Origin of the sequence: Caecibacter sp. AF58-12pH5A, assembly GCF_027681725.1 — a bacterium.
GTDB classification, from domain to species: domain Bacteria; phylum Bacillota; class Negativicutes; order Veillonellales; family Megasphaeraceae; genus Megasphaera; species Megasphaera hominis.
In genome coordinates this window covers 1-114,597 of sequence record NZ_JAQDBC010000006.1, presented here as the reverse complement: position 1 = coordinate 114,597, position 114,597 = coordinate 1, and the positions used below count along the sequence as shown (strand labels likewise).

93 protein-coding genes, 1 tRNA gene, 1 CRISPR repeat array and 2 riboswitches are annotated in these 114,597 nt (G+C 51.7%); of the genes, 11 read left to right on the top strand and 83 right to left on the bottom strand.

Annotation, left to right across the window (positions count from 1 at the left end; genetic code table 11):
• Nucleotides 1-352: 352 nt before the first annotated feature.
• The 10 genes from PGX44_RS04950 to PGX44_RS04905 all read right to left on the bottom strand — a co-directional run bounded on the left by PGX44_RS04950 (nt 353) and on the right by PGX44_RS04905 (nt 15,530).
• Complete coding sequence (locus PGX44_RS04950) at nt 353-865, bottom strand: hypothetical protein (protein ID WP_498854467.1); 513 nt, start codon at nt 863-865, stop codon at nt 353-355.
• 4 nt (nt 866-869) lie between these two features.
• Nucleotides 870-2,015, bottom strand: coding sequence for an AlbA family DNA-binding domain-containing protein (locus PGX44_RS04945; RefSeq protein WP_498854466.1), 1,146 nt, complete (start codon nt 2,013-2,015; stop codon nt 870-872).
• A 48-nt stretch (nt 2,016-2,063) separates the two neighbouring features.
• Nucleotides 2,064-3,218 (bottom strand): SAP domain-containing protein, encoded by a 1,155-nt coding sequence (locus PGX44_RS04940; RefSeq protein WP_498854465.1) that lies wholly within the window; start codon nt 3,216-3,218, stop codon nt 2,064-2,066.
• 372 nt (nt 3,219-3,590) lie between these two features.
• Nucleotides 3,591-6,992 carry a DUF499 family protein gene (locus PGX44_RS04935; RefSeq protein ID WP_498854464.1) on the bottom strand — a complete coding sequence of 1,134 codons (3,402 nt, stop codon included), beginning with the start codon at nt 6,990-6,992 and terminating at the stop codon, nt 3,591-3,593.
• 13 nt (nt 6,993-7,005) lie between these two features.
• Entirely contained in the window at nt 7,006-7,242 is a 237-nt protein-coding gene (locus tag PGX44_RS04930; protein ID WP_498854463.1) for a hypothetical protein, read from the bottom strand.
• 96 nt (nt 7,243-7,338) lie between these two features.
• Complete coding sequence (locus PGX44_RS04925; RefSeq protein ID WP_498854462.1) at nt 7,339-9,201, bottom strand: DUF1156 domain-containing protein; 1,863 nt, start codon at nt 9,199-9,201, stop codon at nt 7,339-7,341.
• A 21-nt stretch (nt 9,202-9,222) separates the two neighbouring features.
• Nucleotides 9,223-10,305 carry a DUF8807 domain-containing protein gene (locus PGX44_RS04920; RefSeq protein WP_498854461.1) on the bottom strand — a complete coding sequence of 361 codons (1,083 nt, stop codon included), beginning with the start codon at nt 10,303-10,305 and terminating at the stop codon, nt 9,223-9,225.
• A gap of 330 nt (nt 10,306-10,635) precedes the next feature.
• Nucleotides 10,636-11,991, bottom strand: coding sequence for a DUF1156 domain-containing protein (locus tag PGX44_RS04915; protein ID WP_498854460.1), 1,356 nt, complete (start codon nt 11,989-11,991; stop codon nt 10,636-10,638).
• A gap of 10 nt (nt 11,992-12,001) precedes the next feature.
• Nucleotides 12,002-13,804: a protein NO VEIN domain-containing protein gene (locus PGX44_RS04910; RefSeq protein ID WP_498854459.1), complete on the bottom strand. Its 1,803-nt coding sequence runs from the start codon at nt 13,802-13,804 to the stop codon at nt 12,002-12,004.
• Nucleotides 13,776-15,530, bottom strand: a complete 1,755-nt coding sequence (locus tag PGX44_RS04905; protein WP_498854458.1) for a DEAD/DEAH box helicase — start codon at nt 15,528-15,530, stop codon at nt 13,776-13,778. Before PGX44_RS04905 ends, PGX44_RS04910 begins: the two co-directional genes overlap by 29 nt.
• Nucleotides 15,531-17,357: 1,827 nt before the next feature.
• Nucleotides 17,358-17,767: a CRISPR direct-repeat array (repeat unit 35 nt; unit sequence GTTTCTAAACATCAGCCCCGTAAGGGGACGGAAAC).
• 2,796 nt (nt 17,768-20,563) lie between these two features.
• On the opposite strand from PGX44_RS04905, the gene PGX44_RS04900 reads away from it, so the two are divergent.
• Complete coding sequence (locus PGX44_RS04900; RefSeq protein ID WP_498854457.1) at nt 20,564-20,767, top strand: hypothetical protein; 204 nt, start codon at nt 20,564-20,566, stop codon at nt 20,765-20,767.
• A 361-nt stretch (nt 20,768-21,128) separates the two neighbouring features.
• Here the strand turns inward: PGX44_RS04900 and PGX44_RS04895 are convergent.
• The 51 genes from PGX44_RS04895 to trmL all read right to left on the bottom strand — a co-directional run bounded on the left by PGX44_RS04895 (nt 21,129) and on the right by trmL (nt 77,680).
• Nucleotides 21,129-21,204: transfer RNA gene (locus PGX44_RS04895), tRNA-Lys, on the bottom strand.
• 89 nt (nt 21,205-21,293) lie between these two features.
• The gene (locus tag PGX44_RS04890) at nt 21,294-22,304 is read right to left on the bottom strand and encodes an SMP-30/gluconolactonase/LRE family protein (protein WP_498854456.1); all 1,011 of its coding nucleotides are present in this window, start codon (nt 22,302-22,304) and stop codon (nt 21,294-21,296) included.
• A gap of 71 nt (nt 22,305-22,375) precedes the next feature.
• Nucleotides 22,376-22,684: a DUF1292 domain-containing protein gene (locus PGX44_RS04885; RefSeq protein ID WP_498854455.1), complete on the bottom strand. Its 309-nt coding sequence runs from the start codon at nt 22,682-22,684 to the stop codon at nt 22,376-22,378.
• Nucleotides 22,677-23,105, bottom strand: coding sequence for a Holliday junction resolvase RuvX (gene ruvX / locus PGX44_RS04880; RefSeq protein WP_186504568.1), 429 nt, complete (start codon nt 23,103-23,105; stop codon nt 22,677-22,679). Before ruvX ends, PGX44_RS04885 begins: the two co-directional genes overlap by 8 nt.
• Before the next feature lie 7 nt (nt 23,106-23,112).
• Nucleotides 23,113-23,373, bottom strand: coding sequence for an IreB family regulatory phosphoprotein (locus PGX44_RS04875; protein ID WP_186504571.1), 261 nt, complete (start codon nt 23,371-23,373; stop codon nt 23,113-23,115).
• A 41-nt stretch (nt 23,374-23,414) separates the two neighbouring features.
• The gene (gene alaS, locus PGX44_RS04870) at nt 23,415-26,015 is read right to left on the bottom strand and encodes an alanine--tRNA ligase (protein ID WP_498854471.1); all 2,601 of its coding nucleotides are present in this window, start codon (nt 26,013-26,015) and stop codon (nt 23,415-23,417) included.
• A gap of 116 nt (nt 26,016-26,131) precedes the next feature.
• The gene (locus tag PGX44_RS04865; RefSeq protein WP_498854454.1) at nt 26,132-26,887 is read right to left on the bottom strand and encodes a C40 family peptidase; all 756 of its coding nucleotides are present in this window, start codon (nt 26,885-26,887) and stop codon (nt 26,132-26,134) included.
• A riboswitch (cyclic di-AMP (ydaO/yuaA leader) is annotated at nt 26,887-27,018 on the bottom strand. It overlaps the preceding gene by 1 nt.
• A 315-nt stretch (nt 27,019-27,333) precedes the next feature.
• Nucleotides 27,334-28,257, bottom strand: coding sequence for a glycosyltransferase family 2 protein (locus PGX44_RS04860; protein ID WP_186502359.1), 924 nt, complete (start codon nt 28,255-28,257; stop codon nt 27,334-27,336).
• A gap of 83 nt (nt 28,258-28,340) precedes the next feature.
• Nucleotides 28,341-28,661, bottom strand: a complete 321-nt coding sequence (locus PGX44_RS04855) for a thioredoxin family protein (RefSeq protein ID WP_498854453.1) — start codon at nt 28,659-28,661, stop codon at nt 28,341-28,343.
• Nucleotides 28,662-28,815: 154 nt separating this feature from the next.
• On the bottom strand, nt 28,816-29,454 hold the full coding sequence (gene yihA, locus PGX44_RS04850; RefSeq protein WP_498854452.1) for a ribosome biogenesis GTP-binding protein YihA/YsxC: 639 nt from the start codon (nt 29,452-29,454) through the stop codon (nt 28,816-28,818).
• Entirely contained in the window at nt 29,451-31,769 is a 2,319-nt protein-coding gene (lon, locus tag PGX44_RS04845; RefSeq protein WP_498854451.1) for an endopeptidase La, read from the bottom strand. Before lon ends, yihA begins: the two co-directional genes overlap by 4 nt.
• Nucleotides 31,770-31,890: 121 nt before the next feature.
• Nucleotides 31,891-33,129 (bottom strand): ATP-dependent Clp protease ATP-binding subunit ClpX, encoded by a 1,239-nt coding sequence (clpX, locus tag PGX44_RS04840; protein ID WP_498854450.1) that lies wholly within the window; start codon nt 33,127-33,129, stop codon nt 31,891-31,893.
• A gap of 20 nt (nt 33,130-33,149) precedes the next feature.
• Nucleotides 33,150-33,758 carry an ATP-dependent Clp endopeptidase proteolytic subunit ClpP gene (clpP, locus tag PGX44_RS04835; protein WP_186502260.1) on the bottom strand — a complete coding sequence of 203 codons (609 nt, stop codon included), beginning with the start codon at nt 33,756-33,758 and terminating at the stop codon, nt 33,150-33,152.
• 21 nt (nt 33,759-33,779) lie between these two features.
• Complete coding sequence (gene tig, locus PGX44_RS04830; protein WP_498854449.1) at nt 33,780-35,138, bottom strand: trigger factor; 1,359 nt, start codon at nt 35,136-35,138, stop codon at nt 33,780-33,782.
• Nucleotides 35,139-35,325: 187 nt separating this feature from the next.
• Nucleotides 35,326-37,758: a phenylalanine--tRNA ligase subunit beta gene (gene pheT, locus PGX44_RS04825; protein WP_498854448.1), complete on the bottom strand. Its 2,433-nt coding sequence runs from the start codon at nt 37,756-37,758 to the stop codon at nt 35,326-35,328.
• A 12-nt stretch (nt 37,759-37,770) separates the two neighbouring features.
• Nucleotides 37,771-38,796, bottom strand: a complete 1,026-nt coding sequence (pheS, locus tag PGX44_RS04820; protein ID WP_480207307.1) for a phenylalanine--tRNA ligase subunit alpha — start codon at nt 38,794-38,796, stop codon at nt 37,771-37,773.
• A gap of 255 nt (nt 38,797-39,051) precedes the next feature.
• Nucleotides 39,052-40,191 (bottom strand): acyl-CoA dehydrogenase family protein, encoded by a 1,140-nt coding sequence (locus PGX44_RS04815; protein WP_498854447.1) that lies wholly within the window; start codon nt 40,189-40,191, stop codon nt 39,052-39,054.
• Nucleotides 40,192-40,241: 50 nt separating this feature from the next.
• Nucleotides 40,242-40,688, bottom strand: a complete 447-nt coding sequence (locus PGX44_RS04810; protein WP_186502266.1) for a PaaI family thioesterase — start codon at nt 40,686-40,688, stop codon at nt 40,242-40,244.
• Nucleotides 40,681-41,124 (bottom strand): PaaI family thioesterase, encoded by a 444-nt coding sequence (locus PGX44_RS04805; RefSeq protein WP_288201344.1) that lies wholly within the window; start codon nt 41,122-41,124, stop codon nt 40,681-40,683. Before PGX44_RS04805 ends, PGX44_RS04810 begins: the two co-directional genes overlap by 8 nt.
• A gap of 485 nt (nt 41,125-41,609) precedes the next feature.
• Nucleotides 41,610-42,191 carry a porin gene (locus tag PGX44_RS04800; protein ID WP_186502267.1) on the bottom strand — a complete coding sequence of 194 codons (582 nt, stop codon included), beginning with the start codon at nt 42,189-42,191 and terminating at the stop codon, nt 41,610-41,612.
• Between the two features lie 98 nt (nt 42,192-42,289).
• Nucleotides 42,290-43,348 carry a glycosyltransferase family 9 protein gene (locus PGX44_RS04795; protein WP_498854446.1) on the bottom strand — a complete coding sequence of 353 codons (1,059 nt, stop codon included), beginning with the start codon at nt 43,346-43,348 and terminating at the stop codon, nt 42,290-42,292.
• On the bottom strand, nt 43,329-44,375 hold the full coding sequence (locus PGX44_RS04790) for a glycosyltransferase family 9 protein (protein ID WP_498854445.1): 1,047 nt from the start codon (nt 44,373-44,375) through the stop codon (nt 43,329-43,331). Before PGX44_RS04790 ends, PGX44_RS04795 begins: the two co-directional genes overlap by 20 nt.
• Complete coding sequence (locus PGX44_RS04785) at nt 44,362-44,880, bottom strand: D-glycero-alpha-D-manno-heptose-1,7-bisphosphate 7-phosphatase (RefSeq protein WP_498854444.1); 519 nt, start codon at nt 44,878-44,880, stop codon at nt 44,362-44,364. The genes PGX44_RS04790 and PGX44_RS04785 overlap by 14 nt, the downstream gene beginning before the upstream one ends.
• Complete coding sequence (gene rfaD, locus PGX44_RS04780) at nt 44,877-45,842, bottom strand: ADP-glyceromanno-heptose 6-epimerase (RefSeq protein ID WP_498854443.1); 966 nt, start codon at nt 45,840-45,842, stop codon at nt 44,877-44,879. Before rfaD ends, PGX44_RS04785 begins: the two co-directional genes overlap by 4 nt.
• Nucleotides 45,839-47,320: a D-glycero-beta-D-manno-heptose-7-phosphate kinase gene (rfaE1, locus tag PGX44_RS04775; protein WP_498854442.1), complete on the bottom strand. Its 1,482-nt coding sequence runs from the start codon at nt 47,318-47,320 to the stop codon at nt 45,839-45,841. The genes rfaD and rfaE1 overlap by 4 nt, the downstream gene beginning before the upstream one ends.
• 13 nt (nt 47,321-47,333) lie before the next feature.
• A complete protein-coding gene (gene nrdR / locus PGX44_RS04770) occupies nt 47,334-47,804 on the bottom strand; it encodes a transcriptional regulator NrdR (protein WP_498854441.1) in 471 nt (156 codons plus the stop codon).
• Between the two features lie 76 nt (nt 47,805-47,880).
• Entirely contained in the window at nt 47,881-48,906 is a 1,026-nt protein-coding gene (gene ftsZ, locus PGX44_RS04765) for a cell division protein FtsZ (protein ID WP_186502276.1), read from the bottom strand.
• A gap of 138 nt (nt 48,907-49,044) precedes the next feature.
• The gene (locus tag PGX44_RS04760; RefSeq protein ID WP_498854440.1) at nt 49,045-49,806 is read right to left on the bottom strand and encodes an SDR family NAD(P)-dependent oxidoreductase; all 762 of its coding nucleotides are present in this window, start codon (nt 49,804-49,806) and stop codon (nt 49,045-49,047) included.
• Nucleotides 49,807-49,877: 71 nt separating this feature from the next.
• The gene (locus PGX44_RS04755; RefSeq protein WP_498854439.1) at nt 49,878-50,774 is read right to left on the bottom strand and encodes a cell division protein FtsQ/DivIB; all 897 of its coding nucleotides are present in this window, start codon (nt 50,772-50,774) and stop codon (nt 49,878-49,880) included.
• Nucleotides 50,775-50,843: 69 nt separating this feature from the next.
• Nucleotides 50,844-51,773, bottom strand: a complete 930-nt coding sequence (locus tag PGX44_RS04750; protein ID WP_498854470.1) for a D-alanine--D-alanine ligase — start codon at nt 51,771-51,773, stop codon at nt 50,844-50,846.
• A gap of 6 nt (nt 51,774-51,779) precedes the next feature.
• The gene (murC, locus tag PGX44_RS04745) at nt 51,780-53,162 is read right to left on the bottom strand and encodes a UDP-N-acetylmuramate--L-alanine ligase (protein ID WP_498854469.1); all 1,383 of its coding nucleotides are present in this window, start codon (nt 53,160-53,162) and stop codon (nt 51,780-51,782) included.
• Nucleotides 53,163-53,184: 22 nt separating this feature from the next.
• On the bottom strand, nt 53,185-54,312 hold the full coding sequence (murG, locus tag PGX44_RS04740) for an undecaprenyldiphospho-muramoylpentapeptide beta-N-acetylglucosaminyltransferase (protein ID WP_186502282.1): 1,128 nt from the start codon (nt 54,310-54,312) through the stop codon (nt 53,185-53,187).
• A gap of 36 nt (nt 54,313-54,348) precedes the next feature.
• Nucleotides 54,349-55,713 carry a UDP-N-acetylmuramoyl-L-alanine--D-glutamate ligase gene (gene murD / locus PGX44_RS04735; protein WP_498854438.1) on the bottom strand — a complete coding sequence of 455 codons (1,365 nt, stop codon included), beginning with the start codon at nt 55,711-55,713 and terminating at the stop codon, nt 54,349-54,351.
• Nucleotides 55,714-55,752: 39 nt separating this feature from the next.
• Entirely contained in the window at nt 55,753-56,718 is a 966-nt protein-coding gene (mraY, locus tag PGX44_RS04730) for a phospho-N-acetylmuramoyl-pentapeptide-transferase (protein ID WP_498854437.1), read from the bottom strand.
• A gap of 5 nt (nt 56,719-56,723) precedes the next feature.
• Nucleotides 56,724-58,094 (bottom strand): UDP-N-acetylmuramoyl-tripeptide--D-alanyl-D-alanine ligase, encoded by a 1,371-nt coding sequence (locus tag PGX44_RS04725; RefSeq protein WP_498854436.1) that lies wholly within the window; start codon nt 58,092-58,094, stop codon nt 56,724-56,726.
• A gap of 3 nt (nt 58,095-58,097) precedes the next feature.
• The gene (locus tag PGX44_RS04720; protein ID WP_498854435.1) at nt 58,098-59,594 is read right to left on the bottom strand and encodes a UDP-N-acetylmuramoyl-L-alanyl-D-glutamate--2,6-diaminopimelate ligase; all 1,497 of its coding nucleotides are present in this window, start codon (nt 59,592-59,594) and stop codon (nt 58,098-58,100) included.
• A 97-nt stretch (nt 59,595-59,691) separates the two neighbouring features.
• Nucleotides 59,692-60,000 carry an FtsB/FtsL family cell division protein gene (locus tag PGX44_RS04715; RefSeq protein WP_288201359.1) on the bottom strand — a complete coding sequence of 103 codons (309 nt, stop codon included), beginning with the start codon at nt 59,998-60,000 and terminating at the stop codon, nt 59,692-59,694.
• A gap of 137 nt (nt 60,001-60,137) precedes the next feature.
• Entirely contained in the window at nt 60,138-61,070 is a 933-nt protein-coding gene (gene rsmH / locus PGX44_RS04710) for a 16S rRNA (cytosine(1402)-N(4))-methyltransferase RsmH (protein ID WP_498854434.1), read from the bottom strand.
• A gap of 8 nt (nt 61,071-61,078) precedes the next feature.
• The gene (gene mraZ, locus PGX44_RS04705) at nt 61,079-61,516 is read right to left on the bottom strand and encodes a division/cell wall cluster transcriptional repressor MraZ (protein WP_186502292.1); all 438 of its coding nucleotides are present in this window, start codon (nt 61,514-61,516) and stop codon (nt 61,079-61,081) included.
• A 203-nt stretch (nt 61,517-61,719) separates the two neighbouring features.
• On the bottom strand, nt 61,720-62,679 hold the full coding sequence (gene gluQRS / locus PGX44_RS04700; RefSeq protein WP_498854433.1) for a tRNA glutamyl-Q(34) synthetase GluQRS: 960 nt from the start codon (nt 62,677-62,679) through the stop codon (nt 61,720-61,722).
• A 12-nt stretch (nt 62,680-62,691) separates the two neighbouring features.
• Nucleotides 62,692-65,613 carry an insulinase family protein gene (locus tag PGX44_RS04695; RefSeq protein ID WP_498854432.1) on the bottom strand — a complete coding sequence of 974 codons (2,922 nt, stop codon included), beginning with the start codon at nt 65,611-65,613 and terminating at the stop codon, nt 62,692-62,694.
• A gap of 10 nt (nt 65,614-65,623) precedes the next feature.
• Entirely contained in the window at nt 65,624-66,280 is a 657-nt protein-coding gene (locus PGX44_RS04690; RefSeq protein WP_498854431.1) for an HAD hydrolase-like protein, read from the bottom strand.
• Nucleotides 66,281-66,401: 121 nt separating this feature from the next.
• Complete coding sequence (locus tag PGX44_RS04685; RefSeq protein ID WP_498854430.1) at nt 66,402-67,526, bottom strand: DUF362 domain-containing protein; 1,125 nt, start codon at nt 67,524-67,526, stop codon at nt 66,402-66,404.
• Between the two features lie 257 nt (nt 67,527-67,783).
• Entirely contained in the window at nt 67,784-68,743 is a 960-nt protein-coding gene (locus tag PGX44_RS04680; RefSeq protein WP_498854429.1) for an AEC family transporter, read from the bottom strand.
• Nucleotides 68,744-68,881: 138 nt separating this feature from the next.
• A complete protein-coding gene (locus tag PGX44_RS04675; RefSeq protein ID WP_498854428.1) occupies nt 68,882-69,637 on the bottom strand; it encodes a DNA/RNA non-specific endonuclease in 756 nt (251 codons plus the stop codon).
• On the bottom strand, nt 69,634-70,041 hold the full coding sequence (locus PGX44_RS04670) for a hypothetical protein (protein ID WP_498854427.1): 408 nt from the start codon (nt 70,039-70,041) through the stop codon (nt 69,634-69,636). Before PGX44_RS04670 ends, PGX44_RS04675 begins: the two co-directional genes overlap by 4 nt.
• Nucleotides 70,042-70,152: 111 nt before the next feature.
• On the bottom strand, nt 70,153-73,677 hold the full coding sequence (gene nifJ, locus PGX44_RS04665; RefSeq protein ID WP_498854426.1) for a pyruvate:ferredoxin (flavodoxin) oxidoreductase: 3,525 nt from the start codon (nt 73,675-73,677) through the stop codon (nt 70,153-70,155).
• 309 nt (nt 73,678-73,986) lie between these two features.
• Entirely contained in the window at nt 73,987-75,798 is a 1,812-nt protein-coding gene (gene typA, locus PGX44_RS04660; RefSeq protein ID WP_498854425.1) for a translational GTPase TypA, read from the bottom strand.
• Between the two features lie 112 nt (nt 75,799-75,910).
• Nucleotides 75,911-76,825, bottom strand: coding sequence for a UDP-N-acetylmuramate dehydrogenase (murB, locus tag PGX44_RS04655; protein WP_289001815.1), 915 nt, complete (start codon nt 76,823-76,825; stop codon nt 75,911-75,913).
• Between the two features lies 1 nt (nt 76,826).
• Complete coding sequence (locus PGX44_RS04650) at nt 76,827-77,174, bottom strand: YlbF/YmcA family competence regulator (protein WP_186502303.1); 348 nt, start codon at nt 77,172-77,174, stop codon at nt 76,827-76,829.
• A 17-nt stretch (nt 77,175-77,191) separates the two neighbouring features.
• A complete protein-coding gene (gene trmL / locus PGX44_RS04645) occupies nt 77,192-77,680 on the bottom strand; it encodes a tRNA (uridine(34)/cytosine(34)/5-carboxymethylaminomethyluridine(34)-2'-O)-methyltransferase TrmL (RefSeq protein WP_498854424.1) in 489 nt (162 codons plus the stop codon).
• Between the two features lie 183 nt (nt 77,681-77,863).
• On the opposite strand from trmL, the gene PGX44_RS04640 reads away from it, so the two are divergent.
• Together PGX44_RS04640 and PGX44_RS04635 are read left to right on the top strand one after the other, a co-directional pair.
• Complete coding sequence (locus PGX44_RS04640) at nt 77,864-78,259, top strand: hypothetical protein (RefSeq protein WP_498854423.1); 396 nt, start codon at nt 77,864-77,866, stop codon at nt 78,257-78,259.
• 9 nt (nt 78,260-78,268) lie between these two features.
• The gene (locus PGX44_RS04635) at nt 78,269-78,934 is read left to right on the top strand and encodes a metal-dependent hydrolase (protein WP_186502306.1); all 666 of its coding nucleotides are present in this window, start codon (nt 78,269-78,271) and stop codon (nt 78,932-78,934) included.
• Nucleotides 78,935-79,064: 130 nt separating this feature from the next.
• On the opposite strand, the gene PGX44_RS04630 is transcribed toward PGX44_RS04635, so the two are convergent.
• The 3 genes from PGX44_RS04630 to PGX44_RS04620 form a co-directional block, all read right to left on the bottom strand.
• Nucleotides 79,065-79,670: a cyclodeaminase/cyclohydrolase family protein gene (locus PGX44_RS04630; protein WP_186502365.1), complete on the bottom strand. Its 606-nt coding sequence runs from the start codon at nt 79,668-79,670 to the stop codon at nt 79,065-79,067.
• Between the two features lie 145 nt (nt 79,671-79,815).
• A complete protein-coding gene (locus tag PGX44_RS04625; RefSeq protein ID WP_498854422.1) occupies nt 79,816-81,495 on the bottom strand; it encodes a formate--tetrahydrofolate ligase in 1,680 nt (559 codons plus the stop codon).
• Between the two features lie 53 nt (nt 81,496-81,548).
• A riboswitch (ZMP/ZTP riboswitch) is annotated at nt 81,549-81,627 on the bottom strand.
• A 60-nt stretch (nt 81,628-81,687) separates the two neighbouring features.
• Complete coding sequence (locus PGX44_RS04620) at nt 81,688-82,509, bottom strand: histidine racemase CntK family protein (RefSeq protein WP_498854421.1); 822 nt, start codon at nt 82,507-82,509, stop codon at nt 81,688-81,690.
• Nucleotides 82,510-82,746: 237 nt separating this feature from the next.
• Here PGX44_RS04620 and PGX44_RS04615 point away from each other — a divergent pair, with 237 nt between their 5' ends.
• Complete coding sequence (locus PGX44_RS04615) at nt 82,747-83,322, top strand: nitroreductase family protein (protein WP_498854420.1); 576 nt, start codon at nt 82,747-82,749, stop codon at nt 83,320-83,322.
• Between the two features lie 119 nt (nt 83,323-83,441).
• Here the strand turns inward: PGX44_RS04615 and aspS are convergent, their stop codons facing one another.
• From aspS to nifJ (PGX44_RS04565), 10 genes are all read right to left on the bottom strand, one after another.
• Nucleotides 83,442-85,235, bottom strand: coding sequence for an aspartate--tRNA ligase (gene aspS / locus PGX44_RS04610; RefSeq protein ID WP_186502310.1), 1,794 nt, complete (start codon nt 85,233-85,235; stop codon nt 83,442-83,444).
• Between the two features lie 7 nt (nt 85,236-85,242).
• Nucleotides 85,243-86,508 (bottom strand): histidine--tRNA ligase, encoded by a 1,266-nt coding sequence (hisS, locus tag PGX44_RS04605; protein WP_186502311.1) that lies wholly within the window; start codon nt 86,506-86,508, stop codon nt 85,243-85,245.
• Nucleotides 86,508-87,980 (bottom strand): coproporphyrinogen dehydrogenase HemZ, encoded by a 1,473-nt coding sequence (gene hemZ, locus PGX44_RS04600; RefSeq protein WP_498854419.1) that lies wholly within the window; start codon nt 87,978-87,980, stop codon nt 86,508-86,510. The genes hisS and hemZ overlap by 1 nt, the downstream gene beginning before the upstream one ends.
• Nucleotides 87,980-88,477, bottom strand: a complete 498-nt coding sequence (locus tag PGX44_RS04595) for a Fur family transcriptional regulator (protein ID WP_289001806.1) — start codon at nt 88,475-88,477, stop codon at nt 87,980-87,982. The genes hemZ and PGX44_RS04595 overlap by 1 nt, the downstream gene beginning before the upstream one ends.
• Entirely contained in the window at nt 88,464-89,543 is a 1,080-nt protein-coding gene (locus PGX44_RS04590) for an AI-2E family transporter (RefSeq protein ID WP_498854418.1), read from the bottom strand. The genes PGX44_RS04595 and PGX44_RS04590 overlap by 14 nt, the downstream gene beginning before the upstream one ends.
• A gap of 5 nt (nt 89,544-89,548) precedes the next feature.
• Nucleotides 89,549-90,184, bottom strand: coding sequence for an MBL fold metallo-hydrolase (locus PGX44_RS04585; protein ID WP_289001804.1), 636 nt, complete (start codon nt 90,182-90,184; stop codon nt 89,549-89,551).
• An 11-nt stretch (nt 90,185-90,195) separates the two neighbouring features.
• A complete protein-coding gene (dtd, locus tag PGX44_RS04580) occupies nt 90,196-90,645 on the bottom strand; it encodes a D-aminoacyl-tRNA deacylase (protein ID WP_289001802.1) in 450 nt (149 codons plus the stop codon).
• Complete coding sequence (locus PGX44_RS04575; protein ID WP_498854417.1) at nt 90,642-92,840, bottom strand: RelA/SpoT family protein; 2,199 nt, start codon at nt 92,838-92,840, stop codon at nt 90,642-90,644. The genes dtd and PGX44_RS04575 overlap by 4 nt, the downstream gene beginning before the upstream one ends.
• A 12-nt stretch (nt 92,841-92,852) precedes the next feature.
• Nucleotides 92,853-94,835 (bottom strand): single-stranded-DNA-specific exonuclease RecJ, encoded by a 1,983-nt coding sequence (gene recJ / locus PGX44_RS04570; protein ID WP_498854416.1) that lies wholly within the window; start codon nt 94,833-94,835, stop codon nt 92,853-92,855.
• A 240-nt stretch (nt 94,836-95,075) separates the two neighbouring features.
• Nucleotides 95,076-98,591: a pyruvate:ferredoxin (flavodoxin) oxidoreductase gene (gene nifJ / locus PGX44_RS04565; RefSeq protein ID WP_186502319.1), complete on the bottom strand. Its 3,516-nt coding sequence runs from the start codon at nt 98,589-98,591 to the stop codon at nt 95,076-95,078.
• 516 nt (nt 98,592-99,107) lie between these two features.
• Between nifJ (PGX44_RS04565) and PGX44_RS04560 the strand changes: the two genes are divergently transcribed.
• On the top strand, nt 99,108-100,019 hold the full coding sequence (locus tag PGX44_RS04560; protein WP_186502320.1) for a LysR family transcriptional regulator: 912 nt from the start codon (nt 99,108-99,110) through the stop codon (nt 100,017-100,019).
• A gap of 57 nt (nt 100,020-100,076) precedes the next feature.
• Nucleotides 100,077-100,466: a hypothetical protein gene (locus PGX44_RS04555; protein WP_498854415.1), complete on the top strand. Its 390-nt coding sequence runs from the start codon at nt 100,077-100,079 to the stop codon at nt 100,464-100,466.
• 70 nt (nt 100,467-100,536) lie between these two features.
• Here PGX44_RS04555 and PGX44_RS04550 read toward each other — a convergent pair whose 3' ends face one another.
• Nucleotides 100,537-101,082, bottom strand: a complete 546-nt coding sequence (locus tag PGX44_RS04550; RefSeq protein WP_289001798.1) for a glutathione peroxidase — start codon at nt 101,080-101,082, stop codon at nt 100,537-100,539.
• 203 nt (nt 101,083-101,285) lie between these two features.
• Here PGX44_RS04550 and PGX44_RS04545 point away from each other — a divergent pair, with 203 nt between their 5' ends.
• A complete protein-coding gene (locus tag PGX44_RS04545) occupies nt 101,286-101,744 on the top strand; it encodes a MarR family winged helix-turn-helix transcriptional regulator (protein WP_498854414.1) in 459 nt (152 codons plus the stop codon).
• A 72-nt stretch (nt 101,745-101,816) separates the two neighbouring features.
• On the opposite strand, the gene PGX44_RS04540 is transcribed toward PGX44_RS04545, so the two are convergent.
• The 3 genes from PGX44_RS04540 to PGX44_RS04530 form a co-directional block, all read right to left on the bottom strand.
• Complete coding sequence (locus PGX44_RS04540; RefSeq protein ID WP_498854413.1) at nt 101,817-102,503, bottom strand: HAD family hydrolase; 687 nt, start codon at nt 102,501-102,503, stop codon at nt 101,817-101,819.
• Nucleotides 102,504-102,618: 115 nt separating this feature from the next.
• Entirely contained in the window at nt 102,619-103,812 is a 1,194-nt protein-coding gene (locus PGX44_RS04535) for an acetate/propionate family kinase (protein WP_498854412.1), read from the bottom strand.
• Nucleotides 103,813-103,839: 27 nt separating this feature from the next.
• The gene (locus PGX44_RS04530) at nt 103,840-104,382 is read right to left on the bottom strand and encodes a hypothetical protein (RefSeq protein ID WP_186502326.1); all 543 of its coding nucleotides are present in this window, start codon (nt 104,380-104,382) and stop codon (nt 103,840-103,842) included.
• 164 nt (nt 104,383-104,546) lie between these two features.
• Between PGX44_RS04530 and PGX44_RS04525 the strand changes: the two genes are divergently transcribed.
• The 4 genes from PGX44_RS04525 (at nt 104,547) to PGX44_RS04510 (ending at nt 109,976) form a co-directional block, all read left to right on the top strand.
• The gene (locus tag PGX44_RS04525) at nt 104,547-105,743 is read left to right on the top strand and encodes a tRNA(Met) cytidine acetate ligase (RefSeq protein ID WP_498854411.1); all 1,197 of its coding nucleotides are present in this window, start codon (nt 104,547-104,549) and stop codon (nt 105,741-105,743) included.
• 148 nt (nt 105,744-105,891) lie between these two features.
• Nucleotides 105,892-108,480: an ATP-dependent chaperone ClpB gene (gene clpB, locus PGX44_RS04520; protein ID WP_186502328.1), complete on the top strand. Its 2,589-nt coding sequence runs from the start codon at nt 105,892-105,894 to the stop codon at nt 108,478-108,480.
• A gap of 359 nt (nt 108,481-108,839) precedes the next feature.
• Entirely contained in the window at nt 108,840-109,349 is a 510-nt protein-coding gene (locus tag PGX44_RS04515; RefSeq protein ID WP_186502329.1) for an S-adenosylmethionine decarboxylase family protein, read from the top strand.
• Nucleotides 109,350-109,373: 24 nt separating this feature from the next.
• The gene (locus PGX44_RS04510) at nt 109,374-109,976 is read left to right on the top strand and encodes an HD-GYP domain-containing protein (RefSeq protein WP_186502330.1); all 603 of its coding nucleotides are present in this window, start codon (nt 109,374-109,376) and stop codon (nt 109,974-109,976) included.
• A 442-nt stretch (nt 109,977-110,418) separates the two neighbouring features.
• On the opposite strand, the gene PGX44_RS04505 is transcribed toward PGX44_RS04510, so the two are convergent.
• The 5 genes from PGX44_RS04505 to PGX44_RS04485 form a co-directional block, all read right to left on the bottom strand.
• Nucleotides 110,419-111,984 (bottom strand): recombinase family protein, encoded by a 1,566-nt coding sequence (locus PGX44_RS04505; protein ID WP_498854410.1) that lies wholly within the window; start codon nt 111,982-111,984, stop codon nt 110,419-110,421.
• Nucleotides 111,981-113,618 (bottom strand): recombinase family protein, encoded by a 1,638-nt coding sequence (locus PGX44_RS04500; RefSeq protein ID WP_303854888.1) that lies wholly within the window; start codon nt 113,616-113,618, stop codon nt 111,981-111,983. Before PGX44_RS04500 ends, PGX44_RS04505 begins: the two co-directional genes overlap by 4 nt.
• A gap of 48 nt (nt 113,619-113,666) precedes the next feature.
• A complete protein-coding gene (locus PGX44_RS04495; protein ID WP_498854468.1) occupies nt 113,667-113,783 on the bottom strand; it encodes an SHOCT domain-containing protein in 117 nt (38 codons plus the stop codon).
• A 37-nt stretch (nt 113,784-113,820) separates the two neighbouring features.
• Nucleotides 113,821-114,213 carry an RNA polymerase subunit sigma-70 gene (locus PGX44_RS04490; protein ID WP_303854889.1) on the bottom strand — a complete coding sequence of 131 codons (393 nt, stop codon included), beginning with the start codon at nt 114,211-114,213 and terminating at the stop codon, nt 113,821-113,823.
• 126 nt (nt 114,214-114,339) lie between these two features.
• On the bottom strand, nt 114,340-114,471 hold the full coding sequence (locus PGX44_RS04485; protein ID WP_369692980.1) for a DUF559 domain-containing protein: 132 nt from the start codon (nt 114,469-114,471) through the stop codon (nt 114,340-114,342).
• Between the last annotated feature and the right edge of the window lie 126 nt (nt 114,472-114,597).

The window sequence follows — 114,597 nt, the reverse complement described above, 5'->3', positions numbered from 1 at the left end:
AAACTATAAGTGCAGCGGATAGGAGCGACCTATTCACTACAAGTTTATGGTACTAGTGGCCGCGAATGCGGTCGATAGAGGCGAAACGTAAAGACACGTACAGTGGATTATGCCAAGGTCCGGCTGGAAGCCGGGATAGTGGCGAAACGTCGTAAAGCATCGGAAAGCCAGGCACGGCCCGCATCAGGCTGCGCGGAGATAGGGTGCCACCGAAGGGAGACGTACGGCCGTAGGCCTGGGAAAGGAGGTGCTTCGGCGACTATCTAGCAATAGCCTGTCCCGCATCAGGCACTAATCGAGTCAGAGACTTATGAATCTTTACTTCTATTGAGATTCTGAATCACGATTTTGATTACCTAATCGACTTGGTAGGATCGTATGACATCAGTTCGATCATTGAAATATCTAAATCTTGGGAAAGCTTTTTCTTACTTAGGAGACGTATCGTGACCTTTATTTTTGTTAACTCTTCAAGATTCATCTTTTTTTTACATTGAGAGTGCCAATAGCGAATATTATCAAAATCTTGATTTGATAATTCCCACTCTTGCATCTTACATGGTGCTATAGTCATAGGTTGTATAAAAGGACTATCAATTACTGATCTGTGTCCAGCAAAATCCAACGTTATATTCTCAATCATAATCGGGTTACGTCCATAATTATAGAACTCAACAACATATCCAGAAGGATTATGCTTAATCCCATCAATACCTTCTTCATAACTTTGAGCATGAACGAAGCTAAGATAGATTTTTGTTCTATTATCGAAATAATCTTTCAAAACGGATAAGCCAAAACCTATTGCAATACTAACAGCGGATCCCAAGATACTACCGATATTAATTTCGCTAAGTATATCCATTAAATCACTTCACCGTCCTACGATATTCTTCCAATAATTGATTTAAGACGTAGCCGGTATGCAATTGGTACAGGTATTGTTCCGTTTTCTTTGGAGGATAAAAATCATTAGATCTATATTCCACGCAAGAGTTGATTCTTTCATCAAGCTCATCAAGTCTTTTTAGGACATACGCTTGGAAAGCCTTCTTTTCTTCCTGTGATCGATAGATTAACACAACTTTGATTAATTCTTTAAAAGCCTCTACTTGTTCTGAATCAGAAGTATCATACATAAACATCAAAAGTTGATACACTTCATTATCATCATCTTTTAAGTAATATCTATACTCATATTTCTTTTGGTCCAAACGGAAGCTTAGAATGGAAGCTTGTTCTGGAACAGGAATAAACAACCTTCCACCGTCTAATATCACGGTTTGATGGCTTTTAATCAGTGTTTCATTTTCTTTAATTTCAACTGTCCCCCATATGAAATCCGGGTTCTCTTGTGTGAAGCAATAAAATTCAGCTGTATCATTTTCTGTATCATCAGCACCAGATAATTGTATCGTATATCGTGGCTCGTATATGTTATAAAAACCTAAATTATTCTCTTTCCAATCAGAACGATTCTTTAAGATTCTTAAAATATGATTGATGGTTGGCATTGTTAAACCAAATCGCTTACGCCAAAGATTATCTATGACGTATTGCTCCGCATTTCCTCTGTTAGGAGTATTCCGATCATCTACACGTGCATAAATACATCCTTGAATCATTTCTCCATATGGTTTGTTTAGGTAAATAGGTGTAGATTTAACGTTTTCAATAATTAATATATCCAATTTAACTCCATGGTACGATATAGTCTCAATAGATACATCCGGCTTAATATTTCCTGCGAAGGGCATGCCAGAAAATGCACTGTTAATGCGTGTTATTTCTGTTCTCTCTGAATCCTTTAATCCAACAAGTTTGAAATCATCAGAAACTCCAAATATTAAATAACATCTATCCTGATGAACTGTATTACAAAAACATATAATGTCCTTTATCAGATCCTCTATTCTATTATGCCATTTTTGTTTAAAATCCCAACGGTCACTTTCCTTTCTCTGCCGCAAACAATAGTCTACAACCTCTTCAATTGGTAATTTTTTTAATTCCATGGACTCTCCCTATAAAAATATACGACTAGAAATTCCGCATCAGCGCGGCTATTTTTTATCCGCAGATTTGTTCATCTTCTTCTCTATTTTTTCAAAATAATCATCAGCTTTATACCCATAGTTTGGATAGGCTTTCTTAATTCGTTTGCATAGACGCAAGGCATCTTCGTATCTGCCTATTTTTATATATAAGTCAGGCAGACGGAAAAGCCAGTATGCGCCTTGAAACTTTAATCCGCCATTTGACCATAGCTGTTCCCAGAAATCGATAAGTGCGTCTAAATCCTCATTTCGTTTGTACGCATCTTCAGCAGCGTTTACAGCTGCAATTTGATCATCCTGAGCTTTAATTTCTTCATACCCGGACCTGTCATGCGCTTTCAGATTTTCCATAAATTCATCATACTTGTCTGTGTTTTGTTGCAGCACTTGTTTTTCAATCTTGTCAACAATCTTTTTCCAGTTAGATTTATCGCCTATCCCGAGTTCTTTATTAATTCTCCAGACATTAAACCAAGTATCCTCGGGCCCTAATTCATTCGTTTTATATGGAACCTTATGCATATAAGGCACATATGCATTGTCAGCCAACTCTTTTTCACCTAATGTAGTCAACTGATACTTGCAATCAACCTTTGCATGAGCCAACGCTTCATCTGGAACAATAGCTTTTACCCGTTCTACCAATACATTTTTTCGGCCACTCACAGGGGCTTTATATTCCCGCAATAAGGCTTTTAATTCAGGAACTTTCAAGCTATTTATGGATTCCCGTGGTGTTGCAAGCTGAATAAAGCCTCTAGCTTCCAGGGATTTCAACATTTTTCCCACATCGCGGATACCATATTGAAACCACCAGAAACCTGGATACCCGTCTTTAGGATTGGGATACTTGCCTCGTTTGCAATAATCCAAAAGTAATATTTCTCCAACGTACAATCCGCGTTCCGATGGATAACAGGTTTCTTTTCGTTTCTCAAACGTTACGACATCTTCACCCATCGCTGTTCCCGGGTAGGATTGATAGGTATAATAATCGTCTGGTTGATAATATTTACGTTCATCTGGTGCTATGGAACTTGCATCAACATAGGATGCCTTAGAAACACTTTGTTTTCGGGGCTCACCCGATTGAATTGACCATGGCACTTCATAAGACTTATTTTTCTTAAATAAGTTGATAAAGGATTTAAAAATTCCCAAGAGTATCACTCCCGTAAAACTTTAACTACTGAGTCTGCAATAATGAGATTTACTCCGTTCATGGCATTACACTAAGACAGGATTCGAGACGATTCATGCAATATACTAATATTGTATCAAATTGTCGTCAAATTCGGAAGACGGGGAGATGCCGCCACTATGAAAAAGGACAGGACCATCATCATATTACATGACGATGAGCCTGTCCTTCTTGCTCAGGTGCGGCAGTACATCGGTACTATACTCGACCATGCCGGAGTCTTTATTTCAATCCACGCACTTCGGTAGGGAGTGCGACAATGATTCTATTGTGTTTTTGTTTCATTAAAGAGCTGTCAAAAGCTGCCTCAATCGTACTCTCAAGCTACTTCTCTAGTCATTGAATTCAAAATCCTTGATTTTAAGTGTTGAGCAGTTTTCTCCTACAGTCCGCATAGTATCGGATGGGATGCCATCGGGTGCATTTACTTCTACAATTAATTTGAGCTCAATCTTTACGCCTGCAAGGTCTTGCAGTGGCTGGATGATTTCTTCAACATATTTGTTTACGTCTTTAATGATACGTGTATCATCCAGATCAGCGTTCATATAGAAATGATGTGGTTGTGATGTAGGCGGTGTCGGTTTAACCGGCGGTACGATGTTTCCTCCGCCACTAGGTACGACTTCACCACCTGATGGTGGGGTTGGCTTTACGGGTGGAGCTGGCGGTACTGGTTTGGGTTCTACCGGTTGTTCCTTTTCGATTTGTGCCTTTGCTATGGCAGGCTTTACGAGGATATCCGACGTATTCACGTTATATATAGACTGGTTGAATTGCAGGCCTACATAATAATCTTCTTTTTTGCTTGCGGCTATGGCGAAGAATTCTTCCGAGTTTGCTCCAGCACAGATAGCGGCTTCGAGAACAGAGAAATTTGCCAGGCGCGGCAGGTAGCAGTAGCGGCTCAGGTCTTCCCACAGTTCTTTTACGGGAATGTCATCGCGGTCTTTCCAGAGGATTTCATCCAATACCATCTGTAACAGTGCCGGAGCCCATTTATCGATAATGTACTCGTTCTGCTTCATCCTATTCGCCACTTTGGTGACAATATTTTCAGTGCCACCGCCTAGGTTTTCATTTTCCCATTTCATGTCCCGCAGGCTTTCGACTTGATCGATATAAGGAACGAGTAGCCAACGATAGGTTTCCTTCACATGCATATCTACCATAGCTTCACTACGTTTCAGGTTATTTCTCGTTTCCTTGGTTTGATTGGCATCGAGGTTTAAATCTTCTGTATCCGCATCAATAGAGGTCCAGGCAAGAAATTGTCGTACATCCTTGCAGAGGCCTTCGAGCTGGCGTTTATCTGCGGCTACGAAGGCGAGCATATTCTTGTAGACACGCGGTGCTGTGCCACGGTACGCTAATATTTCTTGAGCCATCTCTTCTGCCGAACTTGCTTCGATTCCTTGTAAGGCCGGGTCATAGTACTGTGTCGGCTTCAAGATGATAAGACGTGCTGTTTGTTCATCAGGCACATCCATAGTAGAAGAAGGACAAATATGGACACCACTAAAGGGGGCTTCCTTACGTAGTTTACGTAGACGTTTTTCGATTTCTGCATAAACTTCATCGTCGTCTAGTTGCAAGGCCCGGTCTGAGGCTGTTTTACGCAAGGTAGGACGTGTATCGAACCAGAAGCGATTGCCATTGGAATTGCTGTATAAGTACGAGAGCTTGTCCCGCAATGTATTGAGGGCATCGTTAAAATCAGCAATACTTTCACCCGGTTGAATGGTACCTAAATGGATCTGTGCCATTTCCAAGCCACGGACGGCCTGATCCCGGCTGGTAGGGGCACTACCCAGCATGATGGTCCGGGCAACACGACGAGCTGCTAAGATTTTACCATAGCGGGGACGTACTTGATCAGTTTGATAGGGCACGGAATTTTTACCATCCACTTCATGGTCGATAATACTATTCCAATTATCCGGCAAATGACGGACCAGTTCGTCACGCACGTCAGGCATATCTAAGGGAATGGATCCAGGCATAATCATGGCACTAGAGTCATTGGCCATCCACAATTCGTGAATAACCGCTGCCATGAGGCGCAACACGCCACGAGTACGCTGAAAGCGTTCGAGTGTAGCCCAGTCGTCATACAAGCGGTCGAAGACTTCCGGATGAATAGGGTAACAGGAAATCATCCGTTGCAGATACGGAAATTCTTTGGTTTCCATAGGGAAATCGGCTGCATTATCCTGATACATACGGCTGAAGGCACGGCAAACTTGCTCACGCTGTGCTTCGTTACGGCAATCGAGGAACAAACGGCGACGTACGACTTCAAACCCTTCATCAGCAGCGACTGGTTTCCAGATGGACTCCATACGTCCAAAGGTGTGTTCAATAGCTTCCAAGGCCAGTTGGCCCGCTTCTCCGCCAATTTCGATATTTGATTCAGGGATAGATGCGACAACGATGCTGTTTTTACTGGCCCGAGCTGCTTCAGTGATTTCCTGGATGAAGGTAATAAAATTATCATACAAGACTCCACGATTATCATCACTTTTATTAATTTTTCTTGCGTAAGCAACCAACTCATCCATTAGTATAACGCAAGGTCCACAAGCATCGAAGAGGTTTTTTAATGTTTCCGACCCTGGTGAAATTCCCTTGAGATCAGATTCGCGAATAATCTTATATAGACTAGGATCCCCTTTAGCTGTAACTAGCTGGTAGGCCATTTCTCCCCAAATCGTATTCACTGTGTAACCAGGCAAATTAGTCGGATTCTTCTTTTTGCTTGGATTCATGGCCGTACCGACGAGAACAGCTACATTAGCTCTCGGAAACTCACTCAAGCCGGCCCGTTCCAAAATAGGCTTTAAGCTGGGAATACGATCTACTGTAACGCCGCCTTTTACCATGTGATATAGCGCCAGCATGCTATGGGTCTTACCACCACCAAAGGCGGTCTTCAACTGAATAACCGGTTCGCCACCTAGTCCTGCAATCCGCTGTAAGGATTTGACGAGTAGACCGGACATGCCCTCTGTAATATACGTACGATTGAAGAATTCGACAGGGTCACGGTATTCAACGGCACCTTCACCGCGGGAAACCTGCGCCAGGTCAGCGGCAAATTCAGCGGTCTGATAGCGGCCTTGGGCTACATCCGGGTGAGGCTGCATAACGTCCCGCCAGCTAGGCAGGGATTGGCCATCAGCAATGATGTTCTTCTCTAATACGCCAGCACTTTGTCTATTTTTGCTTGGTGTACCTGTCGAAAGCGTCGTGCTGCTTGCCATGGAGCCGTCTGCTGAACCATAGCGGAGAATCCGGTAAAATGTGCGGATTTGCTCCGTACCTTCAGCATCATCAGCATCAAAGGCCTGGCACAGAAGTGCCATCGTGTCGAGTGCACGCTCGGCATATTCTTGGTCGACATCGGTTTGTCCTATATGCGCTACTGTATTGCGGACGCCCATCAACTCCTTAGCCCACGTTCTGTAGTCTATCGATAATTTGGTTGCAAAGACATCATGCCAGCGACGATCAATGAGACGCAGGCAATTTGCCAGGTCGAGGGAACGAATCAAGGTCATATTATCTCCCGATACAGGAAGGTCCTGCCCTTTTTCACCTAATGCCTCTAATACTTCGTTCCACCAATTTGTTTGATAAACGCGAAGAAGTTCTCTGCCAATATAATTGGCCATCAAGGGATGTAATATCTTGAACCCCCTTCGTATGTACTCATAATTGATCATCTCTGCCATAGCCTGCGCCTCCTCATAGATTTTCCTTTATATCTTTGGAAAAAGAGAGAAATTTTTCCACTTCCTGCATAATTAGCGGCACTGCGTCATTTAAGACTAATACAGAACCATCTGCATTTAATATTTTTCCATACCGGGTAAAGATTGGTAATCCCTGTCCCAAAGCAATAATCACGTCTTCTCGTTTTGTCAGGTCAAGATTTTGCCAAGCTTTCAGGTGTCCGGGTAATTCTTGTGATAGAATAGACAAGAATTTTCGTTTTGTAATCGTACTGGCTGTTTCCGCTTTTGGGCGCAGTGCAATCGCTACGCGCGTTGTAGTGGAATGTTTTTCTGGTCTATCTGCCTACGCCGGCCAAAGAGCCGTAATGCCAAAACCGGCCTGCACCATACAGTGCAGGAGCGGTATCAGATGCCCCGTCGTCGTACCGGTTGTTTCGCTTCTACAGATTTTAGCATCGTCGTCGCTAAAGGCAAAAAAGACAAGAGACGGGTACGCTTTCGTAACTACAGGCGCTAACGCATCGAAGAAAGTCTGCATTTTTCCTAGATACGCTTGTCTTGCTTTACTCGCATCGCCACCATAATGAGCCGCTACAGAAGACAGTTCATCCTTTTCCGTACATTCTGCCTGAAACCAGTCCGGTACAGTGTCTTGCAAGCATTGCCGCAACCAAAAATAGAAATAATCAGAAATATCGGCATAGCCTACATTGTCATAAAAAGGTAGTTCCGTGAATAAGATGATATCTTGCGGATATGTTCTGCTTACAGCGTCGCCTTGGGATACACTGATATGGCCTTGAGCTGGTAAATTAGCCACAGCTGCAGTCATATTCGTTATAATAGTAGAAAAATTTCCCGTCGCTTTCGTAAATGGATTTCCTTCTACAAAGGTCCAAATCATAGGTAAGGCGTGCTGCATAATGGACACAGCACCAATCCCCTGACGATGATCCCAGCCACAGAGACTGGAATTGTAATTGCTCATCTTGCTGATTGCTAAAGACAAATAGACACCTATCATTTGTCCATAGGCCAAGGCACCTTGGCCACCATCTTGCAAAGGTTCCCCCATTGCGATGCCTGCTCTTTGCGCATCGCGGGTAGCTTCTTTGGTCACATCCTTAATGAGCTGACTAAAGATGGTAAGCATTGTTAATTGACGTGCCGTATATAAACTATTGTAGGTAGTCATGCCATAGGCAAGAGTACTGAACCAACGGCTATTGTCCGCTAACCGAAGTTCTGGTACACGCGGCCGCATCACGTCAGCTCCCAATTCTTGGATTGCATCAGGTTCATAAAAATATTTCCCATCAGTACCATGGGTCATGACGGCCATCATACGTAGGGACATACTTCCCTGACGGCCCATTTCTCTGACATAGTCTGGCGTCGTGATTTCTCCACAAACGGGGCAACGGAACTTAGCACCTATGGGGCTGACTTTATTGCTCCGTTTTTCTTGTGGACATCTGCCAGCATGGACATGAAAATGGAGCTGCCCCTGGTCTTGTACCGGTTCAGCCCAATATTCTTTTCCGGATATTTCACTAAGGACAAAGGTATTTGCCAATGGCATTTCACAACGGCAGGCTGGATTCGGGCAAGGGACAGTGCGTACCCAAACCCAGGCTGATGGCACCTGATCGTAGATGTGGGGATAAAAAGCCGCTAATTGTTCTGCTGCTTTTTCTTTGAGCCAGGCACCATAATAGACAAGGTCTGCCGCTATAGAGCGAGGACCTTTTTCTTCCATATCCCAACCGAGATGGACGGGACTACAAGTGGCGAAACGAGCCGGGAAATCAGCGACTGCCTGCGTCAATACGGTAGCAACAGCATTGAGATCTCCCGCTGCCATTGTTAGTCCTAGCTTTTCGGCCGCTAAGGCCAAGCCGCCAAAGCCGGAGAAGCTATCTACGAGCAAGGGTATGTCTTTTTCTGCCAAAGACTGCCCTGCCTGTGTCACAGCCGTCGCATCTTGAGTAGCTAAACCACACAGAAGGCCTGACGTTTCTTCTCTTACCGCATCAGTCTGAGGGGCATCAGTAAGGAGTGCATAGAGGTACGCCATACTGGAAGCGATGGGACTACGATTCCACCAGACATGGATGTCTGCAGGCCGGCCTTTGCCAGCTCGTTCGGGCTGAAAAAGGCCATGCAGGTCCTGCCATGGAAAGGATTCTTCAATGATTTTTTTCACGGCCTTTTTCCTCCTCTCTATTTAAAAAAGATCCATTTGTTTCGGTATTTCTTGATACAAGGCCGCCGCGCGCGACTGGATTTCCGGCCAAGAAACGACAAGAGCGTTATAGGCGTAGGCCTCTTCGGTCCAGCCTTTTTGTTCGGCAATAGTATACAAGCGGTAGGCCAAATCCTTGGCTCGTTCTACATGAGAGCTAAACATGGTTTTTACGATGTTGGCACATTCTTCGACGCCACCGTTACTCATGGCCCGCGTTAAATACTGTGTCAAAAACCACACGCTTCGTTCTTTATTCCCTATCATTTGCGGTAAATCTTCTCGCTTGATAAGGTGTACAATCCCTGACTTAGCATAGACGACACCATTATCCGCTAGCATGGGAATAGACGTACTTTTGGCTGTGGCCAACACTTCTGCTTCGCCATATTTGACGTTGCCATAGGCATATTGCGTGTACAAATCGACACAAAAACGGCTGGCTCTATCCAGGTCACCGACCTGTTCATTGAAGTACAAGTCCAATTCTTCATTGATAATCTGTAAAGCACTGCGAACAGTCATTTCCGTGCCATCGGCTTCTAGTACCTTACGGTAACGGCTGTATACGCCCATCCCTGGACCAATGGCCGACTGAGCCAAGTCAACAGGGGCAATATTACTGGATTGTAGCTTTTTCAATGCCGGCCGCAATTCTTTGCGTAACACGCTGATTAAATTACGTCTCGTTATTTGATGAGCATCAGCAGGACGCTTACGACATACTAAGACAATGGAACTGGCCAACGCATTAGTCCCTGATGCGACCGTACGATTAGCCATTTCTGTACGCATAGGCCACGTACCGGTAATGGCAAAGCCGGCTTTTACAATAGCACTGAGCATAGTTTCCCAACCAGAAGAAGCGGTCGTATTCGTATTTGCGTCTGTATCGCTTTGTTTATAGGCATAATAAATCGTCACAGGAATGTCTATACGGGCATACTTATACATTTGCTGACAAGCCTGGAGCATGCCGTCTTCAAAGAACTCCTTCGCTTCTGCCTTATTCCCATCATGACGATATGGTGTAGCAATTAGTTCTTCTGCCTTTGGCACTAACATCGTACTAAAGAGTTTTGGATATGTATGGCGCAGACTACGTCGCATCCATATATATAAATAATCTGAAAGATCCGCATAGCCGATATTATCATAATAAGGAGGATCCGTAGAAACCATGATATTCCGAAGACCGCAGTCACTTTGCGCATCAAATTGATTAACAGTACCGACCTCTCCTTTAGGAAATTCTTGTATAGATTCATATACCCACTTCAACATGTTATCAAAACAACCTGACGAATGTGAAAATGGATTGGCTTCCGCATAATCCCAAGTCATTGGGATGGCCTGCCTGCCAAAAGTGTTTCTAATTGCTTGCGCAGGGGCATGCTATGAACAAATTGATGAATGATAATCAGCCATTTTATCTAAAACAAAAGCTAAATATACACCTATCGCTTCACCATATGCTTTTGCACCATTCCCCCCTTTAGATAAAGGTGTATTATCACAGCTCAATCCGAATTTTTGAGCATTAGCTGTTACAATCTTTTGTGTTTCTTTTATCAAACAACCAAATGTAGTCAAAAACGTTAGTTGTCGGTTTGTAAATAATTCATCATATGTAGCCATCCCATAAGCAGGCGGACTAAACCATCTAGGATTCCGAGGCAATTCCCCACTAGGAACATCAACCGGCTTCGGAACATTTGCAGATAATTCATGTTCTTCATTTGGAGCAATATAAATCCTGCCTCTTTTACTTTCGCAAACGATAGCCATAAGTTGCTGCCCTAAAAGCTTTTTTTGTCCCTGATCCTTTATATAATGATCTGTAGCGATTTCTCCACATGATGGACATTTAAAATTAGCCCCTCTTCCTTGTTTTAACGTTTGAGCGTCATCAGGACATTTTCCATGGTGTATTTTAAATTGAAGTACATTGCCATCCCAATGATGTGAAACCCATACTTCTTTTCCTTTCTTTTTTGAGAGAATAAACGAACTTGCCAAGGGAATTGTACATCCACAGGCGGGATTTGAGCATTTTACAGTTCTAACCCAAAGCCAAGCAATAACGGTGGCTTCCCCACCACCTTGTTCTACAGGTACTTTAACCTTTGGATACAAATAGCCAATCTGTTCGTAGGCTTTTTCTTTCAACCATTCGCCGTAGTAACGTACATCTTCTGCTAGGCCACGGGCACGTGGCCAATCGTCGTTTGTAAGGGTAGAACTTGCTTCCGGATTAACAGGTGGCATCCCGGAAAAACGGGGCGGGATTTCAATCATGGCCTTATTAATCATGACAGCGACAGGATTCAAATCATGAGCATGGGCTTCTAGGCCGAGGCGTTGCGCTTCTAATGGAATTGCGCCACCACCGGCAAATGGATCCAAGAGAGGCGGAGGATTCCCACCAGTGCTTTTCAGTATTTCTGCTTTTGCTGCATTTAATACTGCTTCATTATTAGAGTTTTCCCATACAATTAGATTCTCAAGAATAGAAAAAAGTCGTTGACGCTCCTTATTTTGTTCTACTTCTGTCGGAAACTCTTCTGGATGTGACGAGGGATCATCTACTAAGGAGGCCCAAATGACAGCTCTAGCTGCTGCTAACGGACGACGAGCCCACCATAGATGTAATGTAGATGGATGTCCGTGGCGGATAGACTTCTCTCTGGCCGATTCCTTATTAATTTGTTCCAGAGGTAACGCTACCTCAATCAGCTTCTTTACAGACATTTCAGGTTCCTCATTTCTCGTAGATGCATTTTGCTTTTTCTATCAGTTCGTTTATATCAAAATTGACACTCGTCGCCGTAAAGTCCGGAGCATTGGTGAAGGGACATTGCAAATAGACGGTATGTGTCTTTCGACCATCTACTTCTACTAAGGCCAAGATGAATTCGTCGGGCTTATTGAGAGCTGTCAGTATTTCATTTTTGCTGACAGTAACGGTGGTAGCCCCTTTATGGCGTCCTTTTACTTCGATGAAGCGCAAGGTACTGGTCGTGGCGGCACTGCGTTTACTTTCCGGCACACGGGATTCGATGTCGTAGCCGCATTTTTCTGCACTGACATCGCGTGGCAAGTAGCCGGCATCCGTTTCAATAGTCATGACGGCACGCATGGCCGCAAGTTCTATGCGCCGTTTATCCATTGGACTAGGTACATCGGGGAGATTGTTCCCTTGGAGTTCCATGAGAAGACCCATGGGGATTATCAAGGCACCACCGGTAATATTGGGTGGCATAGATGAGATGCTGCGTTCGTTCTTGATTTCAGCCAGACGCTTGTCCTTGCGGCCTGCCAGATATTCTGCCCGTTGTTCCGCTGTGACGGAATTGATTCTGGCATTTTTCTTGCCTTCTTTTTCCTTTTGTTTCAGTTCAGCGGTTTTGCCATCCCAATATTGGATTTCTGCTTTCATACGACCGTTGACGGCATTTTCCAGCTTGTCCAAATAGGCTTCTTTCCGGGTTTTTACGTCTTTCAGATGTTGTGGTATGAGATATTGAATGGCATAATTCTTGGCCAGATTTTCTATGTTTTGTGACAGCCAGTCTTGTTGGGATAGCCAGGTCATGACGCTGTTCTTTTCACTTTCCTGCAAAGGACGGTAATCCAAATACGGGGCATAGCCTGCCGAAAGTGCTGAGCCATTTTTACGGATTTCCACAAAGTGGATGTGCTTGGATAAGATATGCCGGCTCCCGTCTTTCAAGGTCGCGCCATCTTGGATGGCATCTTCTATATAAAAGAGCAAACGGGCTTCCTTGCTGTAATCGGTTTCATCAATGAGTGTAGCACCGCGTTTCAAAATATGCGCATAGTGTTCCCGTATGAGTGAAATGACTGCTTCTAGCAAGGGATGACCGGGACAGAGTAAGACAGCCGGTACCTGGCCTGGAGGCTGACAATAGGCTTTATCAAAGCAAACGCGTTCGTAGCGTTTGACGATGGTTTCACCATAGCTGCCATACAAATTTTGGTTACGGATTTTCGGTGGGACAGAAATGATTTCATAACGTCCCGGTTCCCTCTTACGAAGGACTCCATCTGATTTTTTAAAGGCTTCCAGGAAAAAGGCTTCGATGAAATGAGGCTGAAGCTTATGAGCTTCGATGCGTTCCATGTCTTCCCGTATTTTATTAACGATATTGACGTTCATGATGTCATTCGTCAATGCCCGTTCATCGATAAGTCGCTGGAAAGCCTCGCGGTTCATGGCGTGATCGACGACCTGGTTCAGCTGATTGCGCACATCAGGGCGGTTACCATAGCGAATCGCTTCGATGAGCAGATCCCGTAAGGAGCGATCTTCAAAGGTCACTTTGCCCAGGATGTCAAAGACTTTGCCGCCCAGGGCTTGGCGTTCTTCTTCGAGCTTTTGGAACAGGCGCTTGAAGACATCGCCTTCCCGTGTTTCGTTGGCTACGAGATTCCAGAGGTGGCATACTTCAGTCTGGCCGATACGGTGGATACGGCCAAAACGCTGTTCCAAGCGATTCGGATTCCATGGCAAATCAGCGATTCGGATTCCATGGCAAATCATAGTTGATCATCAAGTGGGCCCGTTGCAGGTTGATCCCTTCACCGGCTGCATCCGTAGCGACGAGGATTTGCGCTGTCGGGTCTTGTTTAAAGCGTTCTTCTATACGGTGGCGGTCATCACGGGACATGCCGCCTTGAATGGTGACAACGGCATCGGCATTACCCAAGAGAGAACGAATACGCTGGGCCAGATACTGGAGCGTATCTCTGTGTTCCGTGAAGATGATGAGCTTGGCACGCTGACCATCAGGTTCATACATCGCCTTTTCATCTTGAATGAGCCGCGAGAGTTCTTCCCATTTCCTGTCTAAGCCTTTTGTGCGGACGTCTTTGGCTTGTTGTTCCAATTGCTGCAGGGTTTCGATTTCCGCCTGGAGTTCAGCTATGGTTGCGGCGGCAGAGGCGAGATCGACGACCTCATTTTCATACTTTTCCTGTTCTTCCGGTGTCAGGTCATCTTCATCAAAGTCATCCCACACATACGCTTTTTCCTGCGTCTGTTTGTGTTGCCGCATTTCGAGAAGTCGATTTTCTAAGCGTTCGCGGCGGCGTTTCAGAGATTGATAAATGGCTTCCGGTGAGGATGCCAAGCGGCGTTGCAAAATCGTCAAGGCAAAGCCGACAGCTGTTTTGCGGCCTTTTTCCAATTTGTCAGCCCGGTTGAATTCGTTCTGTACGTACATCGTTACATTCGTGTACAGGTCTTTTTCTTCCGGTGACATGGTATAATCTACAGTATAGGCAATGCGTTCCGGGAAAAGGGGCTTTCCGTCAAACTTGAGAAGTTCTTCTTTGACGAGACGGCGCATGATATCGCTGATATCGGGGGTTCTGCCGTGATTGCCATGGATACCGCCAAATCGGTCTTCATCTAGCAATGATAAGAAGAGCTGGAAGTCTTTGTCTTTACCGTTGTGGGGTGTAGCTGTAAGGAGCAGAAAATTACGGGTAATACCGGAAAGGATGCGTCCTAACTTAAAGCGCTTTGTGTATTTTGCCTCGCTGCCGACGACAGTAGCCGACATTTTATGGGCTTCGTCGCAGACGATAAGGTCCCATTCTGTCACTTTGAGCATTTCTTGCAGTTCTTCATTCCGGGCTAACATGTCTAACCTGGCAATGCAAAGGCCTAGTTCAGTAAATACATTGCCGCTGGATGCGTTTTCTATACGATCCTTCGTCAGGATATCGAAGTGGATATGGAATTTCGTCCGAAGTTCGTCCTGCCATTGTTCCACCAGACTACCTGGGGATACGATGAGGCACCGTTTCAGGTCGCCACGGATTATAAGTTCCTTGATGAAGAGGCCCGTCATGATAGTTTTACCAGCGCCTGGATCATCAGCGAGGAGATAGCGCAGTGGTACTTTTGGCAGCATTTCCTGGTAGACTGCGGAAATCTGGTGTGGCAAGGGTTCAACGGAAGAGGTGTGTACTGCCAGATAGGGGTCGAATAAGTGCGCCAGGCTGATGCGGTACGCTTCAGAAACGAGCTTCATCTCTTCTCCGTCGGCGTCAAATCTCCAGGGTAGGGTCTTGCTCATGATTTGAATATGAAGTTCATCTTCCCTATATAGGAGCTGATTGCCAGGACGATTGTTTTCATCTTTATAGGTAACTTCAACAGCACTATTCCCATACCATTGCACGGCAATAATGCTTAGCGGCTCGTCACCTATGATGCCTTTGACCATTGTTCCCGGCTTTAATTCCTCCAGCTTTGCCACACGCTCTCCCCCTTACGCTCACGTTTCGGCTGCCTGCGTGTGTGCAGGAAAGCCACGCGTTTTATTAATCCGTAATTCAATTAATTTTATTGCATAATTATGTTTATTGTATCTGTTTTATGACATAAAATCCGATTCTTTATATTTTATACATACTATTATATATTACTCCATTTTATGCAAATATTCAAATTTGGGATTTTATTCTATTCTGCATCACATATTCTTGCTAAGTCTGTGTTTAATTCACAAATAAAACTAACTCCACCCAGATCAGCATCACTACACTGCTCAGCATGGCAGCTGACTTTACAGGTACTTTCTTTAAGAAATAACCACCTGTCCAAGATTTCCTGTGTACTGAGATTTTAGTTATTTTAGACGCAAGGATATACAGGCTGGCATGTTTTCCCTTCACGTAGCCGCACGAACCATAATAGGACAGATTAGAATACCCGAACCAGACATGATCGTCAGGTTCGGGTATTTGTCACCGGTGATATGAAATTTTCGAGCAAAACTGATCCATTTTTACGACCTGATTTGACCCACCTCAGCCAAACAGTGATACGCCGGAACTTGTTGGCTATTTGTTTGTTCCAATCCACACATCCGTGAAGGATGTGACGGCAGCCAGTCTGTGTGATAGTACGTATTGACCTTATTTCAATCCACACATCCACGAAGGATGTGACCTTGGCAGCCGTCGAAGAGGAACTGCATTTGCCGATTTCAATCTACACATCCGTGAAGGATGTGACTAACCAGCTCAACCTCGCGGACGACTACTACTATATTTCAATCCACACATCCATGAAGGATGTGACGCCCCAATTCAGGCGGCCCAGGTCGATGCCGTTGGAATTTCAATCCACACATCCGTGAAGGATGTGACATCGTACTTGCCGCTCTTCAAATTAAAGGTACAACGATTTCAATCCACACATCCATGAAGGATGTGACCAGGCATTGCCCGCGAAGATTTGATGCAATTTGCCATTTCAATCCACACATCCACGAAGGTTGTGACAAAAACAGACAACCATGGATTTTCATCATCAATTATTTCAATCCACACATCCGCAAAGGATGTGACGGCCTCAAAAAGAATACACATATTTGCTCAGCTCGCAGCCTATGTGGCGCGAACCGGTTCTTACCGAACTTATTTTTGTTCTCATCCTTGAGGCTTGCCATGCTAAAAACCTTGTTTCAGAGGCAACGTAGTGGGTCTGTGCATTTTATATTTGATTGCACTTCACATTGCCGGGAATCTGTTTACATCGATTTTGATTGATTACGCCTCCTTACTCATTCTCGTACATACGAATTGTATTACATACATTTGTTTCCTTTATTATAACATAGTGTAAATAAGAATGTGAATGCTTAAGCTATACTAATATGACATAGCCAACGTATAATTCGCCCCGCGTTTGCTTTTCAGTCATCTAAGCTATAAGTTGCTAAAACCAGGCTACCTGCTGGCCTAAAATTCAGTGTTAATTTAATGAAAAACAGATTTTTTACGTTCTGAATTGACCCATTTTTCAAGCAAAACTGACCCACCTAACCCGGCAGCATTGTCCGGGCCAATGAAAACATCGCTGGTCCCAATCCCTGGCTATATATAACTTGAAGATTCTCCATCTTTCCGTTATACTAAATACAGAAGCTTCAGAAGAAGCTAAATCTGCGCCGGCCCGCTTGGTGACTGGCTTGGCAGGGGTTTTCTTTAAAATATAAAGTCCTGTCATGACAGATATTTCAATCAGCGCCGATTTTGGTCGTTTCAGCCGCATGGGAATGCGGGTTCTGGGAGACAGGGTTTCTAAACATCAGCCCCGTAAGGGGACGGAAACTTATTCAAATTTACCAGGGGGAAAATCATCAGGGTTCGTTTCTAAACATCAGCCCCGTAAGGGGACGGAAACGGAATCTTTTCTGCAGCCGCAATGAAACGGTTAAGAGCCTTGTTTCTAAACATCAGCCCCGTAAGGGGACGGAAACAGCGGTCATTACCTCTGCTACTGCCAGCCGGATCATGTCCGGTTTCTAAACATCAGCCCCGTAAGGGGACGGAAACAGCATCTGATTTTTCTTTGAAGCCATATTTGGGAGCGGCGTTTCTAAACATCAGCCCCGTAAGGGGACGGAAACAGGTAACCACCATAGTACGGGTTGCTGGACAATTCGTACGAAGTTTCTAAACATCAGCCCCGTAAGGGGACGGAAACACGATAAATATCGTGCATCACTTCTGCTACTGCTAACCGAGTTTCTAAACTGAGTCCCCCTTCATGCGTCCTTTTTGCGGCCGCATGAACTGAGAATTGTGTCTGTGTGCACAATTCTGCGCACAGGGGTATTGCGCCCCGTAAGGGGACGGAAACATGATGGCCCAGATATGGTCTTCATCATTAGATGTATTGTTTCTAAATCTTATCCCCGTAAGGGGACGGAAACAGTTAGCCTGCCAGCGATAAACGCTTTGTACGAATCTTTGGCCGTTTCTAAACATCAGCCCCGTAAGGGGACGGAAATGAAAGCCCCGAGCTGGATTGATCGTCCGGTTCGGGGCTTTTGTCGACGTTTGTTGTTGATTGTCACGTAAAACCAGGCCACTTGCTGGCCTAATATTCAGTGTCAATTTTTATGAAAAACGGATTTTTTACGTTCTGAATTGACCCGCTTTTTCGAGTAAAACTGACCCACCTAAACCGGCAGCATTGTCCGGGCCAATGAAAATATTGCCAGTCCAAACCCCAGGCCATATATAATAGGTAATATAAATGTCTTGCGGATCTCCTAGCTTTCCGTTATACTAAGTACAGATAGAGCCAAATCTGCGCCGGCCCGCTTGGTGACTAGCTTGACGGGGGTTTTCTTTAAAAGATAAAGTCCTGTCATGACAGATTTTTCAATCAGCGCCGATTTTGGTTGTTTAGGCCGCATGGGAATGCGGATTGGCAGGTACAGGGGTTTCTAAACTGAATCCCCGTAAGGGGACGGAAACCCAAGCTTTTTATCCCTGATAAAAGCCTTCACATAATGTGAAGTTTCTAAACTGAATCCCCGTAAGGGGACGGAAACAAGCAGGTTAGCCGCTTCAACGGTCTCTTCGTGCTGCGTGATGTTTCTAAACTGAATCCCCGTAAGGGGACGGAAACAGGTTGTCATAGGTCTGCGTGCTTACGCTGGTTACGAGTTGTTTCTAAACTGAGTCCCCCTTCATGCGTCCTTTTTGCGGCCGCATGAACCGCGATACCCGCACAGGGGTATCGCGCCCCGTAAGGGGACGGAAATGAAAGCCCCGAGCTGGATTGATCGTCCGGTTCGGGGCTTTTGTCGGTGTTTGATGCTGAATGTCAAGTAAAACCAGGCCACTTACTGGCCTAAAATTCTGTGTTAATTTTTATGAAAAACGGATTTTTTACGTTCTGAATTGACCCACTTTTTCGGGTAAAACTGACCCACCTAAACCGGCAGCATCTTTCAAGCCAATGGAAAACACCGCTGGTCCTAATCCCAGGCTTTATATAATAGGTAATGTAAATGACTTGAAGATTCTCTAGCTTTCCGTTATACTAAGTACAGATAGAGCCAAATCTGCGCCGGCCCGCATGATGGCTGGCTTGACGGGCATTTTCTTAAAAAAATAAAGTCCTGTCATGACAGATTTTTCAATCAGCGCCGATTTTTGTCGTTTCAGCCGCATGGGAATGCGGGTTGGCAGGGACAGGGTTTCTACAATTTATCCCCGCGAGGGGACGGAAACACGGAAGTAGAGTTCGTTTTATCTCTATCAAGAATTTGTGCAATGGTTTCTACAATTTATCCCCGCGAGGGGACGGAAACTCATACGAATCTGTCCAAATGTTCGTTGTCGTCATTTTAAGTTTCTAAACATCAGCCCCGTAAGGGGACGGAAACAATACAGCGTTGCTTCGGCCACTGCATTTCGAATGACTCAATGTTTCTAAACATCAGCCCCGTAAGGGGACGGAAACGCCACGTTGGCCATGCACCATTTGAGGCTGGGATTATTGTCGTTTATGAGCATCAGTTCCGTGATTGGATGGATTTTTTTATTTGTATAGCCAAAAAGCCCTCAAACTCTTGTTGAGTTTGAGGGCTTTTTGGGTTTTCTTCTGGTGTTGTATTGTGTTGCGGTCTATTTGGTATTTTGCACGTGAAATTGACCCGGTTTTCGTTTTGATTTGATCCGGTTTTGCTGGCAGTTTGGGCTGGGAAGTGGTGGTTTGCTAAAAATTTATGTAATCCCTCTATCCCCGGCCTTTAAGCTGTATGGAATCCACGTCATTACTACTAATTTCGCCTCTTCCAGCCGCATTGCGGCCACCTTCTCCCCAGAGAAGGCACCGCTACCGGTACTTTCCCCTCTGGGAAAGCCATCGTTTCGTGTATTTTAAAATATAGCTGATCCGGTTTAGCTGGCAGTAGAGCGGCTGGTTCTTGTTTGCTGTGTGGGGGGATATACAAATCTTGATATTTTTTTCTTGGGCCTCTCTCCCCCGCGTTTTCGCGTCTCTTTATCGGATTAACAGTATGACTACTAGTTGGCTACTAGATTGAATTGCTTCAATCTAGTAGTAGTTAGTCCGTATCGTGCACACGGGCACGATACGCCTCTTCCGGCCGCGGACAACTAGTGAGAACATCAACGTTATTGCTACCGGTTTCTCCTCTCCCGGTCCTACGGACCACCCTCCCCACATGGGAAAGCCATCTCTTCATATATTTTCTAGTTATATTTATATTTATGTATAAATATATATCTTTTAGATTTGTGAAGTGGTGGCTTTCTCCCTGCTGGGAAAAAGTACGGCGAAGCCGGGATAGAGGGTACCAACAAAAATTATATTTATGTAATCCCTCTATTGACCGCTTCGCGGCCACTTTCCCCTCTGGGAAAGCGATAAAAAAGAGCAGGTTTTTGTTCCTACTCTTTTTGTGGTGTTGCTGTTGTGCTGTTTTTTTTTTTCTGTTTCTTTTTCGATGAGTGACATCGCTTGTACTGGACAGAGCCGTATGACTTCTTCCAGGGCTGGGAGGTCTTGGTCTTCTACGTAGACGCCTGGTATGGGCCGGACGTCACCGGCGGCGTTTTCTTCCATTACGTATTTGTCCAGGCTGAGGCAGACGCCACAGGCCATACAATTATCATTGATGACGATTTTTTTCACGGCTATCACTCCTTATTTACTTTTTTCTAAGGCTGGTCTGGGGGCCGGCCTGTTTTTTCAGCTGCTGTGCTGCGTAAGGGTGGGCAGTTTCGTAGCGTGTTCATCTATTACTTTAATTTATTGTATATCCCTTACATATTTATTATACAAAGGAGAATTGTTATTGTAAAGGTAAATATACAAAAGTGGTATACTTTATTTGCAATTATTCAAAAGGGTAATCGTGATACTACCTGTTTGCACGGGGCTGTGGGTATTTGGCCAGGTGTGCTGTTTGGTTTGTGCAAAAAAAAGACTTCTACGGGTTGGTAGAAGTCCGGTTCTTTACTAACGCAAAACACCCCAGTATTACAGAGGCTTGTAATACTGGGGTGTTCTGATAATTACCGTATGGTGGACCATCAGGGGATCGAACCCTGGACACCCTGATTAAGAGTCAGGTGCTCTACCAGCTGAGCTAATGGTCCATGGCTTTATGTGCCTTAGTGCTGAGCACATAAAGTATGTTACACCACTTAGTCATAAATTGCAAGTCTTTTTTTGAATTTTTTTTACATTATTCTGCTAGTTTGTAAAGTCCATAGGGTATGCGGGCTTTTTTATCGTAGTTGAGCTGGGAGGTCGTGAAGTAGAGGGTGCCGTCCGGGGCGGCTGCGAGGGTGTCGGCCCAGCGGACGGGTGGTGTGTCGATGGTTCTCCCTTGCTTGGTTTCCAGGTCGAAGGCGTAGAGGCTGTTTTCCGGGAGGTTTGCCATGTAGAGGGTGTGGCCTTGCAGGCAGAGGCCGTCGGCGCCGGGCAGGCTGGTGCTGAGGGTTTCGATGGCTTTTTGCCGTTCCTTTACGGTCTGGTCCGGGGCGCGCAGAGTGGCTGTCGGGATGGCGTAGAGGTGGCGGCCGCCGAGGCTGGTGAAGTAGAGGGTGTTGCCGTCTTTGCTGAGTTCGATGCCGTCGCTGGCGGCTGGTTTGATGTGGCGGGCTTTCTGGTATGGTGTCTGTGGTTCGGCAGCGACTTCCTGTATGCCCGTGAGAGCGCGCCAGGCTTTGCCTGTGGACAGATTCAGGACGAGGATGCCGCCGGCGCTGGAATCAGTCATATAGGCGAATTTTCGCTGTGTGTCGATGCGTACGTCGTTGAGGTAGCTGTTGGGCAGGATAGCCGGTGCTTTCAGGGTATAGACCTTGTCGATTTCGTTGCTCCCGAGGTCGACGCGGTAGAGCTTGGCGCCGCCTGGGTCGACGTCTTTGCCGCGCAGTTTGGCTGCGTCGAGGATCCACAGGTGATCCTGGTCGTCGGTGACGACGCTTTGGACACAGATGAACTGCTTATTCGCCTGTACGCCCGGATAGGGGCGGCTGATGCCGTCTATGACTTCTCCTACCCCATAGTCCGGATGGTCGTTCCAGGTGGGGAAATTGACAAAGGTGCGGCCTTTTTGGCTGATCGTGACGCCTGTCCACTGGTACGGCGACATGGCCGTCCGGGTTACCGTTGCCGCGGTGGCGGGCGTGCAGGCTGCCGCTGCGGTAAGGAGTGCCAGGGCCAGTGTCGTGGTTAGGATTTTTTTCATTCGTATCACTCCAAAAAAGGCCCTGTCCGGGGCTGACTTTGTGTCTCCCAGACAGGGCCTTTGTGTTGTTCTTATTCTTCTACTGTGTCTTCGGCTACGATCTGGTCGTAGATTTTTACGACAGCGTCGAATTCTTCGTCCGTCGGCGATACGTAGACGGGTTCGCCGTCTTCTTCGTCAATGCGGGCGATGATAGCGTCACCGCTGGTGGCAGCTGCAGCTTCTTCGTCTTCGACGTAGGGAGCGAGTACGGCAAACTGTTTGCCTGCATATTCGATGGTTACATCTTCTGCATAGTACTCTTCCTGTCCGTCTTCACCGGTAATGGTGATGAGTTCTACTTCTTCAACCGTTTCGTTGTCCATGCGTTCTTCAGTCATGTTGTCCTCCCTGTTGGGCATCTAAGTAATTTTGCAATATAAAGACTGCCGCCATTTTGTCGACAATCTGCTTGCGCTTTTCGCGGCGCACGTTACCTTCCATGAGCACGTGGTGCGCCATGACCGTGGTCAGGCGTTCATCCCAGTAGACAAATTCCATGTCCGGCATGACGCCTTTGAGTTCTTCGACGAAGTGTTCTATCTTTTCGATATTTTCACTGTAGTCGCCGTTCATGTGGCGGGGTTTGCCCACGACAATGCGGTGTACTTCTTTTTCTTTGACGAGTTCCTGCAGGCGTTCGAAGTCCTTTTGTTTGGATTTCCTGCGGATCGTTTCTACGCCCTGTGCGGTGAGCAGCAGGGCATCGCTGCAGGCTACGCCAATGGTGCGTGAGCCTACATCTAAGCCTAAAATTCTCATAAAGCTCCTATAGGTTATGCTGTTTTACATACGAACGGACGAGTTCTTCAATGAGTTCATCCCGTTCGATACGGCGAATATTGCTGCGCGCATTATTATGACTTGTAATGTACGTAGGGTCGCCGGAAAGAAGGTAGCCCACGATCTGATTGATCGGATTGTACCCTTTTTCTTCCAGTGCGTGATATACGTCTTCCAGAATCATAGAGGCTACGGTCTGCTCTTCGTTCCTGTTTTGGACGATCATCGTTTCATCACTAACTGCCATCATAATCACATCCTTTTTTTCTTTACATCGCTGCAGGGAAATCAGCCGAGCAGTTCTTGGACGAGCTGCTTGCCAGCCTGCAGGGCTTCGCCGGCTTTGGCCGGTTCTTTGCCGCCAGCCTGGGCCATATCGGGACGGCCGCCGCCGTTGCCACCGGCAACCTGGGCTGCCGCTTTGATAATCTTGCCGGCATGGAGGCCTTTTTTGGTGTCTGCTTTAGCAACCTTGCAGACGAAGTTGATTTTATCTTCATGCGCTGCACTGAGGAGTACAACGCCGTTGCCCAATTTATCCATGATCGTATCGGCCAGGTCACGCAGGCTGTCCATGGAGTCGGCCTGGGTTTGGGCTGCTACGACGCTGACGCCGCCGATGGTTTCCTGGCTGGCGAGAATGGTGTCGAGATCGGAGAGGGCTGCTTCCTTTTTGAGCTGCTGCAGTTCTTTTTCTGCTTCTTTGAGCTGGCTCATGAGGTTTGCGACCTTCGTCGTGATTTCGCTGTTCTTGGCTTTGAGGTCGGTTGCGAGCTGGCGCAGGACGGCCTGGTCTTCTTTGGCCTTCTGCAGGGCTGCTGCGCCGGTTACGGCTTCGATACGGCGTACGCCTGTACCGGTGCCCGATTCGGAAAGAATCCGGAAGGAGCCGATAATGGCTGTGCTCTTGACGTGGGAGCCGCCGCAGAGTTCGCAGCTGAAGCCGTCGACGGAGACGACGCGGACGATGTCGCCGTATTTTTCACCAAAGAGGGCCATGGCGCCTTTTTCTTTGGCTGCGTCGATAGGCATTTCTTCGATGGTGACGACGTCGTTTTTGAGGATTTCGTCGTTGACGAGCTGTTCTACTTTTTCCAGTTCGGCTGCCGTGACGGGCGAGAAATGGGTAAAGTCAAAGCGCAGGTGGTCCGGTGTGACGAGGGAGCCGGCCTGGTTGACGTGGTTGCCGAGGACGGTCCGCAGGGCTGCCTGCAGGAGGTGCGTTGCCGTATGGTTGCGGGCGAGCGCCAGGTTACGGGCTTTATCGACGCTGAGCTGTACGGTATCGCCGCTGTGGATGGCGCCTTCTTTGACCGTAGCAATGAGGTATACGAGGCCGTTCGGCAAGGCCTTGGCGTCGCTAACGGCTGCACTGCCGCCGGCAGCACGGATGCTGCCTGTATCGCCGAGCTGGCCGCCGCCTTCAGCGTGGAAGGGGTTGGCGTCGAGGATGAGCGTGACTTCTTCGCCGTCGCCGGCTGTTTCTACTTCTACGCCGTCCTTACCGATCATGACGATCTGTGCCTGTTCGGCAGCCGGGTCGTTGACGAGCTTGGACTGGTCGAGTTTGGTCGTATCCGGTACGACAACCTTGGCGTCGACTTTGGTGCGGGCTGCACGAGCCCGGTCCTGTTGTTCCTTCATGGCTTCCTTGAAGCCGTCCAGGTCGATTTCAAAGCCGTTTTCTTCGGCAATTTCCTGGGTCAGTTCGACAGGGAAACCAAAGGTATCATAGAGTTTGAAGACGGACTGGCCGTCGAGTACTTTTTTGTCACCGGCAGCGTTCATGAGGTCCTGCAGCATTTCCAGGCCCTGGGCCAGGGTGGCGCTGAACTGTTTTTCTTCGGTGTCGATGATCCGTTTGATGAGGCTTTCGTACTGCTTGAGTTCCGGGTATTCGGCACCGAGAATGGTGATGACTGTGTCGACGAGGGAGCTCAGGAAGAGGTCATTGATGCCGAGGACGCGGCCGTAACGGACGGCGCGGCGGAGGATACGGCGCAGGACATAGCCGCGGCCTTCGTTGCTCGGCAGGATGCCGTCGCCAATCATGACGGTGACAGCGCGGATGTGGTCGGCAATGACCTTCATGGCCATCTTCTGGTCCGGTTTGCTGTAGTCGCCGCCGCTGATGGCAATGACTTTTTCAATAATCGGATAGATGAGGTCTGTTTCGAAGTTTGATTCTTTTTCCTGGACGACAGAGGCAATACGTTCGAGACCCATGCCGGTATCGATGTTTTTCTTTTCGAGCGGTACGTATTCGCCGTCCTTCGTGCGGTTGAACTGCGTGAAGACGAGGTTCCAGATTTCGAGGTAACGGTCGCAGTCGCAGCCGACGGTGCACGTCGGTTTGCCACAGCCCCGTTCCGGGCCGAGGTCGTAGAAAATTTCGCTGTCCGGGCCGCACGGGCCTTCGCCGATTTCCCAGAAGTTGTCGTCCATCTTGAAGATGTGGTCGTCCGGGAGACCGATCATGTTGTGCCAGTAGTCGTAGGCTTCGTCGTCATCGGGATAGATGGTGACGGAGAGCTTGGACTGGTCCAGTTCGAGGACTTTGGTGAGGAATTCCCAGGCCCAGGAAATGGCTTCTTTTTTGAAATAGTTGCCGAAGGAGAAGTTCCCCAGCATTTCAAAGAACGTATGATGACGAGCTGTGCGGCCTACGTTGTCGATGTCATCTGTACGGATGCATTTTTGGCTGGTCGTCACGCGGTACGACGGCGGTACGAGTTTGCCTGTAAAATACGGTTTGAGCGGGGCCATGCCGGCGCCGATGAGCAGGAGACTTGGGTCGTTTTCCGGAATGAGCGGAAAGCTGTGCAAGATGAGATGCTCTTTGCTTTTAAAGAATTCCAAATAGGCTGTGCGGATTTCATTACCCGTCATATACTTCATGATATTAAACACTCCCTCTTATTAGCTTCTCTGCGTCAGATTATACGCTTATTTGCCCGGTCTGAGCAACCTTTCTGGCCAATTCGTGCTAATAATTATTATATTGTTTAGCGGACGCGCCGGGCACCGACGTAATGGGAAGCCCAATAGTCGCTGTCCATGCTGTCGACGCGGATGCCGCCACTGGTCGTGGCACTGATGAAGTGGTCGTTGCCGACGTAGATGCCGGCGTGTGATACGCCTGCTTCGTACGTCGTAAAGAAGACCAGATCGCCGGGCATGAGTTCTTCGCGGGAAACGGAAGAACCGAGGCGGTATTGTTCGTCTGCCATGCGCGGCAGTTCGATGCCGTTATGGGAAAAGACGTACCGTGTAAAGCCCGAGCAGTCGAAGCCGCTCGGCGTGTTGCCACCAAAAACGTAGGGCACGCCGACGTAACGGTTGGCTGTCGATACGAGGCGGTCGCCAATGACGTCGTGGCTCGTAATGTTTCTGGCTTTGGAATATTCGCCGTAGTTACGGCTGGGATACTTCGTTTTCAAGGTGGCTGCTGCTTTTTTGGCTTGTTCTGCCCGTTTTGCTTCGTCCCTGGATAAGGAGGACCCTGTCAGTTTGCGGTAGGTCTTGTTATCGACGATGCCGTCAATGGCCAGGCCCTTATCTGCCTGGAAGAGCTGGACAGCCCGGGCGGTTTCGCCGCCGTAGACGCCGTCTGCCTTGATACGATAGCCGTATTGGCTGAGCTGCTTTTGGATCTTCAGTACCTGTACTCCCTGATCGCCGATGCTGTAGGCATTGACGGACAGGGTTACCGCTGCCAGGACGAGACTCAGTCCCAGGGCGCGGCGCATTGTATTCCACATCGAATACTCCTCTCTGTCTCCGAAGTTAGCTGACGGGTTAGGCCTGAGGCAGGCCCTCTGCGAAAATGGCAGATTCACCCCACGTGCGCGGGTCCTCCGTACCCCTTGCGGGGATTCGACATACTACAATTATACGCTATCTAGTTTTTGTGTGATTTTTTTCGCCTTTTTAGGTTTTTGCCTTTTCAGGTTACGTGAGCTGTAATTTCGCCTCTTTCGGTTCTATGTGCGTAGCACATAGAACCACTTTTCTCTTATACCATCTAGTTTACGTGGGCTTTAGTTTCGCCTTTACTTTTTTTCGCCTCTTCCGTGTCGCTGTGCATTGCACAGCGCCCCACCTTCCCCCCAGGGAAGGCGATTCAGCGGGAAGGCGATTCACTCCCCTATCCGGTCTCTTCGAGACCCGCCTTCCCCCTAGGGGAAGGCAAATCCCCCCGGGGAGGCTAATCTTTCTTTTGGCCTAGTTCGGCTCTTAGCCAGTATAGGGGGCGTTGTTTTACTTCTTCGAAGATGCGTCCTATGTATTCGCCTATGATGCCCATGAAGATGAGTTGCAGGCCGCCCATTAGGCAGACTACGATCATGGTGGTGGTCCAGCCTGGGGCTGCTTGGCCGGTGATGTGGCAATATAGGACGTGAATGATCATTAAAACGCTTAAGAGGCCGCTTAGGAGGCCTACGTAAAAGGAGATACGCAGGGGTGTCTTGGAGAAGGCTGTTATGCCGTCCAGGGCAAAATGGAGCATTTTACGGCCGGAGAATTTGGATTTCCCTGCATAGCGGCGGGGGGCGATGAAGCTAAGCGTTGTCTGCTTGTAGCCGATGTCGCCGATCATGCCGCGGATGAAGCGGTCGTGTTCGCGAAAGCGCATGAAGGTCTCGAGGACGCGCTTGTCGATGAGGCGGAAGTCGGAGCCGCCCGGTGTAATGTGTACGGGTGACATGGCGTTCAAAATGATGTAGTACCATTTGGACGTCAGGCGTTTTAAAAAGCCCGCATCATCTGTCGCCTTGCGCACGGTTTGGACGACGTCGTAGCCTTCGCGCCATTTCTGCACCAAATCGGGTATCATCGCCGGCGGGTGCTGCAGGTCGCCATCCATGGTGATGATGGCGTCGCCCTTGGCGTGGTCCATGCCGCACGTAATGGCCAACTGGTGGCCGAAGTTGCGTGCCAGGATCAGGGCCCGTACGTGGGCGTCCTGCTGGGTCAGGCGGCTCAGGATGAGCGGCGTCGTGTCCTTGGAGCCATCGTCGACGAAAATGATTTCATAGTCCATATCGAGGCCGGCTACGGCTTTTGTCGCTTCTTCATAAAATTTTTCAATGTTTAGCTGTTCATTGTATACAGGGACGACAATGGACAGCAGTTTTTTTGCTTCTAAATTAAATAGACTCACTCTTTATTATACCATCCCAACAATTTTACAGTCAAAAAACGAACGCGTTCCTACTCCAGCGTGGAGAGGAACTTTTCCAGCTCACCTTGTGTCGTATAGCCGATGATCCGTTTCAAAGGGTGTCCGTCTTTGAAAAAGAGCAGTGTCGGCACGGCAGTAATGTCATAGGCAGCCGCCAGGCCAGGGAACTGGTCGACGTTGACGCGGAGGACCGCAGCCGGTGGCGTACAGGCAGCAGCGCCTTCTATTTCTTGGACGATTGCGCCGCCTCCTTCGCACCAGGGAGCCCAGAAGTCGACGATGACCAGGCCTTTCTTGTGCAGCACATGGGGCGTAAATGCCGCTTCTGTATCCAGTGTTTCTACAGCCATTGCGTGTACCCCCTCTTTAGGATGCTTTACCATACTACTTCTATTATAGCAAATGTCCTATTATGTTTCCAGTATTCTTTCTTCTGGGCAAAAAGGCCGGAAAAGACAAAGAGGCTGCCTGTCCGCAGCATAGGCCGGGACAGGCAGCTTCGTATCATTCGTATAGGGCTTCGTAGACCATGTGGAGCAGTTCGTTTTTGCCGTCCTGTTTGAGGGACGAATAGGCAATGGGCGGAAAGGCCGCCGGAAAGAGACGTTTTACTGCTGCCAGGTTGCGGCTCCTGTCGTTGCGGCCGAGCTTGTCTGCTTTCGTGCCGATGATCTGCAGGGGCACTTCGTTATCGGCGAGCCAGCGGTACGCTTGCAGGTCGATATCGAGGCCGGGATGGCGCAGGTCGACGAGGAGAAAGAGCAGGGACAGGTTGGGCGAGCCCGTAATGTATTCGCCAATGAAATGGCTCCAAAGCTGGCGGTTTTTGCCGCCTGTTTTGGCAAAGCCGTAGCCCGGCAGGTCGACGAAAAAGAGGGGCGTGCGCTGCTCTTCGGCGTCGTTCTTTTCCTGGAGGGTTACGTTAAAGTAGTTGATGGTCTGGGTCTTTCCCGGTGCGCCGCTGACGCGGGCCAGGCCGCGCTGGCCGCAGAGGGAGTTGATGAGGCTCGATTTGCCGACGTTGGAACGGCCGAGAAAGGCGATTTCCGGCAGTCCTTCTGTAGGGTACTGGTCCTTGCGGACGGCAGACGCCGTGTATTTGGCCTGGATGATCTGCAGCTTGCCGTGCGTGATGTCACTCATTCTGCACTCACCAGTGCCTGTTCGAGCACTTCATCCATGTGGTGGACGAAGACGAATTTCACGTCTTTTTTCACCACGTCCGGTACGTCGACCATGTCGCGCTTGTTTTCTTCCGGCAAGAGAATCTTCTTGATGCCGGCGCGATGGGCGGCAATGACCTTTTCCTTAATGCCGCCGACAGGAAGGACCGTGCCGCGCAGCGTAATTTCACCGGTCATGGCCAGGTCGTGATGGACCTTGCGTCCCGTCAGGGCCGAGGCAATGGCTGTCGCCATGGTAATGCCGGCAGACGGGCCGTCCTTGGGTACAGCCCCTTCGGGGAGATGGATGTGAATATCCGTCTTGGCGTAGAAATCGTCTTCCAGGCCCAGGGAAGCAGCGCGGCTGCGGATGTAGGTCAGGCCTGCTTCGGCCGATTCCTTCATGACGTCGCCGAGCTGGCCCGTCAGGTGCAGGGCGCCTTTGCCTTTGACGACGGCGACTTCTGTTTCCAGGACTTCGCCGCCGACTTGGGTCCAGGCCATGCCCGTTACGAGGCCGACTTCGTCTTCTTTATTGACCTGCGTAGGCAGGAATTTCATGGGGCCTAAGATTTTTTCCAGGTTCTTCACCGAGACGGTCAGGGGCTTGTCGTCCTGCATGAGGATGGACTTGCCGACCTTGCGGATGACAGAGCCGATGGTCTTTTCGAGGGTACGGACGCCGGATTCGCGCGTGTAGTCCTGGATGATGTGACGCAGGACGGCATCGGAGAACTTCGCCTGGCTGGCGAGGACGCCGTTTTCCTTGAGCTGCTTGGGCACGAGGTAGCGCTTGGCGATTTGCAGCTTTTCTTCTTCTGTATAGCTCGTGAATTCGATGATTTCCATGCGGTCCCGCAGTGGTCCGGGAATCTGGCCGATGTTGTTGGCCGTCGTAATCCAGAGGACCTTGGAAAGGTCGAAGGGTACTTCGATGAAGTGATCGCTAAAGGTATTGTTCTGTTCCGGGTCGAGGACTTCGAGGAGGGCCGACGACGGGTCGCCGCGCATGTCCGACGTCATCTTGTCGATTTCATCGAGGAGGAAGACCGGGTTTTTCGTGCCTGCCTGCTGGATGCCGGCGATGATCCGGCCCGGCATGGCGCCGATGTACGTACGGCGATGGCCGCGGATTTCTGCTTCATCGCGGACGCCGCCTAAGGAAATGCGCACGTATTTGCGGTTCATGGCGCGGGCGATGGAACGGGCAATACTCGTCTTGCCTGTGCCGGGAGGGCCGACGAAGCAAAGGATCGGGCCTTTGAGGCTGTTGGTCAGCTGGCGGACGGCCAGGTATTCGATGATCCGGTCCTTGATCTTTTCCAGGCCGTAGTGATCCTGGTCGAGGATATCCTGGGCAATCTTGAGGTCCAGGCGGTCTTCTGTTTCTGTCGACCACGGCAGGGCCATGAGGTGGTCCAGGTAGGTGCGGATGACGGCCGATTCAGCCATCATGGGCGGCATTGCGTCCAGGCGGTTGACTTCCTTCAGCATGACTTCGCGCACGTTGTCCGGTACGTCGAGCTTGTCGATTTTTTCGCGCAGCTCTTCTACTTCTGTATCTTTATCGTATTTGTCGCCCAGTTCCTGATGGATGGCTTTGAGTTTTTCCCGCAGGTAGTATTCTTTCTGCTGTTCATCCATCTTGCTGCGCACCTGCATGTTGAGGCGCGTTTCCAGGCTGGCAATGTCTTCTTCTGTGTCGAGGTAGGTGCAGACGCGCTTCATGCGTTCGCGCACGTCTGTCAGTTCCAGGATGGCCTGCTGGGCTGCCAGGCGGATGGGCAGCTGGGCGGCGATAAAGTCGGCCAGTACACCGGGCTGGTGGATGGCGTTGGCTTTGGCCTGCAGGTCTTCGTGGCCTTTTATCTTATCAAGCCAGTCATTGAACCGTTTGGACATAATGCGGTTCAGGGCTTCGTCTTCATTTTCATCGAGAAATTCTTCCGGGAGCTCGACAGCGGCGGCTTCGGTGTAGCCTTCTTTCATGCTGCCGCCCTGGATCTGCACACGGGCGATGCCGTCTACGAGAATGCGGACAATGCCGCCGGGCAGGCGCAGGAGCTGCTGTATTTTGACGAGCGTACCGATGTGATAAACGTCCTGGAGGATCGCTTCTTCTACTTCGTCATCGAGCTGGGCCGAGACGAGCAGCATCCGGTCGTGCTCCATGGCGTAATCGACGGCAGCGAGGGATTTTTCCCGGCCTATGTCGATGTTGCTGAGCAGTTTTGGAAAAACGACGATTCCCCGTAAGGGGATAAAGGGCAATTTCAAAATAGAATTTTCATCCATACAACTCACCTTCTTACTGGTAACACAAGTATAAACCGAAACGAATATTTACTGAATCGGTATGCTTATAGTGTAAAATAAAACTCATTTCCTGCGGTGAAGAAATGAGTTTTATTTTCGTTTATTTCTGGGCCGGACCTTGTATTAATGTCGGTTCCGCGCCTTTGGTTATGCAGTCTTCCGTTACGATGCACTCACTGACATCGTCGCGGCTTGGTACTTCGAACATGACGTTGAGCATGATCCGTTCGATGATGGCGCGCAGGCCACGGGCGCCGGTACTGCGGCGCAGGGCTTCCTTGGCGATTGCCTGGAGGGCGCTGTCTTCGAAGGTCAGCTTCACGTGGTCCAGGGCCAGCATGCGCTGGTACTGTTTGACGAGGGCGTTTTTCGGTTCGGTCAGGATGTGAACCATGGCGTCTTCGTCTAAGGGGTTCAGCGTAACCAGGATGGGCAGACGGCCTACGAGTTCCGGAATGAGACCGAATTTCTGCAGGTCAGCCGGCTGGATTTCCTGGAGCAGGTCTTCCATGGATTTTTCATCCTTCGAGTGGATTTCTGCGCCGAAGCCCATGTTTTTGTCAGACGTACGGTTGCGGATGGTCTTGTCGATGCCATCGAATGCGCCGCCGCAGATGAAGAGAATGTTCGTCGTATCGATCTGGAGCATTTCCTGGTGCGGGTGCTTACGGCCGCCCTGGGGCGGTACGCCGGCAACGGTGCCTTCGAGGATCTTGAGGAGCGCCTGCTGTACGCCTTCGCCAGATACGTCGCGGGTAATGGACGGGTTTTCCGATTTGCGGGCGATCTTATCGATTTCGTCGATGTAGATGATGCCCCGTTCGGCTCTGGCAATGTCGAAGTCGGCTGCCTGGATCAGTTTGAGCAGGCAGTTTTCGACGTCTTCCCCTACATAGCCGGCTTCGGTCAGGCTGGTCGCATCGGCAATGGCAAAGGGTACTTCCAGCATGCGTGCCAGGGTCTGGGCGAGCAGGGTTTTACCGCTGCCCGTAGGGCCGACCATGATGATATTGGATTTCTGTAATTCTACGTCGTCGTCGACGCTGTTGGACTGCAACCGTTTGTAGTGGTTGTAGACAGCGACGGATAACGTTTTTTTAGCAGCTTCCTGGCCTATTACATAGGCATCGAGGTGTTCTTTGATTTCCTTTGGCGTCGGCAGTTTTTTCAGCGAGAATTCAGGCTGTTCGTCCTGTGTTTCTTCGTCGAGGATTTCCTGGGCGACGCTGATGCACTGGTCGCAAATGTATACGCCAGGACCGGAGATCAATTTGTTTACTTCGTGCTGTGAACGGCCGCAAAAGCTACAGGTTGGTTCGTCTATTTTATCTCTAGCCACGTAGTCCTCCTATGTCCGTATTACTTCGTTTCGCTCTTTTCAGGCGTACGAATGAGAATTTCATCAATCAGGCCGTATGCTTTCGCTTCTTCTGCCGTCATGAAATTATCCCGTTCCGTATCTTTTTGGATCACGTCAATAGGCTGACCTGTATGGGCTGCTAATAAACCGTTCAATTCTTTGCGCATGCGCAGGATTTCCCGGGCGTGGATTTCGATTTCCGTCGCCTGGCCCTGGACGCCGCCCAAAGGCTGGTGGATCATGATCTGCGAGTGCGGCAGGGCAAAGCGTTTGCCCTTGGCACCGGCGGTAAGGAGAACGGATGCCATGCTGGCAGCGGAGCCGACGCAAATGGTCGATACGTCCGGTTTGATATACTGCATGGTATCATAAATAGCCATGCCGGCAGTGACGACACCGCCGGGGCTATTGATATACAAATGAATGTCCTTGTCAGGATTGTCGGCTTCCAAGAAAAGAAGCTGCGCAATGACGATATTCGCCGTTACGTCTTCAATGGGGCCGCCCAGGAAAATGATGCGGTCTTTTAACAGGCGGGAATAGATATCGTAGCTCCGTTCCCCCTGGTTGGACTGTTCGACAACCATCGGTACATATTGCATCTTCATAGTCATTACACCTCGCGTTTCTTACGCTTCCGGTTCTTCAGCCTTTACTTCTTCTACCTGAGGTTCTGCTGTTTCTTCTGCTTTGGCGTTCGTGTCTACGGCGTTCTGAAGAACGAAGCTGGCTGCTTTTTTGCGGCCTACAGACTGAATGAGCATGGGAACGCGTCTTTCTTTTACAATGATATTATATACTTCTTTCGGATCGGCACCGAAGTTCTGTGCCATCGTGAAGATTTCGGCCTGGAGGTCCATGTCCTGTACCTGAATGTTTTCAGCTTTGGCAATGGCTTCGAGGACGAGGTCCATCTTTACGTTATCTGTAGCAGGCTGGCGATACTGTTCTTTGAGCTTGTCCATGTCGGAGTTCGTGTATTTGAGGTAGTCTTCGAGGGACAGGTTCTGTGTTTCCAGACGCATGGACATTTCGTCTACCATCTGGTCTACTTTGGTATCTACCATAACAGCGGGGATGTCTACTTCGGCGTTGTCGACGACTGTTTTCAGAACGTCGTTGTTGAATTTTTCAACAGCCTGGAAGTGGGCCTGCGAAGCGAGACGTTTTTTGATGTCTTCTTTGAGGGCATCGAGGGAGTCGAATTTGCCTACTTCTTTGGCGAATTCGTCGTCAATAGCCGGTACTTCGCTGCGTTTTACGTCGTTGATCGTAACTGCAAATACGGCTTCTTTGCCGGCCAGTTTGGCTTCGAAGTAGTCTTCCGGGAAGGTTACTTTTACGTCTTTCTGGTCGCCTGCTTTGAGGCCTTTGAGCTGATCTTCAAAGCCCGGGATGAAGCTGCCGGAGCCGATCTGGAGGGGATAGGATTTGCCTTCGCCGCCTTCGAATGCTTCGCCGTCTACGGTGCCTTTGAAGTCGATGATAGCGAAGTCTTCGTCTGCGATTTCCGTGCCTTCCGGTGCTACGACCAGTTTGGAGTGGGATTTCTGCATTTTAGCGAGTTCTTCGGCTACCTGTTCGTCTGTTACTTCTGCTTCTTCTTTGGCAGCTTTGATACCTTTATATTCGCCGAGTTTTACGTCCGGTTTCTTCGTAACCGTGATTTCAAAGACGAAATCCTGGCCTTTTTCTTCGGAGATGATCTTGACTTCCGGATCGGATACAGGCGTAATGTCCTTTTCGTTCAGGGCATCGTTGTAGGCTTTGTTGATCAGGACGTCGTTGATTTCTTCTTTGACAGCGTCTTTGCCGAGGTAGCTTTCGAGTATCATACGCGGTGCTTTGCCTTTACGGAAGCCCGGGATATTTACTTTGTTAGCAAGGTTTTTTACGGCAGCAGCGGCGCCTTTTTTGGCTTCGGCTGCAGGCAGTTCGATGTGCAGGGTTACTTGGTGCTGATCTACTTCATTTACAGTTACGTTCATTATTCGTATGTCCTCCTTATGGGGTTTAATCCCCTTTTGTTATCTATAAAAATCCATACTACGCTCTTCATCATACCACAGTTTATCGTGATTGACAACAACAAAAGGCATACCCATGCCCTTTTCAGGCCTTTGGCGTAAAAAGGAGCCTCCGGCAGGAAGCTCCTCCTTTACGACGGCGTCGTTTTTAGCGCAGTTCGCAGTTCAGTTTTTCTTTCAATTCTTTCAGGATGGCGTCGATAGGAGCCTGGATATCCTGATCGGTCAGGGTGCCTTCGGCGGAACGGAAGACCAGGGAGTAGGCCATGCTCTTGTAGCCGCGCGGTACCTGTTTGCCCTGATAGAGGTCAAAGAGGTGTACGCCTTCGAGGAAGGCGCCGCCTTTGTCCTTGAGGACGGAGATGATGGCTGCATCGGCTGTATCGACCGGTGCCAGGAAGGCCAGGTCACGGCTGATGGCCGGGAACTTGGCGACCTTGTGGTAGTCCGGAATGAGGTTGATGAGCGGCAGGATGTCGTTCAAGTGAATTTCAAAGATGTAGACCGGGCCGTTGATGTCGTAGCTGTCGATGGTTTCCGGATGGACTTCACCGAAGCGGGCCAGGACCTTGCCGTCTTTGACGTACTGGGCGGCTACGCCCGGATGGAGGGGCGCAAAGTCCGATGCTTCCAAATCGGCGTGGATGCCGAGCTTGGCAAAGAGCGTTTCGACGATGCCCTTGACGTCATAGAAGTCGTAGCGTTCGGCTTTATTCGGCCATTCGGCTGTCTGGCGCTGGCCGTAGAGAAGGCCTGTCACGTGGTATTCCTGGTCGGGCAGCTCTGTAATGGGCAGGGCTTTCGGCAGGTAGACCGGAGCGACTTCATAAATGGCGACGGACTGGTTCTTTACGGCCTGGTTGCGGACGAGGACGTCCATGAGGGACGGCAGGAGGCTCGTGCGCATGAGGGGGAATTCTTCTGTAATCGGGTTGAGAATCGGTACGGCCGTGTAGAGCGGATCCGTTTCGGGGAAGCGCAGCTTTTTCAGGGAGTCCGTATTCATGAAGCTGAAGGTAACCGTTTCGCAAAGGCCGCAGGCGGCGAGGATCTGGGAAATCTTTTCGCGCATGCTGAATTCGAAGCTGACCGTTGCCTGGTCTGTGCGGCTCATCGGCCGGGTGGACGGGATATTGGCATAGCCGTAGATACGGGCTACTTCTTCGGCAATATCGGGCATTTCCGTGCAGTCGCCGCGGAAGGACGGTACGATGGCCGTGAGCTGGTCGCCGTCTTTTTCAATGCCGAATTCCAGGGTTTCCAGGATGGAAATCATCTTTTCTTCTGAAATGTCGATGCCGAGGAAATGGCTGACCTGGGCAGCGGTGAAGGGAATCTTGGTGACGGCCTGTTTGACCGGATAGACATCGACGACGCCTTGGGCGACATCGCCGGCACCGATTTGTTTGAGGAGCTGGGCTGCCCGGTCGAGGGACTGGACGCAGCCTTCGGCATCGAGGCCGCGTTCGAAGTGAGCCGACGCTTCGGAGCGCAGGCCCAGGGCACGGCCGGTCTTACGGATGCTCGAGCCCTTGAAGGAGGCGCATTCGAGGATGACTGCTGTCGTTTCGTTGGTTACTTCCGAATTGAGGCCGCCCATAATGCCGCCAATGCAGCAGGCTTTTTCCGGATCGGCAATGACCAGCATCTGGTCGGTCAGGCTGCGATCGACGTCGTCGAGGGTTTTGATGACTTCGCCTGCTTTGGCCCGGCGGGCAATGAGGTGATGGTCTTTTACTTTATCGTAGTCATAGGCGTGCATAGGAATGCCCAGTTCCATCATGACGTAGTTCGTTACGTCGACGATGTTGTTGATGGGGCGGACGCCGGATTTGCGCAGGCGCTGCTGCATCCAAAGGGGCGACGGGCCGACTTTGACGTTGACCAAAAGGCGGGCTGCATAGCGGTTGCACAGTTCCGGGTCTTCAATGTCGACGGTGACCTTGCCGGCAATGGATGTGTCGCATTCGTCGACGGTGATGTCCGGGAAGGTGGCTTTCTGGCCGCTCAGGACGGCGAATTCACGGGACAGGCCGATCATGCTGAAGCAGTCGGCGCGGTTCGGTGTCAGTTCGTATTCGTAGACCGTGTCGCGCAGGTCCAGGTAGTCGACGGCGTCGACGCCGAGGGGCGTATCCTTAGGCAGGAGCCAAATGCCGCTCCGTTCTTCCGGCAGGAGAAGGCTGTCGTCGAGGCCGAGTTCGTGGGCCGAGCAAAGCATGCCGTTGGACGGTACGCCGCGGAGCTTCGATTTCTTAATCTTTACGCCGCCGGGCAGATGGGAGCCGTGGGTGGCAACGGGAACGATGTCGCCTTCATGGACGTTCGGTGCGCCCGTGACGATCTGCAAGGGTTCCATTTCGCTGCCCATGTTGAGCTGGCAAATGACCAGGTGGTCGGCGTCGGGGTGTTTTTCGATTTTCGTGATCTGGCCCGTATAGACGCCTTTGATTTCATCGCCCCAGCGAACGACCTGTTCGACCGGTACGCCGGCGATGGTGAGGACGTCCGCAAAGAGCTGCGGGTCCTTTGTCATATCTACATTTACATAGTCCTGCATCCAGGTTAAAGAACTTTTCATGTCTGCTACCTCCTAGAACTGTTTTAAGAACCGCATGTCATCTTCATAGAACAGACGCAGGTCGTCTACGCCGTATTTGAGCATGGCAATACGTTCTATGCCCATGCCAAAGGCAAAGGCCGTGACTTTTTCCGGATCATAGCCGTTCTGGCGCAGCACGTTCGGATGGGTCATGCCGCAGCCCAGGATTTCCAGCCAGCCCGTGTGCGAGCATACACGGCAGCCCTTGCCGCCGCACATGACGCAGGAAATGTCCACTTCGGCGCTCGGTTCCGTGAAGGGGAAGAAGCTGGCGCGGAAGCGTACCTTTGTCTTGGGCCCGAAGATTTCGCGCAGGAAGTCTTCGAGCATGCCCTTGAGGTCGGAGAAGCGGATGTCTTTGTCGACGATCATGCCTTCCATCTGATGGAAGACCGGCGAATGGGTGGCGTCGTAGTCCCAGCGGTATACCTTGCCCGGGGCGATGATCTTGAAGGGTTCGTTCGGCTTGTGGGCCTGGAGGGTCCGCGATTCGAGCGGCGATGTATGGGTGCGCAGGAGGATTTTGTCTGTAATATACATGGAGTCCTGCATGTCCCGGGCCGGATGGTCATCGGGGAAGTTGAGGCACTGGAAGTTGTAGTAGTCCGATTCGATGTCCGGACCTTCGACGATGGAAAAGCCCATGCGCATGAAGGCTTCTTCCATTTCCCGTGCGGTCTGGTGCAGGATGTGTTCGTGGCCCATGAGGGGCTTTCTGCCCGGCAGGGTGATGTCGATCTTTTCCGATTCGATTTTTTTCTGCAGGGCCTGCTGTTTGAGTTCGGCCATGCGCTGCTGCAATGCGTCTTCAATGAGGGAACGGGCCGTGTTGACCATTTGGCCGACTTGCGGGCGTTCTTCTTTGGACAGTTTGCCCAGTTCTTTCATGAGGGCTGTGAGTTCACCTTTTTTGCCCAAGTATTTGACCCGGATATCCTGGATATCCTGCAGGGCTTCGCTCTTGTCGAGCTGTTCGCTGACAGCCGCTTTGATGGCGTCAATTTTTTCCTTCATCATTTGGTGTTTCCTCCTCTAGTAAAAAAAAATAGACTCCCGCCCCGAAAGGGGCGAAAGTCTGATTTCGCGGTACCACCCTAATTTGTACTCTCTATCCTGTAACGGGAATTCCCGTCCTGCCTACTCCGTTCAGCAGGAAGCTCCAAAGTGAACGCATATGCCGGCCGGCGCGGTGCTCTCAGTCACGGCATCCGTTTCCTGTATGGGCCTTACGCGTATGCTCTCTTTTTCATAGCCTTGTCTAACGCTATTGTATCAGTAAAGTGTCTTGTTGGCAATAACCAGACGCTGAATCTGGTTCGTACCTTCGTAGATCTGCATGATTTTGGCGTCACGCATGTATTTTTCGACGGGGTATTCTTTGATATAGCCATAGCCGCCCATGACCTGGACAGCGTCGGTCGTAACCTGCATGGCAATATCCGAGGCATTGCATTTGGCAATGGCTGCTTCGCGGGAGAATTCCATACCCTGGTCTTTCATCCAGCAGGCGCGCTGTACGAGGAGACGGGCACCTTCTACCTTCATGGCCATATCGGCGATCATGGCCTGGACCATTTCGAAGGAGGCAATCGGTTTGCCGAACTGTACGCGGACCTTAGCGTATTCGCTGCAGGCGCGGAAGGCAGCTTCGGCGATGCCGACGGAAATAGAGCCTACGAAGGGACGGGCTGCGTCGAGGGTTTCCATAGCAATACGGAAACCATGGCCTTCGCGGCCGAGACGGTTTTCTACGGGTACGAAGCAGTCCTGGAAAATCAGTTCTGTCGTGTTGGAAGCACGGATACCCATTTTGTTTTCAGCTTTGCCGATGGTGAAGCCCGGTGTGCCTTTGCGCACGATGAAGGCCGTCAGGCCGCGTACGCTCGGGGTCTTGCGGGTATTGGCAAAGACGACGAATACTTCAGCTAAGGCGCCGTTGGTGATAAAGCATTTGGTCCCATTGAGGACATAGCCGCTGCCGTCTTCGGTTTTGGCAGCCCGTGTCGAAACGGAGCCGGCGTCAGAGCCTGTGCCCGGTTCGGTGAGAGCAAAAGCAGCCAGATAATCTTCATTGATAATATCGAAATAGCGCTGTTTCTGTTCATCATTCCCGGCGATGATCACGGGATACGAAGCCAGTGCGTTGGCGGCTACAGAGGTAGCTACACCGGCGCAGCCTTTAGCCAGTTCTTCATAAAGGGCAGCGATCGTAACGGCATCGAGTCCGGCTCCGCCAAATTCTTCCGGAATGGCAATGCTCAGGAGTCCCTGTGCTGCCAGTTTGTCGAGCAGGCCTTCGTGCAGCTTGCCTGTTTCATCCATTTCGGACGCATACGGTACGATTTCCTTCTGCACCAAATCACGAACGACTTTAATCAGCTCCTGCTGTTCGTCATTAAAAGCAAAATCCATGTTGATACCAACCTTCCATTGTCAAATAAGTACGCCCTGGGGAATGCGTTCTAGTCATCATATTTGCGTAAAATATAAAAGGAAGAACGCCCCTTGACAACCACCTTGTTCTCTTCATCCATCAATTCACACTCTGCTACGATGGTCCGGCCGCCGTGGTGGACGACCTGGCCGACGCCTACGATCTTCTGTCCCGGGTGTACAGGACGGATATAGTTCATGTTGATTTCCAATGTCGTGACCTGGTAGCCCAGGGAGCGGCTGGCCATACCCATGAGGGTATCACAAAAGGCCGCCAGTACCCCGCCGGCTGCAATGCCGCGGTAGTTGCACAGGTGCTCCTCTATGTCGAAGGTGACACGCACCCAGCCTTCATCTACATCGTCAATCTTACAGGGCAGATTCTGGAAATAGGGAATTTGCGAAACACCCTGGCGGATATTAAAGACACGGCGTTTCAGGACTTCTGACGCCTCATTATCTTTACGTTCACTCATTCCCATCGGCTCCTTCTGTCTGCATTTCATAGGCACCTGTAACAAAGTATGTACCCTTGCCATGGGCCAGATACCGGTCGCCGTCGTCGTAGAAGTCGCACGTTACGACCATGGTTGTCCGTCCATTGTGCAGTATATGGGTCTTCCCGCGGATTACCGTGTCCGCCAGGGCCGGGCGCAAGTAGTTCATGGCCAGGTCCAGCGTGAGGACGGCTTTGCCGGCGACAGCACAGGCTGTTTCCATTGCCGAATCGGCCATGGAATAGAGGACGCCGCCGTAGAGTGTCCCGTTCGGGTTGCCCCATTTGGTACCTACATTGTGAAATACAAGTTCCGTATCATCTTCATCAGCTTTGAGAACATGAAAATCCATAAAGCGGTCGTAGGGATTGTATTGCAATTCCCGTTCCATCTGCTCGATGCTTACCTTCTTCACGCTACATCCACTCCCCCATACTGTTGAAAATAAATACTTTTATATTGTACAATACCAGGCCCCAAACGTCAAACGCATTTTTCGCATACCTATGCCTTTTACGAACATTATGTGAAGCGGCGCGACAAAGACCTTTTCTTTTTTTGAGGGACATTAAAAAAGACTTCCCTTCGGAAGTCTTTCGCAACATGCCTGACCTGGTTTTTACCCCCACACTCGCCTGCTGGGACGTTCGCTCATAGATGATCTGCATCCCCCACTACTAGCCCTCTCGCTTTTCGCGGCAGGTCTTACTTCTAGGCCGCACTATGATCAGAGCCATTTTGGCTCCTTACGTGGATCGCTTCGTCTGCGACTGACATCGACTTTCAACCACAGCACATGCTACTTTGGTATTATACGGGAGAATGGGCTGGCCTGTCAATACAGCCCGGAGGCGGTACAAAAAAAAGAGCTTCCCTGAGGAAACTCTTTTTTTGACCGGCTTAGAATTTGTAGCCCATACCGACCTGCCAGCCTTTGACGGTATCGTCGTAGTTGTCTACGTCGATATCGGAGCGGCGGTACATAATGTGGGCATCCCAGTTATCCGTAATGTCGTAGCCGACACCGACGGAATACGTATTGGCATCATCGCCGACGCCGACAGAGGCAAAGCCCTGCCAACGGGCTGCCAAGGGGATCTGGCCGCGCAGGCCGACCTGGTAGCCATAGTAATGGTCGTTGCGGTACGTATCGGCTTTGATGTAGCTCATGCCGCCGTAAGCGGATACGTAGGGATTGAAGCGATAGACGCCGAGGAGATAGTGTTCGTTCAGCTTGTTGTCGTTATCGCCCTTGGTGTAGTTGTTCATGTACTGCAAGTCGACGCGGGGGTTGATCGTGTAGGACACGTCGCCACCGGTGAAGCGGCTGTCGGCGCCGCGGTCGCCTTCTTTTTGGTCGAAGCCATAGTTGACGTTGGCTTTCAGGTCCCCTGTCTGGGGATTTTTATTCGGTGCTGCCATGGCCAGGGAACTGACAGATACGGCCACGACGAGCATGCCGAGCAATACGTTTTTCTTCATCTAATAAGCACCTCCAAAGACTCTGCCTTTCTCAGTATAGTATCTATTATACGCTAGTAACGGAATGTTTTCAAATTTCCGTTGCTTATGAGATTCTTCTAGGCCTTAGCCGGGGCTATGCCGTAGCGCGCCAGGAGTTCCTCTGCCGCTTCAATGACCTGGGCAGCCGTAATGACGGAAATCCCTTCGTACTTGCCTTCTTTGATGATTTTTTTCATGCTCTTGCCCACTTCGTAGTGGTCCGTCGATTCGAGGACGATGGCCTTATCCGTATAGGGGCCGTAAAAGAAGGGATTGCTCGGCCCGTAGAGTGCGACGACGGGCACGTGCTGGCTGACGGCGACGTGCATGGGGCCGCTGTCGTTGGTAATGAAGAGGGAGCAGCGGTGAATGGCTGCGGCCAGCTCGCCTAAGGCAAACTGCCCCGTAGCGATGATGCACGGGTGCTGCGTGTAGCCCGTGGCGTCCTTGACCATGTCGAGGTCCATGGTGCCGCCGAAGAAGACGCAGCGGTAGCCCTGGTCACTGAAATAATCGGCGACGGCTGCAAAGCGGCGGGGCGGCCAGCGTTTTTGCGCGACAGCGCTGCCGATGTTAAAGCCGATGAGCTTGTCTTCCTGGCGGACGCCGTTTGCTTCATAAAAGGCACGGGCTGTATCTTCCCAGGCCGGGCAGGTCTCGAATTGGAGGCCGTCGTTGCGGCGGTCTGTAATGCCCATCTGTTCGAGGACGTTAATATACATGTCGGCTGCGTGCAAGTGGATGCGGTCGAGATGGGTATAGCGGTCCATAAAGGGACGGAAGAGGAAGTGGCTCATGCCGTCAAATTCCTTGGCACCAATGGTCCAGGCGAGAAAGCTCGTCCGTTCATTAGGGTGCAGGTTGATGAGAATGTCGTAGTGATTGTGATGCAGGCTGCGGCCAATGTGCCACAGGGCCTTGATGGAATTGTCCTTCCCTTTCTTATCGACGGTAACCAAATGGTCGATGTTGGGGTTGTAGCGCACGACGTCAGCGAGCTTTTCATCGACGACGAGGGTGATGTCCGAGCCCGTGGCGTGACGGCGCAGGACCTGCAGAAAGGGAGTAATGAGGACCAAGTCGCCTAAATGCATGAGAAAGGTGACGATAATTTTCTTATGACGCAGATTGATCATCCGTAACCCTCCTTAATGCCGTTTCATAAGCCTGCCAGACCTTGTCTGTCGTAATCTGGGCCATGCACGCCGGGTCATCGATGAGCGGATGCTCCGGTGTAGCCTGGGACGTCGGGGAAATGAGGAGATGGATGTACGATCCATCCTTGCCGCCGTACGGGCCGGTGCGGTCCGGGCTCGTCGGTCCAAAGAGGGCGACGAGTTCCTTTTTCAGGGCATTGGCAATGTGCAGGGGGCCCGTGTCGGCGCTCAGGTACACCTGGGACATGGCAATGGCTGCCATGAGCTCGCGCAGATTGGTCTGGCCGGTAAAGTCGTAGACCAAGGGCGAGCCGACGCTGTCACAGATGGTTCTCCCCTTGCCGGCTTCGGCCGGACTGCCCAGAAGGACAGCTGCCATGCCCGTCGCCGTGACGCGGCGCAGGAATTCGCTCCACTGCGGGAGGGGCCATTCCTTGACGTCCCAGCGGGCGCCCGGTACGACAGCAATGTACGGTCCCGTAAGGCCGGCTGCAGCAAAGCGCTGGCGCATGGTTTCCTTTTCTGCCGCAATGGACGGCAAGGGAAATTCCACCCGGTCTACAGTGCCGCCGAGGACGCGCACCGTATCGAGGTAGCGTTCGATGACGTGATCCTGCTTGTGCGGTCCTGCAAGGCCTTTGCTGACGAGGAAGCTGCCTTCGCGCATTTCCCAATAGCCGTATTTTTCCTTGGCGCCGCTGCACCAGGCGACGATGGCGCTCTTAGCCAGGCCCTGCAGGTCCAGGCAGAGGTCAAAGTCGTAGGCGTGCAGACGTTTACGCAGGTCTTTTATGTAGGACAGGCTTTTTAATTTCTTTTTGTCAATGTAAATCACATCATCAATATAGGGCTTTCCCGGCAGGACGGCAGAGAAATTCTCGTGTACGGCCCAGACAATACGGGCGTGCGGGCAATTTTGCCGCATGGCGTAGAGCGTCGGCAGGGCGTGCAGGACGTCGCCGAGGGAGCTCATTTTGATGATTAAGATGTTCTTATACTGTTTCATGTTCTCTCTCTTCGAGGACGCGGCTAACGAAGTCGTCCAGGCGGCCGCCGGTAAAGAGGTAGCCGTCCATACCGGCAGCGTGGGCACAGGCAACGTCCTTTGGGTTATCGCCGATCATAAAGGATTGGCTCAGGTCGACGTCGTAATCCCGCGCTGCCTGGAGGACCATGCCCGGAGCGGGCTTGCGCCAGTCGCTTTTTTTGTCGTATTGGGAAAGGGCTGCGCCTTCCAGGTAGGGGCAGTAATAGACGGCCGTAATGGTACCGCCGGCTTTAGCAAATTCTGCCGTCATGTAGTCGTGCAGGACGTGTACGTCGTCTTCTGTATAGTAGCCCCGGGCGACACCGCTCTGATTGGTGACGATGAAGATGGCATAGCCCAGCCGGGTCAGCGTGGCTACGGCTTCTTTGGCCCCGTCTACCCAGATCAGGTCTTCTGCCCGGTGCAGGTAATGCGTGTCTACGTTGAGGACACCGTCGCGGTCAAAAAAGACGGCTTTGATCATTCGAAGTACCCGTCGCTTTTTTCGAGGATGCTGCAGTATTCCTTGACGGCTTCGTGCAGAAGCGTAAAGCCCCGGTCATAGCCGGCTTCCATGAGCTTCGTCGTGTCGGCCTGGGTGTAGCTCTGGTATTTGCCCTTGAGGATTTCCGGGAAGGGTACGTATTCGATGGTGCCTTTGCCGCAGTAGTCGATAATGCCGTGTACGAAATCGTTGAACGTGTGGCCTATGCCGGTACCGCAGTTGTAGATACCCGACAGTTCCGGGTGTTCCCAGAAATAGAAAATGACGTTGACTACGTCGTTGACGTAGATGAAGTCGCGGATCTGGCCGCCGTTTTCAAAGCCGCCGGTACCTTCAAAGAGGGTAATCTTGCCGGTCTTCTGCAGTTCGTGGTATTTCTGGTAAATGAGGGAGGCCATGCGGTCCTTGTGGTTTTCCTGGGGACCGAAGACGTTGAAATAGCGGAAGCCCACGATTTGTCCTTTGGAAAGAGGCAGCATGCGCCGTACGTAGCGGTCGAACTGGAGCTTCGAGTAGGCATAGGGATTGAGGGCCTGTTCGCACGCCGGGTCTTCGCGGAAGCCGTTGCGGCCGCTGCCATAGGTAGAAGCCGACGAGGCATAGAGGAAGGGAATCTTGCGCTGCATGCAGTAGCGCAGGAGGTTCTTGCTGCCTTCGTAGTTGTTTTTCATCATGTACCGGCCGTCGTAGTTCATCGTATCGGAGCAGGCGCCTTCATGGAAGACGACGTCGATATAGCCGTAGTCGAAGGTGTCATCTTCCATCTGCTGGGCAAAGTCTTCGTAGTCCATGTAATCGTAGAACTGCAGGCCCTGGAGATTGCGGCACTTGCGGCCGTCTGTGAGATCGTCGACGATGAGGATGTCGTCGATGCCGCGGTTATTGAGCTGTTTTACAATATTGCTGCCGATAAAACCGGCACCACCTGTTACAATTTTCATAATCTGCCTTCCTTTACTAATGCTGCGATTTTATTTACGAGTCCTGTTGTCGAATAGCCTTCTTCAAAGGAGATAATTTCTACGCGCTTAACGAATTCCCGGCCGACGACTTCGTCTGCCTTGTAGTCGCCGCCCTTGACGAGGATGTCCGGCTTGAGGACGGACAATAGCTCGTGCGGTGTGTCTTCGTCAAATATGACGACTTCATCGACACAGCCTAAGGCGCTCATGATGACGGCCCGGTCTTCCTGGCGTACGAGGGGCCGTGTTTCCCCCTTGAGACGCGTTACGGAGGCGTCGGAGTTGAGGCCGACGATGAGGTGGTCGCCGAGCATGGCGGCCTGCTGGAGATAGAGGACGTGGCCGCGGTGCAGAATGTCGAAGCAGCCGTTCGTGAAGACGACGGTTTCGCCTTTTTCCTGCCACTGGCGGATTTTGTCCGCTGTCTGGTCCCAGTCGAGGGGCCGGTACGGTGCCCAGCGCGGCGGCTGCCATTCAGACCAGAGCTCGATCATTTCGCTGCGGTGAATGGGATAGGTGCCGACCTTACGGACGACAATGCCGGCGGCGGCGTTGGCAATCTGCAGGCCCGTACGGATGGACAAATGGCCGGCAATGGCCGATAAAAAGGCTGCGGCTACGGTGTCGCCGGCGCCGGAGACATCGAAGACTTCCTGGGCCGTAGCGGGATTGTTCCAGACCTTGCCGTCTTTGTTGATGACCGTAATGCCCTTTTCCGAGCGCGTGACCATGAGGTTTTTGAAGTCATACTGGCTGAGGAGCTCGGTGGCGGCGGCAACGACGGCGTCGCCTTCGTTGGCTACGTCGCGGCCAATGCATTCGGACAATTCTTTCATATTGGGCGTAACGAAATCGGCGCCTTCGTATTTCGTCCAGTCCTTCCCTTTCGGGTCGACGAGGACGGGAATATGGGCGGCCTTTGCCGTTTCAATGATCCGTTTGGCCACTTTTTCCGTGAGGACGCCTTTTTTGTAGTCCGACAGGATAATGCCGTCCAGGCCGGCGCTGATGCAGCCGTCGAGCCACGTAGCGAGCTCTGCCGTTTCTTGGTCATTGAGGGGGGTTACTTCTTCAAAGTCCAGGCGCACCATTTGCTGGCGTGCGCCGAGGATGCGCATTTTGGTCGTCGTCGCGTGGCCCGTCCGGGCTACCATGCCGTAGCCGTTGATGCCTTCCTCTTCGAGGAGACGGTGCAGGAGGCGGGCGTTATCGTCGTCGCCAATGAGGCCGGCCAGGTAGACGTTGCAGTCCAGGTTGGCCAGGTTGGAGGCGACGTTGGCAGCGCCGCCGAGTACGGATTTGACGTGTTCTACGCGGTTTACCGGCACAGGTGCTTCCGGCGAAATCCGTTCTACCTTGCCGAAGACATAGCGGTCTACCATAATGTCGCCAATGACAGCGATGCGCAGCTTGGGCAGTACGTTGTTCAAGAAGTTGTCAATATATCGGTCCGTCATTTGATCACCTGTTTCATTTATTTTTTTCTGTATCATGTCCCATAAGGTGCTTCAGTTCAGCCATGAAGCTGTCCAAATCAGCAAACTGCCGGTATACAGAGGCGAAACGGATATAAGCGACTTCGTCGACGTTTTTCAGTTCTTCCAGTACCATTTCACCTATTTTTACGCTCGGTACTTCCTGGACGAGGGAGTTGCGTATCTTGCGTTCGACGCGCGTTACGATGGCTTCGATCTGCGGCCGTGTGACGACGCGCTTGTTGCACGCCCGGATAAGGCCGTTGAGTATTTTATTGCGGTCGAACAGTTCCCGGCTGCCGTCTTTTTTTATGACTGTCAGTGGTTCTTCTTCTACCATTTCGTAGGTCGTAAAGCGACGGCCACATTGCAGGCATTCCCGGCGGCGACGAATGGCACGGCCGTCGTCGGTGGCGCGCGTGTCTGTCACTTTCGTGTCATCGTTTTTGCAGAATGGACATCTCATGTTAATTTCCTCCTGGGAATTTCATCCATCGAAAAAAAAAGCGGGTCCCCCAGGATCCGCTTTTTGATTTGCTTTATTATTTCATCCACGACGGGATTTCTACACCGCCGACATCGCTCTTATCGGCTTTGCCGCCTTCCTGTCCGAAGGAAGGAATGGTGGACGGTTCTTTGCCAAAACCGGTAGCAACCACAGTAATGCGGATGGAATCTTCTTCCATATCCGGATCGATGACCTGGCCGAAGATGATGTTTGCATCGGGGTCAACAGCTTCTGCGATTTTTTCTGCTGCTTCGTTGATTTCGTACAAGCTGACATCGGGGCCGCCTGTGACGTTGAGCAAGATGCTCTGGGCACCGTCGATACCGGTTTCCAGCAAGGGGCTGTGAATGGCTGCATCGACAGCATCGAGGGCACGGTTTTCGCCTGTGCCGAGGCCGATACCCATGATGGCTTCGCCCTGGTCGGACATGACTGTCTTGACGTCAGCGAAGTCGAGGTTGATGAGGCCTGTCGTCGTGATCAGGTCGGAAATGCCCTGTACGCCCTGGCGCAGTACGTCGTCGGCTTTGAGGAAGGCATCCTTCAGCGGTGTCTTCTTGTCGATCATCTGCAGCAGTTTATCGTTCGGGATCGTAATGATCGTGTCTACCTTTTCTTTTAAGTAGGCCGTACCTTTTTCAGCCTGTTCTTTACGGCGTTTGCCTTCAAAGGAGAAAGGCTTGGTTACGACAGCAACGGTCAGTGCGCCCAGATCCTTGGCACATTCGGCTACGATTGGTGCTGCACCGGTACCGGTACCGCCACCCATGCCGGCTGTGACGAAGACCATGTCGGCACCCTGCAGGGCTTTGATGATGTCTTCTTTGCTTTCGAGGGCTGCCTGTTCGCCAACCTGCGGATTGGCACCGGCGCCGAGACCACGGGTCAGTTTTTCACCGATCTGAATTTTCACGTCGGCTTTGGAAACTTCCAACACCTGGTCTTCCGTATTGACGGAAATAAACTGTACACCCTGAAGTCCTGCTTCTATCATACGGTTCACAGCGTTGTTACCACCGCCGCCGACACCTATTACTTTTATATTCGCATTGTCTGCCATGTTACTACTTCCTCCTTTAAAAAAGGTCTACACTCCTGTACTGATAGGATTTCTTTATTATTTTACACTATATTGAGAAATTAATCTACAGGCTTTTTAAAATTCTTTCACATAGTTTTGGCCTTTTACAGGCTTTTTTCAGGCAAAGAGACGGCAAAACCAAAGCATGACGCGCTGGGGCAAAAGGCCCGACGCCAGCCGGATCAGTTTGGCTTGCCAGCCCGGTACGGACAGTTCCCGCCGGGCTTCGATATCGTGCCAGACTTCTTGCATGACGGCAGCGCTCTTGCCGGGGAGAAACAAGCGGGGAAAATACCGGCTGCCCCCTTCCTGCCGCGCTGCCGAGACAAATTCCGTATCGCCTACCCAATAGGGACAGACGGCGGTAACGCTGATGCCACGGGGCTGCAGCTCCTGCCGCAGGGCCCGGCTGTAGCGCAGGAGAAAGGCCTTGGCGGCGGCATAGACGTTAAAATACGGGATGGGCAAAAAGGCGGCGACGGAAGAGATAAAGACCAGGCGGGCGCCGCGTTTCATATAGGGCACGACGCTCTTCGTCAGGGCCAGGGAGGCTTCGCAGTGGATGCGGATCATGCCGAGCTGTCCCCGGGTGGTCAGGTCTGCCGTCGGGCCGATGCGGCCAAAGCCGGCGGCGTGAATGACGCAGGCAATATCCGGCCGGGCTGCCTGTATGAGTTCGTCCAGCTCGTTCCAGCTCGCTTCCTCCGTAAGGTCGAGGGCGATGACGCGGGCCTGTGTCGTAAGGCCGGCTGCTACCTCTTCCAGACGGTCGCGGCGCCTGGCCAAAAGCCAGATTTCGTCTAAGCCCTGACGGTCTGCGTAGGCCGCACATTGCCGGCCCAGGCCGCTCGAGGCGCCGGTGATGATGGCGATCTGCATACTTCTCCCCCCTTTTCATAAAAAAAGCCAAACAGGTTTTGCCCCGCCTGGCTTTTTCTTCCACATGACGCCTAGTTGCTCTTGACGAGTGGTGACTGTGGATCCGTATCGATGTACTGTACCATAAGGCGTTTGCTCTTCACTTCGTTTAACAGCTCTTCTGTCAGTGTCGCCCGCGTACCCGGTTCGTTGACGCTGCCCAGGTGGATGGGCACGGAGTCCGATGTATAGGCTACGACTTCATCGGGATTGCCTACATTGATTTCCGTTACGGTCTTACGAATATCCGGTGAAAGGTCCTGCAAATATTCGAGGGACGACAGGATGGCCTGGTCGTGGATGGTATCGCCCAGGAGCAGCGTGTCTACGCGTTTGCCCGTAATGAGCGGTACCGATACGCCTTTAATTTGCGAGCCGTTCTGGATGACCGTGCCGGTCTGGTCGATATAGGCAAAGCCGTACATGGTCGTTACGACGGCGACGACCTGCCGTTCTTTCATGCGGATATGGATGGTAGCCGGAAATTCCCGCGTAATGTCTACATCGGCGACACGCAGGTCTTTTTTCAGCTCACTGGCCATCGTATCCGGCGAAAGCTGGACGACGTTGATGAGGTTGTTCTTGATACCGCTGGCTTTGTAGACGTCGTCAAAGGACATCTTGTCATTGCCGTCGACAATGACCGTACCGAAGGGTACCGGCGCCAGCCACAGGAAGAGCCAGAAAAGAAAGACGAGGAGGACCGTAATGAGGGCCAGGAGACGGCGCTGACGGCGACGCTGGCGGCGCTGGCGGATGAGCTCCTTACGGCTTCTGCGGGCACGGCGGCGGGCGATGCGCTTTTGCGTCGGCCCCTTGGCTTCGTTTACTTCTTGATTGGGTACATACGACGTATCCGCATCAACCTGGGGCGGAATAAAGACTTCCTGTGTCCGCCGGCGTATTTCGTAGGTATCATTGTAGGTCATATATGCATTTTTACCTGCACCGGATGTCTTATTCTTTGTATGTATACTCATAATTCAACCCTGCACCAATCAGAATTTACCAATAGCAGCTTCCTGTAAAATCCGTTCGCATAATTCCGGAAATGCAATGCCTGCAGCCCGGGCGGCATCGGGAACGAGGCTCGTTGCTGTCATGCCCGGTACGGTATTGATTTCGAGAACGAAGGGATTGCCTTCCTTATCGGTCATGATATCGACACGGGAAATGCCGTTGCAGTGGCACAGATGGAATACATCCAGGGCCAGGGACTGCATTTTTTTCGTCAGCTCTTCGGAAATAGGTGCCGGGCAGAGGTGTTTGGCTACGCCTGGCGCGTATTTGGAATAGTAGTCGTATTTGCCCGTGCTGGAAACGATCTGAATGACCGGGAAGGCCATGTCGTCCATGACGGCGACGGTGAATTCATCGCCGTCGATGAAGGCTTCGGCGACGATGGAATTGCTGTACTTGAAGGCTTCTGCCAGGGCGTCGTGCATTTCCTGTTCGCTCGTGACGATGACTGTACCGATGCTCGAGCCCTGGGTCGACGATTTGATGACTACCGGGAAGGAAAAGCGCTGCATAATGTCGGCAGCAATGGCGTCCTGGGTCTGGCTGTCAAAGTAGTAGGCAAAGGGAGCCGTAGCAATGCCGGCACCCTGGAAGGCACATTTGCTGAGTACCTTATTGAGGCCGACGGCGCTGGCCATGACGCCCGGACCCGTATAGGGAATATTCATCATTTCGCACAACCCCTGGAGGACACCGTCTTCACCGTAACGGCCGTGGAGGGCGTTGAAGACGACGTCGTAGCCGCCTGCCTTGAGGTCTGCGGCAAAGTCTTTCGGTACGAGTTCCAGTACGTGGGCCGTGTAGCCTTTTTGCTGCAGTGCGTCGGCAATGGCCGCACCGGTACGGCGTGATACGTCGGCTTCTGTCGACGGGCCGCCAACGACGACGGCAATCTTTTTATCTTTCATGTCCATTTATTTCTTCTCCATTTCCTGTACGTACTGTTCACCGATCTGGTAGATATCGCCGGCACCCATGGTAATGATCAGGTCCTGCGGGCGGGCGTTTTCTTTGAGATAGCCTACGAGCTCGCGTTTATCGGCAATGTAGGTCACATCCTGGCCGGTCGTTTCTTTGACCTTGCGGGCAATAAGTTCCCCGTTGATGCCGGGAATGGGATCTTCACCGGCGCTGTAGACGTCGGTAATGATGAGCTTGTCTGCATTGGCAAAGGCGCCGCCAAAGTCATTGAGGAGCAGCTTCGTCCGCGTATAGCGGTGGGGCTGGAAAAGACAGACTACGCGGTGCGTTCCCATATCGCGGGCCGCCGTAAGGGTGGCGTTGATTTCTGTCGGATGGTGGGCATAGTCGTCGACGACCCAGACGCCGGCGACGTGGCCTTTGGTCTGGAAGCGGCGTTTTGCGCCATGGAAGTGGGCCAGGGCCTTGGCAATTTTGTCGAAGGGAATGCCGCACGTCAGGGCTACGGCTACGGCTGCCAGGGAATTGAGCACGTTGTGCCGGCCGGGCACGCAGAGGCTGATGGTACCCAGGTTTTGTCCGTCGTGCCATACTTCGTAATAGAGACAGCCCTGATCGTAGCGGATGTTGCGGCCGTTGTAGTCCGCTTCTTCTTCGAGGGCGTAGGAAATATAGCGGCGGTCCAGGTCTTTGGCCAGGGCGCGGATTTTTTCGTTTTCAAAGCAAAGGACGGCCAGGCCTTCTTGCGGGTCTAAGCGGTCCAGGAATTCGTGGAAGGCCCGGACGATGTTTTCGAGAGAGCCGTAGTGGTCCATGTGGTCTGCGTCGATATTGGTGACGACAGCCATGTAGGGCCGTTCCTTGAGGAAGGAGCCGTCGCTTTCGTCGGCTTCGACGATGACGTACTCCCCTTTGCCGAGGACGGAGTTGCAATGGAGGTAATCGACTTCGCCGCCGATGACCAGTGTCGGGTCTGTATCGCTTTCATAAAAGACCTGGCCCAGCATGGACGAGGTCGTCGTCTTGCCGTGGGCACCGGCTACGGCAATGCCCTTGCCCCAGCTCATGATGTGGATGAGCGCATCGGAGCGATGGATGACGGGGATGCCCAGGCGGCGGGCTTCGACGAGTTCGACGTTGTTGTCGCGAATGGCCGAGGAAATGATGACAACTTCGGCTCCGGCTACGTTTTCTGCCTGCTGGCCGATGAAAATGCGGGCTCCCATCTGTTCGAAGCGTTCCGTCGTCGCTGACGGGCGCAAATCGGAGCCGGAAACAGCGTAGCCTTTTTCTATAAATATATTGGCAATGGCGCGCATGCCTGCACCGGCGATGCCGATGAAGTGAACGCGCTGTACCTTGTTGAGATCAACCATAATTTTTCCCATCTTTCTGCCCTTATTGGCGTTTTTCAGAACCGCGGGCAATGGACAGTGCCAGTTCGGCAATGTCGTGGGCGGCCTGCGGGCGGCCTTTGGATTTGCTGGCTTTAGCCATGCGGGCCAAAGCTGCCGGATCGTTTTTGAGATGAATGATTTCGTCTAACAGCTCGTGTCCGTTGAGCATCTTGTCGAGGATCATCTTGGCGGCGCCGCACATGACCAGGGCCTGTGCGTTGTAGCGCTGGTGATCTTCTGCTGCATACGGATACGGAATGAGGATGGCCGGCAAACCGCGTACGGTCAGTTCGGCCAGGCCAACGGCACCGGCCCGGTAGACGGCCAGGTCGGCTGCTGCCAGGGCTTCCGGCATGTGATGCAGGTAGGGAATGATGTGGCTGCCTGCACCGTAGCGGCCTTTGCCGTCAATGCCTTCGAGCTGGGAAACGACGCGGTCGTATTCGTGATCGCCTGTGACGTGCAGGATCTGAATGTCTTCGCTGTCACGGAAATAGCGGTGCACTTCGATCATGGCGTTGTTGATGGTGCGGGCGCCACGGCTGCCGCCGGCGACGAGGAGCGTGAATTTATCCGGGTCGAGACCGAGGAGGGCCCGGCCGTGTTCACGCGTACCGGTGAGGATGTCCTTACGGACAGGGTTGCCCGTATAGACCAGGTTTTTCTTGTTTTTGAAGCGTTCTGCTGCTTCTTCGTAGCCTAAGGCCACGCAGCGGACGAAGCGGCTCAGGATCGTATTGGTAACGCCGGGAATGACGTTTTGTTCCTGTACCATCGTCGGCACGCCGCTGAGGCTGGCTGCCAAAAGGACGGGGCCGCAGACGAAGCCGCCTGTACCGATGGCCACGTCGGGCTTAAATTTATGAATAATCCGTTCTGCCTTAAGCACACTGCCGGCAGTCTTGCCTAAGGTGATGAAATTCCGAAATGAAATCTTACGTTCCAGTCCACGTACATCGAGCGTAACGAAAGGGAATCCCTCATTAGGAATCAGCGTATTTTCCAGGCCAATCTTGGATCCAACATAAAGAAATTCTGTGGGTTCAATGTCTGCTATTGCCCGGGCGATGGTAATAGCAGGATAGATATGCCCCCCTGTTCCGCCTCCGGAAATAATAACTCGGCGCATGTTCCTTTCCTCCCTATACTAGTGTTTTCCTATTGATTAAATCGCGTTAACTATCCCTTTGAACACACGTCCGCGCTGCTCATAATTGTCATACATATCATAACTCGAACAAGCCGGTGATAAGAGCACGTTCTGTGGCGGCTTGGCTAGCTTGCGTGCCAGCATGACAGCTTGTTCCATGCTGTTGCCGGCTTTACGAATATCTTTTACGCCTGCCTTTTCGGCGGCGGCAGCAAAGCGTTCCGTCGCTGCGCCGATGAGGATGAGCGTATCGACCTTTTCTGCCGCTAAGGCCATGAATTCGTCGAGAGGCGTGAGCTTGTCATAGCCCCCGGCAATGAGGATCAGGTGGCCCGGGAAGGCAGCCAGTGCTTTTATGGAAGCGTCTGTATTCGTGCCTTTAGAATCGTTATAATATGTTACGCCATTCAGGGTGCGTACCGGTTCGATCCGGTGTTCGACACCCTTGAAGTGTTGCAGTACCGTGCGAATGACCGGCAAAGGTGCACCGGCTACGTAGGCCATAAGTGCAGCTGCCAGACAGTTTTGAATATTGTGTTTGCCGAATAGTTTCAGCTCTGTTTCTTTGCAAATGAGCGTATCCTTGCCGTCCATACGCAGGACCAGGTTGCCGTCCTTGGCAAAAGCGCCGACCGGCACTTCGCCTTCGGTGGAAAACCAGAGGACCGTACCGGTCATGTCCGGTTCCATCGGGTGTACGAGGGCGTCGTCATAGTTGAGCAGGGCGAAATCGCTCTTGTCCTGGTTGAGGAAAATGCGTTTTTTCGCTGCTACGTAGGCTTCCATCGTGTGGTGACGATCGAGGTGGTCCGGCGTAATGTTCAGGATGACGGCGGCCTTGGCTTTCAGGGTACGCGTAAATTCCAGCTGGAAGCTGGACAGTTCTGCTACGACGACGTCTTCCTTGGGCAGGTCTTCTGCCTGCAGGGACAAGCCGTAGCCGATATTGCCGCCAATGACCGTTTCCCGGCCGGCGGTCTTCATGATTTCGCCTAAGAGGGTGGTAGTCGTCGTCTTGCCGTTCGTGCCGGTAATGGCCAGGATGTCCGCATCGGTGACGCGGCAGGCTACTTCGACTTCACTCCAAATGGGCAGCTTGCGGGCTGCCGCTTCCTTCATAATCGGAATTTCCGGAGAAACGACGGGCGAAGGGACGACGATATCGATGTTGTCGAGAAGAGCCGCTTCCTGATGGCCAAAGACGAGCTGTACGCCGTCGGCTTTCAATTCATTCCAAGGTTCCCCTTGGGCGTCGACATTCTTGACATCATTTAATATGACCGAAGCGCCGTGACAGGCCAGGGCCTCCGACGCAGACCGGCCACTGATACCGGCACCGATGACTAACACACGTTTTCCAGAAAAATCCATTATGCTCATATTCACACCTGCTTTTAGACGAAATCAGACGGTTGGTTTTTATTTCCACGCCAAAACGATAAAAATCGAAAGAATGGCCATGAGGGCCGAAAAGCTCCAAAATACAGTTACTACTTTTACTTCGCTCCAGCCGGATAATTCAAAGTGGTGATGAATGGGGCTCATCTTGAAGACCCGTTTGCCCGTCGTCTTGAAGGAAATGACCTGGATGATGACGGAGAGGGCTTCAATGACGTAGAGGCCGCCGGCGATGATGAGGAGCAGTTCTGTTTTCGTCAGGATTGCCATGGCAGCCAGGGCACCGCCCAGGGCCAGGGAGCCTGTGTCACCCATGAACATCTTGGCCGGGTGCTGGTTGTAAAAGAGGAAGCCCAGGCAGGCGCCGGTCAGGGCCGCACAGAAGACGACGAAGTGCACGTAGCCCAGGGCTACGGCGATGACTACGTAGGCGACGGACGTAATGGCGCAGGAGCCTGCTGCCAGTCCGTCCAGGCCGTCGGTCAGGTTGACGGCGTTGCTCGTGCCGACGATCATGACGAAGACAAAGAGATAATAAAACAGCCCTAAATCAATATTCCAGGTGGTAAAAGGAATCCACAGGGTTGTCGGGAAATTCAGGTATTCTTTCAGGATGAAGCAAAAGATTGCGGCCATGACGAACTGGGCTGCCAGCTTTTGCTTGGCTGTCAGGCCCAGGTTGCGGTGCTTGATGGCCTTGATGGAGTCGTCGAGAAAGCCGATGACGCCGTGACCAAAGGTCAGGAACAAGGCCAGGCCCTTGCGCAAGTCGAGGGGATTAAAGATCAGGCACGACACGATGAGGGCCGCCAGTATCAACACGCCACCCATGGTTGGCGTGCCGGCTTTATACTTATGACTCTGAGGACCTTCTTCGCGTTCCGACTGGCGGGCGTGAAAATGTTTCAATTCCCGGATTACCAGGGGACCCAGAGCCAAAGCCACGATAAGGCTTACGGCAAAACCAAAGAGCAGCGTATTTAACATCAACATTACTTCCTTTCAAAATAAGGCAATATTTTTTCCATGGCAAAGCCACGGGATCCTTTTAATAAGATAGTGTCGCCAGGCTGCAGGAGTTCCTGCAGGCGCGCTGCCGCTTCGGCATGGGTAGCTGTCGTGTACACGGCGGTAAGGCCCTTAGCGCGGGCTGCGCTGGCAATGCCGGCTGCCAGGTCACCGAGGGTAATGAGAATGTCAATACCCAGGTCAGCGGCTTCGGCGCCGATGGCTGCATGTTCTTTTTGGGCCCACTCGCCCAGTTCGAGCATGCCGCCGAGGACGGCGATTTTGCGTCCTTTTGTGAGCAGCGTGAGTGAACGCAGGGCTTCGCTCATGGAAGCCGGGTTGGCATTGTAGGCGTCGTTAATAAACGTATAGTCGCCACAGCGCACGAGTTCCTGGCGCATAGGCATGCCGCGGTATTCGGCCAGGCCCTTGGCGAGCTGATGCTCCGAAAGGCCCAGGAGGCGTCCTACGGCAATGGCCGCCAGAGCGTTGTATACGTTATGCCGGCCAATGACGGGCATGTGGATATCGAGTACCTGGTCAAAGCAGCGACAGGCAAAGCGGATACCCTTTTCGTTGCACGTAATGCGGCTGGCCCGGATGGCGGCGTTGCTGGTCACGCCATAGCCTACGACTTTGCCGCGGCAGAGATCGGCCATGGCAGCGACGTAGGGATCATCCTGGTTGAGGATGGCGGCGCCGTTTTCGGGCAGGGCTTCTACGAGCTCGCTTTTGGCCTTGGCTATATTTTCCTGGGAGCCCAGGAGTTCGATATGGCTTTTGCCGACGTTCGTGACGACGCCGATGGTCGGTTCGGCAATGGCGGCCAGCTCGGCAATCTGGCCGAGGCCGCGCATGCCCATTTCTACGACACACACTTCATGTTCCGGCGTAAGCTGCAGGAGCGTACGGGGCAAGCCGATTTCGTTGTTGAAATTCTTTTCTGTCTGCAGGACGTGGTAGCGCTGGGACAATACAGCGGCAATGATGCTGCGTGTCGACGTCTTGCCGACAGAGCCCGTAACGGCGACGATGGGAATGGCAAAGCGGCGCCGGTGAAAACGGGCCAGGTCCTGATAGGCCGTTTCCGTGTTGGCTACGAGAAAGACGGCAAAACCGGGTACGTTGTATTCCGGCCGGTCTTCCGACACGACGGCTCCTAAGGCGCCTTGTTCGCGTGCCTTGAGGACGTAATCGTGGCCGTTGAAGCGTTCGCCCTTGAGGGCGACGAAGAGCGCTCCCTGGCTGATCGCCCGCGTATCCGTTTCGGCCTGGCTAAAGGTCCGGTCCGGTACGTCATATACGAGGCGGCCGCCTGTGGCCTGTACCACTTCATCCAGTGTGAATCGTGCCATTTCTTATCTCCCCTTTAAAGCCAGGACGGCGTCTCTGGCTACTTCGCGATCGTCGAAATGGATAGTCCCCGTATTGAGGATCTGATAATCTTCATGGCCTTTGCCGGCAATGAGGACGATATCTCCCGGCTGGGCCAGTTCGACAGCCCGGTAAATGGCCTGACGGCGGTCGACAATGACTTCGTGCTGCTGGCCCGGGCGCAGGCCTTCTTTGACACCGGCTTCTACTTCAGCGACAATGGCGTCGGGGTTTTCCGAACGGGGATTGTCGGACGTAACGATGGGAATGTCTGCCTTTTCGGCGGCAATGCGGCCCATGATCGGCCGTTTCGTACGGTCCCGGTCACCGCCGCAGCCAAAGACGGCGAGGATGCGCTTCGGCTTCATATCGCGCGCCGTTTCGAGGGCCTTTTCCAGGCTGTCCGGCGTGTGGGAATAGTCGACGACAATGGCAAAATCCTGGCCGGCTTCGACGAGTTCAAAGCGGCCCGGTACAGAATGGAAATCCTGCAGTGCTTTTTCTATGGTTGCCAGATCTACGCCTTCTGCATGGGCGGCGCCAATGGCGGCCAGCGTGTTGTAGACGTTGAAGAGGCCGGTAATATTCATTTTCAGATGGACCGTGCCGAAGGGGCCGGTGACGTCGAAGGCCGAGTGTTTCAGTTCAACCGACAGGTTGGCGCCCTGAAGGTCGGCTTTCTTTTCTACGCCGTACGTGAGGACTTTGCAGTGGCAGGCCTTGAGAATGCCGTCAGCGTAGGCGTCGTCGATGTTGACGATGGCCGTTTTGTTATCCTTGACGTGTTCTTCCCGGCTCAGGCTCTGGAAAAGCTTGGCTTTGGCGGCCAGGTAGTTTTCGAAGGTTTTATGGAAATCGAGGTGGTCCTGCGTGAGGTTCGTGAAGACGGCTGTATCGTATTCGATGCCGGCAACGCGGTTTAAGGCCAGGGCGTGGCTCGATACTTCCATGACGACGTGGGTCATGCCGCGGTCGTACATGAGGGCCAGGAAGCGCTGCAGTTCGATGACGTCCGGTGTCGTATTGTGGATCGGCAGTTCTTCGTCGTCGATGAGGGCGTGAATCGTGCCAAGGACGCCGACGTGATGGCCTGCGGCGCGCAGGATGTGGGCAATGATGTGGCTCGTCGTCGTCTTGCCGTTCGTGCCGGTGACGCCGATCATGCGCATTTTCTTGCCGGGATAGTCATAGAAATAGGGCACCATGTCTTCTACGGCGTGGTGTACGTCCGGTACCATGATCTGGACGGCCTTTTGCGGCAGCGGCAGGTGCTTCGTCGTGAGGATGGCAACGGCGCCCTTTTCGACTGCCTGGGCGGCGTATTTCGAGCCGTCTGTGTGAACGCCGGCAAAGCAGACGAAGAGATAGCCCGGTTCAATATCGCGGGAGTCTGACGAGATCCCCGTAATCTGTGTGTTGGCATTGCCATCTATGTTATATATTCCCTTGATTTGTTTACAAAGTTCAGCGATTGATTTCATGTGTAGGTGTTCCCCCTTTTTTTGTATTGCAAGCTATGCGTACAGAACAGAAAAACAACAATAGCAGCCTTAAAACAAGGCTGCTCATGCTGCCGCACTAATGGCTGGTATTGGCTGTTCCGGACGTTTCATGAGACTGACCATACAAGACAGTAACTGGCATTACCATACCCAATTTTTTGGCCTCCTTGTAAATCCTGTCAGGAGTCCCTAATTTGGCAATATCCACGCGGAGCATTTCGTTTTCATGCTGCAGCTGGCGCGCATGCAGCTTGTGCTGCATGAGGACGTAGCTGTTGTTGGCCTTGATTGCCGATAAGGCAACACAGGCCAGCATAAAGACGCCAATGATACCAACGATGACGATGGTCTGTCGTAAGAGCCGGCCAAACCGTCGTTCTTCCATGCCCGCGTATGATGTTGTGCCGGACTGCCCGTGTTCCTGCAGTCCCTCATAGTGAGTATATCCAGCTTTTCTGGCCAGCATATTATAACACATCCCATCAACAATAAAAACAATAAATCTCGTTTATTTTATCAATTTTATTTATGTATACCAACCCGTAATTTCGCACTGCGGGCCCGTGGATTTGCTTCGATTTCTGCCGCCGCCGGCTCAATGGCATGGCGCTGTACGCGCAGGCTGGCGTGGTGGTGGCAGACACAGACCGGCAGGTCCGGCGGACAGATGCAATCCGTCGCCAAGAGCTTTAAGGTCTGCTTGACAATGCGGTCTTCCAGGGAGTGGAAGGTAATGACGCAAATATGGCCGCCCGGCTTTAACCGCCCGGCTGCCGTTTCTACGGCCTGCCGCAGAATCCCCAGTTCATCGTTTACTTCGATGCGGATGGCCTGAAAGGTCCGTTTTGCCGGATGGGGACCGTCCTTGCGGGCACCAGCGGGAATGGCCTTCTTGATGACCGATACCAGCTCGGCCGTCGTCGTCAGCGGTGCGTCCTTGCGGGCCGCTACGATGAACGCGGCAATGCGCTTGGCCCAGCGTTCTTCGCCGTAGTCCTTGATGATCCGGTAGAGCTCGCCTTCACTGTACGTATTGACCACGTCGTAGGCGCTTTTGCCCTGGGACCGGTCCATGCGCATGTCGAGAGGGCCGTCCTGCATGTACGAAAAGCCCCGTTCCGGTGTGTCGAGCTGGTAGCTGGAAACGCCCAGGTCAAACATGACGCCGTCTACGTAATCGATCTGCAGCTCGTCCAGTACGTCGCCGATGTAGCGGAAGTTCTTTTGTACGGGAATGAAGCGGCAGCCTACGTCGGCCATGCGGGCTGAGGCAGCGTTTATAGCCGTCTGGTCCTGGTCGAGACCGATGATCGTGCCGTCGTCGGCCAGGTGTTCTGCCAGGTAATGGGAATGGCCGCCACCGCCGAGGGTGCAATCTACGTAGATGCCATGGGGATCGCCCAAGAGGTGCTCGATAGTTTCGTTGCGCAATACGCTTATATGATGAAATTCCATGAATGCTCCTATAAATCGAAATCCAGATCTTCCAGTTCTTCGGCTATTTCTTCCATAGCCGGAACGGTTTTGGCAGCGTAGGCTTCATAGGCTTCTTTATCCCAGATTTCAATGGTGTCGCCTGTACCGAGTACCGTTACTTCCCGGCTCAAGCCTGCGTAATCACGGAGCGTTGCGGGAATGAGGATACGTCCTGTCCGGTCAAATTCCAATTCCGCCGCGCTACCGAAGAGAAAGCGTTTAAAAGCGCGTACTTTTTCCTTGCTCGTATGCAGCTTTTTCATTTTATCCGCCAAGGCCTGCCAAGCCTCCGACGTGTACACAGAAAGACAGCCCTCCAGGCCACGGGTAACAACACAAGAAGCGCCCAGTTCTTCGCGGAACTTAGCCGGCATGATAACCCGGCCTTTGGCGTCGATGGCGTGTGAATATTCTCCCATGAACATGGCAGGACCCTCCTTTCTGTACTTTTTATCACTTTTCACCACATTTTACCACATTTTCACACTGCATGACAACAAGGTTAAGTAATTAATAGTGTATACACAAAGATATAAAAAACTGCAAGGCAAAATTTGAAGGTTTTTCCTTCCCTTTGCCTTGCAGTCTACATTTTATGGTAATAAAAATTAATGGATATATGTTATTTTCAAAAACTTTTTGAAATGTCACTTACTTGGGACAGCCAGTCGTCCGGCAGAACCATATCATCATGACGCAGCGCTTCAAACCGGCACTGCCTGATCAGGTCTGCCTGGGAAAGGCAGCGCCGTTCCGGCAGGAGGCCGCCGCGCCAGGCCAGGTAGGATAAGAGGGCCCGGGCTGTGACGCCCTGGCTGCGCAGGCTGCGCACGGTAATGCCCTGCTGCCGTTTGGACAGGCGGTGGCCGCCGGCGTCCATGAGCATGGGCACGTGCGTATAGGCCGGCGCCGTGCCGCCCAGCGTTTCTATGAGCCAGATCTGCTGGGCCGTCGACGACAGGAGGTCGCGGCCGCGCAGGACGTGGGTAATGACCATGGCAGCGTCATCGACGGATACGGCGAGCTGGTAGGCATACATGTCATCGGCGCGGCGGACGACGAAATCACCGCAGCAGCGTGGCAAAAACCCGGTCTGCGCACCGTAGACGCCGTCCGTAAAAGTCACGGTCCGGGCCGGTACGTGTACGCGCCACGACGGCTTCTTCGTCTGCCGGGCCTGTTCTTCTTTGGAGAGGCCATAGCAGTGGCCGTCGTAGACGACGTGTTCTCCGGCGTGGGGTGCGCCTACAGCCTGCAGCCTGGCGCGGCTGCAGTAGCACGGGTAGAGCAGGCCTTGTGCCGCCAGCTGTGCCAGGGCCGCAGCATAGCGGTCGTAGCGCTGTTGCTGTATGTAGGGTCCGCAGGGGCCGCCTGTATCCGGACCTTCATCCCACGTAAGGCCCAGCCAGGTGAGGTCCTCCAGGAGGGCCGTGACAAACTCCCCTTTCGACCGCTGTTCATCAATGTCTTCTATACGCAGGACCAGCGTGCCGCCGGCCTGGCGCACTTGCAGCCACGCCAGGAAAGCCGACCAGACGTTGCCCACGTGGATATAGCCCGTCGGGCTTGGCGCAAATCGTCCTCGCACGCGCGTCCCTCCTTAGCCCGGCAGGGAAATGAGCGTGCCGAAGAGGTCGCTGTCTTCGCGAAGCTTCCCTTCGCCGCCCATGACGCAGATCTGGTTATCACCCATGACGTCCCGTACGAGCGGTGCCAGGGCGCGGATGTCATCTACGGTCGTAGCCAGGAGCTGATCGCGGCGGCGCTGTGCTTCTGCCTGGGTCAGGCCTGTAAAGTAGCGGTTCATGGCCTTGTCGCCCCGCAGGGACGGCGTAAGCGGTACGTCAATGCGGCTCAGCGTGCCGATGACGTACTTGGTCATTTCCCGGTCGGAAATGTCAAAGTGTGCCAAATAGTCTGCCAGGTCGTCGTAGGCTTCGATGCTGCGGCGCAGGTTCGGATCGCGGTACGAGCAAAAGACCATGTCGCCGTTGGCATAAAAGCGTGTAAAGGCGCCGTAGGCACCGCCTTGGACGCGGATCTTCGTCCACAAATAGCCGTACTGGAGAATCGTATTGAGGACCATCATGCTGCCCGTGTAGTCATAGCCGTGACGGCGGAAGTTGCCGCCCTTGGCGACGTACTGGACCTTGCCGCTGGTCATGATGCCTTCGTTCTTCGGTGCCAGCGGGAACTGGCAGAGGCTGGTCTGTGTTTCGCCGGCGGGCATAGCCTGGAGCCACTGGGGCAGGAGGCTGACGGCAGTCTGCTTGTCGTCTTCGCTGCCAGTCACGGCGAGCGTCAGGCCGGCGCGGACAAAGATTTTTTCCAGGACGGCCTGCAGGCGCTGAGCCGTTTTTTCCGGTTCTGTCCGGATCGTTGCCGCTATGGAGGCGACGAAATCATAGTACGCCAGTTCTCCGGCGTCGCAGAACTGCTCTACCGGCGACGTATAGGACAGGACGCGGTGCATGACCAGGGTCTGGCCGCGGCGGAAGGCGTCCATATCCCAGCCGGCCTTCGTTTCTTCTACGAGCTCGATGAGGCGTTCCTTGTTGGTAAAGAGCGTCTGGAGCGTAATTTCCTTTAAGAGGGCAATGGCCTTATCCAGGTTTTTGCTGAGGGCCTTGGTCTTTATTTTAAAGACCGGCGTGTACTTGCTGTTGTCGACCTGGTCGGCGTAGGCTGAAACGCTGTAGTCAATGCCGCCGATATAGAGGTCAATGAGGCTCGAAAGGTCTGCATAGGTGTGGTCCTGCGTATCGAGATCGCCCAGGAGATCGCTCAGGAGGTAGACGTAGGACATTTCTTCTGTCGTAAAGCCGTGCAAATCAAAGTAGGCATTGATGTAGGTAATGCCATTGGTAAAGTCCGGTACGTAGCACAGGGGCACGCCGGCTACGGCTTCTTCATGCATTTCCACGTCTTCGGCCTTGGCTTCGAGGTCGGCCCGGGAGAGGGTCGGAATGGTCTGCAGGGCTTCCGGCGAATCGGGCGTTGCCTGGCGTTTTTTGAGGGCCTGCGTGGCGGCGATGATGGCGTCGATGTCCTGCGCCGACAGGGTGGCCTTGTAGGCAGCGAGCTTTTCAGCTACGGCCTGGTCGTGCTGTTCCGTGAGGCCCGGTTCCGGTACGAGGGACACGAGGGCGTAGTAGGGATTGTCGAGGATGTATTTCTTCAGGATGTCTTCGTAGTACGACGTCGTCAGGCCCTGGCGCAGTGTCTGGAGGGCCTCTTCATAGGTCAGGGAAAGGAGCGGGTCTTCGTCGTAGAGCCACGTATCCATGCACTGGATGCCGTAGATGAGTCCCTTCGGACGGCCGGCAAAGTCGGCTTCGCGCAGGGAAAATTCAATACGGTTCAGGGCGCCTGTGAGGAGTGTCCGGTCGATGCCCTTCGTGACGAGGTCTGTCAGGGCTTTACGTACGACGGGCAGAATCTGCGCCTGCTTGTCCGGGTCCGAGCCGTTGATGGAAATGCCCCACAAGGGCTGGAGGAGACCATTTTGGAAGTCACCGGAAATGTCCTGGCCCAGGCCGGCGTCGACGAGGGCTTTTTTGAGCGGTGCTGCCGGCGAGAGCAAGAGGGCGTAGGTCAGAGTCTTAAAGGCCAGGGCCAGCGTCGTGTCGAGGGCGTCGTCGACGACGTAGGTCAGGCTGTGCAGGGTCTTCTGCTCTGTCTTTTCGCCGTTGGCTACGCCGTACGGGTAGGTTTTTACGATGCTCCCCGGGCAGGCCTGGCGGCTGATTTCCGAGGCAATGTGCGTAGCCGTAAACTTACTCAGGTATTCGCCATCGATGAATGCCAGCATGGCGTCAATATCGAGATCGCCATAGAGGAAGATGTAGCTGTTTGACGGGTGGTAATATTTGGCATGGAAGGCCGTAAAGTCTGCCTGCGTGAGGTTCGGGATGTCGTCGGGATCGCCGCCCGATTCGACGCCGTACGTCGTGTCCGGGAAGAGGTTTTCCATGACGTGCCGTTCGAGCTGGGCGTCCGGTGACGAGAAGACGCCTTTCATTTCATTGTAGACGACGCCGCTGTAGGAAAGGGGCGCGTCAGGTGTTTCCATTTCATAGTGCCAGCCTTCCTGCATGAGGACTTCCGGGTCCTTGAGCATGTTTGGGAAGAAGACCGCATCGAGGTAGACGTCGACGAGGTTTTTGAAGTCGATGGCGTTGCGGCTGGCTACGGGATACATGGTCTTGTCCGGGAAGGTCATGGCGTTGAGGAACGTATTGAGCGAGCCTTTGACCAGTTCGACGAAGGGTTCCTTCAAGGGGAACTTGCGCGAGCCGCACAGCGTCGAGTGTTCGCAAATGTGCGGTACGCCCGTGCTGTCCGACGGTGTCGTGCGGAAGGAAATGGAAAATACTTTGTTGTCGTCGTCGTTTTTGATGTAGAGCAGGCGGGCGCCGGACTGGACGTGTGTCATTTCATACGCCTGGCTGCCTAATTCTTTGACAAAAACTGCGCGATCGACACGGAAACCGTGTAACGTGCTGTGTACATCTAAGGTCATACTATCTCTCCTATCTGTTTGTATCGCCAAGGATAATCTGCTGTAGTGCCGGCACGTCCGGGGCGAAGTAATCCGGCGGGAAGGCCTGCCGTTCTGCCTCTGTGCCATAGCCAAAGCCTACGATGGCTACGGGTACGTGCGTTTCTCTGGCGCCAATAACGTCGTATTTGCGGTCCCCCACCATGAGGCTCGACGGCACGCCGTCAGGTCCGATGCGGTTGAGGACGGCCTGCATGACGTCGGCTTTCGTTTCCGAGCCGCCCAGGGTGCTGCCACAGACAGCCTCTACGTAAGGGGTAATGCCAAATTTATCACAAATAGCCTGGGCGTGAACCGTCGGCTTCGACGTAGCCACATAGCTGGCTACACCGTGGTCCCGCAGGGCCTGCAAGAGGTCCAAAATGCCCGGGAAGGGTTTATTTTCAAAACGGCCTACTGTACCATAGCGTTCCTGGAAGAGGCTGTACAAGTGGCGTGCCTTGGCTTCGGAAAAGCCATAGACCTGGGTGAACGTCGTCATCATAGGCGGTCCGATGACCGTGTGCTGATCCAGGCGGCCTGCCGTCGTTTCCCCCATTTTTTCCAGGGCATAGGCGACGGACTTGATGATGCCTTCCTTGGAATCGGTCAGGGTACCGTCCAAATCGAATAATACATAGTTGTACATGAAAGACCTCCTAATTGGTATCTTTTTCGTATCTTATACATTTTAGCATATTTGAGAATGGTTATCCAGGTACAAAAAAGCCACGGACTGCGATCCGTGGCTTTTACTGCAAGAAATATCCTTATTTTACGACAACGAGTTCGTATTCCCGCGTGCCCATGCCGATTTTCTGTGCATGAACGAGGGTTTCTTCCCAGTTGACGTGGGGGTTGTTGTCGATGAAGTGATCGTGGTGACATTCCAGTTCCGGGTTGGCCAGGTTATCAGCGAGCTGGCTGTTCGGCAGGGGCTGTGCTTTCTGGCAGGCATCTACACAGGCCTGGTCGAGGGCAACCGGGTCGAAGGACGCAAACATGCCGAGGTTCGGCAGGATCGGTGCGTCACTTTCCGCATGACAGTCGCAGTTCGGCGATACGTCCATGACCATGTTGATATGGAAGCACGGACGGTCCTGACAGACTGCCTGGGCGTATTCAGCCATTTTGCGGTCCAGTTTGTCGCTGGCATCCCAGTCGATAGTCTGGGTGGCGTCAAAGGCACAGGCGCCGATGCAGCGGCCGCAGCCCTTGCACAGTTCTTCGTCGATGTGGGCCTTGTTGTTTTCATAGGTAATGGCGTCGGAGCCGCATTCTGTAGCGCAGCGGCGGCAGCCACGGCAGAGGCTTTCGTCTACGGCCGGTTTGCCCGACGAGTGCTGTTCCATCTTGCCGGCACGGCTGCCGCAGCCCATGCCGATATTTTTGATAGCGCCGCCAAAGCCGGTCATTTCGTGGCCTTTAAAATGAGCCAGGCTGATGAAGACGTCGGCGTCCATAATGGCCCGGCCGATTTTTGCTTTTTCTACGTATTCCCCATTTTTAACGGGTACTTCTACTTCATCGGTACCGCGCAGGCCGTCGCCGATGATGATCTGACAGCCTGTCGTGACCGTATTATAGCCGTTCAGGTTGGCACAGTCCAGATGTTCCAGGGCATGCTTGCGGCTGCCCGGATAGAGGGTATTACAGTCCGTCAGGAACGGTTTGCCGCCCAATTCTTTTACCAGGTCGGCTACGGCTTTGACGTATTGCGGACGGATCGAGGCCAGGCTGCCCAATTCGCCGAAGTGCATTTTGATGGCCACGAACTTGCCATCCATGTCGATCTGATCGATACCGGCACGGCGGCACAGTTTCTGTAACTTCATTAACCCATTCGTACCGATTTTGCAACGAAAATCAGTAAAATACACTTTAGATTTTTCCATGGTTGTTTCCTCCCCTTACTAAATGCATGCGTGTTGTTTCATTATGTACAACAACGGTATTATCTTATCACATGAAGTTCACTCTAAGTCAAGGAAAAAGCTATGGCTTGCCTGTAAAAACTGTGCAAGTTTTTTCTTTTTTTCTTATGGATGGTGCCGTACCGTGTGACCTGGCCCTTGTAACCTGGCCAAAAGAAAAAAAAACGGATTTCCGCCTTGCCACAGGGGCAAAGGGAAATCCGTAAGTGAAAGCGGGGTCAGACGCCGAGGACCAGGACGACCAAAGGAATGACAGCGGCAAAGAGAACCGTACTGGCCGTTACCATACTCGTAGCGTAACGTACGTCGCCGTGGGCTTCGTTTGCCATAATCGGCAGGACGGCCATGATCGGCAGGGACGACTGGACGATGTACGTATCGAATTCGAGGGCCGACATGGGGCCTAAAAAGCGCTGGCCCACGATGAGGACGGCGGCCATGACAGCCGGTGCCAGGACGAGACGGCCCGTGAAGCCGGCAACGGTATCGCGGTCCAGGGAAATATTGCGTATGCCTGCCTTTTGCAGTGTCATGCCGATATAAAGAAGCGATAAAGGTGTGACCAGGCTGCCGACGTAATTAAACGTATTGAGGAGCGCGTCCGGCAGGGTGATACCGGTCAGGAGAAAGGCAAAGGCTACGACGCAGCTGACGAGCGGCGGCGGTACGAGCTTCTTAAAGTCGAAGTGGCGTCTTACTTTCTGGCGGTAACTCAGTACGGGATCTTCGGCGACGAGGAAGGCGCCAATGGTCCAGCAGGAAATATTACAGAAAAAGAAATAGGCCAGGAAGTACGGCATAGCCTGTTCTCCAAAGAGAGCCAGGTTGAGGGGCCAGCCGATAAAGAGCGTATTCGTATTAGCCACAGCGGCGACGAAGCTGCCATTACGGCCAGCCGGTACGTGCGTGATTTTGGCCCAGATCCAGCCCAGGCCGTACCACAGGATCACGCTGATGCCGACGAGGGTAATGCCTTCTGAAAGAGAGCCCAGCATATCGAGGGACATGTACTTGACCATGGACGCAAAGACGGCTGCCGGCAAAGCGATGTTCATGATGATCTTAGATACGTTGTCTGTAAAATCATCACTGACGAAGTGCCGGTCCTGCATTTCATACCCTAACAAGATAATCAGCAGTATAGGGATTACTCCCTGGATTGATGCTAAAAAAGCCATGGTGGCTCACCCTCCATTAGTTTAGCTAAACAAAAAAATGACGTTATACATATGACATTATAAGCCTCTGGCAAAAATTGTCCAGTCATTTTCTGTTGTCGTACACATTTTTAGGCAAAAGGCAGGGCTGCTGCTCTTTTACAGGGCCTTGCTCGTGCCGGTCTTATAATTGATGACAATGCCGGGCTGGTTATTGTAGACGAAGACGTGGAACTGAATGCCTGCGCCCTGGTCTTCTACGGAATAGCCTTCCATTTCGACGCCGTTGGCGACGAGGTTATCGCCTGAGAAGATTGGCGTGACGCGGTACAGGACGTGGTTATTTGTTTCTTTGACGTAGTCGGCTACCATATTTTCAAAGGGCAGCATGCCTTCTACGTTCAAGTAGCGTGTGCCTGTAATGAGGTTCTTCGGGTTGGCGTTTTCTGCCGTCAGCTGATAGCCAATGAGGTGGCAGCGGTTGTACAGGTACTTGCCGTCGACGTTGTCATACTTTGTCGTATGCCAGCCGCTGGGCTTGACGCTGCCAATGGCACCGCGTTTTTTCGTCGGCATGAGGTCGCGGCCGATGTTGGCATAGGCAGGGCCGCAGCGCCCTAGGGAATCAAGATTGCTGTAGTGCTCGAAGGACTGGGTCGTCCTGTCGGCTGCCGCAAAGGACGGTACGTTGTCATTAATGACCACATAGGGATGGCCATCGAAGGCAGGAATACTGTCGAGGTCAAAGGATGGCTGGGCCTGGCCCGTTTTGCCTGCCGCCTGGGCTTGTGCCGTCTGCGTTTGGGCAGGCTTTTTCGTATCCTGGGCCGGCGACTGGCTGGAGCTGCCGCAGCCGGCCAGGAAGAGGCAGAGTGCCGTTACGAGAACGGCAAGCAGTGTCGTCAGTTTTTTCACCGGCTATACACCTCCTCGGTAATCTTGTCGTGTGACGAACCGGCGAAATCGCGGCTCGATTGAAGCTGCCAGCCGTCGTCTGTGGAGAGATCGAAATACATGTCGGCCGGGTAAGAGCGGTTCCAGCGGAAGACGATGAGCTTTTCGATCTTGCCGGCGTAGGGCCGTACGGCCTTATCTTCTACGAGGGCGTACTCACCGGGACCGGCCTGGTCGAGAAAATCTTCGGCAATATGTAAGGTATGCGTGTCTTCCGTAAACATGGACGCAGAATAGGCATTGAGCCAAATACCCGAATCCCCTGCCAGGTCCAGCATGTAATCGCGCAGGACGCGGTCGCGGCTCTGGCGGCGGTGGTTAAAACAGAGACCCTGATGGTCATCCAGGGCAACCATAACAATCATTGTATGACACCTCCTATAGGTTATTATCTATATCATACGGTCCTAAACGGTTCTTGTCCAGCAAAAAAGCCCAGACCGAAGTCTGGGCTCTTTGCATAGCAAGCGGAGCGATTATTCTCTGCCAGCCAGTTTTGCATATTTGTGGTAACGGTCTTTTGCATCCTGAATTTCTTTCTTGTACAATGCATCGGCACGTTCCGGGAAGTTGATCTTGAGTCTTCTGTAACGGTTTTCGCCGTTGAGGTAATCCATGATCTTGTCTGCATCCGGTTCCGGAGAATCGAGCTGGAACGGGTTCTTGCCCTGTTCAGCCAGACGCGGATCGAAGCGATAGAGATGCCAGTAACCGCATTCAACAGCTTTCTTCATTTCGAGCTGTGTGGATCCCATACCAGCACGGATACCATGTTCGAGGCACGGGCAGTAGCAGATGACGATGGAAGGACCATCATATGCTTCAGCTTCGCGGATAGCGCGGAGAGTCTGAGCCTGGCTGTAACCCATAGCAACCTGAGCTACATATACATAGCCGTAGGTCATGGCAATAGCGCCGAGGTCTTTCTTCTTGATTACTTTACCGCCGGCAGCGAACTTGGCAACAGCCGAAGTCTGGGTAGCTTTGGAAGCCTGGCCGCCTGTGTTAGAGTATACTTCTGTATCAACAACGAGGATGTTGACATCGCGGTTCTGAGCAATTACATGGTCAATACCGCCGAAGCCGATATCGTAAGCCCAGCCGTCGCCGCCGATAGCCCATACGGACTTCTTAGCAACGAATTCACGGTTCTGGAGGACGAATTTAACTTCTTCTGTCTGTTCTGCTTTTTCGAGAGCAGCGAGGAGAGCATCCGATACTTCACGGGATTTCTTGCCATCCTGGTAAGCAGCGAGGTATGCTTCGATTTCTGCAGTGCAGATGTTCTGTTCTTTCAGAGTGTTCAGACGGATGATGATTTCCTTCTGGATAGCATCCTGTGCATGGAAGTAGCCATAAGCGAATTCAGCATTGTCTTCGAACAGGGACTGTTCCCAGCAAGGACCAAAGCCGCGTTCGTCTTTGCAGTACGGAGTCATCGGGAGAGAACCGCCGTATGCAGAGGAGCAACCGGAAGCATTGGCAATGTACATGCGGGAGCCGAAGAGCTGTGTAACCGTCTTGATGTAGGTTGTTTCAGCGCAGCCGCCGCAAGCAGGCGAGAACTGGAAGTACGGTTTAGCAAACTGAGCAGCTTTGACGTTGGAGTCGCTGACAACTTCTTTCTTCAAATATTTTTCTTTCATTGCATATTCGTTGAAGTTGTCCTGCTGGTCTACTTCGTCCTGCATCGGAACCATAACCAGGGCGCCTTTTTCTTTCATCGGGCAAACAGTCGTGCAAACGCCGCAGCCGAGGCAGTCATACGGGGAAAGCTGCATGCGATAGCTGTAGTTTTCCAGGCCTTTGCCTTTAGCCGGTACGGTTACGAAGTTAGCCGGAGCATCAGCTTTTTCAGCGTCCGTTACGAGAACCGGGCGGATTGCTGCATGGGGGCAAGCCATTGCGCAGCTGTTGCACTGTGCGCAAACGTCTGCGTTCCAGTGAGGAACTTCGATAGCTACGCCACGTTTGAGGTATTCTGTCGTGCCGTTCTGCCAGGTGCCATCGAATACGCCGTATTTCTTGAAGATGGACAGAGGCAGTTCGTCGCCGTGCTGACGGTCAACAGGGATAACGAGGTCACGAACGAAGTCAGGCATATCAACTTTCGGTGCCGGAGCATCGACAGCGTCAGCCCAGGAAGCCGGGATTTCGACTTTCGTCAGGCCTTCGATACCAGCGTCGACAGCTTTGTTGTTCTTGTCAACGATTTCCTGGCCGCCCTTCTTGAAGTAGGAGTTGTAGTTCCCTCTCTTCATGGCTTCAACAGCTTCGTCGATAGGAATAACGTTCGTCAGTTTGAAGAAGGCAGCCTGGAGGATGGAGTTAACGCGGTTACCAAGGCCGATTTCACCAGCGAGCTTCGTAGCATCGATGATGTAGAACTGAGCGTGTTTATTGAACAGATCTTTCTTCATCTGTGCCGGGAGTTCTTTGTCCAGTTCTTCTACGCTCCACGGACAGTTCAGGAGGTATACACCGCCGTCTTTGAGGTCTGTCGTCGTATCATATTTCTTTACGTATGTAGGTGCATGGCAGCCAACGAAGTCAGCGGAACCTACGAGGTACGTAGCATGGATCGGTTTGTCACCGAAACGTAAGTGGGACTGTGTCAGGCCGCCTGTCTTCATGGAGTCATAGGAGAAGTAAGCCTGTGCATATTTGTCAGCATCGAGGCCGATGATCGTGATGGCGTTCTTGTTAGCGCCAACCGTGCCGTCGCCGCCGAGGCCCCAGATTTTAGCGGAAATCTGGCCAGGATATTCGATGTGGAAGTTTTCTGTCGGCAAGGAGGTGAAGGTAACATCATCAACGATACCGATAGTGAAGTTGTTCTTCGGTGTATCCTGTTCGAGGTTTTTGTATACAGCTGCGATCTGACCAGGTGTGGTATCCTTCGAGGAGAGACCATAACGGCCGCCTACGACAGTGATATCACCACGGCCGGACTGTACGAGAGCCATCTGAACGTCCAGGTAGAGAGGTTCTGCTACGCAGCCGGATTCTTTCGTGCGGTCCATAACGGCAATTTTCTTAACAGTTGCCGGAATAGCGTCAACGAAATGTTTAACAGAGAACGGACGATAGAGGTGAACCTGAATCATGCCGACTTTTTTGCCGTGAGCGTTGAGGTAATCAACCGTATCACGAACCGTTTCAGCAGCGGAGCACATGATAACGATCAATTCTTCTGCATCTTCAGGACCATAGTAGTTGAACAGTTTGTAGTCCCGACCGGTCAGTTTGTTGATTTCATCCATGTAGTGCTGTACTACGTCAGGGATGGTAGCAACTTTTTCGTTAGCGCCTTCTTTTGTCTGGAAGAAGATATCCGGGTTAACAGTCGTACCACGGGTGTACGGATGTTCAGGGTTCAGGCTGTTTTTACGGAAAGCTTCGAGCTGTTTGTAGTCAACCAGTTTAGCCAGATCGTTGTAGTCGAGGGCTTCGATACGCTGCATTTCGTGAGACGTACGGAAACCATCAAATACGTGCATGAAGGCATAACGGCCACCGATAGCAGCTAAGTGAGCTACGCAGCCGAGATCCATAGCTTCCTGCGGCGAGGAAGACATGATCATGCCGAAACCAGTCGAACGGCAAGCCATAACGTCCGAATGATCGCCAAAGATAGAAAGTGCATGAGCGCTGATGGTACGGGCAGCGATGTGGAATACGCCAGGCAGGAATTCACCGGCAATTTTGAACATCGGCGGAATCATCAACAGCAAGCCCTGGGCAGCTGTATAGGTAGTGGTCAAAGCACCAGCCTGCAGAGAGCCGTGGCAAGTACCTGCAGCACCGGCTTCAGACTGCATCTGAATGACATCAACGGTGTTGCCGAAAATGTTTTTCTTACCTTTTGCAGCCCATTCGTCAACCTTTTCTGCCATAACAGAGGAAGGCGTGATCGGGAAGATAGCAGCTACTTCTGTAAATGCATAGGATGCATATGCAGCGGCAGTGTTACCATCCATTACTACATAATTTTTTTTCATAATCACTTTCGTCCCTTTCTTTTGATATTGAGATATTAAAATAATAACATCACAAGTGAAGGTTTACAAGTACCGATTTTCACAACCAGTACCGTACTACGTGTATACGCATATACGATTCGATTCGCATTTGCATATGCATTAACCATAATGTACCACAATTTTAGAATAATTTCCAGTCCTTTTCACGAGAAAATCGCATAAAAAATGACGCAGCTCATTTCAAATTTCGAAAAAAGCTGCGTCACCAATCAGTTTATTCTATGGTAGAACGTGAAAGAAAGTATACAAGTTTTATAGCATTTCCGCTTATTGAGCCTTGCGCATGGCTTTCTTTCTGTCGTGTTTGTCGAGGATGGCCTTGCGGATCCGGATGTTGTGTGGCGTAACTTCTACGAGTTCGTCGTCGTTGATCCATTCGAGGGATTTTTCCAGGCCCATCTGGCGGGGCGGAACGAGGCGGAGTGCTTCATCGGAGGACGAAGAACGCGTATTAGTCAGGTGTTTCTTCTTGCACGGGTTGACGTCGATATCGACATCGCGGTTGCTTTCGCCAACGACCTGGCCGAGGTAGATTTCCTGTGCCGGTTCGATGAACATGACGCCGCGGTCCTGGAGGTTGAAGATACCGTAGCCGGTGGTCGTGCCCGATTCAAAAGCTACGAGGCTGCCACGCGTACGGCCCGGAATTTCTCCTTTCCAAGGTGCATAGCCGTGGAAGACGTGGTACATGATGCCGTTGCCTTTGGTTGCTGTCAGGAATTCGCTGCGGAAGCCGATGAGGCCGCGGGCAGGGATGATGAATTCCAGGCGGGTGTAGCCGGCGAGGTCGATCATGTTGAGCATTTCTGCTTTACGCGTTCCCAGTTTTTCCATGACTGCCCCCATAAATTCCTGGGGTACGTCGATGGTCAGGGCTTCGAGAGGTTCGCATTTCTTGCCGTTGATTTCTTTGGTAATAACGGCCGGTTTGCCTACCTGCATTTCATAGCCTTCACGGCGCATTTCTTCAATGAGGACGGCAATGTGCAATTCGCCACGGCCGGATACTTTGAAGGCATCGGCGCTGTCCGTTTCTTCGACGCGCAGGGAGACGTTGGTCTGTACTTCGCGGAAGAGGCGGTCACGCAGGTGACGGCTGGTGACGAATTCGCCATCCTGGCCGGCAAAGGGGCTGTCGTTGACGTAGAAAATCATGGACAGTGTCGGTTCGTCGATGTTGATCTTCGGCAGGGCTTCCGGATTTTCCGGGTCCGTTACGGTTTCGCCGATCTTCAGGTCGGAAATGCCGACGATGCAGGCAATGTCACCCATGGAGGCTTCTTCTACTTCAGCACGTTTCAGGCCTTCATAGGTATAGACACGGCTGATCTTGGCACGGCGCTGTGTTTCGCCATCGGTGACGATAACCTGCTGGTTCGGGCGCATCTTGCCGCGGACAATACGGCCGATAGCGATTTTGCCGACATAGTCATCGTAGTCGAGAGTCGTGACCATGAACTGCAGCGGGCCATCGACGTCGCCCTTCGGGCACGGGCAGTTTTCGATAATACATTTAAAGAGCGGTTCGAGGTTGTCGCTGTCGTCATCCATGGAAGCTTTGGCAATGCCATCGCGGCCGTTGGCGTAAATAACCGGGAATTCCAGCTGGTCGTCATCGGCTTCGAGTTCCATGAACAGTTCCAGGACTTCATCTTCTACTTCAGCCACACGGGCATCGGGTTTATCAATTTTATTAATGACGACGATCGGTTTGAGCTTCTGTTCGAGAGCCTTGCGCAATACGTATTTCGTCTGCGGCATCGGACCTTCAAACGCATCTACCAAGAGCAGTACGCCGTCAACCATGTTGAGGACTCGTTCTACTTCGCCGCCGAAATCAGCATGCCCCGGAGTATCGACAATGTTGATTTTAACGCCATCGTGCATGACAGAAGTATTTTTGGATAAAATCGTGATACCACGTTCCCGTTCGATATCACCAGAGTCCATGACGCGTTCCGCTACTTTTTCGTTCGTGCGGAATACGTGGCTCTGTTTGAGCATAGCGTCAACCAGGGTTGTTTTACCATGGTCAACATGAGCAATAATAGCAATATTACGGATATCCTTACGTTCCATCTACTGTCCTCTCCTACTTGTGAGCAATATAAAACTAATTCATGAGCTACAACTTCAGTTGTAACTTTGTAAGTATAGCACAAAATGGCCGGATTGACCATAGTCAATCCGGCTACTTTTTTTCTTCTCCCAAAATCCGTACTTCCGGTTCCAGGCGGACGCCGTGGGCGGCTTCGACGCGGCGCTGTACTTCGTGGATGACGGCCAGTACATCCGCTGCCGTAGCGTGGCCTGTATTAACGACAAAGCCGGCGTGCTTCGTCGATACCTGGGCATCGCCATGGGAAAGGCCTTTGAGGCCTGTCTGGTCGATGAGGGTACCGGCAAAATAGCCGGGCGGCCGTTTAAAGGTACTGCCGGCGCTGTGCATTTCTAAGGGCTGCTTGCTGCGCCGCCGGTCCATGAGGTCGTCCATCATGGCCTGGATTTCTTTTTTGTCGCCGTACTGGAGCTGGAGTTCTACTTCAACGACGTATTCCTGCAGCTTCTGGAAAGCGCTCTGGCGGTAGCCAAAGCCGAATTCCGCCGTTTCATACGTGCGGACGCCGCCGCTGCGGTTGACCGTGCGGACACGCGAAACGATATGGCTCATTTCGCCGCCGTAGGCTCCGGCATTCATGAAGACGGCACCGCCTAAGGTACCGGGAATGCCACAGGCAAATTCCATACCGGCCAGGCCGTTTTCCTGGGCGTACTGGCAAACGTCTTTAAGCATAAAGCCCGAGCTGGCCAGGATTTTCGTTGCGTGGCACGAGAGGAAACGGTTCATCTCATTGAGCTGAATGACCATGCCGCGAATGCCGCCGTCGAGGACGAGGACATTGGAGCCGCCGCCAAGGACGGTTACGGGAATGTCATAGCTGCGGGCTACGCGCACGGCCAGGGACATTTCTTTTACCGTATGGGGCAGGACCAACACGTCTGCCGGGCCGCCTACGGCAAAGGTCGTATGCTGTGACATAGGCTCTGCCAGGAGGACCCGTTCTCTCGGGATATGGGCAATGAGTTCCGTTACTGCTTTCATCATATCATTTGTCAAGGATGCTCAGTCCTTCTGCCATGGCCTGCTGGATCGTTGCCAGAATCTGGCCGCCTACCTGGTTCCATTTGACGTATTTTTCCAAATATTCAACTGCCAGGGGACGGCTCTGGACGATTTCCTGTGCCCGCTGGAGCTGTTCCAGCTTTTTGCGTACCGGTTTGTCGCCGGCAGCCTGGGCGTATGCCAGTTGTGCCTGGAGGGAAAGGAATTCCTGGACGTGCTTCATGGTCTTTTCATCTTCTGCCAGTTTCTTGCCTGCTGCGAGCAGGGCCTGATAATCTTCATCTGCCTGAATAGCCTGGGCTAATTCCTGCGCTTTGTCATATACACTCATGGTTGATGCTCCTGTTCTTATTTCAGATTTTTAATGCCAATGCCGCTTTTTGCCATGCCGGGGAAATTGAGCTGGCGCAGGGCTTCATACGAGACGATGGCGACGGAGTTGGATAGGTTCAGGCTTCTCGCCTTATCCACCATAGGGATACGGAAGCAGCTTTCAGGATACTGCTTCAAGAGATCTTCCGGCAGCCCTTTTGTTTCCTTGCCAAAGACAAGGAGGTCATCGTTCGTAAACTGGATATCCGTATAACACTGTTCCGACTTCGTCGTCAGGTAGTAGAAATGATGGCCCTTGTATTTTTCCTGTACTTCGGCAAAATTTTCATGTACCTGCACATCTACGAGGGGCCAGTAATCGAGGCCGGCCCGCTTCAGATGTTTATCATCAATGGAAAAGCCCAGAGGCTTTACGAGATGCAGTGTAATATGATTGGCCGCGCAAAGGCGGGCAATATTTCCTGTATTTCCTGGTATTTCCGGTTCTACCATTACAATATGCATTGTTAATCACCTTCCATGGCATATTGTACAGGATTTCCCTTGTAAGTACAAGACGTATTCTGGCGGAAACCTTTTCCTTTTCCCTTCTTTTCTATTATAATGTAAGTGATACAGACGTACAATGTATCTTCATTGCGTACAATTGAATACGAATCTTAATGTAAAAAAAGTGAGGTGCTCTTTATGGATGAAATGGACAACATTGCCCAATACCCGATTTACTTTGCTCCCGGCTGCAAGATGCTTCAGCTCGAACCGGTTTTGACGTCTCAGCTCTATGATTACCTGCACCAGCTCTTTGGCAAGATCCAGCTCTACACGCGCTGCTGCGTCTTTGACGACGCCCGTACGCACGACGAGGAAGCCGTCTTCATCACGATCTGTCCGACGTGCTTTTCCATTTACGGGGAAACCTATGCCAACCTGCACATGCGCGACTTTGGCGTGCTCTACGACGAATACAAGGATGTCTATCCCCTGCCTGACTACGAAGCCATGCAGCAGCGTATCCGTCAGGTCATGGCTGCGCCCTATCCGAAGGAAGCCTTGAACGATTGGTTTGAAAAATTCAGCAAATGAGGTGGTTTCATGAAGTGTACCTATTACGGCCATTCCTGCTTCAGCCTGTCTGACGGCACGACGACCGTTCAGTTCGATCCCTTTTTCACAGATAACCGCTGGACTCATGTCGATCCGGCAACGGTACAGTGCCAGTACATTTTTCTTTCGCACGGCCACGACGACCATTACGGCGACGCCGATCTCATCGCCAAACACAACGATGCCCTGGTCATCAGCACGGCCGAAGTATCCCGCAAGGCCATGGCAGCCGGCTGCAAGGCCCATACGATGCATATCGGCGGCACGGCGCGGTTTCCCTTCGGTTCGGTCTGTCTGACACCGGCCCTGCATGGTGCCGGTGTGCCCGGCGGTCTGGCCTGTGGCTGCATTATGGAAATCGGCGGCAAGCGCATTTATTATGCCGGCGATACGGGCCTTTATTCGGATATGAAACTGCACAGCCGCTTTGGTCCTATCGATGTGGCCTTCCTGCCCATTGGCGATAACTTCACGATGGGGCCGGAAGACGCAGCCCTGGCGGCCAGCTGGATTCAGCCTAAGCTGGTCATTCCGATCCATTACAACACGTGGCCCATTATCGAGTCCGATCCCTATGGCTTTGCGGAACTGCTCAAGCAGAAATACGACATTCCCGCACAGGTCATCCAGGTCGAAGATACGGTGGAATTATAAGAAGGTCAAAAAAAGCCTATGTCTGCACCCACTGATATGCTCCCTTCCAAACAGCGTGAGATTTTATCATTTCTCATGTCTACCTGGAGGGAAGCCTATCAAAACCGGCAGCATAGGCTTTTTTCGTGTCTTACGAACCGCAGCGTTCGTGATATTTTCGTTCTACAGATTGTTCGATGAGGACAGCCTTTTCTTCCGTCGCCGTAATGGCCTTCATCATCTCCGTCACGAAGGCCTCGTCACGGATGGAATGGAGATTGACGCGGACGCTGTAAAAGGCCGAGCGCATGGCAGCCCGGGCGTTCATGGCCGCAATAGCGCCGTCGGTAATGACCCATTCGTTACCGAACTGGACGGCCTGCTCGGAGAGCTGCAGGAGCTGGAAAATATCCTGGCCTAAGGAAAAGGGAATGGACGCAGCCCGTTTGAAGGCTGCCTGTACGTGTTCGCTCCGCTTTTCTGTGGTTTTCGGCAGGCGTACAGCCTGAATGACCGCATCAAAAGCGGCGGCATCTTCAGCAATGCCCCGGAGGTAGCGCTGCCGCAGGGCAGCGGCCTGGTCCCTGATCTGTACCATGATCCGTTCTACATCTTCATAGCCTTTTTTGCCGATCGTCAGATTGGCTACCATTTCTACCAGGGCAGCCGCCGACGCAGCGGTCAGGGCCGCGATACCGCCGCCACCGGGAACAGGTTCCTTAGACGCAGCTGCGGCCAAAAAATCATCGATGGGCATATGGGAAAATTGTAACTCTGTCACTGTGATTCGCACCTTTCGTCCTGTATTTTCTTGCAGACTATACAAGAAATCCGGCAAAGCAGGCTGCGCCTGGCCTTGCCGGATGAATTTGTGATAGGTCTATTTTACACCTGCTGCAGACTTAGAACAAGCCTGTAATAACGCCGTTTTCGTCGATGTCCATGCGGTTGGCTGCAGGAACCTTCGGCAGGCCCGGCATAACCATGATGTTGCTCGTCTGGCAGACGATAAAGCCGGCACCGGTGCAGACGCGTACATCTTTGACGGTGATTTTGAAGTTCTTCGGTGCACCGAGGAGGGCCGGATTATCCGACAGGGAGTACTGGGTCTTAGCGACGCAGATCGGCATCTTGTCGAGGCCCAGCTTTTCCAGTTCGGCAATCTGCTTCGGTGCATTGCCTTCGAGAATGACGCCGTCGCCGCCGTAGATTTCCCTGGTCAGGATTTCCAGCTTGTGAAGGATCGTGTCGTTGACGTCGTAGAGCGGTTTGTACGGGGTCTTAGGCTGCGCGAGGAGCTGTAAGACCTTGCGGCCCATGTCGAGACCGCCCTGGCCGCCTTCAGCCCAGCAGTTGTTGAGGGCTACGTCGACGCCGTAGTCTTCGCAGAGCTTCGTCAGGAGGGCGATTTCCGCATCTGTATCGGAGAGGAAGCGGTTGATGCCTACGAGGACGGGCACGTCGTATTTACGCATGTTTTCAATGTGTTTAGCCAGGTTGGCAAAGCCTTTTTCGAGAGCTGCCAGGTTTTCCGTCTGGAGATTCTTTTTGTCGACGCCGCCGTGCATCTTGAGAGCCCGGATGGTGGCTACGATGACGACTGCATTCGGTTTGATGCCGGCAAAGCGGCATTTGATATCCATGAATTTTTCTGCGCCCAGGTCGGCACCGAAGCCGGCTTCCGTAACGGTGATTTCTCCCATCTTGAGGGCCAGCTTGGTGGCGACGACGGAGTTACAGCCGTGGGCAATATTGGCAAAGGGACCGCCGTGTACGAGGGCCGGCGTATTTTCTGTCGTCTGGACGAGGTTCGGTTTGATGGCATCCTTCATGAGAATGGCCATGGCGCCGTCGACGTTGAGCTGCCGTGCCGTAACAAGCTGGCCGTCCAAGTCGTAGGCAACGATGATGTCACCCATGCGTTTTTTGAGATCCATGAGGTCGCTGGCCAGGCAGAGAACGGCCATGATTTCCGAAGCGACGGTAATCATGAAATGATCTTCCCGGGGGAAGCCGTTGACTTTGCCGCCCAGACCGACGACAATGTCGCGCAGGGCCCGGTCATTCATATCCATGACGCGTTTCCAGACGATGCGGCGCACGTCAATGCGCAGGGCATTGCCCTGGTGGACATGGTTATCGATAGCTGCAGCCAAGAGGTTGTTGGCCGCTGTAATAGCGTGCATATCGCCTGTAAAATGGAGGTTGATATCTTCCATGGGGAGAACCTGGGAATAGCCGCCGCCGGCAGCGCCGCCTTTGATGCCAAAGACAGGTCCCAAGGACGGTTCACGCAGGGCCGTCATGGTTTTATGGCCCAGTTTATTGAGTGCCTGTGCCAGACCGATGGTCGTTAAGGTCTTGCCTTCACCGGCCGGAGTCGGCGTAATGGCCGTGACCAGGACGAGCTTGCCGTCTTCATTTTTTGACAGGCGTTTAATGGCGTCGAAGGAGATCTTCGCTTTATATTTACCGTATAATTCCAAATCGTCTTCTGTCAAACCTACTTTTTCTGCAATCTTTACAATCGGTTCCAATGTCGTCTGCTGCGCAATTTCAATGTCGCTCAATACTTTAGTCATATTGGAAATCAGCTCCTGTTCCATAAATGTAAAGAAAAATAGCCGGCCCTCCGGACTATTGCCCAGACGGTCGGCTTTTCGATATCATGCTCCCATGTGGTTAGTCCACTTCCGTCAGTCACATGACTATGGTGTTATTATACAAGGCCAGGCCTGGCCTTGTCAATATGAGTATTTCTTTTGCTCAGTGGCCTAGAGCTGTACACATTGTTCCTTTTCCAGGCGCACAGGACCGCCGATGTGGATTTTCTTTATTTCTCCATCGCTGACGGCTGCTTCAATGGTAATCATGCCGCCAGGCTGACGGATTTCACAGGCGATTTCATGGCCGCACAGCTGGGACAGGGCCGCTGCCGTAGCGGCTGAGCCGGAACCACAGCTTTGTTCCCAATAGAGGGTCTTCGTGGCCGTTACGTACACAGCCGGAATCATGGTCAGTGTCTTGCGGTCGACGAGGTCGAGGCCAAAGGCTTCGTAATGGAAGGTCGAAGCAAAATTGTATACGGCTTTCCAGATCTGGTCGCGATCCAGATTTTTGAGGGCTGTCGTAAAATGAACAAAATGGACGATTCCCGGCAACGCTACGCGGTAAAACCGAAAGGCCGTATTGCCTACGTCGAGGCTGACCGTGTCCATCTTTTTTGGCAGCGGCATGTCAATGGACGCATCGTAGACCTGGTCTTCTTCACCACGCTGTACGCGGGCCTGCAAGGGAGCACTGCAGCCGGAACAGGAAATCATGTACTCTCCTGCCTCTGCTCCCGACTGGGACAAGAGATAGGCTGCGGCCGAACGGGACGCGTTGCCGCAAAATTCACCACCCATCATATCGAGCCGGATCTGGGCGCCCTGGTTGGACGGTGATAAAAAGGCGACCTGTTCTGCGCCGACACAGTCAGGCTGCAACAGCTTTTCTGCAATGGTTGCGTGTTCCGACGGAGGGATCTCATCCAGTACGAGAATGGTCGTGTTGCCACTAGGGTCAGCTTTTACATAATGGATTTCCTGTATCATTTCTGCACCTCAAATAGGATCATTTCCGCATCTGGCTCCACGAAAAACGGCCAGGCGGCTTACATGTTATCTATTATAGCATATTCGGCCCACATATTCAGTCTTATGGAGAAAATAAATCAGATTCTCTGCCACCTGGCCGCCACCCGGTGTCTGACGGGACAGGCGTCCCATTGACAGGGGCCGTCGTCGTGTATTACGATGAGATTACATATACGCTTAGAAAGGAGCCTTACTATGGAAGTAGCAAATGCAATCAATGAACGACGCAGTATCCGCAAGTATACACCCGAACCGCTGACGCGGGAAGAAATTGAAAAAATATTGACGGCCGGCATGATGGCCCCGTCGTCGAGCAATCTGCAGCCTTGGTATTTTGTAGTCATCGAAAGCAAAGAAAACATGGAGCGCCTGAAGAACATCATGGCCATCGCGACGAATAACCTGATGCCCTACTTTAAATCCCGCTTTGCCAAGCATCCCCAGGTGATTGCCGATACGTCGGCCTTCGTCCGTCTCTTAGGCGGCGCACCGGTATGTATTCTTGCCTTCTTGCTGAAGGATGACTATACGCTGCGCCTTTCAGCCATTCAAAGCGTCGCTGCTGCCATCGAAAACATGCTCCTTACGGCTACGGACATGAACCTGGGCAGCTGCTGGCTGACGGCGCCCCTTTCGGGCGGTGTCGACGACCAGATACACGCAGCGTTTGCGCCGGATAAGGGCGAGCTCGTCGCCATGGTAACCTTGGGCCACCCGGACCAGGCACCGGCAGCGCCGCGCCGTAAAGACGGACGCTATACGATTATCTGACCGGTCTCCTTTTCGAGTAACGCCACACCTTGCACGCCGCAGGGTGTGGCGTTTTTTGTCCGTTTATACAAAAAGAAACCTGACACCGGGCCAGGTTTCTTTTTGTATGATTCTGCTTTTTATTTCTTGACGATTTCTTCTTCGAGCTGGATGTGCAGTTCGTGAAGCTGTTTCTTCGTAACTTCCGACGGCGATTCGCTCATGGGATCGATGGCGTTCTGCGTCTTCGGGAAGGCGATGACGTCGCGGATGGATTTGCGTTTGAGCATGAGCATGATCATGCGGTCCAAACCGAAGGCCAGGCCACCATGTGGTGGTGCACCGTATTCGAAGGCACGCAGGAGGAAGCCAAATTTCTGTTCGGCATCTTCCGGTGTCAGGCCAATGGCTTTGAATACGCGTTTCTGTACGTCCGGCTGGTAAATACGCAGGGAGCCGCCGCCCAGTTCGACGCCGTTCAGGACGAGGTCGTAGGCTTTGGCATAGACGTGGGCCGGATCTGTTTCCAGTTTGTCCAGGTCTTCGTCGCGCATAGCCGTGAACGGATGGTGCATAGCGACATAGCGTTTTTCTTCTTCGCTGTATTCGAACATGGGGAAATCAACAACCCAGGTGAAGGCAAATTCGTCTTCGTTGATGAGACCCATACGACGGCCCATTTCTTTACGCAGTTCGCCTAAGGCAGCGGCTACGACGGCCGGTTTATCGGCGATCATGAGCACGAGGTCACCCGTTTCAGCGCCGCATTTGGCACCGATGGCGCGGAGCTGGTCTTCTGTAAAGAATTTCTTGATCTGTGTCTTCAGGGTGCCGTCTTCGAGGAAGCCGATCCAGGCAAGGCCTTTGGCACCGTAATGGCTGACGTATTCTACGAGGCCGTCCAGTTCACGACGGGGAATGCCGGCGTCGCCTTTGACGTTGATGGCTTTGACCTGGCCGCCGTTTTCGATGACCGAACGGAAGACCTTGAAGTCCGTGTCTTTGACGAGGTCTGTCACGTCTGTAAACTTCATGTCGAAGCGCAGGTCCGGTTTATCGGAGCCGTAGTTTTCCATGGCATAGTCCCAGGTCATACGGTGAATCGGCAGCTTGACGTCGTGGCCCAGGGTTTCTTCAAAGATGTAGTGAACCATGTTTTCCACGAGGGTCAGGATTTCTTCCTGGCTCATGAAGCTCATTTCCATATCGAGCTGGGTAAATTCCGGCTGACGGTCGGCACGCAGGTCTTCGTCACGGAAGCAGCGGGCGATCTGGTAGTAACGGTCCATACCGGAGATCATGAGGAGCTGTTTGAAGATCTGCGGCGACTGGGGCAGGGCGTAGAATTTGCCATCGTTGACACGGCTCGGTACGAGGTAGTCACGGGCACCTTCCGGCGTGCTCTTGCACAGTTCCGGTGTTTCAATATCGATAAAACCATGCTGGTTGAGGAACGTACGCATAGCGTGCTTTACCTTGTGGCGCATGATCAGGTTGTTCTGCATTTCCGGACGGCGCAGGTCCAGGTAGCGGTATTTGAGGCGGATCTTTTCGTCGACGTCGATGTTGTCTTCGATGTAGAACGGCGGTGTCTTGGAGGAATTCAAGATGCGCAGTTCTTCGCAGCGTACTTCGATCGTACCGGTTTTCATCTTGTCGTTGACCGTATCAGCGTCACGCATGCGGACGATACCACGGACGACGAGAACATATTCCGTACGAACCTGTTCTGCTTTTTCAAAGGATTCTTTTTCATAATCCGGCGAAGCGACGACCTGGACGATACCTGTGCGGTCGCGGAGATCGATGAAGATCAGTCCGCCGTGGTCGCGGCGGCGTTCAACCCAGCCACAAAGAACGACCTCTTTGTCCTTGTCTGCTTCTGACACTTCGGCGCAGTATTGCGACCGATGTAACCCTTCCATTGTATCCATTAGTAACTCATCCCTTCTTCTGTGTTTCCATATATGCAACAATCCCATCGAGGGGAACGCTGATCTGTTCTTTCGTGGCCATATTGCGAACTTGTGCTTCGCCCTTGGCCAGTTCATCTTCACCGATGATGACGGTGTATTCTGCGTCGAGCTTATTGGCCGATTTCATCTGGCCTTTCATGCTGCGGCCCAGAAGATCGATTTCCGCATAGAAGCCACGGGCGCGCAGGTCCTGCTGGAGGACGAAGGCTTTAGCCCGGGCGGCATCGCCGAGAGCGACGATGAAGACCGGTTTTTTGGCGTTGACCGGCGGCAGGAGGCCCTGTTCTTTCAGTGTCAGGAGGAGCCGTTCCATACCGATGGCAAAGCCGATGCCCGGTGTAGACGGGCCGCCGATTTCTTCGATGAGGCCGTCGTAGCGTCCGCCGCCGCAAACGGTGCTCTGGGCACCTAAGGGGGCGTACATGATTTCAAAGGCCGTATTCGTATAGTAATCGAGGCCGCGGACGAGGCGCGGATCCAGTTCAAAGGGGATGCCGATGCTCGTCAAATAGGCTTGTACTTTATCGAAATGTTCGCGGCAGTCATCACAGAGGTTGTCCGTAATGAGGGGCACGCCCATTTTCATCATCTTTTCGCCGTCTTCCTTGCAGTCGAGGACGCGGAGCGGGTTCTTTTCGAGCCGTTCGTTGCAATCGTCGCAGAGCTGGTCCTTTTTGTCAGCAAAGAAATCGAGCAGTTTTTGCCGGTATACAGGACGGCATTTAGGGCAGCCTACGGAATTAAGGTGCAAAATGAGGTCATTCAGGCCTAATTCGCGGAAAAGCTGGAAGGCCATAGCAATGATTTCGGAATCGACTGCCGGGTCCTTCGAACCGATTTCTTCGACGCCAAACTGGGTGAATTGACGGTACCGGCCGGCCTGGGGACGGTCATGACGGAACATGGGTCCCATATAATACAATTTGTGAACTTTCTGTTCACCATAGAGTTTATGTTCCAAAAATGCCCGTACGACAGATGCCGTATTTTCCGGACGCAGGGTCATGCTTCGTCCGCCACGGTCATTAAAGGTATACATTTCTTTTGTTACTACGTCAGTTGTTTCACCAATACCGCGTAAAAACAACTCCGTACTTTCAAACATAGGGGTACGGATTTCGCCAAAACCGTAGAGCGAGCAGATTTCTCTGATTTTTGCTTCGAGAATCTGCCAGTCTGCCGTTTGTTCCGGCAGGAAATCCTGTGTACCTCTCGGTGCAGTGATTGCCATTACGTATCGTCTCCTCCGTATATCATCGCACATATCCGGCGCCGCTGGGCCATGCGCTGGGCCAGCAGCTGCCTGTACGTATCAGGATCTTTGGGCATATATACTTTTTCCAGGCTGTGGCCGTCAGCGGCGAGAAACTTCGTCGTACTGCCGGGACCTGCTGCCAGGATAGTTTGCCGCTCTTCCATCATCTGTATGTTGTACTGGCTTTCTGTCTGTGGCAAGGCGTAGCCTATATTGGCAAAGCTGGCTGCCATATACTTTTGCCTGTACATATAATACGGAATATACCCTGCCTGCGCAAGGAGCTGCCGGCTCCGGCTCAGGCTGGCTGCCACTTCGCCGGCTGGCGGTATCGCCTGCCGCAGGGGATGATGGAATAACGGGGCCTTCTTTTTTAATGCCAACGTATGAATTGTAACATTTTCCGGGTGTAGTTGGCAAACTATTTCCATATTTTCCTGCATATCTGCCGCTGTCTGGCCGGGCAGGCCGGCAATAAAGTCCATATTGACGACGGAAAAGCCCAAGCGGCGGCAGTTTTCATACATGGTGTAGACGTCAGCTACACTGTGGCGCCGGCCTAAGAGATCGAGCAGGCGCTGCTGCATGGTCTGGGGATTGACGCTGATACGGTCGACGCCGTACTCGCGCAAAAGGGCCAGTGTAGCCACATCTGCTGTGTCGGGCCGGCCGGCTTCAACGGTCCATTCGCTGAGGCCTGGAAAGGATTCTGCCACAGCCTTGAGGATCCGGGCCAGTGCTTCCTTAGGCAGGCACGTAGGCGTGCCGCCGCCGACGTACGCTGACGTAACGTGCAGTCCATACTGCCGGCAGAGGCTGTCAATATCCCGTATATCCTCTTCGACAGCCTCTGCAAAGGCCAAAAGTCCGTCTGCCGTTTCCGTCTGGCACAGGCGCGACGGAAAGGAACAGTACAGACAATGACTGGGACAGTAGGGAATGCCGATATAGAGAGCCGCTTCCCGGCGGGGCCGTTCAATAAAGGGCCGCTGCAAGGCCGTCATGGCCAGGAGTTCCTGCGCAATGGCCGGCGTTACGTGATAGTGACGGACGAGCGTCTCCTCTATTGCCGGCGCAGACAGGCCTTGATCGCGCAGGTGATGGACGAGCTTTGTCGGCCGTACACCCATGAGGGTACCCCAGGGGCTTCGCTGTCCCTGGCCAAAGCAGCGGTCATACCAGTGCAGGAGCAGCTCTTTACTGGTCTGCTTGAGATCGGCTCCGGCCAGAATATAGGCGTGCGTATGCCACGCCTGTCCCGGCTGATAAAAGGTGACGTCCAGGCGCTGTTGCGTCCCTGCGGCCTGAAACGTAACAGCCGCACCTAAGGGACGCGGTTCATGGCCGCCGCTATAGCCCAGATAGGCCATGACCTGACCGATGTGGGCATGCAGTGCCGGCGGCCCTTCATAGGCATAGGCCAGTTCCTGTTGTTCGTTCGTGTTCATTACTGGGCGATCTTTTCTGCTTCTTCGTGCCGTTTTTTCTGGCAGTCTTCACAATAGCCATAGACCTTGAGCTGATGGTCTACGGTCTGGAAGTGGAAGCGTTTTTGCAGGATCGTTTCCAACGTTTCCAGGAGGTCGTCCTGGCATTCCCAGACTTTGCCGCAACCCAGGCAGATCAGGTGATGATGGTAGTGGCCATCGTCTTCCCGGTCGTTTAATTCATAGCGGCTGCAGCCATCGTCGAAGTCGAGCTTTTTCAAGAGATCCATTTCCGTAAAGAGATCGAGCGTACGGTAGACCGTAGCCAGGCCGATTTCCGGTGCCTGCTTCTTGACGATTTCGAATACGTCTTCCGCACTTAAATGACGGGCATCGCTTTCTACAAAAGCCCGCAGCACGACTTGGCGCTGGGAGGTCATCTTGTATTTCTTGGTTTTGATTTGTTCTTTCATTCGGTTCATCATGAGATCCATGACTTGGTCTTTAGTTCTTTCCATAGGTATTCATCGCCTTTGTTTTATACGTATTATAGAACCACAAATGTCTGCACAAAATCTGCAGTACTGCTGTGACCGGAACGGTCAGAATCATGCCGGCTACGCCAAAGAGCGTGCCGCCAATGAGGAGAGCAATAATAATCACTACGGGATGCAGACTGATAACGGCTCCCATAACTTTCGGCATAATAATATGGCTGTCCAATTGCTGAATGACAATGTAGAAAATGAGGACCTTGACGGCCAGCGCCAAATCTACAGTGGCACCGAGGAGGATAGCCGGAACGGCACCGACAATCGGGCCAATAATGGGAATCCATTCCGTTACTGCCGCTAAGAGGCCGATGACCAGCGGATAGGGTACGCCCATGAGCCACATGCCTAAAAAGGTAAGGGAGGCAATGATACAGCTCATGGTCATCTGGCCGCGGATATACGAGCTGAGGACGTGCTGGATTTCACTAAACAGGACGTCGAGCTGCAGCCGATATTCTACGGGGTAGAGGCAGATAAAGGAACGGACCATTTTGCCGCCGTCCTTCATGAAGTAGAAGGTAATGATAGGTACGACAAAAAACTGAATGACCGTACCGGCAATGGCAAAAATGGATTTGAGGAAATTGCTGACGCCTTCGACGCCGTAGTTGCCTACACGCGTGAACGCATCGTTGATGACGCTCTTTACCTGATCCGGTATGTAGAGCTGGGTCTGCTCGTTTTCGAGCTGCGTAAAGATGGCCACCGTCTTTTCCCAAAGGCTGTTGAAGTTGACAGCCAGCAGATTCGCCTGCATGACGAGAGGCTTTAAGATAATATTGGTCAGCGCTGTCAGGACGACGATGAGCAGGAGAAAAGAAAGGAGAATGGCAATATCAATGGGTACGTTCCGCCGGGTCAGGCGGACGAGCCCTTTTTGGATCAGATCGCGGACGGGAATGAGGATAAACGTGATGATCAACGACACGATAACCGGCCAGTACACGTTGTGTACGGAAAAAAACAATATCGTTGCCAAAACAGCCAGTACAATGCGCAGCCAAAACTGCGATTGCTTATACATGGACATACCTGTCACCATCCTCCGTCAAGGTACGGATTATTCTGGCGTTCCCGGCCGATTTGTGTCGCCGGGCCGTGGCCCGGGAGGACGACCGTTTCGTCAGGCAGGGTAAGCAGCTTGTTGTTGATGCTGTCGAGAAGTGTCGCCATAGAGCCGCCATAGAGGTCGGTCCGGCCGACGGAATAGAGAAACAGTGTATCTCCTGAAAAGACAACACCTTCGCCGTATAAGCTCAGCCCGCCCGGCGTATGGCCCGGTGTTTCCAAAACGTGGAATTGCAGCTTGCCTACGGTAATGACGTCGCCATCGTGGGCGATGCAGTCCGGTGCCGTGCATTCGATTTTTTTGCCCATAAAGACGGACAGGTTATTGTGCGAATTGGCAATGAGTGCCTGATCGCCGGCGCCGATATAGACGGGCACGTTTTTCAAAATACGTAGTTCCTGTAAGGCGCCGATGTGGTCTGCATGGCCGTGGGTAAGGAAAATCAGTTTCAACTGCAGGTCGTGTTCTTCCAGGTTGCGGTTGATTTCTTTATAATCCCAGGCCGGATCGATGACCATGGCTTCTTTTGTCGTATCGTCAAAGACGATGTAGCAGTTTGTCTCGATCGGTCCCAGGGTCAGTGATATAAATCGCATGCTCATAGCTATGCCTCCTAAAATGTTTTCTTGCTATCCAAGAGAATGGTTACGGGGCCATCGTTGGCCAGGCTCACAACCATATGCGTACGGAAGCGTCCTGTTTCCGTATGGATGCCGTACCCGTTGACGGCGCGGACAAAGGTTTCGTAAAGGGCCTCTGCCTGCTCCGGCGGTGCCGCTGCGGTAAAGCTCGGACGCCGGCCGTGGCGGGCATCACCGTATAAGGTAAATTGGGAAACGACGAGCATGTCCCCTTGCCTGTCCAACAGAGACAGGTTCAGTTTGTCTTCTGCGTCTTCAAAGATACGCAGGTGGCAAATTTTATCAGCCAAATAGGCGGCATCTGCTTCTGTATCGTCCTTGCTGACGCCAAGAAGGACCGTCAGGCCCGGGCCTGTACGGCCTGTCTCTACGCCTTCTGAGGTAACGGAAGCCGAGGCCGTGCGCTGTACGACAGCTCTCATTGGGATGCACCTCCTGTAAAACGCTGGACAGAATAGACATCCTTTAAGCGGCGTATTTTTGTAGAAATAAATTCCAGCTGGGCCAAATCCTTAATGCTCAGGCCCATGTGAATGGTAACGGTCTTCGTGTCCCCTACGCGGGCGTTCATACTCGTAATGGAAACCTTCATTTCTGCCAGGGCAGCCATGATTTCTGCCATGACGCCTGTCCGGTCGTAGGCCGTTACTTCAATATGGACGTCGAAGTTTTCCTGGCCGTCGTAATCCCATTCTACGTCGATGAGCCGGTCCAGGTCATTTTGATTATGGCTGACGTTGGGGCAATCGGCCCGGTGGACGGATACGCCGCGGCCGCGGGTAATGAAACCGATGATGGGATCGCCCGGTACAGGGCTGCAACACTTAGCCAGGCGAACCATGAGGCCCGCTTCACCCTTGACGAGGATTCCTGAGCCATTATGCTTGGTCGGCTTGCGGGTTTTCAGCTTGTCAAGGATGGCCAGGTTGTCCTTTTCTTCCTTCTGTACTTCCTTTTTATGAAGTTCCAGGAGCTTGATGAGTACCGTGTTGACGGCAAAACCGCCATAGCCTACAGCAGCCAGCAGGTCTTCTTCAGAGCCGGCATTCATTTGCTTGGCCACCTTGGCCAGACGGCCGGCCTTATTGATTTCTTTCCAGTCATGGCCCAGGCGTTTGCATTCCCGTTCCAGGGCATCTGCCCCTTTGACGATGTTTTCTTCCCTGTTTTCCTTCTTGAACCAGCTGCGGATCTTCGAGCGGCTTTCAGAGCTGCCTACGATTTTCAGCCAGTCCAGACTCGGTTTACCCGTTTTGGACGTAATGATTTCGACAATGTCGCCGTTTTTCAATTCATAATCGAGCGGTACGATCTTGCCATTGATTTTGGCACCGACGCAGCGGTGGCCTACTTCTGTATGGATACGGTAGGCAAAATCAATAGGGATCGAGCCCTGTGGTAAATCGATGACGTCGCCCCGCGGCGAGAAGACGAATACTTCATCCGAAAAGGCATCGAGCTTGAGGGCATTGACGAACTCTTTCGGATTGCTCGTATCCTGCCATTCCAGGAGGTTGCGGAGCCAGCCCATTTTTTCATCGAATTCGTTCCCGTTACCAGCTGTCGTTCCTTCTTTATAGCGCCAATGGGCAGCGACGCCGTATTCGGCTACGTGATGCATTTCCCACGTACGGATCTGGATTTCGACAGGCTGTCCCCGCGTGCCGATAACCGTCGTATGGAGGGACTGGTAGTTATTGGGCTTCGGCATAGCAATATAGTCTTTAAAGCGATAGGGCAAGGGCTTCCAGAGGCTGTGCACGATGCCCAGGACGCCATAACAATCCTGTACCGTATCGACGATGACGCGGATGGCATAGAGGTCATAGACCTGGCTCAGGTCGCGGTTGTCCTTTTTCATTTTTTTATAAATGCTGTAGAAATGCTTGGGCCGGCCGTTGATTTCGAACTTGATGTGGGAATTTTCCAGGGCCTTGCGCAGGACTTCAATGGCTTCATTGACGATTTCTTCGCGGACGTGGCGTTTCTGCTTCATCTGGTCGACGAGATCGTAATATTTATCCGGTTCGAGATAGCGGAAGGATAAGTCTTCCAGTTCCCATTTGATATTGAAAATCCCTAAGCGGTGTGCCAGGGGGGCAAAGATTTCCAGCGTTTCCTGAGCAATACGCTTTTGTTTATCGCTGCGCATGTAGCGGAGGGTCCGCATGTTGTGCAGGCGGTCAGCCAGTTTGATGACGACGACGCGCACGTCCTTGGCCATAGCCAGAAACATTTTACGCATACTGTTGAGCTGCTGGTCTTCTTTCGTCCGATAATCGAGGCGGCTCAATTTCGTGACGCCATCGATGAGGAAGGCCACTTCTTTGCCGAAATTCTGTTTAATATCATCGAGGGACATGACCGTATCTTCAACGACATCGTGCAAGAGGGACGCCGTAATGGTCGTCGTGTCGATTTTCATTTCCGCCAGGATTTGGGCTACGGCCAGCGGGTGGAGAATGTACGGTTCCCCACTGACGCGGAACTGTTCCTTATGGGCTTCACTGGCAATCTGATAGGCTCTTTTTACATCGTCACAGCTGGCTTGTGGCTGGTAGCTGTGAATGGTATCGAGTAACCGTTGAAATTCTTCATTCGGTTTAGCAATTTCCATTTCAATTCCCCCTTATGCCTGCCCATACTTTTTGTATGTCGGCGATGTTTCAAGTTGCATTTTTCCTGCAATCTGCGGAAAATACAACACCGATTCGGATGGCGTTTTCCAGGCAGCAAGTACACCTATTTCGAGTAATACCTGCAGTGCTGCCCGCACGGTATGCGCGTCATAGGTGCCGGTCAGCAGGTCTGCCAGCTTTTGCCGCGCTATGGCTACAGAAAGGCCTTTTTCCGGTACGAATTGACGCAGTGTCCGGTAGACCGTCACCATGGTTTCCCGGTCTAAGACGGGCCGTTCTGTATCAGCATGGATATCCTGTACAACCATCTGCGGTGTTTTATTTCCCTGATATTCATTCATCTCCAGCTGAAAGGCAATATCGGCTTCATCGCCTTCTGCCAGATCATCATATTCTTCGGCCATAGACCAGCCTACGCCCTTGACAGCGATACCCTGAGCGTCGGCTACAGTCAGACGTAAATGTTTTTTATCCTGGCCCATTTTCCACTTGTCACTAATGAGCATGTGGCGCAGGGCAAAGACAGGGCGGCTGTTTCCCATGCCGTACGGTTCCAGGCGGCTTAGTTCCTCAATCAGGTCCAGTGTCACGTCAGAGGCCTGCAAAGTGCCGTCGAGCTTCAGCTTGGGCTCGTAATCCTCTGCCGTCATATGGGCCGCTGCGTATTCGTTCAGCCGTGTCCTGAGCGCTTCTATCTGATCTTCTGCTACGGAAAAGCCGGCCGCCATTTGATGACCGCCAAATTGAATTAAAATATCTGCAGCCGACGACAAGGCTTCGTACATGTTAAAGCCGGCAATACTGCGGCACGAACCTTTACCTACGTGGTCCTTGACGCTAATGACCAGGGTCGGCCGGTAAAAGGCTTCTACCAGGCGCGACGCCGCAATGCCGATGACGCCGGGGTTCCACTCCGGACCGCCCCAGGCGATGAGCACGCCATCGTGCTCGTGACCGCCGGCAAGAATCTGCTCTTTCGCCTTAGCCGTGATTTGCCGTTCAATTTCCTGGCGTTCTGTATTCAGGTCACTTAACTTTTTGGCCTCGGCCAGGGCTTCGTCCGGATCCGTTTCGAGGAGCAGTTTTACTCCTTGAACGGCATCTTCCAGACGGCCTGCCGCATTGAGGCGCGGCGCCACCGTAAACGCGATGCGTCCGGCTGAAATAGGTTTGTCCTCTAAGCCCGCCTGTTTTAATAAGGCCTGCAGTCCCGTGTTATACCCTTCCTGCATGCGCTGCAGCCCTGTCGTAACGAGAATGCGGTTTTCGCCGCTTAAGGAAACGAGATCGGCAATGGTCGCTAAGGCTGCCAATTCCGTATAGCCCGGCAGGGAATCATGGCGTAGGTACTGCCACAGGGCCTGACACAGTTTATAGGCTACGCCGGCGCCGGCCAGGTCCTTGAACGGATAGGGACAGCCGGGCTGTTTGGGATTTAAAATGGCGTAGGCCGGCGGCAAGGGATCAGGCGGTGTGTGGTGGTCCGTGACAATAATCGTCATGCGGTCCTTAAAGGCCTGGACCAAATCGTGCGATGCAATGCCGCAGTCTACGGTAATTAAGAGGTCTGTCTTCGCTTCGGCCAGGCTTTCCAGAGCCTCCTCATTGAGGCCATAGCCTTCCGTGTGCCGCCGCGGAATATGGTAGTCCGGCGTACCGCCTAAGTCGCGAAGGACAGAATATAATAACGATGTCGATGTAATGCCATCGACATCGTAATCTCCGTAAATGACAATCTTTTCTTTTCTCTCTAAGGCTGCGGCAATCCGTACGACAGCTTTTTTCATATCTTTCATCAAAAAAGGATCATACAAATCGTCGCTCGTATCATGCAAGAAGTGATCGGCCTCCTGGAGGTCATGAATCCCACGATTATACAGGATACGTGCTAAGATGGGCGAAATCCCTAAGTTTTGTGAAAATGTATCAATCATATCCTGTTCTACAGCAGGTTCAAGCCATTTTTTCTTCATTAGATCACAACGCATTCTCAAAAAATAATCACTTTCAAAACCATACATCTATTCTATCACAATATATTCTCAAAATAAAGGCTAAAATTAATAATTGAGGCAAAATAATGCGTTTTTTCAGTTTACGAAAATTGAGAAAACCCGGTACTCTTTCTTATTTCGATTTGCTATTATCAATAGTAAAACAAAGCCCCGCCGAAGCGGGGCTTGTGTCTTTATGCAATATGCACTTGTTCGTAATTAGTCTTCGAAAGCTTTCTGGAAGCGTACATAAGACTGACGACGAGCTTTGGCATCAGCTTCGGTCTTAGCATACAATGCATCGGCCTGTTCCGGGAAGCCTTTCTTGAGGGAAGCATAACGAACTTCGCCCATGAGGAATTCCTGGAATTTGCTGTAATCCGGTTCTTTGGAGTCGAGGCTGAACGGATTCTTGCCAGCTTCTTTGAGATCCGGGTTGTAACGGAAGAGATCCCAGTAACCGCATTTAACTGCGAGCTGTTCTTCTGTCTGGCTCTTGCCCATGCCCTTACGGATACCATGGTTGATGCAAGGAGCGTAGCAGATAACGAGGGACGGACCATGATATGCTTCAGCTTCAGTCATAGCTTTGATCAGCTGGTTCTTGTCAGCGCCCATAGCTACCTGAGCTACATATACATAACCATAGGAGATGGCCATCATGCCAAGGTCCTTTTTCTTCGTACGTTTACCGGAAGCAGCGAACTGTGCAACAGCAGCAGTCGGTGTAGCTTTGGAGGACTGGCCGCCTGTGTTGGAGTATACTTCTGTATCGAGTACGAGAACGTTTACGTCCTGGTCGGAAGCGAGTACGTGGTCAACGCCGCCGTAACCGATATCGTAGGACCAACCGTCACCACCGATGATCCAGTGGGAACGTTTAACGAGGAACTGTTTCTTGTCGAGGAATTCTTCAAGAGCAGCTTTGCCGGCAGCTTCTTTTTCGAGGAGGGCAACCAGTTTTTCAGCGCGTTCACGGGAACCTTCGCCTTCATGGAGGTTAGCAGCCCAGTCGCTCAGAGCAGCCTGGAGTTCTTCAGAAGCAACAGCTTTAGCAGCTTCAACTTTGCCTGCCAAGTCTGTACGTACTTTGTCAACGCCCATGAACATGCCGAGACCATATTCTGCAGCATCTTCGAAGAGGCTGTTAGCCCAGGAAGGACCATGGCCTTTAGCGTTTACTGTATACGGAGCTACCGGAGCAGATGCACCCCAAATGGAGGAGCAGCCTGTAGCGTTAGCAATCATCATGCGATCGCCAAAGAGCTGTGTGAGCAGTTTGACATACGGTGTTTCACCGCAACCAGCGCAAGCGCCCGAGAATTCGAGGAGCGGCTGTTCGAACTGAGAACCGATAACGGTCTTCTTGTTCTGCGGATTAACTTTCGGTGTAACCTTGTCCTGTGCATAGTACCAGAGGTCCATCTTGGAGCGTTCTTCGTCTGTGTTCGGAACCATGGAGAGAGCGCCAACCGGGCAGACGTTTACGCAGCTGCCGCATTCGAGGCAGTCGAGCTGGTCAACGACGATGGTTACATTGTATTCTTTACCGGATTTAGCTTTGGTAGCAGCTTTGAAGCCAGCCGGAGCAGCTTTCAATTCTTCTTCTGTCGTCAGAGCCGGACGAATCGTAGCGTGCGGGCAGACGAAGGAGCACTGCATGCAGCCGATACATTTTTCATTGTCCCAGGAAGGAACATGAAGAGCCGGGCCTGCTTTTTCGAACTGGGAGGTGCCGGAAGGCATAGTGCCATCTTCACGACCAACGAAGTCGGATACTTTGAGGTCATCGCCAACCTGGCCGAGGACTGGAGCAGCAACCTGGCTGAAGTACTTCGGAGTCGGGCGGCCTTCTGCTACTTCATCTGTAGCATCTGCCCAGGAAGCCGGATAGTTAACTTCATGGAATTCGCCAACGCCAGCATCTACAGCAGCCCAGTTCATGTCAACGACGTTCTGGCCTTTTTTGCCGTAGCTCTTAACGATGGAGTCTTTCAGGTATTTAACAGCGTCATCCAAAGGAATAACTTTTGCCAGTGCGAAGAAGGCAGCCTGCATTACCATGTTGATACGTGTGCCGAGGCCGAGTTTCTGGCCGATAGCATCGCCGTTCAGGGTATAGAATTTAACGTGATTCTTAGCGATATCGCGTTTGATCTTAGCCGGCAATTCTTTGTCGAGTTCTTCGTCTGTCCAGGTGCAGTTCAGCATGAATGTGCCGCCGTCTTTGATACCACGGAGGAGGTCAAAGCGTTTTACATAGGACTGACGATGACATGCGATGTAGTCAGCAGCGTCGATCAGGTACGGCATATCGATCGGGTCTTTACCGAAACGAAGGTGAGAAATCGTTACGCCGCCGGATTTCTTGGAGTCATATGCGAAATATGCCTGTGCATACATGTCCGTGTGGTCACCGATGATCTTGATAGCGGATTTGTTAGCGCCAACAGTACCGTCGGAACCGAAGCCCCAGAATTTGCAGGATGTAAGGCCTTCTGCATTGTCAGGAACCTTAGGAGCACGCGGCAAGGACAGGTTCGTAACGTCGTCGACGATACCAATCGTGAAGCCGTTGATCGGGTTTTCTTTCTTAACTTCTTCGAATACCGGAATAACGTCTTCAGGAATAACGTCTTTGGAACCGAGGCCGGCACGGCCGCCGATTACATCGATGTTGAGGCCCTGTTCTTTTACGAAGTCAACGATATCGAGGTACAGCGGTTCGCCGAGGGAGCCCGGTTCTTTTGTACGGTCGATAACGGCGATCTTCTTAACCGTTTTCGGCAATACTTCGAGGAGGTGTTTAGCAGAGAACGGACGATAGAGGTGAACGTTGATGGAACCAACTTTTTCGCCTTTGCCGTTCAAGTAGTTAACAGCCTTTTTAACTACGTCGGAGAGGGAGCCCATGGATACGACAACGTATTCAGCATCGGCAGCGCCATAGTAGTTGAAAGGTTTGTATGTACGGCCAGTGATTTCAGAAATCTGAGCCATGTAGTCAGCAACGATGTCCGGCATAGCGTCATAGAATCTGTTGCGGGATTCTGTGTGCTGGAAGTAAATATCCGGGTTTTCTGCAGTGCCGCGGATTTCCGGAGCATCCGGATTGAGGGCACGATTACGGAAGGCTTTAACAGCGTCCCAATCGATCAGTTTACGGAAGTTGTCGAAGTCCATTACTTCAACTTTCTGGATTTCGTGGGATGTACGGAAGCCATCGAAGAAGTTGATGAACGGAAGGGAACCTTTAAGAGCAGCCAGGTGAGCAACACCAGCCAGGTCCATAACTTCCTGAACGTTGGATTCTGCCAAGAGACAGCATCCGGAAGCACGAGCAGACATAACGTCCTGGTGATCGCCGAAGATGCTCAGTGCATGGTTAGCCAGTGCACGGGCAGCAACGTGGAATACACCCGGGAGCATTTCGCCGGCAACCTTGTACATGTTCGGAATCATGAGCAGGAAGCCCTGGGAAGCCGTATATGTAGTGGTCAAAGCACCAGCCTGTAACGAGCCATGGAATGCACCGGCAGCACCAGCTTCGGACTGCATTTCAACAACTTTTACAGTGTTACCGAAGAGGTTTTTCATACCAGCAGCAGCCCAGTCATCTACGTGTTCAGCCATCGGCGAAGACGGAGTGATAGGATAGATTGCGGCAACTTCAGTAAATGCATAGGAGACCCATGCAGCAGCTTCGTTACCATCCATGGTTTTGAATTTACTCATAGATAAAACACGCTCCTTATTGTAAAGTAGAAACTATAAAGCAACACAAGATATCCAATTTTTTTAGCAGCAACAACAAGATATCTCACGTTGATAAACAAAATCGCATAAGAACAAAACCGTTCATCATTCCTTATTTGCATACCGTTTTTCGCATAAGCCTTTGCGTTCATTAAAAATTGCTTGCTTTTTGCGTCCTTTTCATGCTTATTTACAGCATAAACAGGCAGACCTTATAAAAAACTTATAAAGATTCCGCGAAAAGTATTGCTATTATCTTTTTTATGTAATACTATATAAGGTAGTATTACATAGTTGCAATGAACAGGCCACTGCTATGTTTCATTTTAATTATGCTTCCGAATGCTGAACTTCATAATTAGTTCGTCCTTACAAACTAATTATAGGCTTTCACCTGGTATAATTCAATACTCCCGTTTATGCTATTTTTAATATTCACCTGTTCTTATCTGTAAACATATACTCTTTTGGTGTTCATTAACAGGAGGTAACACTATGGATTTCCATCATCTTAAATATTTCGTCGAAGTAGCGGACAAAAAATCCTTCAGTAAAGCCGCGCGCACGTTGCATATATCCCAGTCGGCTATCAGCCGTACGATCAAGGCCTTAGAAGAGGAACTCGGTGTCGTTCTGTTTATGCGCAATGCCAAAGCCGTAGAATTAACGGACGCCGGGACAATTTTCCTGTCCCACGCCAAACGCGTCGTCTTCATGTTTGAACATTTGAAGACGGACTTCGAAAATGAATTCAAGCTGGAACAAGGCACGGTCCTCATCGGCCTGCCCCCGATCACGGGCGCACCAATTTTTGCCAACCTGCTGGGTGCATTCAAGCAGGAATACCCGCAAATCGAGCTGGACCTCTATGAACACGGTTCAAAAAAGGTTGAAATCAGCGTCCAGGAAGGCCTCATCGATTTAGGTATCGTCTGCACGCAGCCGAAGGAAAAGGAATTCGAATCGTTCTTCCTCACACAGGATCCCATGAATGTCATCATCCATCGCGACAATATCCTGTCGAAGGAAAAATCTATTCCTCTCAAAAAGCTGGCCAATGAATCGCTCGTTCTCTACCGTGATGATTTCAATCTCCACGACGAAATCATTCAGGACTGCAAGAAAATCGGTTTCCAGCCGAAAATCGTCTTTGAAACGAGCCAGCGTGATCTCATGATCCAGACCGTTGTGGCCAATTTGGGCGTAGCCCTCCTGCCGAGCCGCATCTGCCCGAACAAGGAATCGAACCCGCGGGTCTGCGAATCCGTCGTCGTCCGTCCCCTCGTCGAACCGGAAATCATGCATGTCCTCTACGTCATCTGGAAACGGGGTCACTACCTGTCCCATGCAGCCCAGCTCTGGCTTGATTTCGTCCGCAACAAGACGCGTATTATTTCCAACGTCTGAGACCGGTCCAGGCCATAACGGAGAAAGGGCTTTAGCATCTTGAAGATTCCCCATTTTATGAAAAAACACATCGTATCTCTTTCGGACACGACCGTGTCGGAAAGGGATACGATACTTCCTGAAGAAGAATACAGACTGCAAAAGGAATCACTCAAAAAGCAGTATAAGGCCCTGCCGGGCTTACATAAAGCAGTGATTCTCACGGCCATAGTCGCCTGTATCCTCGTAGTCATCCAATTTATTTGGATCATAGCACTGCAATATCAGATTTCCCTGCTGCAGGAACAAACCCGCTTGCAGGAAATACGGCTGGTACAGCTCGAACAGGCCAGTGACAAGCACAACAACCTCTTGTACTCTACATATGAATCGTTACAGGATCTCACCAAGAAATGGCATGACCTGCGTTTCCAGGTATTAGAAAATACGTGGAAGCTGGGCAACTGACAGTACAATAAAAAAAGAAGGCTGTGGATTTCTCCACGCCTTCTTTTTTTATTGTACTGCTGCAGTGTTCTTAGAGGAGTTTTTCAATATCCCCGGCAATAGCCGAAGGAACCGTCGTCGGTTCAAAGCGTTCTACTACGTTGCCCTGACGATCGATGAGGAATTTCGTAAAGTTCCATTTAATGCCATCGCCTTCGAGGAATTCCGGGAAGTTCGCTTTCAAGGCTTCGACCAAAACAGGAGCGATGGGGTGATTCATGTCAAAGCCCTTAAAGCCTTTCTGTTCCGTCAGATATTTAAAGAGGGGCTGAGCCGTTTCGCCACGGACATCGCCTTTTTCAAAGATCTGGAAAGTGACGCCATAGTTGACACGGCAGAAATCCTGGATTTCATCAGCTGTACCCGGATCCTGTTCGGCAAACTGATTGCACGGGAAACCGAGGATTTCCAAGCCTTTATCTTTATACTGTTCGTACAGTTTCTGCAATTCTTCAAACTGCGGCGTAAAGCCACATTTGCTGGCTGTATTAACGATTAATAATACCTTACCTTTATATTCACTTAACGATTTTTCTACACCGCGGTTTGTTTTTACAGTAAAATCATATACGTTCATGTTCCATTCCTCCTGTTCGGTTATATAATAAGTTTTATAGGAAACTGCAGCAGCTTTTTCTGCTTCAGTGTTTCTTTTTCTCCATGCCTTTATTATACATGGTTTTTCTATTTTGTCAAATCAAATTATGTAAAATAAAATTTGACTTGTTTGTGCTTTAGCATTACAATAAAGCTAATCTTATTGTAATGGAGAGCAGCACTATGACTACTAAAAAATACGATCCTTTATTATTACAAAACCAGCTTTGTTTTCCCCTCTATGCCAGCGCCCGTAAAATTGTGGCGGCCTATCACCCTATGCTCAAGAAGCTGGGTATTACGTACCCCCAATATATTACGATGATGGTCCTTTGGGAAGAAAAGGAAATCTCTATGCATGACCTGGGCCAGCGTCTGCTCCTCGATTCCGGTACACTGACACCGGTATTGAAGAAGCTCGAAGCCCAAGGCTTTATCCGCCGCTACCGCAAGCCGGAGGATGAACGGCTGCTCATGGCTGCACTTACGGAAAAAGGCCTGGCCCTGCGCGACCAGGCTGCAGACATTCCCCACCAAATGGGCTGTCTGTTAAACCGCAAGGGTACGCTCTTTTCGCCTGAAGAAATGGACCGGCTGAAAAAAGAGCTGTATGAAATCATCGACGCCTTGACAACAAAATAGAGAGGAAAAACAAAACGCCCTGTGCCGAAATAAGCTGTTATGCCGGCACAGGGCGTTTCTATATGATCGTAGTTACCTTGGTTGTGATAAAAGTTGCAGGAATGCTTCCGGTTCCGGCAGGCGGTGCAGCAATACCCACGGCGTATGGGTCTGCAGCTGCTCATACGTATAATGGCCCGTAGCGACGGAAACCGTATAGGCGCCGATGGCCTTGCCACATTGTATATCATAGGGTGTATCGCCAATGACATACATGGCTTCGATTTCACTGCCCCAGGTCTTTTCGGCAATATCATAGGCATATTTAGCCATATCATCGCGATAGTAGAAATTGCGGGCAAAACCGGAATGGTCAAAGTCAAAGTATTGTGAAAGGTTGAAAAAGTCCAGTTTCATACGGGCCCCATGAATGCTGTTCCCCGTAAGCAGGCATTGATGAAAATCCGGATGCTGCGCAAAAAAGGGCAAGAGATCCCGTACAGGCGGAATGATTTCACCGTTCATCTTTTGCAGCCATTTCATAAGATGCTTTTCATAGTTCCGGCAAAACGCATTGACTTCTTCATCGTCAGGCATGACGCCTGTAGCCTGGTACAAGAGCTGCTGGCAAATGTAGTTGTCCGTCCGGCCGCCGGCAGAAATTTTCGGCACAGCCTGATCATCGCCTTTGAGTTCATGGAATACCTCGTAGATGGCATTCATACCGGCCATACCCGTATTGACAAGGGTACCGTCAATATCCCAATATAAGAGCTTCATTATTCCCCTCCTTTCTGCTATGGAAAAAGGGCCGGGCATCAGAAGCAGGCAGTATGTACTGCAACATTCCAATGCCCGGCCCCTCAACCAGGTATCTGCTGACTACTGCCGCAAATTATTTGGAAACGAGTTCCTTTGTATCGCGGGCAATCATGATTTCTTCGTTTGTCGGGATGACATACAGTTTAACTGTAGAGTCGTCCGTACTGATGAGCGCATCTTTACCACGTACGTTGTTGCGTTCCGGGCAAAGTTTTGCGCCTAAGTATTCGAGGCCTTCGCAGATAGCTGCGCGGTCTTCAATACCGTTTTCGCCAACGCCGGCCGTAAAGGTGATGACGTCGACGCCGCCCATAGCAGCAGCCAGGGCACCGATCAGTTTGCGTACCTGATAGTGGAACATATCGAGGGCGAGCTGAGCGCGTTCGTTACCTTCTTTGGCAGCTTCGCCGAGATCACGGAAGTCGCTGGAAACGCCGGAAATACCGAGTACACCGGATTTCTTGTTCATGAGCGTATCCATTTCTTTCGTGGAAAGGTTGTGTTTGTCCATAACGTTGAGGACGATGGCCGGGTCGATATCGCCGCAGCGTGTACCCATGAGAACGCCGGCGAGCGGTGTGAAGCCCATGGTCGTATCAACGCATTTGCCATATTTGATAGCGGCTAAGGAAGAGCCGTTACCCAAGTGGCAGTTGATAACGCGGAGTTTTTCCTGCGGTACGCCCATAACCTTGGCGATCTGGCCGGCTACATAGCGGTGGCTTGTGCCGTGGAAGCCATAACGGCGGATGCCGTCTTCTTTATACAATTCATACGGAAGGCCATACATAAAAGCTTTCGGCGGCATTGTCTGGTGGAATGCCGTATCAAATACAGCAACCTGCGGTACGTTCGGCATAATAGCTTTGCAGGCGTTGATACCGATAATGTTCGGCGGGTTGTGCAGCGGAGCCATGGCAGAGCATTTTTCCAGGGCTTTCATGACTTCGTCGTTAATAACTGTGGAGGAAGCAAATTCTTCCCCGCCATGGACAACACGGTGGCCAACAGCGTCGATAGCGTCCATCGATTTGATAACGCCGCATTCTGCATCAGTAAGGATGTCCAATACCAGCTTTACTGCAACCTGATGATCCGGAATAGACTGCTGTACTTCTTTTTTCTGGCCATTCCATTTGTGTGTCAGCAGAGAATCGGAAAGTCCGATTTTTTCTACCAACCCTTTTGCCATGACTTCTTCATTGTCCATGTTTACCAACTGGTATTTCAAGGACGAACTGCCGCAGTTTACAACCAATACGATCATGCAATTTACCTTCTTTCGTGTATTCTTCTAATTATTTTTGATTTGACCAAAGACATGATCAATTACCTCTTTGCCTACAGCATCGTTGTCTGAGTACAAATACGTAATATCCCATACTTGGTCTTTATCTTCAAAAAACAGGCTGCGCCCCGCCATCTTGACCGTGCGGCCCTGGACATTGAGGTTAAAGGTCGCTTCAACTTCCGTCGCCGGCTTATCAAGAACAGTGGTCTGCGTTACTGTTTTCTGCAGATCAGAAAGTGTTGCCGTCTGCGCTAGCATATACGTAGGTTCTTCCGCCCACGCCTGCACAGATGTGCTGCTGGCCGGCCGGGATTCTGCCGTAATAATCCAATGGGCATCGTTGGCACCATAAAAATTGGTTCCGTCTTTTTGATGCATTTCACCTAATTGGACAGGTGTCATCAGATATACCTCTGAATTGCCGGATTTGAGCTGCGTATAGCCGAAGCTGTATTCTTCCATGATGGTTTCGTTACCGCAACCGGTCAAAAGAAAAAAGGAAGCCGCAGCCAGCGCGGAAACCAGGAATTTTTTCATTCTCTTCATACTATCACCTATTATGCTTTCTAACAGACTTGTTTAATTATAGCATATTCTAGAAAAGAGAAAAAGGAGAAATTGTAAAATGTCTCGTCAAATCCCTGTTAAATACCCATTTTTGCCCGTATAATATACTATGTATTATCTATTAGTTCCTTAAGGAGTCTGCCATGCCTGCTGCTATTGCCATCATCGCTGAATTCAATCCTTTTCATACGGGCCACGCGTATTTACTCACCACACTGCGCCGGCACTTTGGTCCTCATGCGGTGCTCGTCGTCATCCTGAGCGGGTCCTTCGTCCAGCGCGGTGAGCCGGCCCTCTTCTCTAAATGGCAGCGTGCTTCTATGGCCGTGCAAAATGGAGCGGACTGCGTCGTAGAGCTGCCGGCAGTTTACGCCCTGTCGAGTGCCGCCGGGTTTGCTGCCGGCGGCGTAGGCCTGGCACTGCGGCTGGGCTGCACACACCTGGCCTGCGGCGTCGAAACAGGGACAGCCGGCGATTTCCTGCGCCTGGCCCGCATAGCCCAAGAAAGCAGCGCAACCGGGCATGGACGTACAGCCGGCCAGGCCCTGACTGACGCCATAACAGCAGCGGCCCCGGATTTGGCCTCCCTGTTGCAGCAGCCCAATGCGCTTCTGGCCTTAGAATACGCCAAGGCTATTACCGCCTCCGGCCAGGCCCTTGCCTTCGTTCCCGTGCCCCGGCAGGGCAGCGATCATACCAGTGGTCTGGGCGGTACGTACACGAGCGCTTCGTCCTTACGGCACGAGCTTACGGCCCGGGGCCTGACAGACCAGGCCGCAGCCTATTTGCCGGCAAACTGCCAGGCTGCCGTAAAAAAACTCCTGGTCTGCGGCGCCTATACGGACTATGACCGCTACGGCGATTTCGTACTTCTCCAAAACCGCTTGCTCACGCCGGAAAAGCTGGCCACCCTCCCGGCCTTTAGCGAAGGCCTGGAAAACCGTTGGTACCGCATGATGAGCGAGGCTCTTTCCTATGAAGTTGCCTTAGCTGCCGTAAAGACCAAACGCTACGCCTACAGCCGTCTGTGCCGCATGGGAGCCTATACACTGCTCCAGCCGTCACAGTCCCTGATGGATGAGTCGTACAGCGAAGGGCCCCAGTATGGCCGCATCCTCGCCTTAAACCGCCGCGGTGCCGCCCTGATTAAAGAAGCTGCCACGCATTTCCCCATGCTTAACCGCATCAAAGACAGCCGGCCCTTTCTCTCGCCCTTAGGCCAGGCGCAGCTAGGGCTGGACCTTCGCGCTACAGATATACAGCACTACTGTTTCACAGCCCGTACAGCCCGCAAGGGCCATGCCGATTACTACGAGTCACCCGCCTTCCACCCGGAATGAGCGGGTCTTTTTTTGTTTATTTTTCATTTTTTGTCTTTTTCCTTTTGTTCTATTGACTTTTTGACTTTTATGAGTATAATGATACTTGAACTTAGTTGTTCACTATCTTACTGCACAGACTTGCACCATACGCAAGGAGGTCTTAATTATGGGAAACGAAAAATACACACAAAAAGTCATCGAAGCCTTTCAGACGGCTCAACAGATAGCAGCACTTCATTATAATCAGGAAATTACATCGGTCCATGTCCTCATGGGCCTGGTTAAAGAACCGGAAGGCTTGTTGTCTACCATCTTTACGGAATGCGGCACTGATGTGCCTATGCTCCAGGCCCGCCTGGAACAGCTCCTCAAAAAGATTCCGTCCGTCCAGGGCCAGAGCCAGATGTCTATGGCCGTCGAAATGGCCCGGGTCATCGGCAAGGCACAGCAGTATGCCGAATCCATGCATGATGAATACATCAGCACGGAACACCTGCTCCTCGGGATTGCCGAAGAAAGCGACAGCGACGTCCAGAACCTCTGTCGTGAATTTGGCCTGGTCAAAGATAAGATCATGTCGGCCATCCGCAAGAACCGTAAACAAAACGTCAATTCCGATAATCCGGAAAGCAACTATAAGGCCTTGGAAAAATACGGCCGCGACCTGACCGCCGCAGCCCGTAAAGGCAAACTCGACCCGGTCATCGGCCGTGACGATGAAATCCGCCGTACCGTAGAAATCCTCTCGCGCCGGACGAAGAACAACCCGGTCCTCATCGGTGAACCGGGCGTCGGCAAGACAGCCATCGTCGAAGGCCTGGCCCAGCGGATTATCGCCGGCGACGTACCGGAATCGTTGAAGAACAAAACCCTCTACTCCCTCGACATGGGCTCCCTCATTGCCGGTGCTAAGTACCGCGGTGAATTTGAAGAACGACTGAAATCCGTACTTAATGAAATTTCCAAATCGGAAGGCCAGATTCTCCTCTTCATCGATGAAATCCACACCGTCGTCGGTGCCGGTGCCTCCGAAGGCTCCATGGATGCCGGCAACATTTTGAAGCCGATGCTGGCCCGTGGCGAATTACGCTGCATCGGCGCCACGACGCTGAACGAATACCAGAAGTACATCGAAAAGGATGCCGCTCTGGAACGTCGTTTCCAGCCTGTCATGGTCAACCAGCCGTCTGTAGAAGACACGATCACCATCCTGCGTGGCCTGAAGGAACGCTATGAAGTCCATCACGGTGTCCGCATCCGTGATAAAGCCCTTGTCGCCGCTGCTGTCCTTTCAGACCGCTACATTTCCGACCGTTTCCTGCCGGATAAAGCCATCGACCTGGTCGATGAAGCCGCAGCTAAGCTGCGTACGGAAATCGAATCCATGCCGGCACCGCTCGACGAAATCCGCCATAAGATTATGCAGCTGGAAATCGAAGAACAGTCCTTGAACAAGGAAACAGACGACGCCTCCAAGGAACGCCTGGCAAAGATTACGGAAAAGAAAGAAGAACTGAAGGCCCAGGAAACAGAGCTCAAGGAAAAATGGGATAAAGAAAAGCAATCCATCCTGCGCACACAGGCCATCAAGAAGGAAATGGATTCCGTAAAGAACGAAATGGCCAAAGCCGAACGGGACTACGACCTGGCCAAGGCGTCGGAACTGAAATACGGCAAACTGCCGGAACTGCAGAAACAGCTGGACGACCAGGAACAATTCCTGGCAGAACATAAAGATTCGCAGCTCCTGAAGGAAGAAGTAGGCGAAGAAGATATCGCCTCCGTCGTCAGCCGCTGGACTGGCATTCCGGTCACCAAGATGATGACCGGCGAACGGGAAAAACTGCTCCACCTCGATGATACGCTCCACGAACGCGTCGTCGGCCAGGACGAAGCCGTACGCGTCGTCAGCGATGCCATTATCCGTGCCCGCGCCGGTATCAAGGACCCGAACCGTCCTATCGGCTCGTTCATCTTCCTCGGCCCGACCGGTGTCGGCAAGACCGAACTGGCCAAGACGCTGGCAGAAACGCTCTTTGATGACGAACGCAATATTATCCGTATCGATATGAGCGAATACATGGAAAAGCACACGGTTTCCCGTCTCATCGGGGCGCCTCCGGGATACGTCGGCTATGACGAAGGCGGCCAGCTCACAGAAGCCGTACGCCGTCACCCGTACAGTGTCATCCTCCTCGATGAAATCGAAAAGGCCCATCCGGATATCTTCAACGTCCTCCTGCAGATCCTCGATGACGGCCGTCTGACCGATGGCAAGGGACGGGTCGTCAACTTCAAGAACACGATCATTATCATGACCAGCAATCTGGGCTCGCACCAGATTCTTGAAGCCGACAGCTTCGAACAGGCTGATAAAGAAGTACGGGAACTGCTCAAACAGTACTTCCGTCCGGAATTCCTGAACCGTGTCGATGACATCGTCGTCTTCAAGGCGCTCGGCAAGGAACAGGTCCAGAACATCGCGTCTATCCTCCTCAAACGGCTGAGCGAACGTCTGGAAAAACAGGTCAAAGTACATCTGACCTGGACCGACGAAGCGTTGCAGCAGCTGGCCGACCAGGGCTTCAACCCGCAGTTCGGTGCCCGTCCCCTGCGCCGCCTCATCGTTCATACCGTCGAAACGGCCCTGAGCCGCGACATCATCAGTGGTGCCGTCCGCGAAGGCGATACGGTTTCCATTGGCTACGAAAACGGCCAGTTTACCTTTACGCCTTACCGGCAGCAAGAAGCATAATCCTTTCATCTCTTTCTAAAGAGACTGACACGCTGCAGTGCCCCACGCACTGCAGCGTGTTTTGCATTACAAAAGACTGTTTTTTTCATATTTTCTTTTATTTCACTGGACAGATAGGGAATCATCCTGTAATATATAGTGTATTATGCCATCAGACCTGATACCCTTGTCATATAGGCCGCTGCCAGTGCCCTGACAGCGGCACTATTTGGCATCCTATGGCGTTGTCAATTCCTTTCTTCCGTTTCTGCATACTAAATCAGTATGCTAAGGTAGACATATTTCGTATTTTGAAATCACGTTTACAAGCACGCTAAAAAATTATATAATTAACTGTAACTAAACGACAGGTGGATTTTATGAATAATATGTTAGGGAAACACTTACTGATCGACTTTTATAATTGTAAGGCTGCATTTTCGAGTCCGGAAGATCTTCGGCCTCTTGTTGAGCGTGCGTTGGAGCTCGTCGGTGCGACACTGGAAGGCGCCAGTTTTTATCACCGCGATAACGAGCTGACTTGTATTGCCGTTTCCGGCAATGCTCATTTGTGCATGCACGTATACCCGGATTTGTCCTACGCAGCCATCGATATTTACAGTTTTAATACAGATATCCAGGCCAGTAAGATTATGAGTGCCTTGAAGCTCAGCTTGCAGTCTGACCGGATTAAAGCCACGAGCATACGCCGCGGCGATTTTGGCTCTATCCGTGATATGCGCCCTAAGCGCAAGAATAAGATCACGACCGTACGGAGAATGAAAAATACCGGTGCCCGCATTAAACGGACCAGTGCCAAAATGTTTACGATCCTGCGCCATCCAAAACGCAGCAAACGCGCCCGGACATATCAGAAGAGAAAGTCATAAGTTTTACGGAAAGGTTTTGTCCTTATGTTCATGATGTCACTTAAGCAATCTGCCGGTATCGGTTCGGAAGAGCGGGAATCACTCGATTCGATAACTGCAGAATTACTTCAATTTATACAATTTAAAAATCAACGGCTGTACTTGCATTCCCTGCAGGTAGCGAATTACAGCGTCAGCGTAGCCGCTAAACTGGCGCTTCCCAAAAGTGAAATCGGACAAATTAAGCATGCCGCACTGCTTCACGATGTTGGCCTGCTTTTTGTTTCTAATATGCTGCTGAGTAAAATTCCTTATCTGAACCGCAGTGAAAAAGCAATGTACAAGCGGCATGCCGCAGCCGGTGGCAATTTATTGGAAAATATCCCCTGTTGTCAGGATATTATCCCTTACATTGTCTATCATCATGAACGCTGGGATGGTTCCGGTTTTCCCAAGCATTTGCGGGGTGTAAACATCCCCCTCGGTGCCCGCATCATTGCTGTAGCCGACTACTACGATACGATCATCAATCCGAGTACTGAATTTTGGGCTAAGACCAAATCCCAGGCCATCCGTGAATTATTCAGTGCCTCCGGGTTACTCTTCGATCCGGAAATTGTCAAAGCTTTCATAGAAACGTTGGGCTAAAAATCAGGTAAACAAAACGCTTCTTTCCCAAAAACAGGGAAAGGAGCGTTTTTCTGTTAGCGGCCACCGCTGGCCATGACCAATCCGGTCACGGTAACGGCGCCGCCTTTTTTTAGTGTTTTGGCACAGGCTTCCAGGGTGGCGCCTGTCGTATAAATATCGTCTCAAAGGTGTCTGTATTTGATACAATCGAACGATAGCAGGGATTTTGAACACCCCCGTGCGCATAGGCAGGTTCACTCTTTTCCTTACAAATCTGCGCCATCATGGTATACTGGAACAAAAGAAATCTACAACAAGGAGCTAATATCATGGGCTTAGATGACGCGGATATTCTGGATACCATTTATCACAAAGCGGAAGCCAGACTGCGCGCCCAGTTAAAAGCAATATAAAAAAGTCAGGGCAGCTGCCATTCAGTTGGCAAACTGCCCTGACTTTTTTATGCTCTGATTTCCGTCCCGTCCTTGAAGGTCACCCGGATATCATCTTTGCTGTACACTGTGATGAAATCCACCAGGCTGCCCCACAGCCTGGCATCAAACTCCTTGATGAGATCCTGATCCCGAAGCTCCCTGATGAAGCTGTCCATCTGACGGCTCCGGGCTTTGCGATACTGGATAGCTTCACAGGTCTTGTTGTACTGTGTCTTCACCGCTTCATACCGGCTGACCAGTTCGTTGTAATTCCGGTCATAATCATCCTGGTTCTGCGCGACCCTGGCGTTCTCTGCTATGAGCTGCTGCACCTTGTCGGCCAGCAGGTTCAAATCTGTGCTGAGCCTGTCCCGCTCCTCTTTCAAGGCTTCTGTGTCAGTGAGCCGTTCCTTCAGCAGTGTGATGCTGTTAAGGATATCTGCTTTGTTTTCGATGAGCTGATTGGCCGCCCGGATGAAGGCTTCCTTAATATCATCCTCTGTCAGATGCGGTGTCTTGCAGTGGCTCTTGAACTTGTCGTTGCATCGGTAGATGGTTCTGCGGTACTTATCGGTTGAGTGCCAGACCTTTGCCCCGTACCAGCCGCCGCACTGGCTGCATTTGATTTTGCTGGAGAAGATGGATACGCCGCTGTAGCGGCTCCTCCCCTCACGCCGCCGCTTGATTTCTTCCTGCACCCAGTCGAAGACCTGCGGGCTGATGATGGCTTCGTGATTGTTTTCTACATAGTACTGCGGCACTTCCCCTTCATTCGCCTTCGTTTCTTTGGTCAGGAAGTTGACGGTGAACCTCTTCTGCAGCAGAGCATCGCCCTTGTATTTCTCATTCGTCAGGATGCTCTCTACCGTCCCCGGATACCAGCGTTTCTTTTTCGCCGGGGTTTCCAACCCTCTGGCAGTCAGCTCCTTGGCAATGGAATGGAAGGTATACCCGTCCAGGAACAAGCGGTAAATCAGCTTCACAGTCTTTGCCTGTTCCCTGTTGACAACCAAATTGCCGTCCGGCCCACGGTCATATCCTAGGAAATGACTGAATCCCACGCTGACCTTGCCATCAGCGAACCGTTTCCGATGCCCCCATGTAACGTTTTCCGAGATGCTCCGGCTTTCTTCCTGTGCTAGGGAACTCATAATGGTGATGAGGAGTTCGCCCTTGTCGTCAAGCGTCCAGATGTTTTCTTTCTCAAAATATATCTCGATGCCCTTGTCCTTGAGCTTGCGTACCGTCGTCAGGCTGTCTACCGTATTTCTGGCGAAACGACTAACAGACTTCGTAACAATGAGGTCGATTTTTCCGTCCAAGGCCTCCTTGACCATCCGCTTGAACCCATCGCGGTGGCGGGTATTGGTGGCTGAGATGCCTTCATCGGTATAGATGCCGACAAATTCCCAATCATCCCGCCCCTTAATATAACGAGTATAATAGTCTACCTGCGCTTCGTAGCTGGTAATCTGGTCATCATGGTCTGTTGATACGCGAGCATAGCCGGCGACCCGTCGTTTTTGTTGAGTATCAAGCGGCTTTGCTTTAAAGTTTCGAATCGTTGCTGGTATTCTTTGAACTACCCTCATAGTAAATCCACTCCTTCAGTATGGCCATCCAGGAATCTGAACAACAGGCTTCCGTCCTCCTGAATCTCGATATCTTTTATTTGGGTTTTGAACACTTCCGCATCAAATTCGGGAATTCCAAGGATGGATGCGGCTGTCTTTTTCAAGGTATCCTCCTTGATACCTGTTCTGTGTATGCATTTATGTCTGTCTCGAACCCGCCAGTATGGGACAGCCCCGTCCTTGCGCTTATCCAAGATGCGGATGAACGTTACTTCGCATCTTGGACACCGGATACGTCCTGAGAAAACCGTAAAGCGGCCAGTTCCACCGTCCTGTCGGTATCGCGTCATCCAATTTCTCTGCTTTTTCTTCAATTCTTCAGTCCAGCAGTCCTTCAATGCTGTAGATTCCCAATTCTTTTCTATTACTCGGCCATCGGTCATATAGAACATCAGCTTTTTATAAGCCGGAACCACAATCATTGTCACCTTTTGCAGGAATTCCTGTTCTTCGAAGTCTTCAGTCCCAAGGACGGATGCACAGGCTTTCTTTAACGCTGGCTCTGGGATGGAACCGTGAGCGCCACAGTTCGTTCCTTTGCCCTTGTGCGATTCACAAGCCCAGTATTCACTGACCTTTCCTTTATATCTGCGGACAACATGCGCATAGCTTTTCCCACAGATTCCGCATTTGATTACGCCGGTAAAGCAGCAGGTATTCAGAAACTTTCTGGCATAACCGCCCTTTTGGAGACCATCCTGTTTGCGCCGCGCCATCTCTACCTGAACCTGTTCAAACACGCCGGGCTCTATAATCGCTTCATGATGATGTTCCACCACGTATTTATCTTTTTCGCCGTGATTATATATCTGATGCTTATTGATTGGATCAACCACAAATGTTTTCTGAATTTCGAGAAGACCAGTATAGATAGGATTCGTGAGAATCTGCCGGATGCTGGCGTCTTTGAAGAAATTTCCATACATGGTACGGATGCCTTCCGCTTTAAGTTCTCGTATGATATCTTTTCTGGTCTTGCCGCTCAGATAATCCTCGAAGATTCTTTGAACCACTTTTGCTTCATACGGATTGGTAACTAGATTATCGTCTTCCCAACGATAGCCATAAACAAAGAACTTGGCATGCGGGATGCCCTGTTCAAATTTCTTCTTGAATCGCCATTTGATATTGTCACTGATAGAACGGCTTTCTTCCTGGGCAAAGGATGCCAGGATAGTCAGCATCAGTTCTCCTTCACCGCTCAGAGTATGGATATTTTCCTTTTCGAACCACACTTCAACGCCAATCTCTTTCAAGTGGCGTACCGTGCGCAGAAGATCCAAGGTATTGCGGGCGAAACGCTGGATGGACTTGGTCAAAATAACATCTATCTGCCCAGCTTCGGCATCTTCCAACATCCGCTGGAATTCCTGTCGTTTCTTTATCCTTGTTCCGGAAATCCCGTAGTCAGCATATACCCCGGCATATTCCCACTCCGGGTTCTTCTGTATGAGGCTGCTGTAATAGCTGACCTGTGCCGATAGGGAATGATGCATCCGTTCCGAGTCCACGGATACGCGGGCATAAGCTGCGACTTTCTTTCGTTGCTTTAAATTTGGTATGCTTCGTTCAATTTTACGGATAGTCCGCATCAAATCATCTCCTTTCGACACTATATATCACTCTGTTTGATACAATTATCAAGTGTATAAGTCCCCTGAAAATGGCTGATATTGGCGAATCATTGCCTGTTCGAAGTTCCGGTACTCCTTCTCTGTGATGAGCTTTGCCGCCATCATTTTCCTTACCAGATGCATTGTCACCTGGAAGGTTGTTTCATTTTGAAACGACCTCTTATCCATGGCGTACATCCCCAAACCGATACGCAATATAGCAGGCATGGGAGCAGAACTTTCGATGCCTGTTGCCATAGACGATAAATTTTTTTCCACAGGCCGGGCAGGTAAAAGTGTAGACAGCATTCCGCTTCACCAGGTCAAGGTGGCTGTTCCACCACTTGTTCCGGCATGCATCGGAACAAAAGCGTTTCCGCTTCCGCCCCGGATTCTGGGTAATGGGCTTTCCGCACTGTTCGCATACTGCTCCGGCTGTTTTGGCTACCAGACTGTGTCGCCGGCAGAACGACTTCACCGTGTTGATGGAAATCTGGAGCTGCATCGCTATCCTGCCATACCCTGCCCCATCCCGGCGCAGGGCAATGATCTGTTGTTTCTGTTCGTCCGTCATGATGGATACCTCCTGAAAATTTGGTCTTCAGGAGTAACAGGACAGAACGGCTATCGTTAAGTACTATGGAAGCAAAAAAACACGGATGCCCGTGATGAGCATCCGCTGATTGCAAATGATATTCAGTTATTTTCCGCGGTATTCGCAAACCAAGTCCACGCATCTCTGCAACTCTTTCTTGATGTCACTCTCCCAGAACCGCAGGACGAGCCAGCCCATATCGGTCAGTTCGTCATTGACTTCCTTATCTCGCTCGATATTCCGTTTTAGCTTTTTACATTATCCCTCATTGGCTCATAAATTCCTTCTGTTTTTTTGCATAATATTGGGGAGTGTAAAATAGTTTGTGTAAATCGGTATTGCATGAATCTACTTTATGCCCCA

What these genes read in the sequence shown, in the direction of transcription:
- PGX44_RS04725 (WP_498854436.1), bottom strand. Translation starts at nt 58,094, where the DNA reads ATGGCACGATTCACACTGGATGAAGTGGTACAGGCCACAGGCGGCCGC.
- PGX44_RS04815 (WP_498854447.1), bottom strand. Translation starts at nt 40,191, where the DNA reads ATGGATTTTGCTTTTAATGACGAACAGCAGGAGCTGATTAAAGTCGTT.
- PGX44_RS04545 (WP_498854414.1), top strand. Translation starts at nt 101,286, where the DNA reads ATGACTACTAAAAAATACGATCCTTTATTATTACAAAACCAGCTTTGT.
- PGX44_RS04640 (WP_498854423.1), top strand. Translation starts at nt 77,864, where the DNA reads ATGGATGAAATGGACAACATTGCCCAATACCCGATTTACTTTGCTCCC.
- tig (WP_498854449.1), bottom strand. Translation starts at nt 35,138, where the DNA reads ATGAACGTAACTGTAAATGAAGTAGATCAGCACCAAGTAACCCTGCAC.
- PGX44_RS04715 (WP_288201359.1), bottom strand. Translation starts at nt 60,000, where the DNA reads ATGGAAGAACGACGGTTTGGCCGGCTCTTACGACAGACCATCGTCATC.
- nifJ (WP_186502319.1), bottom strand. Translation starts at nt 98,591, where the DNA reads ATGAGTAAATTCAAAACCATGGATGGTAACGAAGCTGCTGCATGGGTC.
- aspS (WP_186502310.1), bottom strand. Translation starts at nt 85,235, where the DNA reads ATGGATACAATGGAAGGGTTACATCGGTCGCAATACTGCGCCGAAGTG.
- typA (WP_498854425.1), bottom strand. Translation starts at nt 75,798, where the DNA reads ATGGAACGTAAGGATATCCGTAATATTGCTATTATTGCTCATGTTGAC.
- PGX44_RS04800 (WP_186502267.1), bottom strand. Translation starts at nt 42,191, where the DNA reads ATGAAGAAAAACGTATTGCTCGGCATGCTCGTCGTGGCCGTATCTGTC.
- PGX44_RS04555 (WP_498854415.1), top strand. Translation starts at nt 100,077, where the DNA reads ATGAAAAAACACATCGTATCTCTTTCGGACACGACCGTGTCGGAAAGG.
- PGX44_RS04720 (WP_498854435.1), bottom strand. Translation starts at nt 59,594, where the DNA reads ATGAAATCAATCGCTGAACTTTGTAAACAAATCAAGGGAATATATAAC.
- hisS (WP_186502311.1), bottom strand. Translation starts at nt 86,508, where the DNA reads ATGGCAATCACTGCACCGAGAGGTACACAGGATTTCCTGCCGGAACAA.
- PGX44_RS04910 (WP_498854459.1), bottom strand. Translation starts at nt 13,804, where the DNA reads ATGATTTGCCATGGAATCCGAATCGCTGATTTGCCATGGAATCCGAAT.
- PGX44_RS04915 (WP_498854460.1), bottom strand. Translation starts at nt 11,991, where the DNA reads ATGTCTGTAAAGAAGCTGATTGAGGTAGCGTTACCTCTGGAACAAATT.
- dtd (WP_289001802.1), bottom strand. Translation starts at nt 90,645, where the DNA reads ATGAGAGCTGTCGTACAGCGCACGGCCTCGGCTTCCGTTACCTCAGAA.
- PGX44_RS04510 (WP_186502330.1), top strand. Translation starts at nt 109,374, where the DNA reads ATGTTCATGATGTCACTTAAGCAATCTGCCGGTATCGGTTCGGAAGAG.
- PGX44_RS04585 (WP_289001804.1), bottom strand. Translation starts at nt 90,184, where the DNA reads ATGAGCATGCGATTTATATCACTGACCCTGGGACCGATCGAGACAAAC.
- PGX44_RS04855 (WP_498854453.1), bottom strand. Translation starts at nt 28,661, where the DNA reads ATGGCTGTAGAAACACTGGATACAGAAGCGGCATTTACGCCCCATGTG.
- PGX44_RS04530 (WP_186502326.1), bottom strand. Translation starts at nt 104,382, where the DNA reads ATGAAGAGAATGAAAAAATTCCTGGTTTCCGCGCTGGCTGCGGCTTCC.
- PGX44_RS04620 (WP_498854421.1), bottom strand. Translation starts at nt 82,509, where the DNA reads ATGATACAGGAAATCCATTATGTAAAAGCTGACCCTAGTGGCAACACG.
- PGX44_RS04625 (WP_498854422.1), bottom strand. Translation starts at nt 81,495, where the DNA reads ATGACTAAAGTATTGAGCGACATTGAAATTGCGCAGCAGACGACATTG.
- PGX44_RS04760 (WP_498854440.1), bottom strand. Translation starts at nt 49,806, where the DNA reads ATGCAGATCGCCATCATCACCGGCGCCTCGAGCGGCCTGGGCCGGCAA.
- murB (WP_289001815.1), bottom strand. Translation starts at nt 76,825, where the DNA reads ATGATGAAAGCAGTAACGGAACTCATTGCCCATATCCCGAGAGAACGG.
- PGX44_RS04790 (WP_498854445.1), bottom strand. Translation starts at nt 44,375, where the DNA reads ATGAAACAGTATAAGAACATCTTAATCATCAAAATGAGCTCCCTCGGC.
- PGX44_RS04755 (WP_498854439.1), bottom strand. Translation starts at nt 50,774, where the DNA reads ATGACCTACAATGATACCTACGAAATACGCCGGCGGACACAGGAAGTC.
- PGX44_RS04695 (WP_498854432.1), bottom strand. Translation starts at nt 65,613, where the DNA reads ATGACCTTAGATGTACACAGCACGTTACACGGTTTCCGTGTCGATCGC.
- hemZ (WP_498854419.1), bottom strand. Translation starts at nt 87,980, where the DNA reads ATGAACACGAACGAACAACAGGAACTGGCCTATGCCTATGAAGGGCCG.
- PGX44_RS04810 (WP_186502266.1), bottom strand. Translation starts at nt 40,688, where the DNA reads ATGAGTGAACGTAAAGATAATGAGGCGTCAGAAGTCCTGAAACGCCGT.
- pheT (WP_498854448.1), bottom strand. Translation starts at nt 37,758, where the DNA reads ATGAAAAGTTCTTTAACCTGGATGCAGGACTATGTAAATGTAGATATG.
- PGX44_RS04670 (WP_498854427.1), bottom strand. Translation starts at nt 70,041, where the DNA reads ATGATTGTTATGGTTGCCCTGGATGACCATCAGGGTCTCTGTTTTAAC.
- rsmH (WP_498854434.1), bottom strand. Translation starts at nt 61,070, where the DNA reads ATGGAATTTCATCATATAAGCGTATTGCGCAACGAAACTATCGAGCAC.
- PGX44_RS04560 (WP_186502320.1), top strand. Translation starts at nt 99,108, where the DNA reads ATGGATTTCCATCATCTTAAATATTTCGTCGAAGTAGCGGACAAAAAA.
- clpB (WP_186502328.1), top strand. Translation starts at nt 105,892, where the DNA reads ATGGGAAACGAAAAATACACACAAAAAGTCATCGAAGCCTTTCAGACG.
- nifJ (WP_498854426.1), bottom strand. Translation starts at nt 73,677, where the DNA reads ATGAAAAAAAATTATGTAGTAATGGATGGTAACACTGCCGCTGCATAT.
- recJ (WP_498854416.1), bottom strand. Translation starts at nt 94,835, where the DNA reads ATGAAGAAAAAATGGCTTGAACCTGCTGTAGAACAGGATATGATTGAT.
- rfaD (WP_498854443.1), bottom strand. Translation starts at nt 45,842, where the DNA reads ATGAAAATTGTAACAGGTGGTGCCGGTTTTATCGGCAGCAATATTGTA.
- PGX44_RS04590 (WP_498854418.1), bottom strand. Translation starts at nt 89,543, where the DNA reads ATGTCCATGTATAAGCAATCGCAGTTTTGGCTGCGCATTGTACTGGCT.
- PGX44_RS04505 (WP_498854410.1), bottom strand. Translation starts at nt 111,984, where the DNA reads ATGAGGGTAGTTCAAAGAATACCAGCAACGATTCGAAACTTTAAAGCA.
- PGX44_RS04595 (WP_289001806.1), bottom strand. Translation starts at nt 88,477, where the DNA reads ATGGAAAGAACTAAAGACCAAGTCATGGATCTCATGATGAACCGAATG.
- PGX44_RS04515 (WP_186502329.1), top strand. Translation starts at nt 108,840, where the DNA reads ATGAATAATATGTTAGGGAAACACTTACTGATCGACTTTTATAATTGT.
- rfaE1 (WP_498854442.1), bottom strand. Translation starts at nt 47,320, where the DNA reads ATGACGGACCGATATATTGACAACTTCTTGAACAACGTACTGCCCAAG.
- murG (WP_186502282.1), bottom strand. Translation starts at nt 54,312, where the DNA reads ATGCGCCGAGTTATTATTTCCGGAGGCGGAACAGGGGGGCATATCTAT.
- PGX44_RS04885 (WP_498854455.1), bottom strand. Translation starts at nt 22,684, where the DNA reads ATGACTGAAGAACGCATGGACAACGAAACGGTTGAAGAAGTAGAACTC.
- PGX44_RS04890 (WP_498854456.1), bottom strand. Translation starts at nt 22,304, where the DNA reads ATGAAAAAAATCCTAACCACGACACTGGCCCTGGCACTCCTTACCGCA.
- PGX44_RS04630 (WP_186502365.1), bottom strand. Translation starts at nt 79,670, where the DNA reads ATGCCCATCGATGATTTTTTGGCCGCAGCTGCGTCTAAGGAACCTGTT.
- PGX44_RS04865 (WP_498854454.1), bottom strand. Translation starts at nt 26,887, where the DNA reads ATGTGGAATACAATGCGCCGCGCCCTGGGACTGAGTCTCGTCCTGGCA.
- ftsZ (WP_186502276.1), bottom strand. Translation starts at nt 48,906, where the DNA reads ATGGCAGACAATGCGAATATAAAAGTAATAGGTGTCGGCGGCGGTGGT.
- pheS (WP_480207307.1), bottom strand. Translation starts at nt 38,796, where the DNA reads ATGATGAAGGAAAAAATTGACGCCATCAAAGCGGCTGTCAGCGAACAG.
- murD (WP_498854438.1), bottom strand. Translation starts at nt 55,713, where the DNA reads ATGAGCATAATGGATTTTTCTGGAAAACGTGTGTTAGTCATCGGTGCC.
- PGX44_RS04950 (WP_498854467.1), bottom strand. Translation starts at nt 865, where the DNA reads ATGGATATACTTAGCGAAATTAATATCGGTAGTATCTTGGGATCCGCT.
- PGX44_RS04650 (WP_186502303.1), bottom strand. Translation starts at nt 77,174, where the DNA reads ATGAGTGTATATGACAAAGCGCAGGAATTAGCCCAGGCTATTCAGGCA.
- PGX44_RS04575 (WP_498854417.1), bottom strand. Translation starts at nt 92,840, where the DNA reads ATGGAAATTGCTAAACCGAATGAAGAATTTCAACGGTTACTCGATACC.
- mraZ (WP_186502292.1), bottom strand. Translation starts at nt 61,516, where the DNA reads ATGTTCATGGGAGAATATTCACACGCCATCGACGCCAAAGGCCGGGTT.
- PGX44_RS04525 (WP_498854411.1), top strand. Translation starts at nt 104,547, where the DNA reads ATGCCTGCTGCTATTGCCATCATCGCTGAATTCAATCCTTTTCATACG.
- murC (WP_498854469.1), bottom strand. Translation starts at nt 53,162, where the DNA reads ATGGTTGATCTCAACAAGGTACAGCGCGTTCACTTCATCGGCATCGCC.
- PGX44_RS04690 (WP_498854431.1), bottom strand. Translation starts at nt 66,280, where the DNA reads ATGTACAACTATGTATTATTCGATTTGGACGGTACCCTGACCGATTCC.
- PGX44_RS04490 (WP_303854889.1), bottom strand. Translation starts at nt 114,213, where the DNA reads ATGACGGACGAACAGAAACAACAGATCATTGCCCTGCGCCGGGATGGG.
- ruvX (WP_186504568.1), bottom strand. Translation starts at nt 23,105, where the DNA reads ATGAGAATTTTAGGCTTAGATGTAGGCTCACGCACCATTGGCGTAGCC.
- PGX44_RS04550 (WP_289001798.1), bottom strand. Translation starts at nt 101,082, where the DNA reads ATGAACGTATATGATTTTACTGTAAAAACAAACCGCGGTGTAGAAAAA.
- alaS (WP_498854471.1), bottom strand. Translation starts at nt 26,015, where the DNA reads ATGACGGGTAATGAAATCCGCACAGCCTATTTGGAATTCTTTAAAAGC.
- trmL (WP_498854424.1), bottom strand. Translation starts at nt 77,680, where the DNA reads ATGCATATTGTAATGGTAGAACCGGAAATACCAGGAAATACAGGAAAT.
- PGX44_RS04945 (WP_498854466.1), bottom strand. Translation starts at nt 2,015, where the DNA reads ATGGAATTAAAAAAATTACCAATTGAAGAGGTTGTAGACTATTGTTTG.
- nrdR (WP_498854441.1), bottom strand. Translation starts at nt 47,804, where the DNA reads ATGAGATGTCCATTCTGCAAAAACGATGACACGAAAGTGACAGACACG.
- clpP (WP_186502260.1), bottom strand. Translation starts at nt 33,758, where the DNA reads ATGAAGATGCAATATGTACCGATGGTTGTCGAACAGTCCAACCAGGGG.
- PGX44_RS04785 (WP_498854444.1), bottom strand. Translation starts at nt 44,880, where the DNA reads ATGATCAAAGCCGTCTTTTTTGACCGCGACGGTGTCCTCAACGTAGAC.
- PGX44_RS04540 (WP_498854413.1), bottom strand. Translation starts at nt 102,503, where the DNA reads ATGAAGCTCTTATATTGGGATATTGACGGTACCCTTGTCAATACGGGT.
- PGX44_RS04685 (WP_498854430.1), bottom strand. Translation starts at nt 67,526, where the DNA reads ATGGAAAAATCTAAAGTGTATTTTACTGATTTTCGTTGCAAAATCGGT.
- PGX44_RS04535 (WP_498854412.1), bottom strand. Translation starts at nt 103,812, where the DNA reads ATGATCGTATTGGTTGTAAACTGCGGCAGTTCGTCCTTGAAATACCAG.
- PGX44_RS04495 (WP_498854468.1), bottom strand. Translation starts at nt 113,783, where the DNA reads ATGCATCTGGTAAGGAAAATGATGGCGGCAAAGCTCATCACAGAGAAG.
- PGX44_RS04500 (WP_303854888.1), bottom strand. Translation starts at nt 113,618, where the DNA reads ATGCGGACTATCCGTAAAATTGAACGAAGCATACCAAATTTAAAGCAA.
- PGX44_RS04935 (WP_498854464.1), bottom strand. Translation starts at nt 6,992, where the DNA reads ATGGCAGAGATGATCAATTATGAGTACATACGAAGGGGGTTCAAGATA.
- PGX44_RS04920 (WP_498854461.1), bottom strand. Translation starts at nt 10,305, where the DNA reads ATGTTAGTGCCAAAGGCAGAAGAACTAATTGCTACACCATATCGTCAT.
- PGX44_RS04795 (WP_498854446.1), bottom strand. Translation starts at nt 43,348, where the DNA reads ATGATCAATCTGCGTCATAAGAAAATTATCGTCACCTTTCTCATGCAT.
- lon (WP_498854451.1), bottom strand. Translation starts at nt 31,769, where the DNA reads ATGGATGAAAATTCTATTTTGAAATTGCCCTTTATCCCCTTACGGGGA.
- PGX44_RS04615 (WP_498854420.1), top strand. Translation starts at nt 82,747, where the DNA reads ATGGAAGTAGCAAATGCAATCAATGAACGACGCAGTATCCGCAAGTAT.
- yihA (WP_498854452.1), bottom strand. Translation starts at nt 29,454, where the DNA reads ATGAGTGACATCACGCACGGCAAGCTGCAGATCATCCAGGCCAAATAC.
- PGX44_RS04680 (WP_498854429.1), bottom strand. Translation starts at nt 68,743, where the DNA reads ATGGCTTTTTTAGCATCAATCCAGGGAGTAATCCCTATACTGCTGATT.
- PGX44_RS04635 (WP_186502306.1), top strand. Translation starts at nt 78,269, where the DNA reads ATGAAGTGTACCTATTACGGCCATTCCTGCTTCAGCCTGTCTGACGGC.
- PGX44_RS04875 (WP_186504571.1), bottom strand. Translation starts at nt 23,373, where the DNA reads ATGGCAGTTAGTGATGAAACGATGATCGTCCAAAACAGGAACGAAGAG.
- mraY (WP_498854437.1), bottom strand. Translation starts at nt 56,718, where the DNA reads ATGTTAAATACGCTGCTCTTTGGTTTTGCCGTAAGCCTTATCGTGGCT.
- PGX44_RS04750 (WP_498854470.1), bottom strand. Translation starts at nt 51,773, where the DNA reads ATGAAAGATAAAAAGATTGCCGTCGTCGTTGGCGGCCCGTCGACAGAA.